This is a genomic window from Bremerella volcania, assembly GCF_007748115.1.
In the GTDB taxonomy this organism is placed as follows: domain Bacteria; phylum Planctomycetota; class Planctomycetia; order Pirellulales; family Pirellulaceae; genus Bremerella; species Bremerella volcania.
In genome coordinates this window covers 2,362,616-2,477,958 of the sequence record NZ_CP036289.1, presented here as the reverse complement: position 1 = coordinate 2,477,958, position 115,343 = coordinate 2,362,616, and the positions used below count along the sequence as shown (strand labels likewise).

Here is a 115,343-nt window from a genome sequence, read left to right as displayed (position 1 = left end):
CAGAAGTCGCCGTCAACAACCCCAAGGTTCCTATCGATCCGGCGGTATGGCCAGCCTCTCAGGTCGAATTGGAACCCCGCGTCACGCAGCAGTTCGACCTCGAAGTGATCAAGAAAACGTTGCAAGACTCTCAAGCCTCGCAGCAGCAGATGGTCGATACCCAAAATCGCTCGTGGGAAGTGCTCAACAAGGCGATCGACTCCATGCGGGAAGTCGCCACCTCCAAAATGGAAGCCGGCCCACCTCCACCGCAAATCACACCAGCCCCGCAAACGCCAACTACCACCACGCAGGCTCCGTTGCCCGCAGAAGAAGTTCCTTCCGCCGGACCGAACCAGGATCTGCTGCCGCGTCCCTCGCAGCCGCGGATTATCCCCGACGAAGGGGACGACAAGCTCACCATTGTAATTCAAGACAGCGACATTCGTGAAGTCTTGGAACTGCTTAGCGAACAAGGGCAACTCAACATTCTGCCCAGCCAAAGCGTACAAGGAACGGTCTCTGCTTCGCTGACCAAGGTCGACGTTCGCACGGCACTGGCCGCCATCTTGCGTTCGACCGGCTATGTCATGCAGCAGGAAGGGGACTTCATCTATGTCGGTACGCCGGAAGACATGGTGAACATGGAGAGACTGCATGACCACATCGGAACACGTATCTACCGGCTGAAGTACGTTCGAGCCACCGAAGTCCAAACGCTGATCACGCCCATGCTCACCGAAAGTGCCGGCTCAATCAGTATTTCCACCGAAGCCAAGATCGGCATCGCCCCTGACTCGAACAACCCAGGCTCCGACGACTACGCCGGCGTTGAAACGGTGATCATTCGCGACTACGAACAAAACCTCGCCAAGATCGATCGAGCCATTCTCGAAATCGATTGCCGGCCGCTGCAAGTGGCGATCGAAGCAATGATCCTGAGCGTGCAGCTGGACGACTCTCTCGACATGGGCGTCAGCTTCGAAGCCCTTCGCCAGAACAATCAAATTCGTCTGATTTCAGGGTTTCCGCCACAGAGTCTGGCCTCATTGGACCTCACCGAGGGGGGCCTCAAACTTGGCTATTTAGATGCCAACTTATCTCTGTTTGTTGAAGCCTTGGAAACGGTCGGTGAAACCAATGTGATTGCCGCTCCGCAGCTGCTGGTGCTGAACAAACAACGGGCCGAGATCCTGATCGGTGAACAGAAGGGCTATATCAGCACGACCGTCACCGAGACGGCCTCGACCCAATCGGTCGAATTCCTGGAAGTCGGTACCCAACTACGTATCCGCCCCTTCATCACCAACGATGGCATGGTTCGCCTGGATGTGCATCCGGAAATCTCAACCGGCGAGGTCCGCGTCGAGTCGGGCCTCACCATTCCTGATAAAGAAGTCACCCAGGTCACCACGAACATCATGTGCCCTGACGGCCGAACGGTTGTTATTGGTGGTCTGATTAAAAGCAGCCAAACCAAGGGCGCCTTCCAGATCCCTTACTTAGGCAGCTTGCCTGGGGCAGGGCTCCTGTTCCGGCAGAAATCAGAAGAACTGGAACGCCAGGAGCTGATTGTTCTGATCACGCCACGAATCGTAGACCCGAATCACATATCCGAAGACGGCGAGAAGGCCCGCGATCTGTTCGAGCTTCAACACGAATACAGCGCCGACAAGATGAGCCCGCTCAGCAAACGGCATATTGGCCGCAACTACTATCGTCTGGCCACATCGGCCTGGGCGACCGGCGATGCCTACTCCGCGCTGCGTTACGTCAACTTGGCCATTCACTACGACAATACCCTGCTAGAAGCGGTCGCTCTGCGTGACGAGATCACCACTCAGACTGGACTGGGAGACCGCACGGTTCACTCCCACTTGAAAGAAGGGCTGGCTCCGTGGAATCATCCCCACGGCGTGGAAGTATCTCCGTGGCACCTCGATCAGATCGAAGCAGGCCCGCCAATCACGTCGGGATACCAGCCGCCACAAGTGATTCCCAATCCACGGATTGTTCCCCATCAATAGTTAGCACGCACTATGTCCAAACGTTTGGTCGCCTTGTTGATCCTGACTGCCTTGGCTGCTCAAAGCATCGGCTGTGCCATTTCGCCGACAATCCGCGAGGCGTTCATGGACCCCGGCAAGGAGCAGCGCGAACGAAAGGAAGAGATCAATCGACTTGTCGACCAACGGCATGTTCAAACCCGCCTGCAAGCGGCCTCGGCCATGCTCGATTCCGGTCGCTATACGGATTGCGAACGAGTACTCGCCGAGATCGAAAAGATCGATCCCAACTGCAAAGAAATGTACTTGATCCGCGGCGAGTCCCTCATGGCACAAAACAAGTTTGCCCAGGCCGCAGCTCTGTACGAGAAGGTTCTTTTAACGCACCCGGCGGACGCCAACCTGCATCACTTGCATGCGATGGCGCTCGAGTTCTCGGGCGATTCGGTCGCCGCAATGCTCGCCTTCCAAAGGGCCGCCGAACTTTCGCCTGACAGTTCATTGATCCAGCTGAGCCAGATTCGCGCTGACGCCTCTGGCACGACCAGTCGCTGACCTCTAAGCTACGGGCGAATCTGTTTTCGTCCATCTTATCGTCGCGCCGCATGTCATGAACATCCTCGCACTTGAGCCCTATTACGGCGGCAGCCATCGTGCTTTCCTTGATGGCTGGATCGCGGCAAGTCGGCACACATGGACTTGCCTGACACTGCCGGCTCACCATTGGAAGTGGCGCATGCGACACGCGGCGATCACCTTCGCCGAAGAAATTGCCAACCGACGGGACGACCACTTCGATCTCATCTTCTGCAGCGACATGCTCAACCTGGCCGTCTTTCGCGGCCTTGCTCCACCGCATATCGCGCGGCTGCCGGTTGTCGTCTACTTTCACGAAAACCAGCTTACCTATCCCGACGCCTATCGTACGCAGCGAGACTACCACTACGCGTTTGATAACTTTCAAACCCTTCTGGCAGCCGACCAGGCATGGTTCAACTCCTCCTATCATTGCAATGAATTCTTCGAGCAGTGCCGGGCATTTCTCAAAAAGTTCCCCGACTACACGCTGGAGGATCGCCTCGATCACGCCTACGAGCAAACGATCGTCGCATCGCCAGGATTACCAGAAATCACCTGTCAGCAGCGAGAACTCAACTTCCATTGCCCACACATCGTCTGGGCGGCACGCTGGGAAAAGGATAAGAACCCCGAAGGCTTCTTCCAGGCTCTCTACCAGCTCAAGGAAGGCGGCTTCCCATTCCGCTTGAGCATTGTTGGCGAGTCGTTCCGTGATTCGCCGCCGATCTTCAACGAGGCCCGCGAAGTTCTGGCCGATCACGTCAAGCAGTGGGGCTTTCTCCCCAGCCACGACGACTACCTCCGCCTTTTGACCACAAGCGACATCTTCGTTTCAACGGCTGAGCATGAATTCTTCGGTATCTCCGCCGCCGAGGCGATCCTCGCCGGGAACCTGCCGGTCCTTCCGCGCCGCCTGGCATACCCGGAACTTGTCGATGACCAGCCCAATCTTCTTTACGACGGCACCACAGCCGGCCTGATCGCTCACCTGCACGCGCTATGGGAAGTCGACGCCTTCCAACAGGCCGCAAGACATCAACAGTCTTTGGTTGCCCAGAAGCTCGATCGACTTCGGTGGTCTCAACTTGCGTCCGTCTATGACGAGCGTCTGGCATCTCTCGTCGAAAACCCGAGGTCCTGACCCGCGTCGTTGTCACTTTCATTCTTTTGACAACGTGACCGTCTTATAGTAAGCTGCGCTCGACACCCAGCCCGATTTGCCATGCCCCTTAACACTCATTCTGTTGTTTGGCACGCCTCAACCCCGCCCTCTAGAAGATCCATTCCCATATGAATCGATTCTTGAGTTCGCTTGTCACGCTGCTTCTCTGTGTTCCTGCCGCATGGGTCTATGCGGAGGAAGATCCGCAAGCGATTGCGATCAAGTACTCGCGCGACATTAAGCCTCTGCTATCCAACAGTTGCTATACGTGCCATGGGCCTGACGAAGGGACTCGGGAGGCCGACCTTCGCCTGGACGTTCGTGACGTTGCGACCGCCCATGCGATTGTGCCGGGCAAACCGGACGAAAGCGAGTTGCTCGCCCGAATCGCAAGTGACGACGCGGATCTCCAAATGCCTCCAGCCGAGTCGAATCGTCCGCGGCTTAGTTCCGAAGAAGTCGATCTCATTCGAAAGTGGATCGCCCAGGGAGCCAAATACGACGAGCATTGGTCCTATGTTCCCGCAAAGCCACGCGAGATCCCCGAAGAATGTCGTTCATCTCCGATCGACTACTTCATCGACAAGCGTCTTGCCGAGAAGAACATTACGCCCGGGAAGAAAGCCAATGCGAGAACGTTGATTCGCCGACTCTTCTTCGACTTGAATGGCCTTCCGCCGACTTCCGCGGAGGTGGCCATCTTCGAGGCCGATCCATCCGACGAAGCTTACCGGAAGTTGGTCGACAAGCTGCTCGCCTCACCTCGCTTCGGCGAACGCATGGCCATCCATTGGCTGGACCTGATCCGCTACGCAGACTCAGTCGGCATCCATGGCGACCAGGAATGGAGCATGTCCCCTTACCGCGACTATGTAATCCAATCCTTCAACAAGAACAAACCGTTCGACCAATTCACCATCGAACAACTTGCCGGCGACCTGTTACCAGGCGCCACGCGGGAGCAGAAGATCGCCTCAGGCTACAACCGCTTGAACATGATCACGGCGGAAGGGGGCGCCCAAGCCAAGGAGTATCTGGCCAAGTATGCCGCCGATCGCGTACGCACTACCAGCACGGCCTGGCTTGGCGCCACTATGGGGTGCAGCGAATGCCACGACCATAAGTTCGATCCTTACACGCTCAAAGAGTTTTACGAGTTCGCCGCGTTCTTCGCCGACCTGGAAGAGCGGGGCGTTTACAGCGGCAGTAGCCGGACAGGCAACTGGGGACCTGAGATCATGGTTCCCACCGGGGAACAGCAGCAGCGGCTAGAGCAACTCGACCAGCAAATTGCCCGTCTTGAAAAAGAACTGGAAACCGACACGCCTGAACTGGCCAAGGATCAAAGCCGATGGGAAGCGGAACTACCTAAGACCACCACCTGGCAAACGCTTGAACCGACCAGTCTCACGTCGAAGCCTGAGGTGGGCTGGAAGAAGCTTGATGATGGATCGCTGCTGACGACGGGGGCCAATCCCGAAAAACCAACTTACGTACTAGGGTTTTCGGTCGATCTCCCGAAGGCGACGGCCATTCGACTCGAAGTCTTGCCGGACGATTCTTTGCCCGCCAAGGGACCAGGCCGGGCTGGAAACGGTAACTTCGTCCTCAACGGCTTTCAACTCTCGGTGGATGACAAGCCGGTCGAGTTGAAATCGGTCACGGCATCGCATGCCCAGGATGGTTGGCCGGCAAGTGGCTTGTTGTCCGAGAATCCGAAGGATGGCTGGGCCATCTTGCCGAAAGTAGGCCGGGCCAACGAAGTTGTCTTTGTACTGAAGGAAGACCTGACGTTAACTTCCGCCAGTAAACTTACCGTCACGATGACTCACAACTACGGTAGTAGCCATGCGATCGGACGATTTCGCATGGCAATGGTCGATGCCCCACGTCCTGTTCTCGCTGGCCAGGGCGTGGGCGTTCCTGCCAAGATCCGAAAACTCGTCGAATTGCCTAGCGACAGACGAAGCCCCGAACAACAACAAACCTTGGCAGCATACTACCGGACGATTGCTCCACGGCTGGATCAAACCCGAAAAGATCTCGCCGAACGCAAGAAAGATCGAAAACAACTTGCCGATTCGGTCACAACGACACTGGTTTCCGTTTCGACGAATCCCCGAACGATGCGTGTCTTGCCGCGAGGTAATTGGCTGGATGACAGCGGAGAGGTCGTCCTGCCAGGCGTGCCAGGCTTCCTGGGATACGATCTAGAAACCGGCGAGCAAAGAGCCACGCGTCTCGACCTTGCCAAATGGCTGATCGATCGCCGCAATCCACTCACCGCACGCGTCTTTGTGAATCGATTGTGGCAACTCATGTTCGGCCGGGGGCTAGTCACCACATCCGACGACTTCGGCTCGCAGGGATCGGTGCCAAGTCACCCAGAACTATTAGACTGGCTGGCAGGCGAGTTTGTGGACAGCGGCTGGAATGTAAAGCACATCATTCGCTTGATCGTTCTCTCGGATGCCTATCAACGGACCTCGGCGCGAACGCCTAGCCAAAAGGAAAAAGACCTCAGCAACTCGCTCCTGGCAGCTCAGTCGTCGTTCCGACTGCCCGCCGAAATGATTCGAGACAATGCCCTGGCAGCCAGTGGGCTGTTGGTCGAAAAGCTGGGCGGCGAGAGTGCTCGTCCGTACCAGCCGGCCGGTTACTGGTCTCACCTGAACTTTCCGACTCGTGAGTATCAGCGCGACCATGGCGACAATCTCTATCGCCGAGGGCTCTACACGCACTGGCAGAGAACCTATCTACATCCGAGCCTGGCGGCATTCGACGCTCCGACACGTGAAGAGTGTACCGTTCGTCGAAACATCTCCAACACACCACAGCAAGCGCTGGTGCTAATGAACGATCCAACCTACGTCGAAGCGGCTCGGGCACTGGGTACGCTGCTGATACGGCAGGGGGGCGATTCGCCGCGAAACAAAATCAACTTCGGCATGCAGTCCGTTCAGCAGCGGAACGCTTCCGAGGAGGAAGCCAGAATCCTTCTCGAAATCTATGAAAAACACCACGCCGAATATGCAAAAGATATTGATGCAGCCCGTAAGCTGTTGGCAGTAGGTGAGTACCAGGTTCCCGAGGATATCGATCCCGCCAACCTGGCTGCGTGGATTTCGGTGAGTCGCGTCCTTTTGAATTTACATGAGACCATTACTCGTTATTAGTACCGCTCATCCTGGCACCCCATTCGATTCATTCCCCTCAGGCGATCGCATGTTCCACAATTCCGAAGCCGCTATTCGACAGACAAGACGAACCTTCCTGGGGCAGGGCATGGCCGGACTAGGTTCGGCGGCGTTAGCAACGCTGATGAATGCATCCTCGGCGCGTGCGGACGACAAGCCTGGCCCGTTCCCCAACTTCGCCCCCAAGGCGAAGCGGGTCATCGTCCTTTGCCAGGCAGGCGGCCCTTCGCACCTGGAGACCTTCGACGAAAAGCCGGAGTTGAAGCGGCTCAACGATCAACCGATGCCAGAGTCGTTCACCAAGGGGCAGCCCATCGCGCAGCTTCAAGGGAAAGCCCTCAAGTGTTACGCACCGCGATTCGACTTCAAACATTACGGCAACTCGGGACAGACGATCGCCTCCCTTTTCCCGAAGATGGGTGAAATCGCGGACGACATCTGCATCATCAATTCGATGGTGACCGAGCAGATCAATCATGACCCGGCGCATACGTTCATGAACACCGGCACATCGATCTCCGGCCGACCCTCGATGGGCTCGTGGGTGCAGTATGGTCTGGGTAGCGAAGCGGATGACCTGCCGGGCTTCGTGGTTCTCACCTCGATTGGCAAAGGGGGGCAGGCCCAACCGATTGCTGCCCGGCAGTGGCACAGTGGCTTTCTCCCCAGCCGTTACCAAGGCGTCGAATTTCGCTCGGCTGGCGATCCGGTTCTTTACGTCAACAGCCCGCCAGGCATTACCACGGGCCGTCAGCAGGACGTGTTCGATGCCGTCAATCAAATGAACAAGCTGCGACAACCAGCACTGGACGATCCGGAGATTGCCACCCGGATTGCCCAATACGAACTTGCCTTCAAGATGCAAACCAGCGTTCCGAGCTTGATGGATATCTCTGGCGAACCGCAGCACATTCTTGATATGTATGGGACGCAAGGGGCCGATGGAACCTTTGCCGCGAACTGCCTGCTTGCGCGACGCCTGGCCGAGCGGGGCGTACGTTTCGTTCAGCTCTATCATCGCGGCTGGGACCACCACGGCGGCATCGAACGCGGCATGCAGATCTGTGCCTCGGAGGTCGATCAGGCATCGGCCGCTTTAGTGACCGACTTGAAACACCGAGGCATGCTGGACGATACGCTGGTGGTCTGGGGTGGTGAATTCGGGCGAACCCCGATGGCTCAAGGAAGCGGCCGCGACCATCACATCAAGGGCTTCTCGATCTGGATGGCAGGCGGCGGCATCAAAGGAGGCATCAAGCACGGAAAGACGGACGACCTGGGATATAACGCAGTTGAAGACATCGTCCACGTCCACGACTTCCACGCCACGATGCTGCATCTGTTAGGCATCAACCACGAGAAGCTAACCGTTCGCCATCAGGGAAGAGACTTCCGTTTGACCGATGTGCATGGACACGTCGTCAAAGACATTCTGGCGTAAGCTAGATTGAGCTAATCAACTTAACCCCGCCGCTCCGCGAAGCTGAATGAGTCCTTCGGACCACCTGAGAAACAGTGCTCGGCGTGGCACAGGGTCCGTGAACACTCGGACATCCATGATCGATTTGCGGAAGTCGTGGAGGACAAGTCCAAATAGTTGATCGTATTGCGGCGAGGGCTCTGGGGCATCGCTTTCTTCGTGGTCGACCCGCACGCGGCCCTTAGCCTCAAAGCGATAGATCTGCACCCAGCCCGGCCGCTCAATCGCCACCAGCCGTACACCCGACAAGGCAGCCGTCCGGCCATAGTAACCCGCCTGGTCCAGATGCTGACGAATGGAATTCTCCATCTCCTTGTCGCCGACCCAGTCGTTCCACCACAGGGCCACCGATTTAAGCCAGGAACGCATGCGACATACCTTTCCCATGATTCTTTGCGTTTTGCGCCGCGGATCGTCGACATCTCACGATGGCCGTATTCCGTTGCTCCTTCTCATAAGACCGAGATTGCCTCGCTTTAGCAACGTTCATGGTGCCGACAGCCGCCACATGACTTGCGCACGCATCCTACTCTAGCAGTGCAATTCGACACGACTCTTCGGCTGATTACTGACGAAATGTCGTGCACCCGATTCACGCTGGCCAAAAGCCAACACCACATGAACGCTGCGTGATGCGTCACTACGACTTTCTCAGGAGAGAACGTGTTTAGTTTCGTCGTTAGCGTGCTCCACTAACAGGGAACCTTTTATTGATGTCTGCGCATAAAATCGAATGCTTCTGCCAGCCATTTCGCCACGAATTCCGGGACTTCCGTTGGTCGCCCCTATCGGATTGGGTGCGCAGACGTCAATAACTTGTAATTCGGTTGTCATATAACTCTTCAGAATTTTTGCCCATTCCTCCCATCCCTCTGAAGTCCACTCATATTGCTGTCCCACGCACCCGTCTGCGCTTCTGAACGCACGACGTATGCAATTCGCCAAGTGGTGTGAGGAATTCGCCGTGGTTTTCCGACGCGTGCTCGCAATTCGCCAGGACGTAGCTTTGAGTTCTCGATCCAGACGAAAACCAGTATTGCTTCTCGGTGAAATTCTCTTACCAACGACACTCAGGACTCAATTTCCCCTGCGGCTGATCGTATTATATCTGCTTAGGGAAGGCCCCACGGCGATTGCGCCATGATGGGTTATCTGCGACACTGAGGCAATGGCGGTCAGGCGATTTTGTGACGGAGGTTGTCGCGGCCTGATCCGGTGTTCTCAGGTGCCTTTCTCATGTCGTCACGTTCGCCTGTTTCCCTTCAAGAGTGCTTTGCCGATCTGACCGATCCGCGGACTCGCAAGGTGACTTATCCGTTAACGAATATCGTGACCATCGCGCTGTGTGCGGTGATGAGTGGGGCGGATGATTTTGTGGCTATCGCCGACTGGGCCGAGATGAAGAAGGAGTGGCTGGGTAAGTTCCTTGATTTGAGTTCCGGCATCCCTTCGCACGATCGCTTTAATGCGATCTTGGCTTCGCTGAATCCGGCTGAGTTTGAGAAGTGTTTGCTGACTTGGATCACCGCCTTACACGAAATCACCGACGGGCAGATCATCGCGATTGACGGCAAGACGCTGCGGCGGAGTTTCGACAAGGCCAGCAGCAAGGCGGCCATTCACATGGTCAGTGCCTGGGCGACTGCCAATCATGTGAGTCTCGGCCAGGTAGTAACCGACGCGAAGAGCAACGAGATCACCGCCATTCCCAAACTGCTTGAAATCGTCGAGGTTTCCGGCAGTTTAGTGACGATTGACGCTCAAGGTTGCCAACAGGACATCGCTCAGAAGATCGTCGACCAGGGAGCCGATTATTGCCTGGCCGTGAAGCGCAATCAGCCGACCCTCCACGATTCGATCGAAGATTTTTTTGTCGCGCAGCAGGAAAGCAATTTCAAGCGAGCCAAAGTACACCGTCACGAAACGCACGAGAAAGGGCATGGTCGCGAGGAGTCGCGTTCCTATTATATCTGCCCTGTGAACGACGAGATCATCACACGAGATCGTTGGTCGAACTTGAGGGCGATCGGGATGACGATCAATATCGTGAAGCAAGGCGGGAACGAGACGAGCGAGGTGCGATACTATATCCTGAGCAAGTACCTTTCCGGCAAGCGTTTCGCCGAGGCCGTTCGCGGTCATTGGGGCATTGAAAACAGCCTGCACTGGCAACTGGACGTGACGTTCGGTGAAGATCAATCTCGCATCCGCAAAGGGCACGCCGACGCCAACTTTAGCCTGCTACGAAGGACGAGCCTGAGCCTGCTGAAGAACAACAAGACAGCCAAGGTCGGCGTGAAGAACAAACGATTAAAATGCGGCTGGGGCGATGACTACCGCATGGAAGTCCTGCTGGGACGGTGAGTTATGGTGCAATCGCCGTGGGGAAGGCCCACGTCAGTGAAACCGTGCGCATATGCCCTATCCGCAACTTTGCAGCCTCGGTGACCTTCTCAAACGTTTGCTAAATTTTCACTGAAACATGGATGACTATATATTTTGTTATGATATATTCATCGTCCGCATGATGAACTACTACAGCCCATATTCGCCTCAGTTCCACTGCGGAGTTGCAACATGATGACTCACCGATTCCTCGTCTGCCTGGCATGGCTCTTCATGGTGGGTCTTGTCTCAGCTCAGGACGCCAATCCGCGTTTCATTGATGCTGATCAATATCAAGGTTCGATCGCTACCCTTGATCAGAACTGGACTGATGAGGAATCGAATTGGTTCTACAACGTCGCTCAAGGTTCGCGCCTTGTGCCGTATCAGTGGATCATCTGCCTGGAACAGGCCGATTCGGAAGAGCCGTTGATGAGCGGAAAGCACGTTCGCGAACTGGGTTACATCCCTAGAGTCGCCTCCGCGGAGAATCCTGACGCTCTCCCGATTGGCTTTGTGAAGGATGCTTCTTACGACAACGCAGTGGCCGGCATGGGCATCACCTGTGCGGCATGCCATACAGCCGTCATCCAATACAACGACAAGACGTACCTGGTGGATGGTGCCCCGGCGATGGGAGACTTCGAGGAGTTTCTCCGGCGAATGGTCGCTGCGCTGAAGAAAACCAAGGAGGACCCTGACAAGTTTGATCGCTTTCAAGCCAATGTCCTTGGAGCTGACAGTACCCAGGAAGCCCAGCAGGAACTACGCGGCCTCATGGACGTCATCATCCATGAACGCGAAGGCTACAATGCTCGCAACCTTTCGCATAGCGAGGACAAGCGCTTCGGACACGGCCGCGTTGACGCTTTCGGTGCCATCTTCAACGAGGTTTCCAGTACGTTCCTCGGAATCCCTGAGAACGTGCGTCCCGCAGATGCCCCGGTAAGCTATCCGTGCCTTTGGGACGCCCCCCAGCATGACGTCGTCCAATGGAATGGAGCAGCTCAGAATCGGGAGTCCCCGCTCGGACTAATTCTATTCGGCGAAAAGAAGGTGGGGGCTTTGGGACGAAATACTGGAGAAGTCTTAGGCGTCTTTGGGCATGCCGACGTCCCCCAGGGCCTGGAACTCTTTCCCAAACGATACGAGTCAACGGCCGTCAAAGATCATCTTCGGGAAATTGAAGATACGCTGACGACGCTCTGGTCTCCTAAATTCCCAGGCGAAATTGACGCAGAGCGCCGTGATCGCGGCAAACTTGTATTCGAGCAACACTGCGTAAAGTGCCACGAACACATTGACAGGACGGACCCGAATCGCAAGGTGGCCGAAAAGCGTGCAAACGTTGGCACGGACATTACCCTCCTGAAGAATTTCGTCCGCGAGGGGAAGACGGGGCCTTTACGAAATCGCCAGAAATCAATCTTGAAACTGGATCGTTTTGGAGAAGAAGACCAGGTCTCCCTGATCCTCAAACATGTCGTGGAAAGGGCGATGCTGAAAAAGCTGAGTCTGCAGGAAATAGAAGCGGCTATTCAGCAGATCAAGGCCCAACTTCAACAGAATCCTCAGCTGCTTGCCGATCTTACGCCTGACTTTCAGAATCGTGCGATTGCGGTGATCGACGGACAGGAACGCACGATCGATTTCAATCAACTGCTAAAAGCCGTAAGTGAAGCCCAGCCCGGCGAGATTCAGGATTTGCAAAACACGATTTCCCGTTTGACGGAAAGTGGAGCCGCGAGCGAAACGCTTGGCGGGGCGAATTTGCGTGTTTTGCAGGAGGCGACCGGGCAGTCGGTCGGGCTGGAAGGCGTGCCCACCTCGGCCCCGCAAAACACGACGATCAATCTAACTTACAAGTCGCGCCCCCTGAACGGCGTCTGGGCAACCGGCCCCTACCTTCATAACGGGTCGGTCAGAACATTGGCCGAACTACTGAAAAAGCCAGGGGATCGCGCCAAGACCTTCCACGTCGGGAGCATTCAACTCGATACGGAAGGGGTCGGTTTTATCGACGATCCTGCCTACCCCGTCTTCGATACAGAAGTCCCAGGAAACAGCAATCAAGGGCATGACTATGGCGGGGAATTGATGGAAGAAGATAAGCTCGATTTGCTCGAGTACCTCAAGTCTCTTTAAGTGATTCGGCAGGCGATACGTTTACTCTTACTCTGTACCAAGGATGTTCGTGATGCGCAAGCCCTGGAATTTAATGTTAACGCTAGGATTAATTGCTTCGCTGGGTGTGACCGCCTCGGCGCAATCGCCGCAACTGGATAGCTGCGATGCAACTTGGCTCTGGCCCGTTCCGACCAATGCCGCCGAAGCGGACCGCCTGATCGATATGGATGAACTCAAAGCGGAGGATGGCTCCGCGGTACTTTCCGATCAATCGTTCGCCGATCTGCTTGCCGCGGTCGACAGCGGCGCGGCTTCCGTATCCACGGGCAGCAATCAAAGTAGCAAGATCGAACTAAGCTCTGCCCTTCGCGAGCGAGGCAACTGGAAGATCGCAGGTATGCGGATTGATGCGACTGCCCCCGGCGGCCATGGAGACATTCGGGCCGTCTATGGCGAATTACCGCAGATTCGTTTGATTCTTCAGCCCGTGACGGTCAACGGCATGAATTGCAAGGTTCACGATTTCGCGATGCATGTGGTTTATAGTTTTCCCAAGCCTAATACTCGTCCTTCTGAACCAGATGAACCTAAGTTTCGAGAAATCCTGGATGACTTTCTCGCGCTCAAGAAAAAATGTGAAGACGCCGGCGTCATGACGACGGGCGCCAAGCTAGGCATTCATCCCGGATTAAAGAATAACGCGATCGACGGACTAACCGACGACGTCCAGGCGATGCTGAAAAAATATTTGCATGACCATCGCTTGTCGGCGTTGGCGATCATGGGGCTCGACCCACCGGAACCGTGGATTTTCATGTCTCTCTTCCGCCCCCAAGGACCAGGCACAAACTTTGTCGTCTTCCCTATTCCTGTATTCAATGATCCTTCCGCCACCGATGATGCCGACAAACGCAAGACGGCTCAGATGCTCACGTTCCGTGCCACGCCCCATATTCTGCCCGTCGCACAAACGGACAATCTCAGTCCAATCGCCCACAATCCTAATCTTGGGAATCTTTTTCAAGTACCTTTGCATGAACGCAAAGGAGTTTCGATGTCCGAATTTTTCTCCAACAATTTCGCCGCCGATCTCGATGCTCCGGCAAAGGCTGGAGTCGCAGCAGATGGCAGCCCAATTCTTGACGCACAAATGAAGAACAAGGACATTCCTGATTACATAGCAAACCCGACAAAATGCCATTTCTTCAATACCGACTGCTTGAGCTGCCATGTCGAGTCGCAGCGACGCGAGAAATTCAACCTTGCCCCGAGCAGCTTCGCATTCGAGTGGCCAGCAGGAATCGCGGAACTCGATCCCGGCGTGAAGCAGACGACCCAATGGAACGTCCGTAACCTGGGTTGGTTCCCTCGCGGAGGATCGGTCGCTCCAACGATCTCGCAGCGGACTGCCAACGAGACGGCCGAGGCCGTTAGCTACATCAACGAAAAATACCTTGCCGACTAGAGTAAGTCGGAAGCAAAAATGACGAAGCCCGAACATGCTGCGAAAGATGGCGTGCTCGGGCTTTTTTCATGGGAAGTGACCATCCCGCTGGCCAACTCGGCCGCTACGATTTATGCGTCCTCGTGCTGATCCCACTGCTTGATGATTCCAAAGCTGAATAATCCCCCCATCAAATCTTCGATCTCTTGGATGGGTACCATCAGATTCTTCCAGGCATCAGGCACAACAAACTCAGCGTGAAGATTCACCGGCGCCAAGTCCTGGTCGAGAATAAAGCCATATGCTTGCGGGTGACCATTCTCTTGAGCAATGATAATCTTCCAGTAAGCCTCCGGAATCTGCACGGACACCGGTACTCCGCTTTTCACGAAGCCATCGAAGAACTTGTCGTCTTCGGAAAACACAGGGCCTGCCAAAACACAGACGCGTTCCGTTTTCGACTGCTTTTGGACCATGTTCTCAAGAGCGCCCCAATTGAAGTCACTGAACCTGGACTGATTGAAATCAGCCACTTGTGGCGAGCAGTTGGTCGTGTGGAACGTATCTCCATTGCCATTCTGCATCTCTTTGAAAGAGTCCCCCCAGGCAACGTCATCACGGCGGACGAGATGCCCTCGATCGAACGCTCCTCCGTCCTTCATAAAAAAGTGATCCGGCAATTGATGATCAAATAGTATTCGCGGATCGGTCACCCAGTCTTCCCGCTCGTTCCCCGTAAACCCATTAAGCTTCTTGCGGGTTGGCTTCTTGCCATTGATCTTGCGTTTCTCGTCCCGCCAGTCGACGTTGGCAGCGGTAAACATCGCCAATCGCCGCTTCTTATGCATTACCAGAGAAAACTTCGTGTAGTGCAACACATGGGAACCATCTTCCAGCTTCGCTACATTTTTCATCCCCTCATCCGTCAGCTCAGGCAGAGGAACCTCGCCGAACGAAAGAAAGTTGGCTTGGTACCCTTTTCGCTCCCCCAAGTTAGGAGCCATCACGGGCACTTTTTCTTGGGGCGCGGCAACCGCTGAAGGCGAGACTTTCCCCGTCACAGGAGGCGCCGTCGGCATGCCCCCAAGCGAAATGGTGATGTTGAGCGGAACGGAAATGGTGATGGCGTTTTGATTAACCACTGACAAAGACTTATCAGCATCCATAGCATGAAACCTCAAATGACTTATTGGGAAGATTGCACACGATAACGCGACACGTCACACAGCTATGAGATACGCGACAAAATCTTGTTCAAATAGTTATGTAATCCATGATCGGAGATGCTGGGAATCAACCCTTCCGTGGCGACCACGCCGGAAGCCACACGACTCTCGTCATCAAGCCGCTCCTGGAGGATATGAAATTCCGTTTCCGACATCGTTTCCGGTTCCGGAGCGAGCGCCTCCAGCGACTCGGTATTGCCTCGTCGATCCAGTTGCATCAGTTTGCCAACATGCACGTAATTGGGAGGAACGCGCGGCACGATATCGTCTTCGTTGACGAAGCGAAAGAACTTTCCAGCCGTCTTCCCGTTAATGAATTCGCGGAAATCTTTCTTCCCGACCGCAGGCTGGCCAAAGGTGTAAATGCCGGCTACCTCGAACTCTCCCGCATGAATCCACTCCGCGGCCGCGATCGTCGCCAAAGCTCCACCGAGACTATGCCCCGATATCACCAACTTTCGATCCCCCAAGCCAAAGGAACGCATCGCCGTTTCCAGCGCCGCCCGTACCTGCTGAAAGCCATGAAAGAAACCTTGGTGAACGGTACCATACGCCACGGAAGTACTGAAGAGGGTCAAATCGCGGAGCCAATCACGAACGCCTGCCGTGCCGCGAAACGCGACCGCCATTGCTTCTTCGGTGACGGCCACGAAACACTCGGTGTCGTTTACCTGAATGAATTCACAGCTATCAAAGTCCCATTGGTTCTGACAAACATCAGAAACCCGGGGGCCTTCCGAATACACGAGGTGACTCGTGGCGCACGTCGCTAAAGCCAACTCCCAGCTGAACTGACTTCCGGCATACGAGGTGTTTTTGAACCGGGCGTAGGCACGGTCGATGATCTCTTGCTCGTTGTCTCCTCCACCACCAAACAGCCCTTCGGTCGTCACGCTTGGCGGGGGAGGTACCGGAGGCGCTCCGGCCGCGATTGATCCCAGGCTAACGGTAATCTGCAGCGGTACCGTAAACGTGATTCCTCCGGCTGTTACGTTCACTGTAGTCGCCGGATTGCTTGCCATCGCGGTTGGGCTGGAGGTGATCGCTTGGGCGCCACTTCTTTTGGAAACCGCGGCCAACGTGGGAAGCGATTCGCCAGGAAAATCGGCGTTTTTCCAAGCCGCGTCCCAATCACTGGTCGGGGCAACCGCGCCACGAAAGCTCAAGCCTGCGTCGACGACTCGCGCGTCGCGTGCCAGTTCAAACGTAGGAACGGCATAGTTGGCCTCCAGGTAGATGCCTGCGAAATGCAATCCTACGACCTCGCCGGAATCGATGTCGACCACCATCGAGCCAGAACACCCGCCCAGTGTCGAGGCGTCGTGCGTCATGGCGCGAACCGTATGGTTGAAGCTGCCGATCGGCTGGACCTCACGAGCTTTTCCCGGTTGCAGCCGTTTAATATTGAAGACTCCACCGTAGATCTTGTTTTGCAGATCAAGATCGTTCCGGTCGTCCTGGGCGGGGTACCCGATCACCGCGATGTTATGTCCAACAATGTCTTCGGGCGAGACGACCGCCAGAGGGAGTGGTGCGTGATGTTCCTGCAAACCGACAACCCGCAGCAGCGCCATATCCCAGTAGGGGTGAATCATCACCACTTCTTGGACGGCCAGGTCGGGCAGATCTTCTTCTTGAAACAACTCTTTACGAAAGTTGATGGCGGAAGAGCGGTGCGGCTTGAACTTCAGATTCCTAACGCCGAGCCCCATCGTAAAGATCTCGGCCACGTGACGATTGGTCATGATCAGGTCTTTGCCGACCACGAACCCCGTGCCGCCATAGGGGACCAGAAGGTCGCCTGGCAGTTCGATTCGCCCAACCGAAGGAATCAGCTTCGAGAGGCGATTCTTCACGTCCTGGTCATCCAGTACTCCTTTCCAGTCCTTGGGAACTTCCTGATAGGTATCACGCATGATGTTGATCGCTGGTCGTTTCGTTTTGTGGACGATCGCTTCCAGCGCATCAGCCTGCGCTACTTCCAGAACGCGCCCCGATTCGAGATTCTCGAGCCCCCTGGCCGTCGACTCCTGAACACGATCGGAAGGCCCCATCGCCTCTAAAGAGCTTTGTTCCGGAAGATCCAATCCCTCAGGGGCAATTTGCGGGAGATAAGCTTGAAGTCGTCGACTTCGCTCTTCGAGATTCAACATCGGGTCTATCCTTGGCAGTCAAGCGTGTAACTGGGGCGACGGCGATATGCATCGACGCCATGGTTGTACCAGATGTTGAAATGCCATGCTAATTAATTCTTGTCATCGATTTCATAACACCGATAGTAGTTTTCTTAACATGCTATCGATTGTAATCATGCCTACCACAGGCTACATTGATCGCGGTAGTTATTTCAGACCAGGCAGTGACGGAAAGACCCCATCATGAACGCACCTCGGCAAGGTTTCGCGAAACACTTTTACGAACAAATCGACCGGACCGCCAAGCGTTACGCAGAGCGCAAACCAGAACAGGAAAAGGTCCTGTCCGAGATTCGAGTGGGGAAGAACGTCGACGTTAACCTGCCTGATTCCATTCGCAAACGCGTCGGTCAGCTACGAATTCCTCTTGAACTCGATCTGCCGGCAGATGCTGCCCCCTCCTGGGCTCCTATGTCCACGATTCCCAGCGGTCCCGCCGAAATTTCCGAACTTAACCTGGGCCCCGTGCCGGATAATATCCGCTCGATCGCGGAAGAACGTGTCCTGGGAACCAACAACCTGATGCCGATCGCTTACCTAATCCGCGGCAGCCAGGTCTCGCGTTCGGTGGGACGCGTCGTGATTCGCAACCGCTTTGGTCAGCGCGTTGGATTTGGGACTGGCTTCCTTGTTTCGCCTAATCTGCTGTTGACCAACAATCACGTTTTGCCGGATGAAACATTTGCCGAAAAGAGTGTGGTCGAATTTGATTTCGCGGCGAACTTTGCCGGAATGCTGCTTCCCTCGATCGAGTTCTCCCTCGCACCAACGCGTTTCTTTTTCACCAGCGAGCTGTTCGACTTTACCTTGGTTGCCGTCCAACAAAACGACTCCTCGCAGCGCGACCCCCGAGAGTTTGGTTGGATCAAGTTGCACGAAAGTGATCCTGACCGCATGGTGGTCAAAGGGGAGTTCGTGTCGATCATTCAACACCCCAATGGCGAATCGAAGCAGATTGCCCTGCGAGACAATCAGGTCATCGACATCTTCGACAATTTCCTCCATTACGAAACCGACACCGCCCCAGGCTCTTCCGGGGCCCCGGTCTACAATGATCAGTGGGAATTGGTGGCGCTGCATCACTCCGGCGTTCCCGAGCGCGATGAGGATGGAGATATCCTGGCGGTCAATGGCCAGAAGTGGACCGAGTCGATGGGGGATCACCGCATCAAGTGGGTTTCCAACGAGGGGATTCTGGTCGACCGCATCGTCCGTGAAATCAAGAACGCCTCGTTCAGCGGCGAGAAAGCGAAGCTCCGGGACGAACTTCTCAATCTGTCGCCGGACACACATCCCACGGAATCCGAACCAAGTCGCGTTTCCCCACCACCGGTCGACGTTTCGCGGGTGGTGTCATCGGTTACCCCTGCGATCTCGCAGGTAACCAGCGGTCTGGCGACGACGATGACCATTCCGTTGAGTGTCACGATTTCGCTCGGTGGCCTGGCAGCGTCCCTTACGTCGACGCCGCCTTCGTCCGCGGCAGCGTCATCGACAACAACATCGGTTACGGATGACCGCTCTTCGCAAGATCCCGATCTTCAAGCTGCCTTGGCGGAACTGGAGGAAGCCGATACGCGTCCTTACTTCGACGAAGCGGCGGATAGTGCGGATGTCGAAAGCTACTATTCGGGCATCAATCCGGACGATCTTTCCGGACCGGAACTCTTTGAAAAGCTTTTTCAGCTGCTTGAGAAAACACACGCCAGCAAGCTCAGCTACAAGCCCAGCGTCCATCTATACCCGTGGATCGATCTGCACGAGGATGGCCAGCTTCGCAGCATTTACTCAGGCAAGAAGTTTAGTGCCGAAGAATTCATCCGCGAAGACTTTCGCATCATGCAGCTTCGCTCGATTCGCCTCCGCGAGATGCTTGCCCGCGAAGGGTCTTTCGATGCCGAGTCGATGCACGAAGCAGCAGAAGCGCTCGAGGCTTCGCTTCCCTTCAATTGTGAGCATTCGGTGCCCCAGTCATGGTTCTTAAAACGGCAGCCGATGCGCGGGGATCTGCACCATCTGTTTGCCTGTGAGGTGGGTTGCAATAGCTTTCGTGGCAACACGCCCTATTTCGACTTCTCCGATTTCGAGGAAACGGTTCGCGATTCCTGCGGAAAGAGCGTCGAAGATCGTTTTGAGCCGGCCAGCGGCAAGGGAGCGGTCGCCCGGGCGATGCTCTACTTCCTGGTGCGGTACCCAGATAAACTAGCCAGCGGCTTGGCCAAGAAGCAGCGCGACCGAATCGAAACGCTCCGCGACTGGCACCGAAAGTTCCCTGTCGATCGCTACGAACAACACCGCAATCAGGCCATCTTCCAGAAGCAGGGAAACCGAAACCCATTCATCGATCACCCCGACTGGGCGGACAAGGTTAGTTTCGATGAGGTCTCTGCCTGATTGACCCTGTGCGAGAACGTAAATGGGATTCCGTTATCTATTCGCCCCTGCATCGGGCACGGGGTACTTTGTACCTACGAAGTAGCGGCTTGCCCCCTTTTTAGGATGTTCTCCAGGTATTTGCTCACGTTGTGATCGGAGATGCTAGGGAATAGCCCTGCGTATCCGGAAGACGAGGATTCATAAAAGAACTTCTCGGCAAGGAGTCTTCGCCAAGTCAACTCCTCGGTTTCGCTTGTTGTTTCCATTTCTGATGAACTTGAACCCTCTCGCCCTAAATGGATCAATTCTCCCACGTGCACGTATCCAGGCGGGATCCGTGGAACGATGTCGTCCTTGTGCACGAAACGAAAGAACCTGCCTGCGGTTCGCTCATTCATATACTGTTGAAAATCAGGGTAACCCACCGCTGGCTGACCAAAGGTATAGACTTCCGCTATCTCGAACATCTCCTCATTAACCCACTCCGCGGCAGCGATCGTTGCAAGAGCACCACCGATCCCATGACCGGTCAGTACCAGCTTTCCCCCTTGTATTCCCAGTTTTTGCATGTGTCTTTCCAGGTATTCCCTGATGTTTTTAAACTCATGAAACATGCCACTATTTACTCTACCGTACTCAGTCTTTTCATAGTTTCGATCAACGACACTGAGCCAGTCACGAATCTCCTGGGTCCCGCTGAATACGACGACTATCACGTTCCTGGCGACAGTCAGAAGGCACTTGGTGCGACTCGATGTAATGACATAGTACGTTCCCCAACGCCAGCGTCTATCACACACCTCATGAATGTGTTCGGTTTCTCCATACGCTAAATGACACATCGCGCAGGTGCTAAGCGCCAAATCCCACGAGAACCCGCTCTCCAAGAATGAATCCAATCGAAACCCGTCGTAAGCACGTTCCACAATCGCCTGATCACGATCGCTGGAATCGGACGACTTGCCTGTCGGGTCCTCGCGGATCGTGCTCAGATCTATTTCGACCGTTTCTCGATCGTCCAGCTTCATATCGACGGTGTCATGGGCGCTGGAAGGGGGCGGCTCGACGTCGATGCCAAGCTGCTCGGCAAACGCCCGAAGATCCTCGTTTTGCGGTTGGTTCCGGCAAAGTTCTTCGACATATTCGACGATGCGTCCTTGATGATTCCACCGTTTCACCAATTCGCGCGTCGCGGCCTCCAAATTCAGTTGTCGCATATGCTCAAAGGCTATATCATCCGGAGATGAACTCTGGGAATGGCTCACCTCCTCAGATGACTTTCCCCGAAGTACGATCTCTTGCAGGCGTTCCAATTCTGAAGAATTCAAGACACGGGGCCGGGTCTCATTGGCCGCATGAATCATTGGTCCCAGGATTGCTTCCTGGCCCGTGAAAAAGCGTGCCTGCAAACGGTTTCCCTGTTCTGGGCTTTCCTTGGAGACCAGGCCGACAACGTGAAACTTGCCTTCCCGCATCAGAAGGATGGGAGCCCCCAAGACTCCTTCGAGATTTAAACCTTCGCGCTGCAAATCTTCGATATCGATGCGATGCAAGGTCAGCTCACCGTCATCATCACGAACTGGGATGATGACAAATTCGTCGGAGGGGTAAATCCGTTCAAAATCGAGATTCGAAACGGGCAAATAGCGAGGAATTGAATAGCCGTACTCCGCGGCAATGATCCAAAACCCCTCTGAATGAATTTGGGTCGCCGCCAGTGCAGCCCATCTTCCATAGGCCGAACTCAACGAGACCCCCTTCAGCGAATCGCTGATAGCGAGAAAATTGGGGGTCAGCCAAGAGGCGGAAGAAATCGCAACGCCTGTCACCGATCCCCACTCGCGAGAAGCACTCGTGGACGCACTGCAGAGCGAATCGGCGAAGTCCGGTGGGGTCTCCACGGTTTTCTCGATCAATTCAACGTACGATTTTCCTTTTCCTGGTTGCCAGAGCTGCGTGGGAACTTCTTCACGTGTCGTGTCGGCGGATTCTAAACCGTCGTCGGAATCACCGTTCGACTCTGGCAACGAGACAACCGGGATGGCCAATTGCCGGGCCACACGCAATGCGCGATCGACCTCTTCACCACCCCCAATCACTACCAGAACGTCGCAATACTGTTGAATTTCGAGCTCAGCGACCTCGAAGGAACGCCCGTGTGTCGTTCTGTCTTCGACTTCCACCTTGCCAGGCTGTGGAAGTTCAGCAAGTTGTCGAATACTATCATCCAGTCGATCCATTTCCTGCAGTAGAGAAGGCATAGACCCGTCTAGAATTGTCAATTCGACGATCTTGGCAACCACCCACGGCAGTGTTTCGTCTGCCGAACCGGACATCAGGAGACCTCTTTTCTCCAGAATGCCCGACAACGTCTTGACGTCATAGTTTTCAAGAATAGCGGATTCAATCTGTCCTCGAATCTCTCGCGGATACTGAGACATCGACCGAGCTAATTCTCGCAAACGCGACTCTTGCCGGTTAATCAATGGGTGGTCAGGATGGGAAAAAATCACCTTGCCGAAGCGATCTGCGGCCAAGTAGCCGATATACGCTTCATAACCTGCTGTTGAGCTATCGATAGTGGAGATAACAAGCTTGTGACCTCGGCGGCAGAGTTCTTCTCCGATTTCCCGGCAGTCCAAGTCCAAGCGACCAAACGAAGGGCCTGGAGTTATTGATCCGACAATCCGCACGTGCAGGCTGCGCGGGGCGTGGTCGCTGCTCTCTTCTTCCTGGAATTCAAAAAGCTCGATGGCCTTGTCGCCGTTCACGGCTGCGGCAAGTTGCAGCGATTTCGGGTTGAAGGCGACTGCCCCGTAAGGAGAATCACTTGGCTCGAACGAATGGGTGAAAATGACTTTCCAGTCCGAAGTAGAACGTACTGCGATGGTGCCTTCATGCCCGCGTGAGGCCAGCAGCGAACCGTCCATGGAACAGCTGACTCCGGTAATCTTTTGTTCGTGCGCCTTGATGGCAGGCACAATCTGATCGCGCGTCTTCGGATCCCAGATCGATACTTCGCCGTTACTGCCTCCGGCGACCAATACGACTTGACGCCCATGAAAATTGGTCAGTACAGCCAATGAGGTGGCATCGACGTTGAGAATCGCCTCCGGAGACAGGTTGAGCTGATTGGTCGTAAAGATGACGATTTCCTTCCTGGAGGCCACCGCCAGGGTTGTTTCGTCCAGCCACTGCATGGCTCGCACGGGCCCTTCGTAAATCGAAGCAAGAAAGTTCAACGACCAATTGGACGTGTTCCAAAGTCGAACCGTTCCTCCAGCTGTGCCGGTTGCCAGTAGGTTTCCGCCTGGCGACCATGCCACGGAGGTCACATCAGAATGATGTCCCATCAGCGTCCAGACCTCGACCATCTCGTCCGAATAGATCCGTGCCACTCGATTGTAATAGGCCAGGGCAAGTCGCTTACCGTCGGGAGACCACACCGCCTGGTTGACCCCAGAGGAACTGACTTGATGAGGAGGGCTGACCCCTTCTTGGCCTGGCAGGTCGACATCCCACAGCGTTAACTTGCCATCCACCGAAGGAATCGCCAGACGACGACCATCGGGGGACCAGCTGAAACGAAAGCAGGGTGCCGTACCTTGATAGATTTCGGGGGTCGACGAGGAAACGATCTCTCGGACGGTATCCTTGGGAGCGTCGACTTTCAGTCGGCCTGAGTGATCGGGATCTAGCCGAAGTATGCTTGCCAGAACTTGTGCGATGGGGTCTCCTTGCGAATGATCGCTCAGTTGAATCGGTCCCTCGGCAGTACGAAACTGAGCTAAGAAACCTCGCAGCCGTCCCAAGTTCGCTTCGACGTACTCCGAAGTTCTCTCCACAATTTCACGACGTAGATAGTGAGGCACGCCTTCGAGTAGCTGCTCGCGAATTCCCGGGTGAAAGTCGTAGATAATCTGTTCGGGATCGTCCGACGTCGAACCAGCCATCGGGCGCAACAGCCCGCTGAGCCAAATCTCCGCTTCCACCACGGGGCCTTTGACCTTCGGCATATAGACGCTTTCCAGGATCCGCACCAAAGGGAGACATATCGCCGGAGCCGCTGCCAGAAGCTTGACCAACTGCTTTGCCTCTGGCGAAGCATAATGCCGAAACGATGCCAGGGAACGTTGGGCCTGCCCCTCTCTGTCACTCTCGCTGGACTTCGATGAACGCTGGGGAGCCATCAGACCATGGCATATTTTCGACTCTCGGCGTCGGCCGGCCAGGAATTCGGCAAGGCTTGTCAACGAGTCCTCATCGAAAATCGACCCAATAGGAATCACGGCCTCCAGCGTTTCGGGCTCCTGCCTGGGACCTTTCCGCAAGAGATCACGTAATCGATCGGTTGTTCTCTCCGCCACGCGGTAAGAGCGATTGGCCCCCAAAAACTTGGAGGACCAGGTAAGGCGCCTGGCTCCGCGATCTAGCGTAGTGCGATCCCAAAGATGTTCGGGCAGAACCTGCGCAATGGCAACCGTGGCGTCTTGAGCCCAGCAATTCAACTGATCGATCCAAGCCTTATCGTGCCAGGCCGGCGACACGCAGTCGGAAAGAATTAAATAAAGCAACGGTGCATGAGGATCAAGTCGATCCAAAACCACTTGCTTGGGCTCGCGATCTCCGATTGACCCTGGATGAAGTAGAAGAGGACGCCCGTTCTTATAGACGAGGCAAGCATCGGTGATCCGGCGAAATGCCCCGCATGCATGAAAGAGGCGACGAAGTTCGGCCATGACGCTTCGCCACATATCCATCGAGGTCCCATGATCCAGTACCAACGCCAAATCGAGTTGACGCTCGGACATGGGCAACTCAACCAGTTCCCATATTTTCTCGTCGGCAATCCGTGCGACGGTGGCATCCAAATCCAAAACCGTACGACTGCGCGACGGACCTCGTTCCAGAATCGGACGCAGCGCCTTGAGGATTCCACGCTCGTTTTGAAGCGGTTTCGGCGCGGGAAGTCGCACAGGCGTCATTCCGGAAGTGGAGTCCTCCAGTGGGCCCCTGGCATAGAGATTAATCCTCTTCCGCTCAGTCCTTCCCGGACCTTTCTGATGCTTCGAAGTACCACCCGAGCGAGGCGGCGGCAACTGCGTTATGCTGTCGGTATCGGATGGGGATTTTTCCTTCTCTGTTTCAGGCTTCAACGCAAAGAGTTCTGAAGGCGAGAACTGAGCCGCCAGCCACATCACATCGAGCAAGTCCCAACTGGTGACTTCCCAGCCTTGCGTTTCCGCAAAGTCAGCCAGGTTCCGCAGGAAGATTTCTTCATTGCTCGGTGTGTTCGTGGCGGAAGTATCGGTCATTGATTGAGCCCGCGAAATACAAGGTCTTGTAAAGCCTTCCGCTCCGCAGCGTCTTCAGGAGGGTTGGCTCCGCCGAATATCAGATACAGCATGTTCAACAGTTGATCCGTTGCCATCACCTTCCCTTTACTACGCAGTTGAATGAACTCATCGACCAATGACTTCAATGGTTCATCTTTGCCGCTTAGGCAATCGCCCAAATGCGCCTCGGCGATTTTAATCAACCGGTCTCTATCCGGTTCCCGAATATCCAGTCGCAAACAGCGTCGATGCAAAGCGAGGGGAAGGTCGCGTTCGCCGTTACTTGTCATCACGATAATGGGCATCGATTGGCAACGTATCAGCCCTTTGGTCACATTGATGTGTTCCTCCGACTCGACGTCGGCAACTTTCACGGGAACCGTCTCCTGCTCTTTCGCCATCCGGGCTAACTCAGGAATCTCGTACGTCCCTTCTTCCAAGACGTGAAGCAGGTCGTTGGGAAGATCGATGTCGGCTTTATCAATTTCGTCGATCAGCAGTACGCGAGGCCGGGGAGACGCCAGCGCCGTGCCGAGCCAGCGAAGTTGTACGTAATTACTGATTTCTCGCGATCGTTTTTGGCTGTCCTCATCGGGAAGATTGACGTCGCGCAGCCGGGCGACGGCGTCATAGCTATACATCCCTTCGCTCAGCGTCGAACGAGAATTGATCGGCCATTTCAACAAGGGCTCTAATTTCAATTCTTTCGCGATCGCGTAGGCCAAAGAAGACTTTCCGCATCCTGGAGGCCCCGTAACCAAAATCGGACGCCGCAAGTGAAGAGCGGCGTTCACGATGCGAATCTCGTCTGGCGAAGGTAAATACTTTTCGCCTCGATTCGTCTGTCCACTACGCCACGGCGGAACCTTTCCCTCGAGAGCTTTTAGTCCGTCATGCGGTTCTTGGGGAGTCCCACGAAATACTTGCCACTGGTTCATTATCTAGCTCCACCGAAGGATTCTCTTTCAGGTAAGAAATATTCGCCGTTCTCGAAGAACAACGTCAGGTTCTGCCCGAGGTGGGCGATATCGCTCTTTCCCTCGACACGCAGTTGACGTACTTGTTCGGGTAAATCGAACAACGACTGTTGCAACCATAACAGCACCTTTTGCCGCAACTCGGCAGTCACATCGCCGCTTCTTGCTCCTATGATGATGGGCACGCCAGCGGCAACCGCGGCAAAGATTCCGGCCATTTCATGTTCGTTCAACTGGGATGGGAGGGGTCTATCAAAAACCATGCATGCCAGGTGTTGGTCTGACTCATATTGATTGAACAACTCGCCAATCGACTTCTCCTCAACGAGATGAACGACGGCCGCGGTAAACTGACCATCCTTCACCAGCGATTGCCCGGCATTGTTGTTGGCGACCAACTGATCCCATCGATCCCTGACTCGCTCGATCGAATCGGCATTGCATTCCAACGAACGAATCACGACCGGGTTCTCGACGCCGATCTTACTGTTGACGAATCGATTAAAGGGAATCTCGAATTGGTCGACTGGCCGCTGAAACGACTCAAGACTCACGAAGAATTCAAAAGTCAAATCGCGCAATGGAACGCCCAGTTTACTTGCGCTATCACGAACCATGCGTAGATAGTTAGGAAAGTTACAGTCTTCCCAGTGCGTGTCGGGATGGTCCGCCCCGAGTTCCTCGTAGTCGTCCAGTTCCCGATCGTACAGCCAGGAACGTGGCATCCATACGATTTGAGCCGGCGTCGAACGCTCCGATTCTTTCAGTTCCACCAAGATAAAGAACCGCCGCTTGCAGGCCTGAATGTTTTGTTCATCGCGAGGGAATTCGAGCGTCCAGTTCAACCTTTGGACCGTTTCATTCCACCACTGTTCCAGTTGTTGCTGCTGAGGCGTTTCCAAGTCCTTCCGAATGAGCCTGCAAAACGTGGTTAACGGAGTGCTTCGGGTCGCCAACGCCTGTGCTCGTACGATTTCATAGCAAACGACGGGAATCGTGCGGCGAGCTTTAGCCAAAGAGACGTTAAAGTAAGACCCTATTGCACGCCGCAAACAGTCGGCGGCCTTCTGCTCTTGGATATGATCCTTCAGCAGTTGATACAGCGAGACGGAGGCCTTCCCTTCGGCCCCCAGTACCTGCTCGACAACTCGCCGGCACTCTTCCTCTTGATCGCAATCGACGGCCACCACCAGGCACAGCAAACGGGCCCAGTGTTCACTACTTGCCCTTTCGACGAGCAATCGAATCGCTGCCTGCGGATTGGTTTCATCAGCTGCGATCACGGACAGAAACTGTCCCAACGATTCAAGCAACTGATCTAGCTTTTCACGAGTGACGTGGCTGACTAAAAACTCTTCCAATTGCTGCTCTTGAACGAGGGTCAGTTCCCCGAGACGCGTGTTTTGGCACCAGTCCGACAAGTCCGTATTCCCGGGACAATCCGCACGCATGGCCCTCAGCATCGGGCGTAGCCAGCCGCTGTCCACAGCGATTTCCCTAAGCTCTGCTACAATCGCTTTCAAACCTTGATTGGTGTCGAGGATTTGCCCCAAGTGGATGCCTAGGTGCGTACTTAAACACCGTGTGAGACTACTTTTCGAGCCACCAAATGCGGAGAGAATCGCCGCGTCGAGGGAAATCTTTTGTTGCTCATTCATTCGCGTTTCGTACCCAGAAGACAAGCTGTTCATCTCTTTCAGTTCAGCAACAACACAACTCGGCTACTTGATCTGGTCCAGCTTATTACGAGACACCAGCAACTCTCGAACCGCCGCGATCGGAATTCCCTGATTGTAAAGCATCTCCTTGTCCGCTGGCCAATCCTTGGCACCTGCTTGATGAATCCCGATGAGTTCCAGTTTGGCGTTAAATAACGGGGCACCGGAGGACCCTGGCAGCGCATTGACGCTATGCATGATGCGTGTCTTGTTTCGATCGATACCGGTGACGCCTGGTTTGTTCGAGTCCATTTGAAGTGACTCGCCGTTGGGATATTGAAATACGTGAATCCAGGCGTCCTGCGGGTCGAAATCGTCGGCGAACGTTGCTGCGGGATCGGCGGGGAAGGGGCAGTAGCCACGGTCTTCGCCACCAGCAACTTCATGATCCAGAATCTTCTGCGAACCGGGACTGCCGTCGATCCGCAGAAGGGCATAATCGAGGTGATCTGAGGGACGCTCGATCTGGCAGTTCTCAGTCAGCGTTTTCAGTTGCAGGTCCGCTTCATCATAAGGACTCGAATCGATGAGCCACGAATCGTTGTTCACAAGGGAAAACTTCTTACCTTGAAAATTCGCCCTATTGACCATTTTGGGATGTTCATCAAAGAGAACTCGAACCTTGTCGCGTTTGGCACCTCGTGTTTCGTTGATAACGTCGTGCATCACATGATAGTTCGTGATCACGGTTTCATTGCCAACCAACAGCCCCGAGCCCATGACGTCACCATCACTCGTGGGTACCTCAATACGGCAGACCTGGCTTAAAAGTTTTCCCCAGCGGAGATAAAACTCGACCGGATCAGTAAAGCCTCGCTTGGGATCCAACAAACGCTGCAGCGAGTCGTCGTCCGGGGCCCGCTTTCCCTGCGAACCTGGGGGTCGGTTCACAATATTATGTTTCCAGGCAACGTCTAAGAGATTCTTGTTATTGGGAGCTTTCTCAAGCATCGCCAATACAATCGAATCGACATCAAAATTGCAATTGTAGTTATGCAGCAAATTAAAAAGCGTATCGGCAGCGCCATTACCGTGATCATGATTCTGGAGTTGATCGTTGAGCTTATAACTCAAGACGTGCCCGATCTGGACAATGCTACCGGCTGAGTTAATTGCCTTTTGGATCTCGCCTAGCTGTGGTCCTGTGTAATGCTGAGACATGAAAGCAACACCCATTTGCTGCAAGAACTTACGTTGACACACCCGCTGCTACCAGGGAGCTAAATCCAGCCTGGCGCCCGACAGAAAAGACAGTGATAACGGACCAGTAACGCACAATCAAATAGAACTCGCGCTGGGTCTATCAGAAAACAAAGAATTCCCAATCTCCATGAGGGACCGTAGTAGCGTAATAGTTATCAAACGCCTTACTGCCGCACAATCTCCGAGGTTCAATAGCTGCCTGGGAGTTGGTTACGAGATCAGTACCTGCATGCTTCTGAGGTCATCACGGTGAGAACTTCACGAAACAATAGGTAACAATAGGTATTGTCTTGCATTATGCGCAACAGTTTTTGTCGCAGTCCAGTCGCGACAACTCCCAATCACTACCCGGTGAGACCGCAGCGCAAATGCCGAAACAAACGCAGCCGCAATTGCTTCAACCGTTCTTCCGCCAGGAACTCCTTCCCACGGCGTAAGGAGTCGGATACGGAGAGCGCGTACAGGTTTGCAGCACCCAGAAGCCCAAGTTATCATTCTAGTACTCTCCCTTAACCCAATTCCCACCCGACGAGCGACCTTCTCATGCTGCGATTCCTACTTATTGGCGCCCTGACATTGGCCAGCTGCGCTGCATTGACGTCGTCAATCTATGCGGCCGACACTCCGCCTAACATCGTCGTCATCTTCATCGACGACATGGGCTATGCCGATATCGGCCCATTCGGGGCCAAGGCCTACAAGACTCCCAATCTCGATAAGATGGCGGCCGAAGGTAGGACGTTTACTGACTTCTACGTCACCCAGGCAGTCTGTTCCGCTTCGCGCGCGGGGCTGATGACGGGGTGTTATAACGTTCGGGTTGGTATTCAGGGGGCATTGGGGCCGAACTCCAAGATTGGGATCAACCCGGAGGAGATGACCCTGGCCGAACTTTGCAAGGAGAAAGGTTACGCCACGGCGTGCTTCGGCAAGTGGCACCTGGGGGACAAAGCCCCCTTCCTGCCGCTGCAAAATGGGTTCGATGAATACTTCGGGCTGCCTTACTCGAACGACATGTGGCCTTACCATCCTGGCGTGCGGCATCTTTCGGAAGAAGATCGCCTGAAGCGTTGGCCGCACCTTCCGCTGTACGACGGAAACAAGGTCGTCAATCCGAAGGTCGATGGCAAAGCCCAAGAGCAGTTGACCACGCAGTACACCGAGCACGCCGTCGCATTTATCGACAAGAACAAGGACAAGCCGTTCTTTCTGTATGTGCCGCACAGCATGGTGCACGTGCCGCTGTACGTTTCCGACAAGTTCAAAGGGAAGTCAGGGGCCGGGTTGTTTGGAGACGTCGTCATGGAGGTCGATTGGTCGGTCGGTCAAATTCTGGAAGCGCTCAAGCGAAACAAGATCGACGACAACACGCTGGTGATCTTCACCTCCGACAATGGACCTTGGCTCTCGTATGGCGATCACGCGGGCAGCGCCGGGCCGCTGCGAGAAGGGAAGGGGACCATGTGGGAAGGGGGCTGCCGCGAGCCGACCATCATGCGTTGGCCAGGCCACATTCCGGCTGGCACGTACTGTAACACCCCAGCGATGACGATCGACATCTTCCCGACCGTGGCCAAGTTGATCGGAGCCGAACTGCCTGAGAAGCCGATCGATGGCAAGGACATCTGGCCCCTGATGGCCGGCACGGAAGGAGCCCAGTCGCCGCACGAGGCGTACTACTTCTATTATGGAACCGGCTTGAAAGCGGTCCGCAGCGGCAAGTGGAAGCTCGTCTTCCCGCACGAGTATCGCACCATGGCAGGCAAGCCAGGGGGCACCGGCGGTATCCCGGCCAATTACTCCAGCGCGACCACGCCACTGGCCTTGTTCGACCTGGAGTCGGACGTTGGCGAGCAGAACAACGTCCTGGAAGAGCATCCGGACGTTGTGCAGCGACTCCAAAAACTGGCCGATGGCATCCGCGAAAAGCTGGGGGACTCACACCAGAAGGTGAAAGGGAAAGAGAATCGCCCCCCAGGCCGCATTTAGCCTGACGCTTCGTTTACTTCCGGCTCTGACGACGTCGATCCGCTTCTTTCAGCAGGATCTTTCGCAGACGGATGTGATTCGGAGTGACCTCGACCAACTCGTCGTCCTCGATGTACTCGAGGGCGACTTCCAGGCTCATGTCTCTGGGCGGACGAAGCACGATGTTTTCGTCCGAGCCTGAGGCCCGCATGTTGGTCAGCTTCTTTTCCTTCGTGGGGTTCACGGTCAGGTCGTCGCTACGCGAGTTCTCGCCGACGATCATCCCTTCGTACACTTCGTCGCCGTGACGCACGAACATGTCCGAGCGTTCCTGCAAGGCAAACAGAGCGAAGCCAACCGCCTTGCCGGAAACCATGGAGATCATCGCTCCGTTGGCTCGACGTGGCACGTCGCCGGAGACGGGTCGGTATGATTCAAAGCGGTGATTGACGATCGCTTCCCCTTGCGTCGCGTTGAGCAGTTTGGTTCGCAAACCGATCAAACCACGCGAGGGAATCGTGAAGATCACCTGGCTGTAGTCGCCGCGCGGCTGCATTTCGACCAGCTCGCCGCGACGTTCGCCCACCAGTTCCATGACGGGGCCCATCTTTTCCGATGGCACCTCGATCACCAGTTGTTCGTACGGCTCTTCCTTCACGCCGTTGTTGTCACGCATGATCACCTGAGGCTTCCCAACCGCCAGTTCGTATCCTTCGCGGCGCATCGTTTCGATGAGCACGGCCAGGTGCAGCACGCCGCGGCCGCTGACCAGGAAACTGTCGCCTGACTCGCCTGGGCGAACTCGCAGCGCGACGTTGCGTTCCAGTTCCTTCTCCAGGCGATCTCGCAGGTTACGCGAGGTGACGTACTTGCCGTCTTTTCCAAGCAGTGGAGATGTATTGATGGTAAACATCATCTCGAGCGTCGGAGCGTCGACCGCCACGCGCGGCAGTGGGGTCGGCTTGTCGACGGCACAGATCGTGTCGCCGATGTCGATATCTTCCAGGCCGGTCACGGCGATGATGTCACCGGCGCCGGCTTCTTCCACTTCGACGCGGCCGAGGTTTTGAAATTCATGCAAGGCCACGACTCTTCCGCGCTCGAAGGTATCGTCCGCCTTCGAGATCATGACCGACTGCCCCTTCTTGATCTTGCCTGACTTGATGCGGCCGATCGCGATTCGCCCGGTATATTCGGACCAGTCGAGCGTCGTGACGCGCATCTGCAGCGGTTCATCCGGGTTCACGTCGGGACCGGGAATGTGTTTCAGCACGAGGTCCAACAGTGGACGCATATCCCCTTCGCGAACTTCCGGATCGGGGGACGCGAAGCCCGCTTTGGCACTGGCGAACAGGTAAGGGAACTCGGCAATGTCGTCGGTGGCGCCCAGCGAAAGGAACAGGTCGAGCACTTCGTCGACCACTTCATGCGGACGGGCATCGGGCTTGTCGATCTTGTTGATCAGCACGATCGGCTTCAGTCCGCATTCCAATGCCTTGGAAAGCACGAACCGAGTCTGCGGCATGGGGCCTTCGGCCGCGTCCACCAGCACGACGGCACCGTCGGCCATGCTCAACACGCGTTCGACTTCACCACCGAAGTCCGCGTGCCCAGGCGTATCGACGATATTGATCTTCACCCCTTCATAGGGCAGGGCGATGTTCTTCGCCAAGATCGTGATACCGCGTTCCTTTTCCAGGTCGTTCGAGTCGAGAATTCGCTCGCTCGAAAGCTGGCTTGCCCGGAACTGGCCGCTCTGGTGCAGCAGGCAGTCCACCAAGGTCGTTTTGCCATGGTCAACGTGGGCAATGATGACAATGTTTCGTAGGTCGTCGCGTCGCATACTGATTTGTGCTTATTAAGGCAGGCCTAATCTTCCCGTCCAAGAACCGGAAATCCTATCAGATTCACCTGATTTTGGGGTAGGGGACCCGCCCTTACATTCGCAAATCCGCAGGAAAGGGGGAGGGAATTCTCAAAACGATAACCCCCTGAACCCCGCATTTCGCCACAAGGGACCCCATCCGGGGAGGTCCCTGCGATCCGCGGCTGGGCAGAAATGGCATGTCCTGGCTGAAAATAGGTCCGACAATTGCACTATGATCGGTCCAACCACCGATCCATTTCCCGTCACTAACATTCAGGTCACCCTCCGATGAAAACCTTTCGCTGCCAATGCGGACATAAGTTGTTCTTTGGAAGCTCCCACTGCGTCTCCTGCAAAGAAACCGTCGGCATGTGTCCGACGTGCCGAGAGGTGACCGCTTTGAAATCGCTCGGGGATGACGCCTGGCAGTGTAGCAACCAGGCATGCGGGCAGAAGCTGAAACTTTGCCAGAATCGCATCGATTACGAGGCCTGCAATTGCACGGTGGCCAGCGAAGTAGAGGATCAGGCATTTTGCACCTACTGTCGACTGAACCAGGTGATCCCTGATCTGTCGATCGAAGGCAACCTGGTGAAGTGGCGCCGCCTGGAAGCCGCCAAACGGCGCGTGCTCTATGGGGTCGAAACGATCGGGCTTCCGATCGGCGATCCGAGCCGCAATGATTTCCTGCCCCTCAAGTTCGAGTTCAAAGAAGACGATACTCAGCCGGTTTCCACCGGGCATGCGTGCGGACTGATCACCATCAATTTGAAGGAAGCCGACAGCGTCAAGCGCGAACAAACGCGCGTCGAGTTCGGCGAACCCCAACGAACGCTAATCGGGCATTTCCGCCACGAACTTGGGCACTATTACTGGGACATGCTCGTCGAGCCGTCGAAATTGGAGGCCTTTCGCCAGTTATTCGGCAACGAAGAGAATCCCACGTATCCTGAAGCTCAGTCGGCATACTACGCCAACGGTCCAAAACCTAATTGGCAGTCGCAGTTCATATCCGCCTACGCCAGCATGCATCCGTGGGAAGACTTCGCCGAGAGCTTTGCGGCCTACCTGGACATGACCTCGATTGTCTGCACGGCTCAGGCCTTTCCGCGGATCAACGCCGACGTCCCGCCCGACGACTTCGATGCCTGGCTGAAAGCGTATCGCGAAATCGGCGTCATGGCCAACGAGTTCAACCGCGACATTGGCCTGCTGGATCTCGTGCCGGAAGTCTTCAACAAGCCAGTGATCGAAAAGCTGCGATTCATGCACGACTTGAAGGATATCCGCGTTCAATCGCCGGAAAGTTCGTCGTCGGCTTGATCTTCTTCTGCTGCATCCTCTTCGGCCCGTCCCGTCTCTTGTACCAGTTTTGGTATTTCATGATCGTCCATCGGCACGAAGCGGAGAGTCTCGCGCGGGGGATCGCAGATGCCGTTCTCGAACTGGACGGCCTGCCAGCGGATGTCGCCGGGGCCATCCATCGTTTCGCCGTCGTTAATGATCGCCCCGCTTTGGACGAGGTAATTCGAGGCGTTCCGCAGAAAGTTCGCGACTTCGTTCACTTCGTAATCGTCGACGACGAAGCAGGCCTCGATATCGGGGATCTCCAGTTGCCAGTTACCAACCGTATCCATTAGCGCCCACGTCTCGTCGATGTTGAACAAGCGAACGTTCGACCAGACATCCAGCGGCAACAGTTCGTTGGCCCAGCCGTAGTTCAAACTGGAACGGAAGTTGTCTTCGTCTAGCAGGACTTCTCCGTTGGGATTGAAGTAGCACAGCGCCCCGTCCAAACTGAGCAGTGCCTGAACGATCTTCATGCTGAATTGCAACTCGGCGGTAGGGTCGTACTCTTCCGGCAGGCACTTGGCATCTTCCCCTTGACCGATGACATAGCTGGTGCGGATGCGAAGAAATGCCTGGTGTCGCTCGACCACCTCGGGGGCTTCTTTCCACGCCCACGACTGCTGCATCGCACGTTCCAGACCTCCGGGGTAGGCGAACGGTCCGAAGTGCCCCATCGACCAGGCTCCAAACACCATGAACTCGGTTTGAGGATCCCCCATGTCATCGGGCCAGACATGATCGACCGTATCCACCGTGACCGTGCCGCCCGATTCTTCGTCGAACATGACCAACGCACTGGGGCCCCCCATCGCCCACTGTTCGCTTTCCTCACGCGTTCCGAGCAACTCGAAGTCGCTCAAAACTAGCGCAACCTCTTCGATCGAGATCGGTCGCTCGAGCAAAACACAAACACCTTGCGTGAAAATTCCCTTGGCCATGGCGTTTGCCCCGGTGAAACACATATTGCGATAATCGATGCGACGCCAAGCATACGCCCACGACCCTAGAACGTCAAACCTCTGAAAGTTTCCGCGATCCTGGGGGCGATGGAAACGAGCTTCCCCCGGGTCAACGCATGCGATACAACGTGGAGAAAATCCAATCAATCATGCCTGGATCCCATCTACCATGGCCAACATCACGGAAATTGCCCCAGATCTGTTTCGCCTATCGGTGTTCGTTCCGCAGTTGAACATGCAGTTCAATCACTTCCTCGTGCAGGACGACGAGCCGCTTTTGTTTCATACCGGGCTGAAGGCCATGTTTCCGGCACTTCAAGAAGCCGTGGCGAAGATCATCGATCCGAAGTCGCTCCGCTACATCGCCTGGAGCCACTTCGAGTCGGACGAATGCGGTGCCCTGAACGAGTGGCTTAAAGTCGCCCCCCATGCCGAGCCGGTCTGTACGCTGGTCGGCAAGCTGGTAAGCGTCGACGATTTCTCCGATCGCCCGGCCCGCGGCATGACGCCGGACGATGTCCTAGAAACGGGCAAGTATCGTTATCGGTTCTATCGGTCTCCTCACATTCCGCACGGCTGGGATGCCGGCGTGTTGTTTGAAGAGACGACCAAAACGCTCTTCTGCTCGGACCTGTTTCATCACTTTGGTGATTGCGCGGCGATCACCAGCGAATCGCTGATCGAGCCAACCCAGCAGGGCATGCAACTGCTTCAGCAAGGACCGCTGGCCGGGTACATGCCGTACACGTCGCAGACCGAAGGAGTTCTTCGCAAACTTGCCGACCTGCAGCCAGAAACGCTGGCCGTCATGCATGGGGCATCGTACCAAGGGGCAGGGGATCAGCTGCTATTGGACCTGGCCAGCGTTATCAAGGCAACGTTTGATCCGTCATAACGAGTCAGCTCACTTTCCGTAATCCATTAAGCTGAAAGTCTGAGCCTGAGTTTGTTTACGGCGGAATCACACGCGTCCATTCATTTCGCTTGTCATCTTTGACAGTCCAACCAGTCTCTGCGTCGAACATGACCAAGGCACCCGCCCACTGCTAGCCTCCTCGCGTGTTTCCAATCATCGAAGTCACTTCAAGCGAACACGAGCCCCACGTCCCCACCTCTGAGCCGCTGGGTAACCCAAAAAACGGACCCGCAACTCGTCGAGGAGACAAGATGAAGCAACTGTCTTTTTAAAATCCAAATTTTTTCGCGTTCACATCAACGAATGGCTATCTCTTGAATTAGTCGACATTTAGGAAAGTCAGACTTTTCGTAAACTACATTCCTGACCTTTGCCATCCTCATTTCCGACAGACAAGACAATTGACCGTGTGGATTTCTTGCTTACGATTCGATTAACACTCCTCAAGAATCACATCTCCTACCTAAATCGATCAACACAAGGAGGTCCTTAACCTCATACCAGATCAATGCCGCAGGTCGAGATATGTTGATGTGTGACGGTGCACTGGTTTCTACGACATGGCAAGTTTCCGTTAAACAGATACACACACGGATGTGTTATTAGTAGGTTACGGGGCTTCGGTCCACGGCGATTGCACCATAACTCACCGTCCCAGCAGGACTTCCATGCGGTAGTCATCGCCCCAGCCGCATTTTAATCGTTTGTTCTTCACGCCGACCTTGGCTGTCTTGTTGTTCTTCAGCAGGCTCAGGCTCGTCCTTCGTAGCAGGCTAAAGTTGGCGTCGGCGTGCCCTTTGCGGATGCGAGATTGATCTTCACCGAACGTCACGTCCAGTTGCCAGTGCAGGCTGTTTTCAATGCCCCAATGACCGCGAACGGCCTCGGCGAAACGCTTGCCGGAAAGGTACTTGCTCAGGATATAGTATCGCACCTCGCTCGTCTCGTTCCCGCCTTGCTTCACGATATTGATCGTCATCCCGATCGCCCTCAAGTTCGACCAACGATCTCGTGTGATGATCTCGTCGTTCACAGGGCAGATATAATAGGAACGCGACTCCTCGCGACCATGCCCTTTCTCGTGCGTTTCGTGACGGTGTACTTTGGCTCGCTTGAAATTGCTTTCCTGCTGCGCGACAAAAAAATCTTCGATCGAATCGTGGAGGGTCGGCTGATTGCGCTTCACGGCCAGGCAATAATCGGCTCCCTGGTCGACGATCTTCTGAGCGATGTCCTGTTGGCAACCTTGAGCGTCAATCGTCACTAAACTGCCGGAAACCTCGACGATTTCAAGCAGTTTGGGAATGGCGGTGATCTCGTTGCTCTTCGCGTCGGTTACTACCTGGCCGAGACTCACATGATTGGCAGTCGCCCAGGCACTGACCATGTGAATGGCCGCCTTGCTGCTGGCCTTGTCGAAACTCCGCCGCAGCGTCTTGCCGTCAATCGCGATGATCTGCCCGTCGGTGATTTCGTGTAAGGCGGTGATCCAAGTCAGCAAACACTTCTCAAACTCAGCCGGATTCAGCGAAGCCAAGATCGCATTAAAGCGATCGTGCGAAGGGATGCCGGAACTCAAATCAAGGAACTTACCCAGCCACTCCTTCTTCATCTCGGCCCAGTCGGCGATAGCCACAAAATCATCCGCCCCACTCATCACCGCACACAGCGCGATGGTCACGATATTCGTTAACGGATAAGTCACCTTGCGAGTCCGCGGATCGGTCAGATCGGCAAAGCACTCTTGAAGGGAAACAGGCGAACGTGACGACATGAGAAAGGCACCTGAGAACACCGGATCAGGCCGCGACAACCTCCGTCACAAAATCGCCTGACCGCCATTGCCTCAGTGTCGCAGATAACCCATCATGGCGCAATCGCCGTGGGCTTCGGTCGAGAGCAATAGAAACCAAAACCTTTACTTGATCAACAGCGCGATGCCACCCAATTCCACTCGCCACATTCGTGGAATTGCGGAGGAGCCTAATTCTGCTTCGCGTTTCTCCCTGCGGTCCCTTTTAACCTGGACCAGGTTTCATATTCCACTTCGTGAAATTTGGTCTACCTACCGCGGGCGATTAGGCTGCCTGGGGGAGGGGAAAACGCGGGCAGTGTGTGGCGCACTACGTGAGTTGTTAAATAGTTGTGGACGGCGGCCATACCGAACACGATTTAACAGCTCACACCCGCGTACATCCCCGCTTCTTCGCCTGTCCTAGTCGACGCCATTATCGAATCACTCGAATCGTTAACAATGGCATCTATCCTATAGGACACGACTACTATGCGATGGACGAAATGGTTCTCTCAACCTGTAACAGGTGTGTTTTCGTATCTTACGAAAAACCCTTTTTGGCGCCGTATCATGGAGGGTGCTGTTGGCTCGGCCATTGGCGCCTACTTGGTCATCGCGTTTAAGGCATTCGTAGGAATTCTTTTCGTCTCCTCATTGATACTTGGCCCTATCATTGGCTGGGATAGCAAGCAGCCGGAAACTACCGCACTCTTTGCGGGCGCATGGACCGATAAAGATAAGAAGTACGTATTGTTTACTCCCAGCGGAAAACCATGGTACGAATTGCATCTGCACGGGCGTCCCGAAGGGGCGCTGGGTATCATCCTGGAGCATGACGATGACTTGCCTGATCGCAACGAGAACCTCTTTCAAGGCGAGGTCTATTGCCTGGATCATCTCGGCACGACAGGACGGGTGTTGTTGACTCGCGAACCGCAAAACGCGATTCGCATCCGGGTGCTCTGCGATGGCCCAGCACATAACAGTTTTGAAATTGAGCTGCGTCGAAGTTGGCCGACCGAAGAAAATGAAAATGCGGAATTCATCGCAATTCCATAGTTTGCCTCCCAACTCTTTCCCACCCAAACATCCCTCCTCGCTTGTTCGCTTATCCTCGTCGACTTACAAACCCCAATAACGGTCTTATTTGTCGAGCAACTAGTTCGCCCGCGGCATGCGATAAGCCGCGACCGAACTCAGGTTGATGCGTGGATATGAAACGCATCGCGGTCCCTTGCCGTGCTCTGGCTTCTGATTTCCGCCAAGCATCTTAAATTGACCGTCGACCTCGTCGAGCAGTGCGTCGCGGGTTCCTTCGATGCCCGTCTGAGCCAGGCTCCAGTTGACGAATGCACCGCACCACTGGAAGCCTTCATCCCCTTTACGCTTCATCGACTTGCGTTTGTTCGCCGTGCTGCACAAGTGCGGGTACCCGCATATCGCATGCTGAGCGTGCTATCAATTCTGGGCAAATAGACAGCCCATCACGTCGCCCTGCGAAGATGGCTAAGGCTACTTTTTACACGCCCCGGCAATCGCGCAGCTCGTACAGGCGTCGCCGCAACCGCCAGCTTTTTCTTCCGTTCCGCAGCCGGGACCACACCCGGTCTGCAGCAAATCGGAGAACTGGCTGATGCCGGCGGCCGCGTTGTAGGTTTCGGCCAAGCGGTTGGTCAGCTGAGCCACTTCCTCCGGAACGTCCCCCAGAAAGTAGAAATAGAGCGAGCCACCGTCGAATAGCTGCTCGACCTCGAGCAGGGGAACGTGGATGCCGCGATTGGTTAGTTCTTTCTCACAGGCCGCGAAGGCTTCCTGACGATTACGTTCCAAGCGAGCCAGGATCAGGTCGTCTTCGACGGTCACGCCGCGGACGATCGAGCCGTCGGAATCGTTTTGCTCCGATTCGCCGGCCGGACCGAGGATTTCCCCTACTTCGAGCCCGCGCGAGGTGCGGCAGATGACACGCATGCCGCGATCATAGGCGATCGCATCGACCGACGTAAACCGACCGACATGCCCCAGCACGCTGACGCGAACGAAATGATGGCGCCCAATGGCCGTTTCTTGTATCAAAATAGTCTCCTTACCCCCATTTTCGCCGATCACTGTACTCTTGCCAAGTGTCGACAGCCACTCACCTTACAATTCACCGCCAACCGTTTTAGAATGGGCGATTGGCCCAACTGGCCAAAATACGCTTCCCCACTCGACCGTTAAAGAAGAGAACGCCGCCGATGTCAATGTCGACACTATCGTGGTCCGCCTTGGCCGAAGAAGTCTTGCGTGGTCATCAATTGACCGTGGAGGAAGGTCTTTCGATCCTCCATTCGTCCGACGACGAACTACTGGATGTGATGTCCGCCGCGTTCAAGATACGCCGCCAACACTTTGGCAAAACGGTCCAGCTGTATCAGTTGATGAATGCCAAAAGCGGTCTCTGTCCGGAAGACTGCGGCTACTGTTCGCAGTCGAAGGTCTCGGACGCCGAGATCCCCAAGTACAACTTCCTCAGCCGCGACAAGCTAATGGAAGGGGCCAAGATCGCCGCCCAGCGGGACGTGAAGACCTACTGCATCGTGATTTCGGCTCGCGGTCCGAACGAACGCGAGATGAAGGCCGTCGAGACGATCGTTCCCGAGATCAAGGAAAAGTACGACCTGAAGATCTGCGCCTGCCTGGGCCTGTTGAGCCCCGAACAAGCCGATCGCCTGAAGGCCTGCGGCGTCGATCGTGTGAACCACAACGTGAACACCAGTGCCGAGTACTACCAGAAGATCTGCTCGACCCACACGTACGAAGACCGCATCGATACGCTCAACGCCGTCAAAAACGCCGGCCTCGAAATGTGCAGCGGCGGCATCGTGGGAATGGGCGAGTCGGACGAAGACGTGGTGAAGATGGCCCTCGAACTACGCGACCTGGGCGTGCACTCGATTCCAGTCAACTTCCTGAACCCGATCGACGGCACGCCACTTCAAGGCCTGGGCAAAGACCTGAGCCCGCGCCAGTGCCTGCGCATCCTGGCCGTCTATCGCTTCGCCAATCCCAGTGCCGAACTGCGTATCGCCGGCGGCCGCGAGATCCACCTGCGAACCCTGCAGCCGATGGGGCTGTACGCCGCGAACTCGATCTTCCTGGGAGACTACCTCACCACGCCAGGCCAAACCGCGGAAGACGACTACAAGATGCTCGAAGACCTCGGCTTCACCGTGACCAAGACGGAAGAAGTCTCGGTGGGTTCAACGAACTAGATCCGTAAGGTGCGAGCAGCGAAACGCATCGCACCGACGACGGGAAGAAAGAGATCTAACCACGGATTACACGGATGAACACGGATAAGAAAGACTTAAGTGACCCAGAGAGATTTCTCTCCGGGCCACCCGGCGATGGGAACACAAGCATCGCCTACACTTCTTGACCTGCGACATGCCCCCTAACCCTCTCGGTGCGAAGACAGTGGAGAAGGGACCGGAGTGCTCTTTCATCGCATTTGAACCAGCTGGTTTTGCTCTCGCTGCCAATCCCAGGCATAATGTCGCTGTCTCTTCTGCTAATCCTTATTCTCCTTACTCGCGTGTCGACATGATCGTTCGAATTCTCCTGGGACTCCTCTTGGGATTTGCTTGCGTATCCCAAGTCTTTGCGGATCTTGTTCTCTATAACGTGCCCGGAACGAATTTGGTCTTCATTCTCCAGGGTCGTGCCACCGTCAACCCAGGGGCGACCGTCACCTTCAGGCATCCCACGTTCGGCAATCTGTTCATGAACGCCTCGGACGTCAAGATCTTCAAAGTCCGCAGCGTTCAGTCGCAAGTTGCCAACCATTTGAGTACGGCCAAGTCCGCTGGCGATCTGAACCAGTGTCTCGACGCGGCACGTCAGGCGCTTAAGATCGGCAAGCTGGATCTCTTCTACCAGGCCTGTAAAGCGGCCTGGGAAATCGATCCGAATGACGACCGCGTCAAGAAGTTGGTCGAATTGAAACTGGAAATCGACAAGCCGGTGCCGATCGATCCGGCCCAGGAAAAGATCATGCGCGACTTCACCAAGAATCGCGCCGATATGAAATTCATGCGGAGTAAGCACTTTCTCTTGTTGCATGATACTTCCAACAAAAAGGACAACCGGACCGGAAGGACGCGTGCCGAGGAACGCCTGGCGCTGTTGGAAACCGTTTACGAAAGCTTTCTGATGAAGTTCTGCCTGGAAGGGGTTGAACTGGACGTGCCTGATAAACTACTGATGGTGGTTCTCTTCGCGGAGCACAGCGAGTATCTGCAGTTTGTGAATCTGCTGGGGCCCGACCTGGCATCCGCGGCCGGTTTCTTTCATCGCGTCGATAATGTGGCCGTCTTCTACGACCAGGGAACCGACCAATCGTTCGAAGTGCTCAACGTTCTGAACCAGAGAATTCAAAGCGAGCGGGACGAGATCGTCCGGCGTAAGATTAGTGGCCTGGCGGATGTGATCCGCTTTGCCGACACACTGAGCCTACTGATTGAAGTGAAGCGTGAGAATCTCGACATTGAGGTAGTCAGCCACGAAGCGACTCATCAACTGGCCGCCAATACAGGCTTGATGCCGGCCGATTCTCCCATTCCGATTTGGGCAGCCGAAGGTCTGGCGACGTATTTCGAGGCCCCCAAGCAAGCGGCTTGGAGTGGCATCGGCGCGGTCAACGCGGAACGCCTGGGATGGTATCGGGAACTTGCTCCTCTGAGACAGATATCCAACATTGACTTTATTGCTTCCGATCAGATCTTCACGCGCTCGGCCAACAATTTCACGACCCTACACGCGTACGGCCAGTCGTGGGCACTAACCCACTTTCTCATGGAAAAACATTTCGTGAAGTTGGTTACCTATTACCGCGAACTGGGCAAGCTCCCCAAGGCTGGCCACGCCGAGCCAGAGGAATTGCAAAAGGTATTCGACCGGGTCTTTGGCAAAGACAAACAGGCACTCGACGGCCAGTGGCGAGCCTACATGCGATCGCTGAAAACCGATCTGGAGAAAACGCTGGAAGATGCCAGGTAGAGCTCGTATCCAGCAAGCTTTCCCTTCATTCGAGACAGACCGAAGAGGTTTCGGAATCGCTTTTCGCTGATTTAGAATTCCGTTGGATGATTGGATCAGGCAAAGAACATTCGCGAAGTAGAATCTGTAACGGAACCATTTGACGATGAATCTCGAATTGATCAGAAACGCATTGAGTTCTTCCGACAGCGAATCGATCCAGACGCTGCTCGACGACGAAGAGACCGTCTTCTGGGTCGACTGGCGCGAGGAAGACGACGTGTTAGTCGAGTATTGCGAGGAGATCTTGCAAACCGGCGAACTTTCCGCCGAGGAACTCGACGCCGACAACGAAGCCGGCTTCGAACTCTTCGTGCAATACCAAGAGCGAAGGATCAAGGTACCTCTGGAAACCGGAGAAGGGGATCGTCACATCACCCTGGTCTCCATCAATCAGGTACTTAAGCCTGACTACGAAATCAGGTTCTGCATCGATTCCAACGGCAGCGACACCCTCGCGTTTCTACCGCTGCCCACCACGGACTGGCAGGCACTGGAATCGGAATTCGGCGAAGCCGTTGACAAGCATTTCTATCGCCTAAGCGATAAGCCCAACCTCTTCACCGACCAGGTAAACTTCTAACGCCTTAGGGTGCAAGGCAGGGCTACTTACAGCCCTTCGCCGATCTTTAGCAGCTTGCCGGTCGCTGGCGTTTTGCTTTCGTCTTTGCCGTCGCCGTTGCCGAAGAGGGTGATGAAGAGTTCACCTTCGTTATTAAAGGCCAGGGCGGTGGGTTGGTCGAGGTCGATCAGCTTGGTCGCTTTCACGACTTGCTTCCCATCGCGGCGTACGGCGTCCAGGCGGTAGAGGCCTCCTTGCTTCGGATCGGCCCAGCTGTAATCGACTCCGTACAAGCGACCGGTCTTCGGGCTGTAAGCCAGGCCCACCAGGTCGAACATCTCGGCCGGCAAACTCAAAAGCAGGCTCTTCGACTTCTGATCGTAGAAGGTCAGCAGGCTGTCCTTCTGATCATTGATCTCACCCATCTGACCAACCACCACTTCACGTCGCGGGCTGATCGTGATCGCGGCAGGGGCATCGACGTCGACGCTCTCTTTGGTGGCGATATAACGTTCGAGCTTGCCGAGCTTGTCCTTCTCAAGCGTCACCCGAGCAACCCATCCCTTTTTGTCGTCGCCGTTGGCCGTGGTGTAGACGTCGCTGGCATCGACGGCCACGGCGTAGAAGTTCCCTTCACCTGGCACGTCTCCTTCGGCTGCCAAGGGATTGGTCTTCTGTCCGGCGTCAGCCGAGATTGCTTCTTTGCCACTCTCAGGCACATCGTAAATGCGAACGACTTCCTCGCCATCCTTCAGGCTGCCATCGCCAACGACCAGGCGATTCTTATCCAGAAACGCGAGCCCCAGCGGACCAATCTGATAAACAGGACCCTTGCCGTATTCGTCGGCAGGAAAATCTTTCACGACGACTTCCGCTTTGCCATCGACGACGCGAATGATCTGCGACGCGGCCGTTTCGGCGACGAATACCGTGCCGGTCTCCGGTTGAACGGCGACACCACTGGGGCACTTGAGCCCATCCAGAATCACCTCAGGCTTGATCTGAGCTTGGGCCGAAGCAGCCAGAAATAGAACCAGCGTCCAGGGCAGAGCAACTCGGTGAAGCATGACAGTCCTCGTTGGTATGTTCATGAAGCGACTTAGCGTTCTAGTTTCGCCGACCAGCGAACTGATTCCAACCATAGGCGAATAAAAAAGGCGAACCGAAGTTCGCCCCTCTTGTGCCCTCTCCCCCGCAGGGTGAGGGTTTATTGAGCGAAGATTACCTCGTGTCGCCCGTCAAAGTTCCGTATCACTCACGAACACAATGCGGGCGTTCACTTCATGCAGGCTTCATGCCCCCTCACCCTAACCCTCTCCCCCGCAGACGGTGGAGAGGGGACAAGAGAGAGACGAAAGAGGCCTCTTGCCTAAACGCCGATGCCGTTGGCCTGCTCGTAGGCGGCGATCTTGTCTTCTAGTTCCAGCGTGCTGGCGATGTCGTCCAGGCCTTTGAGCAGCTTGTGACGGCGGTGTTCGTCGACCTCGAATGAAACTTCCAGGCCGTGGGCGTCGGTGATCTTCTTGGCTTCCAGATCGACCGTCAGCTTGTAGCCGGGGTGCTTGGCAAATCGCTGGAAGAACTCTTCGACCTGTTCTTCGCTTAAGGCGATTGGCAGCACGCCGTTCTTGAAGCAGTTGTTGTAGAAGATGTCGGCAAAGCTCGGTGCGATGACCGCGCGAATGCCGTAGTCGTCGATCGCCCAAACGGCATGCTCGCGGCTGGAACCACTGCCGAAGTTACGACGCGTGACCAGGATCGAAGCCCCGGCCACGGCGGGGTGATTCAGCTCGAAGTCGGGATGCAGTTGGCCGTCGTCCATAAAACGCCAATCGAAGAACAGGAACTGACCGAAACCCGTTCGCTCGATCCGCTTCAAGAACTGCTTGGGGATGATCTGATCGGTGTCCACGTTGGCCCGATCCATGACGGCGACAACGCCGGTCTCTTTGACGAATGGTTGCATGATATTGGACTGTTAAAAATGGGTTGGTCGTTGGCTTTGGATCGAGGGCTTACTTGAAGTCCCACTCACGAACGTCGACGAAATGCCCGGCGACACCAGCCGCGGCGGCCATTTCGGGGCTCACCAGGTGGGTTCGGCCACCACGTCCCTGACGCCCTTCAAAGTTACGATTGCTGGTCGATGCACAGCGCTCGCCCGGTTCCAGTTTGTCGGGGTTCATCGCCAGGCACATGCTGCAGCCAGCTTCCCGCCATTCAAAGCCGGCTTCGATGAAGATCTTGTCGAGACCTTCTTCCTGGGCCTGCAAGCGAACCTGACCACTACCAGGCACGACCATCGCGTGGACGTGATCGGCTTTCTTGTGCCCCTTGACGACGCTCGCCGCGGCACGCAGGTCTTCGATACGGCCGTTGGTGCACGAACCGATGAAGACGCGGTCGATGTTGACCTGGGACATCGGCTCGCCCGCTTTCAGGTCCATGTACTCCAGGGCCAGTTCGGTCGAACGGCGTTCGGTCGCGTCGGCGAAATCGCCGGGGGCAGGGATGGGTTTATCGACGGCACAAACCTGGCCGGGGTTAGTGCCCCAGGTCACTTGCGGAGCGATGTCCTTGGCGTCGAACTCGAGCACCTTGTCGTACTTCGCACCAGGATCGGAAGGAAGATTCTTCCAACGCTCGATCGCCGCTTCGATATCCTGCGGGGCGAACTCGCGGCCGCGGATGTACTCGAAGGTCGTTTCGTCCGGGGCGATCATACCGGCGCGGGCACCGGCTTCGATCGACATGTTACAGACGGTCATCCGCTGTTCCATGGTCAGTGCCCGGACCGCTTCGCCGGTGTATTCCAGCACGTAGCCGGTACCGCCAGCGGTGGTCAGGTGACCGATCAGATACAGCACCAGGTCTTTCGCCGTCACGCCCCGGGCCAGCTTGCCGTTGACGCGCAGTTCCATCGTCTTGGGGGCCGTTTGAATGAGCGTCTGCGTGGCGAGCACGTGCTCGACTTCGCTCGTGCCGATCCCAAACGCCAGGGCACCGAACGCACCATGCGTGGCCGTGTGGCTGTCGCCGCAGACGATGGTCATGCCGGGCTGCGTCAGACCGAGTTCGGGGCCGATGACGTGAACGACCCCTTGCTTGACGTCATTCAGGTCGAACAGTTGAACGCCGAAGTCCTGGCAGTTTTGACGCAGGGTATCGATCTGCTGCTTCGAGATCTCGTCGACGATCGGCAGCGAACGATCCGTGGTGGGGACGTTATGGTCAGGCGTGGCCTTGGTCAGTTCAGGACGGCGAACCTTGCGACCCGCCAGACGCAGGCCTTCAAATGCTTGAGGGCTGGTCACTTCGTGAACCAGGTGCAGGTCGATGTACAGCAGGGCCTGTTTGTGAGGTTCAGCGTCGACTACGTGGTTGTCCCAGATTTTCTGGAACATGGTACGGGGGGCGTTTTCCGCGATCATTCGTCTTTTCCCCTAACGGCTTTGGCTAGGTCCACTGAGAGATTACCGAGCGAGATCAGACCCGCTCGATTTGCCGCCCCCCACTACCAACGTGTGAAAGGGCAGGGCATAGGGATAGGCCAGCATTATATCTGGAAATCGCGAAAACGGGAGGGGCCGGAGACCAAGCCCCCAAGAGGGGTCCCGATCCTGCAATCCACGGGTCAGAACGAAGCTTTACCCGCGAATCGTAGCGATTTGGGTTTCATCGGTCGGCTGAGCTTGTTCCCCTGGTTGAGGGCACTCGGCGATCGATTCGTTCTCGGTCCACCACTGCACGGCATCGGCCTGTTTCCAGGTGCCCGACGACTCGCACTTATCCAGGGCATCGGCCATGTCGAGGATCGACTGATACCGATCGTCCGGTTCCTTGGCCAGACATCGCATCACGATTGCTTCAAGATCGTGCGGAACCGATGGGACATGCTCCGACGGAGGAACGACCGATTCATGGGCGTGGGCGATGATCACCTTGATCGGCCGGTCGTACTCGAACGGAACGTGACCGGTCAGCATGAAATACGCCAGGATGCCGACCGAGTAGATATCGCTACGGGCATCAGGCTCGCTTTCACCGCTGGCCTGCTCCGGAGACATGTACAGCGGCGAACCGGTAATCATCCCTTCCTGCGTCAGGTTGGAATCTTCGGTCGAAGCGATCGGCTTGGCCAGGCCGAAGTCCAATAGCTTCGCCACGTCGAAAAACCCGCCACGCTTGGCGGCGAAGACGTTGGCGGGCTTGATGTCGCGGTGGATCATCCCCTGCGAATGGGCTTCGTTCAGGGCGTCGCATACCTGACGCAGCAGGTGAATCACGCGTCCCGGCGGCAACGGACCGAACCGATGGACCAGGTCCGAGACGTTCAGCCCCGGCAGGTATTCCATCACGTAATAGAAGGTGCCGTCTTCGGTGCGACCATAGTCGTAAATGTCGATATTGTTCCAGTGCGAGAGCTTCGACGACGCATGCACTTCACGCTCGAAGCGGGCCAGCACGTTTGTGTCACCTGCTTTCTCGGGGCGAATGATCTTGATCGCACAGGGCCGCTTCATCAGGTAGTGATGCGCCAGGAAGACCTCGCCCATCCCGCCAGCACCCAGGCTACGACTGAGACGATATTGCCCAAGTTGCTTCGCGTGGAACGCCTCGGTTCGCAGGACGTTGATCGTGTAGACGCCAAACACGGCGACCGCGCCGCTGAGAATCATCTTCAAGCCAACTTCACCCAGGATTTGCGGGTTGTCGGACATAATCAGGGAGCAAGTCTCATCGTTGATCCAAGCATGTCCCAATAGCCCCAACGGCGCGACCACCATGGCGCCGATGACGATGGCTGCGCGCTGCCACGTATTGGGAATGAACAGGGCATAGATGAACATCAACAACATCCAACCCGGCGCGGGATTTTCAATCATGTTGTTCTTATCGACGCAAGCATGCATCGTTTGATACTCCACCATCAACAGAAAAATGGCGGGCAGACCAAACGTGACGATCTCTTGCGATCGGAGCAATCCCTTCCGGACGTCGCACCGCGGGCAGAGTAGATACCCGGTTGTGCCCAACAGCAAGAGAAGCCCGACATGCATGCTTAGCAATACGGGGTTCTCCGGTGCAACACTAGATACCCAGAAATATTCGTAGACATGCCACACGAAATAAACGGCAAAGATGCCGAACATCACGAAAGTGGCAACCCTCAGGCGATACCGCAGCAGCGACTGGGTGACGCGCGAGAAGTGCGGACTGGCCGAACCTTCCACCAACGCGATATGCGGCGATGATGAGGTCGTACTCTCGGCGCTTGAATTGCTGGGCGCAACGACAGTTTCCTCAAAATGCCGATCCATCGAGTTTGGGGGAGTCGAATCAGTCATACTGTCAATTTTGAGAGCCTCTCGCAATTCTAGCGGAGCATCCGCCCGTCGATTTATATTAACGTGTTCGATATCAATAGGCGAATCTTAAACCTATGTGCGATCTTAGTTTTCTGTTTGACGCAGTTATGATTTTGATGTCGCCCTGAAGAAATCACAAATCAACGCCTTTGAACCAGTATTACCGGAAGCATGTTTTCCCTCAAGGGAAAATGGTTCCCAGGTTGGTTCGTGATCCTATTCCTTTTAGTAACGCTTACTCGAAAAGACACGCCGATGGCCGAAAATGTTCTGCATTCTTACGAATCTCTCCGCCAGAAGCTCGCCGATCAGTCTGCCGTCGTGGGTGTCATTGGAATGGGGTATGTCGGTCTCCCGCTGGTAAAAACGTTTGCCGACTGCGGCTATCAGTGCCTGGGCTTCGATACCGATCCTAACAAAGTCGAAAAACTTCACCGTGGCGAAAGTTACATTAAGCACATTGCCAGTGAGTGGATTGCCTCAAATGTTAAAATAGGACGTTTCTCGGCAACTTGCGATACCGCTCGGATGGCTGAGGCGGACGTCCTTCTCATCTGCGTACCGACCCCGCTGGACAGTTCTCGCGATCCGGACCTCAAGTACGTGGAGCTAACCGCAGAGGCCATTGGTAAGTCACTACGCAAGGGACAGCTCGTGGTTCTGGAAAGCACCACCTATCCCGGCACGACGCGCGATGTGGTGCTGCCGATCTTGCAAAAGAGCGGCCTCGAACCTGGCATCGACTTCTTCGTCGCCTATAGTCCCGAACGCGAAGACCCCGGCAATCCTCAGTTTTCCGCGGCGAACATTCCCAAGGTGATCGGCGGGCTCGAGCACCACAGCCTGCAGCTGGCCTGCGAGCTGTACGAAAAGGCGATCGTCGAGATCATCCCGGTCAGCAGCCTGGAAGTGGCCGAGGCCTGTAAGATCCTCGAAAACACCTACCGAGCCGTGAACATCGCGTTGGTAAACGAACTGAAGGTGCTGTTTGACCGCATGGATCTCGACCTGTGGGAAGTGATCGAAGCGGCCAAGACCAAGCCGTTCGGCTTCCAGGCCTTTTACCCCGGCCCCGGCCTCGGCGGGCACTGCATTCCGATCGATCCGTTCTACCTTAGTTGGCTGGCCCGCAAGCAAGGGATGCCGACCCGTTTCATCGAACTGGCCGGCGAAATCAACACCAGCATGCCGCAGTTCGTCGTCCAGAAGCTGATGCTGGCCCTGAACGACCAACAAAAGCCAATCCGCGGCAGCAAGATTCTCATGCTGGGCGTGGCCTACAAGCCAAACGTCGACGACCCGCGCGAAAGCCCGGCGTTTGCCATCATGGAGCTTTTGGAACCGCTGGGGGCCCAGATCCAATACAACGACCCGTACATTCCCAAGCTCCCTTCAATGCGGAGCTTCGAGTTCTCCCAAAAAGAAAGCATCGAGCTGACTGCCGATACACTAGCCGAAGCAGACGCGGTGCTGATCGTCACCAATCATAAGGAATACGATTGGGAGTTCATCGCGAAGCACGCGAAGCTGGTGATTGATACGCGCAATGCGATGGGCAAGATCGAACAGCGGGATAACATTCGTAAGGCTTGATTCCCGTCGGAATCGAGTCGTCGAGGAAGAACTCCACGGGCTGTGAATCTAACGAATCGCAGGTATTTCGCCTTCCCCCTTGGTGTATACTGGCAACTGCTCCTTAGCCGTCGAAAATAGAAACGGACCGTTCTCATGTCAATCTTCCGTTGCCCAACCCTGCTGGTACTTAGCCTGGTTCTCGTTGCGCTCGTTGGTGGCCCGTGCTTCGCTCAAGACGCCAATTATCCCACCAGCCAGAACAACTACACCTTCCAAAGCAAGTACGGCAACTTCGAGTTCACCGGTAAAGCGCTCAAGCGGGAAGGGGAGTACGTGCAGTTTCGGACGACCGATCGCGCCGAGATCTGGTTTCCTGTGAAGCACATGAGCGACCAGACGCTCGCCTATCTGAAGTATCTCAGCGGACAAGGCCCGGCTCCGGCCGATCTCGCCGCGTCCCCGATGGGCAATTCGCCGACCAGCCCGGGCACCGGGTCGATGGCCAACAATACCGACGGCGGTTCGTCCGGCACGTCGACCGACAGCGGAACCTCGACTCCGATGGACACCAAGCCGGCCGATCCTGGCAAGGGGGACCCCGACAAGATCTATACGCCTGGCACGGCGATCGACGTGCTGGTCGACAGCAAGTGGTACCCCGGCAAGGTCTTTGCCCGGCGTCCATCGGACAACGCATACTTCGTTTCGTACAGCGTCGACGGGCGGCCGAAATCAGGCTGGATTCCCGCCGTCGAACTTCGCCCTCAAGGGGAAGAGCAGCCAATGCCGGCCGATCCGATGGAGGATGACGCCGCAGACGACATGACCTCAGGCGATCTTTCTTCGTTCGACTTCAAGAACGTGAAGATCACCGCGAAGTACCCGATCGGTTACGTGGTCGGCCCGATGAACAAGGGAGACATCCTCAAGCTGCGTTACGTTTCCGGCAAATGGAAAACGTGGGGCGGCCTGGCCACCGCATCCCCGGACGACGCGGTCCCTGCCGGCGGCGACAAGTGCCGCACGGGGATCTGTGCGCTGGAAGCCAACAACGATCTGCAGAAGCTGACGCTTGTGCCTGGGCAGACGGTCAACAATCCGTTCAGCTGGACGGCCGATCGGGACTACGAAAAGATCATCTTGCAGGTCAACGACGACGATGGCGACTTCGCTTCCAACCCCGAGCGCGACGTCACCTACGCCATTTCGATCGAGCGAGCCCCGACCCAGTAGCAGGCCAACGGCTACGCGGCGCGGCGGACCGGGCTGGTGGTCATCGCTTCAATCTGGCTCATGCTGTAACGGCCGAAGCTCAACTGCCCCTTATCGTCTTTCACTTCCCACAGCACCAGGCTCTTCTCGTTGAGCATCCGCGGGATCCACGAGATCGACTGGCGGATGCTTTCGATATCTTGATCGGCCGAGATAATCAACAGCTGCACGTCGCGAAACGCATTCGCCACGCGGGGCAGGGCGCTTGCGGCGTCGCCGGGAACCAGCTGAACTTTGGCTCCCAGGGCATGGAGGGTTTTGTGGGCGGTCTTCAGCGGAATGCCATCGCCGCCAGGGCGACCTTCAAACATGTCGATGCCCAGGAACTGAATCGGACGGCCGTCGGCATAGAGCTGCGCGAACTCGATCAACTCGTGAGCACGCTCGGTCTTTCCCAGCCCAACCTCGGCGATCTTGACGATCGGAGCTTGCTGACGGATCCACGAGTAGATTTCTCGCTGATGAACCGGCTTGGACAACCACGACTTCAGCAGATAACGAAAAACACGCCCGGCAGCCAATTTTGATTCCCTTCAAAACGACGCCCATACTTTTGATGGAAAGACACGAACGTTTTTTCGGCAGAAACGAAGGCCTGACCGCAGTTTTTCCGCTGCTACCAGAAAAGGGGCAATCGGCTCCCCGTAAATCTTTGGCAGATTACCCAAACCGACGTTCGTTGCCTCAGACATCCAGCCCCCGACAAGGCCGTGCCCGTCGCCACTGCAAACCGTCCAAAGTAGGTAATTCTTACGCCTGGGTATCGCACGTATCCCGGAATTGATAAGCTTCGAGGACCCACATGGTGCGCTTTGGCGCTCCGGAAGGCCGCTCTGACCAGACGCAGGTGATCGGCCAACTCCAGCTGTCAAATTGAAGTGAAGAGTTTCGTTTGTGAAATACGCATTCATAGGTCCCATCTCTACCTACCTTCCCCAAAGGATTGAGACCAACCAGCAACTCCAGGACGAATTTCCCGGCTGGGACATGGATCTCATTTACACCAAAACCGGGATCGCCTCGCGACATATCGCCGCGCCCGGCGAGTGCGCGTCCGATTTAGGAGTCAAAGCGGCCCAGCGGCTGTTCGAAGAACACCAGATCGACCCGCAGTCGATCGATTTCCTCCTCTTTTGTACGCAAACACCAGACTACCCCCTGCCGACGACGGCCTGCCTGATGCAACAGCGGCTAGGTCTGCGGATCTCGTGCGGGGCGTTGGATTTCAATCTGGGGTGCTCAGGGTTCATTTACGGCTTGTCACTGGCCGAAGGGCTCATCCGTGCTGGCATTGCTCGCCGAGTCCTCTTTATTACAGCCGAAACCTATTCTAAATACATCGATCCCGACGATCGCAGCTTACGGACGATCTTCGGCGATGGGGCCGCTGCGACGCTGATTGAAGCCTGCCCCGAACCGACCCTCGACGGCTTCCAGTTCGGTACCGACGGAAGCGGGGCCGATACGCTGATGGTCACCGACGGGGGAGCCCGCCTGGCGGAAGACGCCCACACGCCGCGCCATCGTAAGCGTTGGAATAGCCGCTTGTACATGGATGGTCCGGCGCTAATCAGCTTCACCGTCGGGGCGATTCCGCAGTTGGTGCAGAATATCTTCTCCGCGGCAGGGATTCCGAAATCGGACGTGGAACTCTATCTATTTCATCAGGCGACCCGTAAAATGCTGGAGCAGCTGCAGGAAGCCCTGGAGATCGAACGCGATCGTATGCCAATCGCACTAGAGACCGTTGGCAACACGGTCTCGGCGACGATTCCCCTTTTGATTCACGACTTGCGACAGCAGAATCGACTGACCCAAGGCGCCAAACATCTTTTGGTGGGTTTTGGGGTTGGTTGGTCCTGGGGCGGATGCATCTGGCACGATCACTACGGCAACGGCGGTTGACCCGTTTGTTCTGACTCCGAGGAGCTATGCCAGCGATGCAATCTTTGGCCGGACAATTTCTGATTGCGTCCCCTTACCTCCCCGATCCCAATTTTCTGCGAACCGTGGTGCTGATGGTTCAGCATGACGACGAAGGCGCGCTGGGTCTGGTGCTTACCCGCCCGATCCATCTCACCGTTCAGGAAATCTGGAAGAACGTCTCCGGCGAAAACATCGACGCCCCGGAAAACGTGTTGCAAGGGGGACCGGTCGAAGGCCCCTTGATGGCGATTCACCAGGAAGAGAAGTTCGCTGAATTGGAGGTGATCCCCGGCGTCTACTTCTCGAGCCAACGCGAAAACATCGAGCCGCTGATTCACGAAAGCCGAAGCGAGTTTCGCTTGTTCCTCGGCTACTCCGGCTGGGGCGCCCAACAACTGGAAGCCGAACTGGAAGTGGGCGGTTGGCTCACGCTGCCAGCCAAGAAAGAACAAGTCTTCGAGACCAACAACGACATCCTCTGGAAAAGCGTCTCCGGCGAAGTAGGCTCGAATATCATGCGCGAGTCCCTCAACCTGAAGCGCATGCCACAAGACCCCAACGTGAACTAACACGCAAGGCAACACCCTAGGCGCAGCACATTCCTGTCCCCTCTCCCCCGAGGGGAGAAGGATAGGGTGCGGGGTTATCCCCGCCGGCCTGAAAGCGCATGCGCGGCCTATGTTCGCGATGGACTCGGAACTTTCAACCAGCGATGTGAGGCAAAAACCGCACAACAAACCCTCACCCTGGCCCTCTCCCTGCGAGGGAGAGGGGACAGGATTTTCTTGTCAGCCTCTTGGGCTGACACAATCAAGGCGGCCCGCGTTCGTGGGCCGTTTCGACTTGTCGTGTTTCGTTGTTGGACGCCATGCTCGCGTGCGCGTGGACACGCTTTTCAATCGCACGAAGCACGTGTTCGCGCCGGGTAGGCGTGATGATCTTTTTGGTTACGGCTCGGGAGATTACTTGGGGCGGCGTTTCGCTTGGCGGTTGCTCTTCGCTGAAAGCCTCTTTCACCGGTGCGTTGAGTTCCTCTTCCAGCGCATCGATCTCGGCCTGTTTCGCGGTGATCTCCTCGATCAGCTGCAGGTTGAGCTTCTTCATGCGGTAGAACATCCACGCGTACAGCCGTGCGGCTTCGTACGTGAGCGGCTCGCGCAGCGGCTGCCGCAGCCGGTAACGCTTTCGTTCCTCGTAGCGCGTCACGGCGTCGCGTTCGCGGGGCTCGCGGTATTCGCAAGAATCACTTCGCGAACGTTTGGGCGTTCGGCCGTTGGGGACCAGGGGAGGATCGATTTCGGGGAACTCGTACGCCGCGACCTCCGGATCGATTTCGACCACGATGCTGTCGGCCCGGTAATGGGGCCGGTCGGGGCCGAACGCTTCGACAGGCGGGTCCTGGCTAGGAACGTCCTTCGCCATCGCAGCCTGAAACGCGGCTTCCTCCTGGGCCTCTTGCCGCCGAATGATTTCGTTGAGCGTGGCCGATTGTGGGCGAGGCGTTCGTTTCGGAGGGGCCATCTTCGGCGGCCAGAATTTCTTGGGCTGCGACTCGTTGGCCGGCTGTTCCTGCAAGACCATCAACACTTCTCCGCAACAGGGGCAGAGCAGTCGATTCCCCTCGCGCACGGCAACCTGCGGAGCGTGGCCGGTTGAGCCAGCTCCGTGTTGTTCAGGTTGTGGTGCGTGTGAATGGGACATGACGTTTTCGAGTGTTGAGTGTGTTAGGGACGAGAAAAACGAGTGGTGAACGTTTGGTATCACCCTTGGATTCGAGTTCTTCCGAGCCCCAAGGGGGCGGCAGAGAATAGCCAGGGGCGTGAGCCCCTGGTCCTGGATGCATGACGAATGGTGAGCCCCAACGGGGCGACAGAATCATGAATGACACATAGGTTCTGTCGCCCTTTCAGGGCTTGTTTTTTTCTGGTCACCTACCAGGGGCTGACGCCCCTGGCTATTCTCTGTCGCCCCGTTGGGGCTGAGAGGGCATGCCCACGCGAACGTGGGCTTGGCACCCGGAAGCGTGATTGCTTCGTCGGGTGTACGTGCAATTTAGAGGACTAGCGCTTCAGTGAGATAGTGCGCGCAGAAAAAAATTTTTGACCACGGATGACGCGGATATCACGGATGGGAATGAATCGAGAACGGGTACCAACGTCGCACTGCCGGGGGCGGCAGTGGCACCCACATACCATTTCTCTTCTATCCGTGTTCATCCGTGCCATCCGTGGTTGGTCTTCTCTTCTTGCATTCGAGAAGTTGGTACCCGGTTTGCCCTTCACCCTGGCTCTCTTCCCATCGGGGCGAGGGGAGTGGAGGGTTGGGGGACGACAACCAGCTTGAAACTTATTAAGCCAGTTCCATCTTGAATGGCGAGAGGTTTTCGATGCCGGTTTCGGTGACCAGGTAGTCGTTTTCCAGACGCATGCCGAATTTCAGGCGGGCATCGTAGAGGCCTGGTTCGCAGGTAAAGACGTCGCCGACGGCGAAGGTATCGTCCCAGCTTGAGTTCAAGTGCGGGGCCTCGTGGGGGTACAAGCCGATGCCGTGGCCCAGGTGATGGGGGAACTCGCCGATGGGGGCTTGTTTCAGGATGTCTTGAACTTCCAGGAACAGTTCCTTGCAACTCTTGCCTGGCTTCACAACCGATTCGAGATGCGCGAAGACCTTCATGATGTAGGTCCAGGCTTCCTGCTGCTCGTCAGTTGGCTTGCCGTTGACGGCGATCGCGCGGCTGTTGTCGGCGAAGTAGCCGCGGAAGGCCGGGCCGAGATCGAGAATGTACAGCTCGCCATCTTCCACGCGGCGATCGCGGGCAGGGCCTCCCATTTCGCCGCTGGCGTAGTCGTTGCCGGTGCCTGTGAGTGCTTCACCAAACTGGACGACGGCGGCCGCTTGCAGCTGATTGAAGACCTCCAGTTCGTTGATGCCGGGGCAAATGATCTCGCGGGCCTTTTCGTACATCTTTTCGGTGCCGCTGATAGCCATGCGGATCTTGGCCAGTTCGTCGGCGTCTTTCTTGCGGCGCTGACGGTAGATCTCTGGCTCGACGTCGATCAGCTCGGCGCTGAACTGACTCGAGACATGGACCGGATAGCTGGAGTACTCGACGCCCAGTCGCTTGACCGTGGCAGCTTGTTGGAGGATATCGAGGACTTTCGCGCTCGACGCGGCTCGTTGATCGTTGCGGAGCGTGCAGAGCCACTGGGCTTCGTAAGTACGAACGTCATCCGCGGCGGCCGATTCGGGGGCTTCGTTCGGAGCGACCAGTGCCAGGCGGCCATCGGCGAACAGGACCGCAGCTGGCGAAAACTTGAAATCGTAGCGAGGCCCGGCCAGCCATTGGACGTGCTCGTTCTGCGTGACGACGATGGCGTCAAGCAATTGGCTTTGCAAGGCATTTAACAAGCGTTTCTGGCGACTACGGCAAGCGTCGATGTCGATTCCAAGCATGATTGTGCTCCGCTACGTAGATATCGGTGAGAGAGGATGAATGCGGAGGACAACCTAACAGCCAGGCGCCAAGCTGAAAAGTATGGAAGAGCGATGAATTTCCCCATCCCCAAGGGGAGCAATAGCTTGCAGCGCGCAAAACAAGAGCCGCCCCCGGGAAGGCGCGGCTCTTGCTTGCGATCTTGATGGCTATTCGCTTCCGTCGAGCGATTAACCTTCCAGATCCGAGTTGAAATCCCATTCGGCGAACAGGTCGTCGACGTTGGTCGAATCTTCTTCGGTGGCGAAGTATTCCGCGTTCTCGACCGAATCCGCCAGCAGCAGCGACGAGTCTTCGATCGCCAGCGTGGCTACCGCCGAGTCGACTTCTTCGATCTGCTGTTGAACTTCGGTGGACGAGGAGGTCGTCACACGAACACCGTTCTTGATCAGTTCGTTGTAAACGACCGGTGAGATAGTCGCTTCGTAGCCGGTGCGGCCACTGACGCTTTCGACATCGACCACCTTGTCGAACACGAAGGAAACTGGAGCTTCGGTGACAACCGGAGCGATCGTTTCTTCGACGATCGACTGAGTCGTCACGGTGGCATGCAGAGCAGCCGAACCACCGCCGACCGATTGACCGGAGGTAGCCGATTCGTAGGCCGTTTGCAGGATCTGGACATCCAGAGCCGAAATCAGCTTACGTTGGCCTGGGTCGAGGGCAGCGTTCATCACGTCGCCCATGTGCTCGGTGGCATCCAGGTGATGTGCGTAGTCGTCCAGGACCGCGACAAAGTCGGAACCGATGAATATCTTGTTGCCATCATGGTCGGTGACCACGTTGTCCGCGAACCCGGCATAGTGCGACATGAAGCCGTACAAGTGACCCAGTTCATGCAGGATCACGGTGTACAAATCGTACTGGCCTTCGGCGGGGCCGCCTTCCAGGTCAGAACTCCAACCCAGACCGGCACCGTCGTCGTCCAAGGTCAAGATACCGAACTGCGGCAGGCCGTTTTCGTCGAGCCCCAGAAGCTCGGCTTCACCCAGTTGGGCATCGCCGAAGTCCTTCACGACCAGCTTGACATCGATTGGTTCTTCCCAACCCAGTGCGTCTTGCCAGTCGCTGATGGCTTGGTCAAAGACATCCTGCAGGCTGTCTGGACCGTTCAGTTCAACCCCCTTACCAACCCACATCTGGGTGAAGGTTTCGGGATACTTGATGCTGGCGGCGTTCAGCTTGTTCTTGCCGTAGTTCTGGATGAAGGCCGAGAAATCGGACAGCCCCACACGCCCACTGTTATCGAAGTCCAACGCAGCCAACAGGGCATTGTTGGCCGTCAGCGTCGACTTGCCGTACGCACTGATGAACTGGCTGAAGTCGGCAATGCCGATCTTGCCGTCGTCGTTGGCGTCGTAAGCGACGGCCCAGACATCGACCTCGGCAACGTCGGTCACATCGGGATCGACCGCGCCGATACCGCTGAGCATGATTTTGGCGTTGGTTGCGGCCAGGCCGAGCGATTCGGCCGACAGGTCGCCACCCACCGAGACGTCGATGCCGTCACCCGGCAGCGATTCGAGCTTGACGCGTCCCAGCAGGACGAACGAGCCGTTGCCCATCGTGTAGACTTCCGACTGGCTGCCCAGACCGGTGATCGTGCCGTTGGCGTCGTCGATCGAACCACCGCGACCGACGGTCATCGACGAGGCGTATTCGATTTGGGTGGCAGTGTACAAGTCGGTGTTGTAGGCCAGGTCGAGCGTACCACCGTAGACGCCACTTGCGTCTGCCGTGTTACCCCAAACTTCAACCCACAGCGAGTCCCATTCCGAGGCCCAGTCGACGTTGTCTGGCAGTTCCGCTACCTGACCACTGGCGTCGGTTGCGGTGCGGGTCTTATTGACCGTGACGAACATGCCGGAACCATCTTCCAGCGGCTGCCCATCCTTAACGAAGACGGTACCTTGCAGCGGCACCGCACCACCGGTCGTGGCAACGATGGTTCCGCTGAACGCCAGGTTGGCGTTAGCCGTGATTTGCTGAACGTTGAAAGTTTCCTGAATCAAGCGGCTCAGGTTCAGCGTGAGGACGTAACCGCCATTGGAATCACCTTCGATGGACGACGTCTCGGTTCCGTTGGAATTTAACGAAATGCCACCCAGGTTGTTGCGTTCGGCGAACGTGAGCGAACCTTGGCCGAACGGCTGCTCGCTGACGATGTCAGCGAAACCGGAAGCGATGTCGTAATTGAATCCGGACGAATTGAAGCTGACTTCCGAGTTGAACGGGTCGTCCGATTGACCGAAGGTTACCTGAGGCATTCCACCGATGCGAAGCACCGTTTCGCGAACGGCAACTTGCGTTGGAAGATTCTGAGTAGGCTCGAATGCTTCCAAGCCGAAGTTCGCAGGATCGCTGGCCGCTCCGACAGGTTCTCCGCCTGGGGTGGTTGGTTCGCCAGGGCTGAATGGCCCGTTTGGATTCTCAGTCAGGATCAATTCCGAACCGATGATCTCGAACGAATCCGGGTCGGTTTCGCTGCCACTGAAGAGAACGAAAATGTTACCGGTGAAGCTCGTTACGTTGCCGACGCCATTTCCACCCTGGCCGGACACCTCGAGGCCGTCAATGGTGCTTTGACCAAGCACACCGATGACCGCTTGGCTATTGGTGGAGGAAATAGTGAACTTCTCGGCATCAACGATATCAACCGGCGTGCTGACGATCGTGATCTGCGATGGGTCGATCGTAGTTTCGATATCGGCGGTTCGTGGAATGGGGTTTTCCGGATCACCTGGGGGCTGCAGATCCCCTTCGTCGGCACCGTTCAGGGCGATGCTCGTTTCGCTATCGGCAAAGTTAATCGATACCAGGTCGGTGACATTGCTGATTTCGACCCCAACTTTGGCTTGCAGTTGCAGATAGCCAAGTCGGACGTAACTTCCGTCACCACCGATCGAGCCGAAGCCTGGGATCGGCGGTTCGAGATCGAGTGAACCCGTCGAACCGAAGAAGGCATTGAAGTTGTTGACCTCGCCATTCATCCATTCGATTGGGTCGCCACCTTCGCCCAGGGCCTGAGCAGGAGCAATGATGTCGATCACGTCGACCAGATCATCACGGTATTGCAGCCCCAGAACGACCAGGCGGAAACCTTCGATCCAGGCATTTTGAGGACCATCAACGCCGTTATTGCCATCCGAAACATCGTCCTGGCCAACCAGGGTGGTACCCCAGATTTCGACGAAGAAGGTTTGCTCGTCGGCGAATCGATCGGTGGCCGTAGGCAGATTGGCGAAGGAGACGCCATCAAACCCATTGGTGCTGTCGATCGTTGGGTTGAGCACGGGGATGAACTGGAAGTCGACGGCCTGTTCGTTGGTGACCGAGACGGTAATGTTGAGCGGCGAGGTCGCTTGCAACATGTCAACGGTATCTTCGACGGCAATCAATTCGATTTCGGTCGGGGCCCGGTCTTGATCGACGCCGTAGTACTCGAACACGACCACGAGTTGATCGTTGACGTTGTCGAAAGTGGCACTGATGATGTGGCCACCGGCGGTGAAGTCTGGGGTGTCTCCATCGAAGTCCGTGTTCACCTGCAGCAGAACGTCGCTCATTTCCGGATCGGCATAGAAGCTGCTGACGTCGATGTCAAAACGCTTAACGAAGCTCGTTCCGGCGGTAGCGAGAGGATCGGTAATCTCTTGCGTGGTCAGGTCGGACTCGTCGACGATCGGCAGTGCGAAGTCGGCGCCAATCTTGACGGGAGCCTCGTTGACGTCACCCACGTTGATGGTGAACGACTGCGAGTCGAACAGTTTGTTTGAGCCCGGCGTAGGACCACCGTTGTCGGTGACCTTGATTTCGAGCGTGTAAACGTCCGTGGTTTCGAAGTCGATGGTGGCGTTGTCCGCGATCGTGATGTTACCGCTGTTATCGATAGCGAACACGCCGTTCGGGTCGCCCCCAACGATTTCAAACGTGTGCGAATCGCCTGCGTCCACGTCCGTGATCATCACCTGGCCCACGAACGTCAAATCGGCGATGTCTTCGTCGATGTTGAACGGACCTGGGTTGTTATCGATGACCGGAGCTTCGTTGACGTCGTTGATCGTGACCGTGATCGTTTCCGGCGTCATGTTCATCGCTTCGTCGATGGCGAAGACGGTGATCGTGAGCTGTGTGTTGGCCTCGAAGTTGAGAGCGGTGTTATCGATGATGGTGATGACGCCGGTATTCGCATCGATGTCGAAGGTGCCCGATGGATCGTCGATGCTGTAGGTAACCGTTTCACCTTCCGGGTCAGTTGCCGAGACGGTCTGCACCATGGTGCTGCTGACCGGCGTATTTTCGTCGACCGAGAAGTCGTAGTTGCCTGGATCGTCAAACGTCGCAGGCGGATTCTGGAAGACGCGGATCGTCAGCTCGAATGGGCTGAATCCTAGATTGGTATTCGAGTCCAGGCTATCGCCGCCGACGCCGTCGTTGTAATCAAACGTCAGCGTGAAGAAACGCTCTTGGTTCGAGAACATTTCGTCGGGCACGTTCTTGATCAGCGAGATGGTGCCATCGGTACCTAGCGAGAAGTACTCGAAGCCAGTGCCCCCCATCGAGATCTGGGAGAAATTGATGGTATCCCCTTCGGGATCGGTCTCGGTCAGAACGCTGGAGATGTTCCCCAGAACGATCGGCGTACCGAGGAACTCGTCGTCGACGTCGACAAACGGAATCTCAAACGCATCGGTCGGCGAATCGTAGATTGGCAGTTCGTTGAGGTCGTTGATCAGGATAGTGATGTCGCCGGTGACCGTGCTATTAGCTTCACCCTGGCCGTCGTCAGCGGTGATCGTCAGCGTGATGCTCTTTGGGGTGAGACCTTCAAAGTCGATCAACTGGGCCATATCGACTTTGATTTCATCACCATCAATCGTGAACGCCCCGGTGATATCGGTTGAAGTCCCGGTCAAGACGGCGGCATCAATGTTGTAGCTCAGGTTAGCTGCGGCATCGATATCACTGAAGGCACCACCGAGATTGTAAACGACGTCGCCTGATTCGGCGCCCAGCGACCCGGTCGCCGTTTCGACGAATTCATCGACGCTCTGGTTGCCTGGATCGACGAAGGTCGGACGGTTGTTTTCGTCGGTAACGGTGATGGTGATCGTCTTGGTGCTGAAGCGACCTACGGCATCCGTCACGACCAGGTCGATATCAAAGACACCGCCGGTAGCCCCCAGGAAGTTGACGTTGTCGAACGTCAGGCCAGCGGCATCGGCAACGACCAGTTCGTAGGTATCGTCGTTCGGGTCGCCGGTGCCCATGTCATCGACCAGGACCAACTCGAACAGGTCGACCAGACCCTGGCTGGAATTCGATGCACTTGGCTCAATGGTGAACGTGAACGCGTCGTTTTCTACGTCAGTCGCTTCCAGAATCACCGCAGGCGTCAGGCTGTCACCGTCCATGATGCTGTCATCGACGTTTTCTTCGATCGTGAAAGCCATGCCGGCAGGCTGAACGAAGACGGGAGCCTCGTTGTCGGTGACCATCAACTGCAGCGTGAACGGTCCTCGATTGATACCAGGGGTATCGGTCAGCGTCGAGTTGTCGTCGTCCATGTAGAACGTAATGGTAAACGTGCGCTCGCCGTTGACGTCGAGATCCAACTGCGACAGCGGCATGAGAAGCTCGATCGTGCCATCGGTGTTCAGCTGGAAGAAGCCGTCGACATCCTGAGCGGCAACAACGCTGAATTCGTCACCGGAGAAGGTGAGGGTGTCGTTTTCTGGATCGGTCAGGCCGATATCGAGGCTAAAGTCGTTGACGTCGCTCGCATCATCCACGTCCAGCAGCGAGATATTGGGGAACGAGATCGTACCCCCTGGAATAATCGGCAGTTCGTTCAGGTTGATGACCTGGATGTCGATATCCTGCTGAGCGGTCAACATCCCGGTGCCGTCGTCGGTCGCCAGGATGGTCAGCGTGTAGCTGTTGAGTCCGCTGGTTTCGAAGTCCAACTTCGTTGAATCGGCGACGACGATGTTGTCTCCATCGATGGCGAACGCCCCGTTATTTCCACCGATGATGGAGAAGGTGAGCGTGTCCATATCTTCATCGGTGAAGTAGTCAGTCAGATCCGCAACGATCGTTCCATCGGTGGTAACGGCGGTCGTGGCGGCGGCGTTTTCATCGATCTGTAGCGTTGGAGCAGCCACAGCAACTGGAGCGTCGTTCACGTCGGTTACGTTGATCGTCAGCTGGAAGTTATCGCTCAGCACCATGCCGACTTCACCCAGGCCGTTGCCGTCGAGATTGTCGGTAACTTCGATATCCAAAGTGAACGAGGTGGTCCCCCCTTCAAAGTTCAGGGAAGCCGAGTCGATGACGGTGATCTCGCCGGTTGACGTATTAATGTCAAAGACACCAACGCCGGTACCGCCGGTGATGGCGAACGTAAACGGAGGATCGTCTTCATCGACGTCGGTTGCCGTTACCGTGGTAACGACCGTTCCGTTGGCACTGTTTTCGGCAATGTCTGCCGTGGTACCACTGGTGATGACAGGAGCTTCGTTGACGTCGATCAGGTTCACGGTGGCGGTCTGGGTAACCGTGTTCACCGCACCGACTTCTCCGTTGCTATCGCCGTCGAGTTTATCGGTGACGGAAATGTCGAGCGTGTAGGAATCAGTGGTTTCGTAATCGAGCGTCGCTCCCGTCTTGACGGTAACCACGCCGGTGGTGGGATCGATGTCAAACAACGAGGCACCGGTTCCGCCGGTGATCGCGTAAGTCAGGTTGGTACCTTGATCGTCGGCATCGACGTCGGTGGCGACAATCGGACCGCCGCTCACCACGGTTGGATTCGTGGAATTTTCTTCGACGGTCAGCGTGTAAGGATCCTGGGCAAAGACCGGTGCTTCGTTGACGTCGTTCACATTGATCGTGATGTTCTGCGTCGTCACGAGACCGGCACCACCAAGACCATCCCCCTTGCTGTCGATGACCTGAACCTCGACGGTGAACGAGGTCTTGTTCTCGAAGTTCAGGTTCGCGGTATCGGCAACGGTGATCGCCCCGGTGCTCGCGTTGATCGCGAAAGTTCCTTCGAAGCCTGAGTCGATGCCGGTGATCGAGTAGGTCAGGGTATCAGTCGGACCATCTTGCGAGTCCGCGGTAACGGTACCAACGGCCGCTCCGACACTCGAGTTTTCGTCGATCGAGAAGATGCCTGCATCTATGGTCGGCTGGGTGTTGCGGAATACGGTGAATGAGACCGGGTCGGATTCGTTGCCAGCGGCGTCGGTGGCTACGAACGAGAAATCGTTTTGGCCCAGTACTAACGCGATGCCGGTAAAGGTGAAGTTGCCCGAGCCGTCGGCCGTGGTCGTCGTTATGACCGCCGAGTTGCTATCGAGAATGGCCACCGAAGCGTTGGCTTCGGTGGTTCCGGTGAAGGTCGCCGTGGTTTCCGGGGTCAGATTAGGATTGGTCGGATTGTTCGTCTGCATGATCGCGCTGACGTCGGCCGGACTGACCGTATCAATCACGATCGATAACCCCGACGAAGCCGCGCTGACGTTGCCAGCGGTATCGGTGGCCGTCGCCGTGATCACATGGGTACCTTCCGACAATCCGGTTGGCGCGGTAAACGTTACGTTGCCCGAGCCATCGGCGGTTGCGGTTCCGAGTTGGCCATCCAAGTCGGAAATGATCGCTACCGTCGAGTTCGCTTCCGCGGTAAACGTGAACGTGGGCGTAGTATCGTTGGTCAGGTCGTCGGTGTCGCTGTCGCCCGAGTCGCTGCCAGCATCCAGATCGGGAGTCGTCGGTGCCGCAGGTGCCGCATTGTCGAACTCGAAGACCAATTGGAACGGCGTAATGCTGGTGTTGCCCAATTCATCCTCGGTGGTGACTTCCAGCGTGTAGCTGCCGGTATTGAGAACCGTGCCGGCACCCAGCAGGGCGTCGAGGTCGGCGATGCTGAGGGTGAAGGTGATTTCGTTGTCGGTCTGGTTCAGAGCCGAAATGCTCGGTGGCGTATTGGTGTCGGCCAGGTCGATGCTCCCGCCGGTGCCGCCGACAATGGAGATCTCTGCCGAGACGATCTTGCTGAAATCGGTGATCGTCCCTGAGATGCCGGTCGTGTCGCTGGTGATGTTGTCGGTCGTCGAGCTACCGGTATCGACAGCAACCGCCGCTTCGACAGCCGGTGCTTCGTTGTCACCAATCAGATCGAGGATGACCGGCGCTCCCCCCATGTTCGACTCAACGTAGCCCACCTCGAAGCCATCGATCTTGCCATTCAAGTTGGCGTCGAATGCCGCGTTGTACTGTGAAGTGTTGAAGTCGATTCCGTAAACCGATTGGAAATAGGCGGCCGTGTTGTGATTGCCAGCACCGCGTGCCTGCAACTCGGCAGCCACAGATCGCATGTATTCGTTTTCCGAAACGGTGCCGTCCCCGTCGGTCGAACCGAAGAGCATGACCTCGGCCAGGAAGCCGCCCGATCCCGAAGTTCCCCCAACTTCGATCGTGAAATTCGCCCCGGCGGATACCTCGAACAGGACGACGCTGTCGGTGCTGCCGTTGGCGTTGGCCATCGCCTGCATCAGCGGCACGTGATTGGCTGGATTGTTGCGGTCGGTGTCCTGGATGAACACGAGCGGAATCGCAGGATCCAGGTTGCCGCTGGTGCCTTGAATTCGCAGGGCAACGATCGCGGTGCCGGACGAAGGATCAACTTCCAACTGAAGGTCCCGCTTCTCACCCGGCGAACCAATTTCAAGATTGTCGACGAAGTCGAGCGTATTCGCGGCGAGCAGGTCGCGAATCTCAAGACTTTCCAACCGCATGCTGCGAGTACCGCGAACAGTTTTACGCGGCTTGTTGGAAGTGAGGGAGTGTTTACGAACGAGAGTAGTGTTTTTCATACTTTGCACCAACGGCCAATCAAAGTTCCCGGGGAATGGTCGGTTTGCAGTTTCAAGTGGAGAGTGGATTTACGAAGACTAGGAAGAAGGGGGTAAGCCTAGCCTTGAGACTCCGATTTCTGAACAGACAGTCCACCTGGGTTAGAGAGGAATGCTCGGATCAGGTAGTTCCATTAAAATCAGGGGTTGTATCAATTTCAATGAATTACCAGGAATCTAATTGCCCATTCTCTTTATTTTGCCCACACGACGCATCAATTCTGAGCTAAGCGTCAAAGTCGTTCCCTTAGGAATCGCTTCCAAGACCCCTGCTATCCCCACAAGACCTTACATTTCAATGTGTTACGTCGATATCCCGTCTGTTTCTACCGACAAGCCCAACAGCTAGGCAAGATAGCAAAGACAGCGATATTGCCGACTATGGTGATCTTACGGGTGAGCGAATGCGCAAAAGCGCACGAATGCTCTGCGTAAGCTCGCTATGGCCGCGGATCGGTCTGGTCGCGCCAATCGACTGAAATCATGCGGCTTTCCCGACCTTCAGAAACGGCTTGATAACCCCCAGCAGAGGAGCCAACAAGATAGGCAGTTTGCGTAGAATTTTCCAGCCATCAAGAAGTAAACCTAGTGATATCCGGCACTTCCGTCAAACTTTTGATGGTCATGAAACCGAATCCAATACGGACAACGCATCCGTTCGATTCCACACGGATATTGCCATCATTGCGAACGATCGTTGCCAACGGAATTCACGAAACGTTGTACTTCACCCGCTTCCCAAGTCGCTTTGCGCCGGGAAATGAGTACAAGGAATGGGAAACATGCTCCGTCGCCTGACGACTGCCACCTTGGCAATCGGCGGCCTGATTGCAGGCCTCAACGTAACTTCGCTGCCTGCTCAGGACTTCCTCGAAACCGAGCTTCAGCAAGCCGAGTTGGAAGTTGCGCCCATTCTGTATGCGGAGTCGACCGCCAATGAAGCTGCCGCCAACCAGGCTGTCGAAATGCAGCTAACCAACTGCGATAGCTGCCAATCGAGCTTTTGCGGAAGCTGTTGGGATAAGTGCTGCTCAGGAGACTGGTTCTTCGATGGCTGGCTTGAACAGGGCTACACCGCCAACACCGATCACCCCGGCGGTAACTTCAATGGACCGTTGGGTTTCAACGATCGCGCGGACGACTATCAGTTCAACCAGCTTTATCTGACCTTCGGAAAGCACATTAACGAAGACTGCTGCAGTTGGGATTTTGGCGGGCGAGTCGACGTGCTGTACGGCACCGATTACTTCTGGGTCGAATCGAATGGCCTGGAACGAGAACGAGACGGCTCCCGCAAATGGAACGGCCAAGGCCCCCGTGACGGCGATACCCGTGCCCTCAATGGCTTGGCGCTCCCGCAGTTCTACGCCGAGACGTTCATCCCGGTCGGAACGGGCTTGAAGGCCAAGTTCGGGCACTTTTACTCGCTGCTAGGCTACGAAACGGTGCCGGCTCCGGAAAACTTCTTCTACTCGCACAGCTATAGCTACGTCTATGGGAACCCCAAGACACACACCGGTTTTGTAACCTCGTACAGCCCGACCACCTGCTTCACCATCCAGGCAGGGATGACCAATGGCTGGGACAACTTCGAGAACATCAACGGATCGTACGGGTTCCTGCTGGGCACCAGTTGGACTAACGGCGTTTCTGGACTGTCTTATGCGATGCATACCGGCAGCGAAGATCCGACTGGCAGCCAGAATCGCTACACTCAGACGCTGGCTTATACCCGCAAGCTTGGTTGCTACTGGGACTATGCATTAGTGAGCGACTTTGGCGTTCAGAACGATGCGTTCCTGGACGCGTCGTTTGCCCCTGCCGACGCGTTCTTCTACAGCATCACCAACTACCTCTATTACCGCTGGAACGATCAGCTCTCGTTTGGTGGTCGTTTCGAGTGGTTCTGCGACGAAGACAACTGGCGTATCCAGCAGGTACCGGTCGCACCGCTGTTCACCGGTCGCAATTACTACGACCTCACCCTGGGTGCCAACTGGAAGCCATGCCAGCACGTCCTGATTCGTCCCGAAGCTCGATACGACTGGTCTGATCTTACCCCGGTCGGGACCGACGGCGTCTTCAACGACTTCATGAAGGACGACATGTACACCTTCTCGCTCGATATCATCTTGTTCTTCTAAACCCGCTGCTGAGCACTATTTGAATGAGGCACCAGCAGCCAGCAGGCCACGCGACGCTGCCACTGCTGGCACAATAATCGCGCAAATCGTTTGAGTTCCTATCAACTGGGTGGGTCGGGAATACCGATACGACTGATACGATTTGTAAAATCGCCCCTCAAAGGTTTGCGCGTCCCCCTGGCGTGCAAGAGCAGCCATGAAAAGCAATCAAATTACCAATATCGTTGCCTGTGCTTGCCTGCTTGGATCCGTCCTGGCTTCCCCGGTGCTCGCCCAGACAAGTACGAACAAGCCGGCCACTCGCGCCGGCAGCCAGGTCGAGCAAGCTTCGGCCCTGATGCCAGCATCCATGGTCTCGTTGGAGGCGGGTGAAATGATGGTCGAGCCTGCGGCTTCATGCTGCGGCGACTCGGGCTGTCTTGAATGTGCGGGCGTCTGCTCGGCGCCCTGCTGGAACCTGTGCGATCAGTGGTTTTTCAACAGCTGGCTGGAACAAGGTTTCACCGGCAACCCAAACGCCGACGGTGGACTGATCGGCCCCGCGGGTACTAATGGCCCACTGATCTTCAACGATCAGGCCAACGAGTACATGATGAATCAGCTGTACCTGTCGTTCGGACGCGACGTTTGCCAGGATCCCTGCACTTGGGACATCGGCGGTCGCATCGACGTGCTGTATGGTACCGACTACTACTTCATCCAAGCGACCGGGCTCGAAACATACGACGACAACTCGCAGAAGTGGAACAGCAGCACCGGTCCGCGCAACGCTGGCAATGCCGGCCTGTATGGTATCGCTCTGCCGCAGTTCTATTTGGAAGCCAACGTACCGTGGGGAAATGGCCTGAACGTGAAAGCAGGTCACTTCTATACCATCATGGGGTACGAGTCGGTTATGGCTCCGGAGAACTTCTTCTACTCGCACTCTTACATGATGCAGTACGGAGAACCGTTCACCCACACCGGCATTCTGGCGAGCTACCCAACTTCGTCATGCATGACCTGGTACGGTGGCGTGACGCGTGGCTGGAACACGTTTGAACAGCCCAACGGCCAGGTTGGCTTCCTGGGTGGTTTCCGCTGGGTGAGCCCTCATGAAGCGACCAAGCTGAGCTTCACGCTGCATACCGGCAGCGAAGATCCGACCGGCCAAAACAATCGCACGACCTACAGCCTGGTCTTCCAACAGCGAATCAACCAGTGCTGGACCTACGTGTTGGAACACAACCTGGGTGCCGAAGAAAACGCCCGCCTGAACACCTCGAACGATCTGGCACAGGCAACCTGGTTCGGTATCTCGAACTACTTGTACTACACCGTGAATCCATGCCTGGACCTGGGTATTCGCTTCGAGTGGTTTGACGACCGGGACAACGCCCGCGTCTTCGGCCTGGCGAACGACAACGTCGCCAGCGGTGGCGATTACTACGAACTCACTCTGGGTGCCAACTATCACCCGAACTCGTGGTTCATTCTGCGACCCGAAGCACGTTGGGATTACAGCGACCTGTCGGCGCCAGGCATCAACGGGGCCTACGACAGCGGCACCTCCAAGAATCAGTTCACGATCGGATTCGACCTGATCACGATATTCTAAGCCGTAGCATCGTGCCGCCGACCGTAAGAAATCTGGCGGCACGCGGATTGTGTGCACTTAGTCTTCTTCACTGCCGAAAAGCAAATCGACGGCAGAGACATAGAAGCTCTCTTCAAACGCATCCTGATCCCAGTCGATCAGGCGTTCGCCCGGCGAAATGGTTGCACTCATCAGGCCATCCGTCGTGTGCTCGAGGCCGGCAACGTGCCCTAGTTCGTGCATCAGCACCGACAGCAGGTCGATCTTGCCGGAAGCCGCGGAAGCACTCGACGCGAGCAATCGGCCGTTCTCGCTATTGGCGCTGAACTCAGACGAATCAAGCGGAGTCGAATCGACGAACCAGCCCCAACCGGCGGCGTTGGCATCGAGATAAATCGAATTGCCGATCGTCGATGCCAATTGAGTGCCCGGCAAGTCGACGATGTGAATGGTGACGACGTTCGTGTCACTTTCGATGCTGCTGGTAATCACCGACGGTGGCAGGGCCGTGGTCACCGTGGCAACGTCTTCGGTGCTGAGCGACTGGGCACTGCTGCCGACATTGATGTGCGTAGTGAGGATCATGTCACTCATCGCCGCTTTCAGCAGAACAGGCGACCAAACGAACGCATGGTTCACGCCGTCATGCGTATCGCCGAAAGCCGAGCGGAAGAACGAGAACCCGCTTCCATACATGTCGCCGGACAAGTCGAAATCGACGAAGCTGCTGGAGTTGCTGCTTACGATCGTATTTATGTAGATGCTGAAGTCGACGACACCTACCTTGCCATCGTCGTTCAGGTCATAAACCATCGGCAGCAAACGAACGGGAAGGTCGACATCCGTGGTTGGGCCATTCACCACGCCAACTCCGTCGACGGTCAGCGAGGCACCGGTCATCGACGTCAGGAAGGTGTTGAAATCGACACCCAGCGTTTCACCAATTTCAGGAGCATCCAGCCCATTGGCGACGGGCTCGAAGCGGACTCGTCCGATGCGAATACGTTCGCCTGCGGCGAGAGTCACCCCGGAGGACGTCACGTTGATGGTGGCGGTGCCTGATCCATTGTTCACGCCGCTTCCCGATGCCGCGGTAAACGTCGAATCGATGACGATCGAGGTCGCCCGATAGATGGACGAGTCGAAGTTTAACGTGGAGGAGGCCGCCGTCACGGTGTCTCCGCCGGTGCCATCCGGCGTGATCCACACTTCCAACCAGAACGCATCCCATTCGCCGATGATTTCGTCGCTCTGAGGCCGACTATCGACGATGCTGTCGCCGCCGGTATCGGTCAGATCGCGGACTGCCGTGATCGTGAAGTTGGAGACGTCACCCACGTCGACCGTTACCGTGGCGGTCGACTCCATGCCATCGTCATCGATCGTATAGGTGAACGTATCAGAGCCGGTGAAGTTCGCTGCCGGCGTATACTGGACGTTGTCACCCACGACCACAACCGTTCCGCCAGCCGCGGTGGCGTTTGATGCCAGAGTAATCAGTACGGTTGTGTTCGCTTCACCGGGGCCCTTGTCGTCGTTCTTCAACACCGGCAAAAGCGTCGCCGTATCTCGATCGGCCAGGAAAACGTCGTCGAGTGCTTCCGGTTCGTCGTTGATCGGAGCAACAGTCAAGGTCACCGTGGCAGGCGTACCGTAGATACCAAATTCGTTTGCAGCATCGTATTGAAACGAAGCGGTTCCATGGAAATCGGCTGGGGGCGTATAGGTGACTTCGCCTGTCTCACGGTCGTACGATACTTCACCCACCGACGGCTGCGACAGGAAACGAAAGGACGCCGGATCAAGCGTGCTGGCTGAGTCAGTATCGTTGGTCAGGGGATTGAACGTGACCGACCCGTCTTCATTGAGATTGACGAAATCCTGATTCAATACCGGCCGATTCGCCACGGTGACTTGAATTACGTCGTAGTCAATCAAACCGGAGATGATTTCGCCATCCAGGTCATTGGATACGGCGACGACGATTTTGTAGACTCCCGGCGCAAGTCCGGCGCTTGCATTCACCTGCAACAAACCGGTGGAACTGTCGACCGAATAGACCAGCCCGTTGGGTGCATAAGCAGGCAGATAGTCGTTTTGTGGGTCAAAGTCCGACTGATCATAGAAGATCAACTCGTCCCCGTCCAGATTGGTAGCCGTCAACTGAAACGTGTGGCTACTTCCAGGCGTCATGGCGATGTCGGGGACGAACGCCAGGTAAGGGTTCGAGGTGTAATTTTCGTTCGAGGCATAGGTGACGTCAAACGATCGGCTGAGAGTGTGCCCTTGCCCGTCCGATACGGTAACGGTGATTGTCTCAGTTCCCGATGCCCCTTCGGGGATCTTCAACCGTAGAACGCCATTCTCCAGGTCGACGAACGTCGACACCTCGTCCATTACGACCTGCCATTGCGGCAAATTGTTGCTGCCGGTAGGCGTGCCGCTGATCGACTCGCGGACGACTTCCCCTTCGGTCATATAACCAAAGACGGTATGTTGGAAGTCCAAGTGCGGGGCGATGCCTTCCATGATGAAGAACTGCGAGTCGTTGGTATCGTCGAATGACTTGGCATACGACAAGATACCGGTGCCGTTGTGTCGCAGGTTAGGATTGAATTGGTCTTTGAAGTCGGGCAGCGACGAACCGCCGGTTCCGTTGCCATTCGGATCGCCCCCTTGCAACACGAAGCTTTGAAAAACGCGATGGAACGTGAGGCCGTCATAAAAGCCGCTCTCGGCCAGTTCGATGATTCGAGATGTCGCGCGTCCCGCCTCTTGCTCGAATAAGTAGAACTCCATCGTCCCGAATCGGCTCGTGTAGATTCGCAGACTTTTGTTCCCTTGCATCACCGAAGCGATGACCGTGCCGGACGACGAGGTCACCGTGTACGTCAACGGTTGGCCGGAAGGGGAGTAGCCATCCAATGCAACATGGTACGACTGCCCCGAGATCAGCCCGGTTTGATCCGGGATCTCGGCGAAGTACAACGGCTCGCCTTGCGGGATGGTAAGTCCGGTGTAGTCGAGAAGTTCTTCGATCTCGAGCACGCCGGTCACACGCGTGCCATCGGCGAATACCCAGGTAGGCAACTGGGTGATGTTGTTGTCGGAACCGACTTGATTAAGGGTGTGATTGGGATTCGTGACTTCGACGAACGGCAGGTCAGCGGCACCATCGCCGAACATTCCCTTTTGCCGGGTACAGTGAGGACACCAATCGGCACCAAAGAAGATCGCTCCACTGTCGGCGATCGCCTTGGCGAGGGCCTTCAAATCGACGTTGTCGTAGGTCACCCCATGGACGGTGATGGACTCTCCTTCCAGCGCCAAGGCCTCGTTCCCCATCGCCCCGTCAAGAAGCTGTCGCGATTCGAGTTGCTGCCCTTGCACTTTCCATTGGCTACGTCGTCGTTTGTCGGCATAGCATGGCGTCTGGCGCAGCGCACGCATCGCAATCGCCGTCACCGCCGATACGGTCAGCAACAACCCAATCACGACGGCAACCGCTACGAAGATAGTGGAATCGACTATGGCCATGGGATCTAAGTCAAGCATGGGGCAACTAAGAGGGGAGTTTGCTTAGTCCGGAAGGTGCCAATGCAGTCAAGGTGGTCAATATACGCAAGCAACACCCGGAACATATATGGTACATGGGGGGCTATCACTTTCCAACGAAGTTCCGTTGATAAACCCCTAAAGCAGATCTTCCCTCAACCTCTTGGACGCTCCGAGCGGGGGTTTCGTTCCTAGTTTCGCGCATAAAAAAACGCGGAACAGCAAGGCCGCTCCGCGTTTGGGTTTAGGCTGTCAATCGGGACTATTCACTGGCCGGACGCTGTGCCGATGGAATCACGCGCTTTTGGATGTCCGTTTCGAGCGTACCGAAGGCAGCTTCATGACGCTGAACGGCCATGTGCAGAGCCCCCAGCATACGCTTGGCGGTGTAGTAGTTGAGGATGATTCGCTGCTGGACCTTGATCTTTTCCTGCGATTGAACCATCGGCTGGGTATTCAAACCGAAGTCAATGATCAACTCCTCTGGCGTACCCGTCACGCGGCAGAAGTTGGCGTAACAAGCAATCGCGCCGGATTCGTCCAATTCGACTTGCTTTGGGGCAGCTTGACCTTGGTTTTCAGGGGCGTCCGACATGTAAATTGTCTCCTAAGGATTTAATGTTTACCGCTATGGTATTGGCTAGTTTAGTCAGGGCCGTCACTACTTCGAGATGGCCAATGCATAGTTTGTCACATCAAAAGGTGGTATCAACCTACCCTAACCATCAAAACCGAAACAACTGGAAGAAAGACCGAGACTTTACGTAAGTTGGCGACTACAGGTAGAAATGGAACGTGCGAGAAATGTATCGCCACAGGCGGCTTCCCATCGGTTCCCATTGAACCCAGACTTTCGCCCGGCCACGCATTCCCAGTTTCAACTCTTCGTCGACACCGGCCAAAGGGACCTGAGCCGGGAAGGTCGCGTTCTGCGGGCGTAGCCGTCCTGTCTCTTGATCGGTAATGGCCGGCAGGTCGCCCCCTTGCTGTGTGCTGAGGGCAGGCGGAATGAACTCGACTTCTTTGCTTCCCATTACCGCGATGCGTCCCTTGAAGGTACGCCCAGGGAAGGCATCCAACTTGATCGCAACCTCTTGATCGGGATTGACCAGTTCGATGTGGTCCTGATCGATATAGAGGACGGCTTCCATCTCGTCGGCGTTACCGATCTGGCAAACGATGTCGCTCGTGGAAAGGTTGGCCCCCTGGTTCTTCGTATCGAAGATCGAACCTGACCATTCCGGCAACATGCCGTTATCACCACCACCACGGTTCTTCTTATCAGGTACCGGGAACACGGTTCCATCAATCGGAGCAGGTACGTCGATCAACGCGACCTGCTGACGCTTCTTTTCCAATTGCTGTTGAACCGACTTGAGTTGCTGAAGGACCTCCAGGTAAGTCTGTTCCACCTCGCCACCTTGCTCGGCCCGCAAACGCTGATTGTTGAGGGCTTCGGAAAGAAGCTCCAGGCGTTCCTCTTCGTTTTCCAACTCGGAGAGTTCCAGCAGCAAGTCGAGATTGGTGACCCGGGCCAGCTTCGTGCCGCGGGTGACCTGTTGGCCTGGCTCGACCAGCATGCTTTCCAACTGACCTGGCACCACCACGAAGACACTCTCAGCGTTTCTCGGTTGCACTTCCACCGGGCACTTCACCCATTGGGGGACGGGAACGCACACGATTCCCGCGATCACCGCTGCCACGACCGAGGCGGTAATCAACACATTTTTCCGCTTCACCTGTGACATTCTCCCAGGGACATACAGGAACTTGCACAATTGATAGATAGGCATCACCACCAATCCGTAGATCCCGGCCAACGCGATCATCTGACCAATGACCTGCAAGCCGTATGGCTTGAAGACCTGGTTCAAAAACAGCATGATCGAGGCGGTCACGAAAAGGCGATAAACGTTGGATGCGACGGTGTAGAGACCAAAGAAGAATTGGTTTCGTTCCGGCAAAAATGGATCGTCAGGAAGTTCCATCCCCAGACAATACTTCGACATGTAGCGATGCAGCACGCTGCTCGCCTTTTGACGCATGTTCGGAACTTCCATGATGTCCGACAAGATGTAGTAACCGTCGTAGCGGAGCAGGGGGTTACCGTTGAAGATCACCGTGCTCACCGAACTAACGAACATCACCTGCAGCGCCAAGTGATTCAACAAACCGGGCTCGCTAAACCACCACACGAACGTGGCGATCGAAGCCAGAAAGACTTCGACGTACATTCCCGCCGCACCGATCGCCGCACGATGCCACTTGTTGGGCAGCATCCACGAGTCGGACACGTTGCAGTACAGACACGGCGTCATCACCAGGAACATGACACCCATTTCGTGGCATTCGCCGCCGTACCGCTTGCAGGACAGACCGTGGCCGAATTCGTGCAGCACCTTGGTCACGCCCAATACCGCGCCCAGCAGTAACCAGTTCGACGGACCAAAGAACTCTTGAAACGACGGCAAACGGCTGCGGAACACGTCGTTCTGCACCGTAACCAGCGTGAGGGCCGCGGCACATAACAGCATCACTAAGATCATCGCCGGGAACGTAAAGAACCAGCGAGTATACGGATTGAGCGCCGTCAGCAGACGATCGGGATCAAACCCTTTGAAGCGGACGGCCAGGATGTTGGACATCAACTGGACGGTCTCTTTCCACTTCCGCTCGTCGCGGCGAACTTTCAGCTGCCGCCCTTGATCCATCGCCGTGGTGATCACCAGACCGCTGCGGTGCAACGTTCCGATGAACTGCTGCAGGTCATTGAAGCTGATCTTCTGCGGCGCGAACTCTTTCTCGAACTTCTCTTTGATCTCTTGCAGCGAAGTCTTGCCATCGAGCATGTTCAGGATGGCGTATTCCTCTTCCTGGAAGCGAAAGTAGTTCAGCCCAATCGGTTCCTTCACGACCCAGTAACCTCGCCCCTGGTAGGTGTGCTGCCGGGCGGAGAGGTCGGGACGCTTACGCAGCGGCAGCGGACGACTGCTACTGGCAACCAAACTGTCTTGAAGACTGACCAATGCTAACTCTCGGGGCGGGGAAGGGGAGTCGTAAGCTTGTCGCGAAACCGCTTATTTGCGGTTACCCTCGAAATGAGCACTGAGCGTCGAAGGACGATCCAGGTGAATGGTCACATCGGCCACGTCCCCTGGGTAAAGGCTCATCGAATTGTTGGCGAGTTGGTTTTGGACTTCCGCGGAGAAATCGAAGTTGCCGGTGGCATCGATTTCGGGGCTGGCAAAAGTAATGGTTCCTTCCAGCGTGATCAGCCCGCCCGGCGTTTCGGCTCGGACCGTGACCGGCTTGCCAATCACCATTCCGGGAACGTACTGGTCGGCATTCAACGAGCCATCGACCTTCAGGCGTTTCAGCCCGACGACACGCATCAGTGGATCACCGGGACGAACCCATTCCCCTTCGTGGCGATACTTCTGCACGACGACGCCATCAATCGGCGTGGTGATCTTGCATTTGTCGATGATCATGTCGGCCGCTTCCATCTCGGCCTTCGCTTCGCCAGCGGTCATGCCGGCGACCTTGAAGTTCATGTCGGCCTGTTCAGCTTGCAGCAGGGCCTTTTCCCACTGAAGCTTGGCTTTGCGAATGGTGATCTCGGCGATCGCACCTTTGACGCCTTTATTGGCGGCTTCGAGCTGTTCAAACTCAGCCCTCGAGACCTCGGCCGCTTTAGCAGCGTACTTGATGTCGACCTGGTTGGTTGCCTGTTCGGTGGCCTTGTCCCATTTCAGCTTGGCAATCTCACGCTGCTTGGTTGGCAGGGAATCATCGATCTGTGCGATATGGGTTCCCACGGTGATGTAGTCGCCACGTTCGACAGGAATGCTCAACAGCACGCCGGTCTCTTGTGCCGGCACATTGACTTCGTCGATCAACGACACCAGGCAGCGTTCGACGACGACCTGGGATGGCGTCGCGGACGTTTGAGCGGAAACGTGTCCGGCAATCAGTAGCAAAGTGGCAACCGATAGAATCACAGACTTGGACATGGGTTTCTTACCTCGTGCGATGATCGATCCTGCATACTCATTGCAGGCCGAAAAAGCATGAAATGAACGCATCGAAACGATGCTGGGGTTAAAACAAAATTCGGGATTCGACGAACTCGAACAGTTCGTGGAACCAGGTGTAGCCCAACGAAGCCGTTCCGCAGTGGACCTTGGCGGTTGCCGTGGCACCTGCTCGCAGATGCTGAATGTCTTGCTTGTCGATCGCCACTTTCAGCTTCACGATCTGCCCTTCTTCCTCGTCAGGCTGAGCCAGACGCTGGATCTCGGTGACGTAACCGGTGAGTTGGCGACCTGGATCGCTGGCCATGATGTAGGTCACCTCCAGGGCTTCGGAACCTTGCTGATGTTCCAAGGCGTACTGAATGTGTTGGATTCGTTTCTCCGGCATGCGAATTTCCAGAATCCAATCCTGCGTCGGATCGATGACGGTCATCAGCACCTGGCCTGGCTGAACGGGACGCTGCATCAAGTTGTCTCGCACGTCCCAGGTCACGATCTCGCCGGCAATCGGGCTGGCGACATCGAGACGAGCCATCTTCTCTTCGAGCAGGGCGACCTGTTCGTTCAGTTGTTCGTACTTCTGACGAGCCTGGCCGAGGTCGATGGTCAACTGCGTTGCTTCCGCCGCATTTCGCTGGCTCTCCGGACGACGCTTACGAAACTCAAGGGCTTGCAACGTCGACAAGGTCTTTTCGCGATCGCCGGTGAACTGTTTGTATTGTCGTTCAAGCTCGGTGTTCCGCAGCCGGGCAACCATTTGCCCTTGCTCGACGTGATCGCCGTGGTCGACCGGGACTTCAATCACTTCCCCTTCGACATTGACGAACACTTCACGCTGCACCACCGGCGTCAGCGTTGCGGCGCCTGCGACTTTGAAGGGAGCGGGAATCAAGAACAGAGCGGCAATGATCGCCACGGCGGCAACCACGGCCAGGACCGTCTTGGGAAGATTTCGGGCGGTGACCAAGACCTTCGACTTACCAAGCAGACGCCAAACGGGCGTCAGCGGAATCGAGTTGTAGTCGATCGCATTGGCCAACGCACGGCTGCTGTGCTCCGAGATCAGTTCGACCCCTTTGGAGAACTCTTCCTGCTGCGAGCTGTCTTCGATCTGCTCGACCACCAGCGCGCCGAGGATCTCGCCCTGGAATTGGCGTTCTTCTTCCCCCTCTTCCCGCTGCATGTTGTCGGTGGCATGTTCCGGGCGACGCAGCGGAATGACGGCGATCGTCTTGGTGTGCGATTCATCGACATAGTCGTGGACTGCCGTTTCCAGTTGCGGAGACAGATCTTCGGTCTGCCCGCTGAACCAGAACGGTTCGCCTGTTTCAATCACGCGCGAGGCCAGCTTGCCGAGCAGCTGCACCTGGCTCGCCCGCGAGTCGAACACGTCTTGTCCGCTGACGGCTTCCACCTTCCAGCGGCCACGTCGCAAGACGACCGACACGCGGTCGCAGCCAATCAGCCGACGACCTTCGTTGGCGATGGTGTAGGCCGTTTGACGCAGGTCGAGGTTCTCGTGAACGGCGCGGCTGAACTGTTCGATCTTCGACCACAACGATTGCCGATCGTTGAAGTCACGCAGCTTGCGAGTCTTGAACCAGTCGGTTGCCAGCCCACACATCTGCTCCAGAAAACGGAGATAACCGCGTTGGCTGTTGGGGGCCGAGTTCGGTCGCTGGAAGATCTCGATGACCCCTTCGACCTTGTCTTCGACTTGGATCGGAGCGACCACCAGAAGTTGGTTGGTCGGGTTGCCGGCCGAGTTCTCTTCGGCCCCGCCTGACTGCGGTGGCAAGAGCTGGGCTTCGGAGCCCTTGAACATCGATTCGATCAATCGAAGGTGACGAATGCCTTCGTCACTTTTCGGATCGACAAGACCGCGGGCAAGATTGATTTGGTAAATCAGTTGCGGCCGGCGCTGGTCGTCATAGATCCAGGCAGCACCACCCACGGCAGCCAATGCGGAAACCACTTTAGGCAAGACTTCTTTGAAGTACTCCTCTGGTGGTACATCCCGTTTGGAAAGCTGGGCAATCTCCTGAATCAGACCTCGAATCTGCTTTTTAGTGCTTTCGAGGGTCTCGGGATTCACGGACGAGGGCTCTGTGGACATGCCGGGACTATTCATAATGGGAATTTAAGGTTAGAGGCCGATCGATTCGCGATCGCAAAATCCTACGTCTCACCATAACAAGGGAGGTGAGAATCGAAAATCTTGAAACCCGAAAAGGTGTCAACGAGGGATGCTCTGCGGCAGGCTGTGCGGGTTACAAGGGTCGTATCGCCGAAGAACTCTACACGACCCAAGAGTCGTTTGTTCACTATCTGACAAGAAGTTACGGTAAGAAATCTTACAAGCTTTGCTGCCATTTGGATAATAAAACGCAACGTTTCGACGGACCAGAGGGTGACTTCGTTCCATCTGTCTCGAAACCGCATCATACTGGCTAATCTGGCGAATCCAGATAAGGATCTTGTCCCATTTCGCGGTGCATCTTCTTACGCTGCTTCTCGTGATACAGTAGAACCTTGCGATCACTGAAGTGCTTCTTCTCGATCTTGCGTTGCGCCTTTCGGAACAGCTTGGAGTAGCCTGGCAGCTCGCCGAGCCGCTCTTCACCGTAGGCAACCAGCTTCTTGTATCGCTTCGGCCCCAGACCAACCAGCAAGCAGTCGTCATCCAAGGCCATAAATTGCCGCGTGCTGCCGGGGTCTCCCTGACGACCACAACGCCCGACTAACTGACGATCGATCCGAGCCGAGTCGTGCAGCTCCGTGCAAATCACATGCAAGCCGCCCAATGCGTGGACCCCGTCACCTAACTTGATGTCGGTACCACGACCAGCCATGTTCGTGGCGACGGTCACTTTTCCTGGCTGCCCGGCGCGGGAAACGATGTCCGCTTCGACCGCTACCTGGTGGGCATTGAGGACTTCGTGATCGATTCCTTCCTCTTCTAATAGCTTGGAGAGATGCTCGCTCTTTTCGATCGTTCGCGTACCGACCAGCACAGGTCGCCCTTGCGAGTGGATCTCGCGAATCTCATCGACAATCGCCGCCCACTTGGCATCGCTGTTGCCGAACACGCGATCTGGCCAAAGTTTCCGCTGCGGGATGCGGTTAGTAGGACACTTGATCACGTTCAGCTTGTAAATCTTCTTGAATTCCCCTTTGGAACTCGATGCCGTACCGGTCATCCCACCCAAGTGACGGTAGCGTAAGAAGAGGTCTTGAACGGTGATTCGGGCAGCTTGCCCGGTGGCAACCGTCACCTCGACACCTTCTTTGGCCTCGATCGCCTGGTGGATGCCGTAGCTCCACTTTCGACCTTCGGCGATACGCCCGGTCGACTCGTCGACGATCACAACTTCTCCGTCACGGATCACGTAGTGCTGCCCGCTATGGAAGTCGCGTTTGACCTTGATGGCTCGCTCGACGTAGTCGTACAGGTCGACCAGGCCTACGGTGTCCAGCAGTTTCGGCTTGGGGATCTGCCGGACCAATAGTCGCCCGGAAACGGTTAGTTCGACCGACTTCTTATCGTGGTCGTATTCGTAGTGGTGATCTTCCTCGAATTCCTCTTCACTTTTGGCAGCCCAGCGATGGCAAGCCACGGCGACCTTTTCCGCCTCGCCAGGAATCGCACTGATCACCAGCGGCGTTCGGGCGTCATCGATCAAAACACTGTCCGCTTCGTCAACCAATGCGAAAAAATGCTCTCGCTGAACTGGCTCTTCACTTTTCTCCGACTTGCCCGCTAGCAGTGGCCCCAGCACGCCCAAACCTTGCTCGCGGGTCTGTCGGATGAGAAGTCGGTCTCGGAGGAAGTCGAAACCGAATTCTTTCGACGTCCCATAAGTAATGTCGCAAGCGTATGCCTTTCGCCGATCTGGTGAGGACATTTGGGATTCGATCACGCCAACCGTCATTCCCAACATCTTATAGATGGGCATCATCAGCTCGGCGTCACGGGCGGCCAGGTAGTCGTTCACCGTGGCCACATGCACTCCTTTACCAGGCAGTGCATAAAGATAGGTCGGCAGGGTTGCGGTCAGCGTTTTCCCTTCCCCCGTTTCCATCTCGGCAATCGAACCATTGAACATGATCATCCCGCCAATCAGCTGCACCTCGTAATGGCGCATGTTCAGCGTGCGAGCACCCGCAATGCGGACCAAAGCGAACGCTTCGGGAAGCAACTTATATAGCGGCTCACCACTTTTGGCCCGATGGCGCAGGCCCAGGCTGTGCTTGCGCAGGTCGCGGTCCGAGAGATCTTTCAGCTCTGCTTCGAAGCGATCGATCAGTGGTAGCTTCGCCACGAAGCGTGCGAGCCCCGATCGGGTTATCTGCGAATAGGCCGCCCCCAACGGGTTGGCGGAAAACTTGCGAGGAGCTCCCCGCTGCGGAGCTTCCGGCTTGTTCGACTCTTCCGCCTGGGGTGCTTCCAAGGTCTGTTGATTGGTATCCAAACTATTACGGTCCCCGTAGGTGTGCTGCCACTACGATAGGTGGTTGGGGCATTCTAACCGTTGCCCACATTAGATTTTAGTATGAAAGACAAGTCTTTCCGTTCCCAATATTCCGCAAGGGGATTCCTAAGATTTGCCAAGCTTGATCGATACAAGGTCCACTACGACCTGCACGACCTGACATAGTCGTCAAACTCTTCCTAAAACACCCATTTTCACGATTTCCCGCCGTTCTGGTTGGAGAATTCCGTTTATACGGGTTGCACCTTGCTTTTTGCTTAACCGGCACACACCTGACGGCCGACATTCCTAATACGTCCGGAATAATCGTACGCGGACCGTTCGAGCGCAGGGCGAGCGTCCTGACAAAAGAAACCATTCCGCCCGATCGACTTGGCTCGTTATGAAACCAAGTTAGTCGTTGGCTATTCGATTTTGGATGTCCATCAGACGCAAGCGGTAGCTCTTGTAACTCCTTCCGTACTTCGGAACGAGGCAGGGCCTTGGGAGCGACAGCATTAGTTTGCGAGCACACAACATGAAGCTTAACTACTCCACCCTAGCTTTCTCGATCGCGGCCGTGCTACTCGGCTCAGGTCGATCCTTTGCCCAAGAGGGTTATGCTCCGATGGGATCCCCATATCCCGCCGGTGCTCCTGCTCCCTATAATCCCGTCGGAATGCCACCAGCTGGGATGCAACCGGGGTATGCACCTCAAGCGATGATGGGTGCTCCTGGCCCAATGGGCCCCATGGCTGGCCCTGGTCCCATGATGGGCGCTCCCGATCCTTATGCTTACATGGCTGCCGCCAATGCCAACGGTCAAACGAACCCCGGCATGCAATACGGTGGTCCGGTCGATGGTTCGATGTACGAACCTGCCGGCGATTACGTTCAATACGAAAACGTCGCCGGCGGTGCCTGCGACGACGGTTGTGCACTTCCACCTCGAGCTTACGGAAGCTTCGACACGCTGGTTGTCTGGCGTCACGGTGGAAATTACCCAGCGATCCTGACGACCAGCGATCCGGCGGACGAAGGCATTCTGGGTGCCGCCACCACGCGAGTTCTGTTCGGCGACGGGTATGAATCGGGCGATGCCAGCCTGGGTGGCCGTATCACGATTGGCCTATGGCTGGACGATTACCAAAACTGGAGTGTCGGCGGCCGTTTCCTGGCACTGGAAGACGATGGAGCCAACTACAACACCGGTTCCAATTCCTTCACGACGTTGGCATTCCCGTTCTTTAACACCAACACCGGCTTGCAAGATTCGGTGGTTGTGGCCTTGCCGGGTACCGGTACCAACGCCGCGGACAATACGACGATTGCCCTGAACAACGAAAACAACCTGTACATGGGCGACGTCTTCGTCACCAAGCATATTCACACCAACCACGGCAACCGCTGGGACTTCGTCACCGGTTATAGCTACGCCAAGTTTGAAGACAGCTTCGCGATTAACGCTCAGTTCACCAACCAAGACACCGGTAGTACGCTTTCGGTCGGTGACGTGGTTGCCTACCGAGACAGCTTCGCCGCGACCAACGAATTCCACGGCGGCCAGTTGGGTTTGATCGCCGAATTCCAGGACGGCCCTTTCAGCTGGCGTGCGATGGGTAAGATCAGCCTGGGTGGCATGAAGCAGGAAGCCACTATTTCTGGCTCGACGACCATCAACGGCGTCCTGTCGGACAATCAGGGGATCTACGCTCGCAGCACCAACTCGGGCAGCTTTAGCCGCGATCAGTTCGCTTACATTCCTGAAGCGACGGTCGATATGATCTACGCTTACAACTGCAACCTCGACTTCAAGTTGGGGGCCAACTTCGTGTACTTCAGCGACGTATCGACCGCAGCGACCTTGATCAATCCGAACATCGACCCCAGCGTCGTTAACCCAACCGATCCTCAGTTCAGCTTCATCGAACAGGACTTCTGGGTTGTCGGCCTGACCTTCGGTATGGAATACCACTACTAAGCCGAAGCGGAGTCGTTCAAGAAATAAAAAGAGCCGGTCCCGAAGGATCGGCTCTTTTTTTGTTAATTGCCTGCTAGAGGCTTACAGGCTGGCAAAAGCCGCATCGACGGCTGCCGCCAGATTGGTCATGACGGCCGAGGCTCCACCATTGATGCGAACGATCATGCCCTCAGGTCCATTGGCAACGACCATGTAACCAGGGGTCGATGGCGAGAAGGCCTGAACCACGATCACCGGATCGTCCAACCCATCGACGGCTACCTCAAAGGCAATTTGGCTTGCCCCGGTGGCGGTATCGAAGAAGGAGAGATCGGATCGGACATTCACCAGGTTTTCCCAGCCCAGGTCCACGGCATACCATTCGAGCGAATCCAGACCGCCTGGCTTCGAGAACGCCAGCACGATGCTGTCTTCAGTGTTCGATGCGATCGAATCACCCAAGCCGATGTACTGGTAATCGCGGCCGCGGTACCCGAAGTTCAAACCGGTGAAGATACCCGGCTGACCGCCGCCAACCTGGATGCCGCTGATCGTATTACCGCTAAGCGTAAAGCTACCGCTGGAGGTAATCCCCTTACGCGTAAAGCGAGGATCGGTAATGCGGACCGAATAAGTTCCTTCGTCGAAGCCAGCGAAGACGTATGCCCCATAAGCGTCGGTGATCGTACTGGCAACCACCGATCCGCCGTTATCCAGCAATTCGATCGTCACGCCGCCAATCCGCATTTCGGGGCTGGCATTGGTATTGGCATTGTCATCGACAACACCATCGTTGTCGGCGTCAAAGTAAACGACACCGGAAAGCAGGCTGTCAAACAGCGTCTTGAAGATGATGGTGCCGGTGGTGATCTGGTTGTTACCGTCGCTGACCTGGTAAGTGATCATCTCAGTCAGACCAGGAATGTTCGACACGTAGGTGAACTCCCCGGTAGGATTGTTCATTCCATCCAGAACCGGCGTGAACGTACCTTGCAGATCGCCAGCGGTCAGAGGACCGCCATTTTCATCGAAGAATCCGATGAAGGTCGGCACGTCAGAAGGTTCGCCTGGCGTGACGTTATCCATGATGTCGATCACATCGCTCTCGATGCCTGCGACGACTTCAAGTAGATAGGGGTCTTCCAGCAGAAGCACAGCCTGATCGACTTCGGTGATCGTAACGAAGACGGTGGCTGTCGTCGTTCCAGTGTTGTTGGTCAAACCGCTGTCGGTAATGGTGTAGGTAAACGATTCCGAGATGCCACCCACTCCCGTTGGCACCTGGTACAGCAGTACCTGGTGCGATTCGATCCCCGCATCGACGATTTCCTGCACATTTTGAGCGTCGAGTTCACGAGTCACCATGCCCTGGGCAGGCTGGGTAACTGAGTCGATATTGAAGCGATCGCGAGGTGCCGAAACAGCGCTGGGCACGTTGTCCATGTCGTTTTCCAGCACGTCCAGAACATAGTACTGGATGCCGTTAATCGTCACGACCGGAGGATCGTTATCCCCTGCAGGAACGGCTTGAGCCTCCTGGTAGTCTTCCACGACTTCGTAAGAATCGAAGTTCGCACCGGAGACTGGTTCCGCCATGATATCGAGCGAAACGGTACCACCGGTCCAACGCGAGATTTCCAGGGGGAACCCACCTTGTTCCGCACCCGAGAAGAAGGTGGCGTTCACATTCGCATCGCTGAACATATCACCGCTGCGCGTTGTGTTGTTGAACGAACTCGCCAAGTCAGCCGGATCGGTGCTCTGGGGATTGTCTTGGACGACCACTTCAAAGTCGACAGTCCCTTCCGCAACGGTGGTGAAGGTCAGCGTCGCGACCAAACGACCGAGATTCGCGTCAATCGTTCCCGCACCGTTGGAAGAACCACCGATGAACCGCAGCGTATTTGCCAGGGCAAAGTTATTGAAGTCACTCTGACTGTTCAGTGCACCATAGGGAGTGACATTATTGGGAACGTCAGGAGCAAGATTGCTGACGAACCCAGGCCCCAAGACGATATCCGTGGTAGGATCCATCGTCAAAAGTGCCGAATTGAAGGTAATGTCGACGTAGGCCGAATCAATGCTCGATGGGTTCGTGGACGTATCCTCCAGCCATACCTCCAACTGGAAGGTCTCGTTGATGTCGGCCATCCCGGTCTGCGTCTCGTTGACATTGCCGCCGCTGGTGATCAGGCGAAGATTTACGTCGGCACTGAACGTCCCGTCGGCGAGTTCCCCTTCCAGCGACAAGGCATCCATCGCGGAAAGCAAGTCGCGGGTGGTTAATCGACCGTCGTTATCGACGTCGAGGTAAAGGGTCTGCTCCCCTTCCAGAAGGCCACGCGAAGCCATCTGCTGAGCTTGCTTCGACTGGAGATTCAACAGCAGTGTATCGACGTCCATCTGGTCGAAGACACCGTCGTTGTTCACGTCGTGCGACATGTAGTCGTTATGGACGGCGGCAATCACATCCCCCGCCAGCATGGATCGAGTTTCCAGCGGCTCCATGCGGCGTACGGTTCGCTGCCGTCTGGCTCGCTTGTTCAACTTGGAAAGGACCTGGTGCTGGCGGCTCTTGTTCTTTTTCATGGCGACCTACGGCAACCTATGTTTTCGATTAGGCAAGTAGCAAAATAAGCAACTTGGGAAATTGGGGCGATTTGATCAGCGTCATCCAGACTAATTGGGTAATTTTGCCTTTGCAAACTTTTTCTTACCCTCGTCAGATCCCTTAATAGGAGTAAAACCCCCTCGATCCGCATAATTTTCCAGTTACCTAGCCAGTTGGTCGCAGCTTGCGGGGCAGAAGTTCCTCGCGACTTGAAGAAAAGATTCCAAATTTCCCGGATTTGCATTCTCTACCGGAACTAATGGGGCCTGAAATCGTCCAAAGTTTTGGCTTGTCGTGATATCTCTGGGGTTACAACCGGTATAATCCCTAAAGTTAGAACTACCAAAGGGTTTACGCGATTGCGTTGGCCAGACTCGCAATTACGCTGATACCTAGGCACTCTTGCTCGCGGCACGCCTTATCGTCGCAAGTCACCCTATTTCACCATCATGTCGCGGAATCTTTCGGGACATGAAGCAATCGCGCAATCGCCATGAAAAAAGCAAGCTCCCGTTCGGCCTCTCTGAATTCGCTTCGTCGCCACTGGAATCACGTCTCGCGTCTTGAGGTGCTTGAAGGTCGCGAAATGCTCAATGCGACCACCGAGTTGCTTTCGCTGCGCCTGGCCGCCACCGACTTGCATGGGAATCCGATCACGCAGATCGAACAGGGGGAACAGTTCCTGATCAAGGCCTACGTCGACGACCGCCGCGACGAGCCTGAGGTCGACGTGACCCCGGTCCCCGGCAGCGTCTCGGCCGAAGCCAAGGGTTTCTTCACGGCCTACTTCAACGTCACCTACGATGCTGCCGGCTTCGACTTTGATCCGACCTACGGTACCGGGGGGATCATGTTCGGCCCTTCGATTATTTCTGTGTATGATCCTGTCGCGCCCAACGTGCAGTACGACGGCTACATCGAACGTCTGGGCGTGCAGAACGTGTTTACCACCCCAATAACGGGCGAAATCGAAGTTCTCTCGTTCCGGATGACTGCCCAGACGCCGAACGTCTACGACATGGCCGAGGCATTCATCCCGCATTTCCATTTCGATCAAGTGGACCTATTTGAGAACCCCAACCAGACACCTCAGGACTGGCAACCAATCTACGTCGACGGCGTACCTCAACTGGAACGCCTGGCAGGGAGCGAGACCGCAGTAGGGTCTGACTTCTACAACGCCGTCATCGGCGCTGACGAATACTTTTCGATACATCAGTTCGGTGGGCAAAGTCTAGTCTCAGATGGCCAGGTCTACTTCGAAGGGGTCGACCTGGAAGTGATCGCATCCCCTGATGCCGACTATCAGTTGCGATTCGTCACAACCCAAACCGGGACTTCCGGCGGCGAGGTGAATGCGTTGCCGTCGAATGTCGACGTCATTGACGAATGGAACCACTTCTACGTCGAAGTTTACGCCAAGGCTCCCGCCGGTAACGCTGTTCAGGCAGGCTTCGTAGAGCTGAACTACGATACCAACGACTTCAGCTTCGTCCGAGCGATTGGTCGAACCGAAGATCCTACCAACGTGCGATACTCGATCACCTCCTCGGATGTCGATGAACAAAACGGAACGATTCGCATTGGCTTCAGTTCCCTCTCGACCAACCTGGGGGACGATCGTTATGCGCTGGTAGGGCGTATCCAGATGAAGTCGGATATGGAACTCCCAGTGGACTATACCAATGGCGAACTGACCTTTACCCCGTCTTCCGACATCACTCTGGTTGATACCAACGCCACGGTGATCAATACGACGACCAGCGTCGCAGCCGTGATCAATGGTTCCGCCACGGCCAGCCACAACTTTGAAGTTTGGCCGGTGATCTACGACGTCGGTACCAACGGTGAAGACCGCAAGATCGGCATTAACGACTTCGCTGGCTTCATCGGTCAGTATGGCAAGCTTGTGAATGACAATCCCAATCTCCGCAAGTACGACTTCAACAACAACGGCAAGGTCGATCTGGCTGACTTCAGTTTGTTCATCCAAAACTATGGCAAATCGGATCAGACAGCGTCCACACGCGTCTATCCTGCCGGCTACCCAGGCGACCTCGGTGGCGCGCCGCTGATGGGAAGTTCGTTCGTCCTGGAAGGAGAATCGGTAGCAGCCCGCTCGACGCCGCAAACGACCACCACAACCACGTCGCCCTCGACCGTCACCGAAGAGAAGCCTTCCGATATCTCTGGCCAGTCTTTGAGCACAACGCTTCCATTGACCCAAACGGCACCGACCGGGTCGTCGTCCGAGAGTGAAAGCGAGGACAACCAAGTCGTTTCGCCGGTGGAGGAAACCACCGACGCGGTCATTTCAACGCTTGATGACCAAACTGATTTGATCGTCATGGCAAGCCAAGATTCCCAGTCGTCGTCCGCCTCGGAAGAGGACGATGCAGTGTTTGCCGAACACGCCGACGAAGTGCTGGCGATCTGGGAGGATGAAAGCACCCTGTAATCGGTCCGATGAGCCCCCATAACGCAGGCCCTAACTCGGTCCTCTAGGCACCTTCCGTCCCTTTCCTGGCGAATATCCGCTGGATTAAATCATGCTTCGATCCTCCTCTCATCGACGCTCCGCTCAGCGCGGGGCGAAAAAGCGGGCAGGTAAGTCTGCGCGTCGCATGCAGAGGATCGAACAACTCGAATCACGGCTCGCTCTCTCCGCCATTCCCCTGAACGCCCAACCGCTGGATACCGGCGAGTTCATGCTGGGAGACGTCTCGGTAACCGTCGTATTCTTTGAGTCGGACGGTACGACCGACCCCAATACCGAGAACTGGAACGCCACGCACACCAACCAGGTAAAGCAGCGGATCGAAGAAGGGCTGCAGTGGTGGGTCGATACCTTGGCACTTCAGTCGAACGTTCACCAGTTGAATTTCGAGATCGACTACACTTATGCCGATAACCCGATTCCGATCGGCATCGAACCGATTACCCGCGTCGCGACCGACCTCGACATCTGGGTTAGCGAATTTCTCGATTACGTGGGGGCCGAGCGGTCCGACAAAATCGACAACGACGTTCGACTGTTCAATCACAGCCAGCGAGTGGCCAACGATACGAACTGGGCATTCACCATTTTTGTGATCAATGCCGAAAACGATTCCGACGGCCTATTTGCTCCGGGAAGCGTACTCGGTGGATTCTCGCTCGCCGGTGGCTCGTTCCTCGCGGTTCCATCCGAACGGCCTGCCAGCACGATTGCTCACGAGGTTTCCCACCAATTCTGGGCGATGGACGAATACCAAGGTTCCGGCGACTACGAAGATACCCGCGGCTATTACAACACCCAGAACACCAATGCCCACGACGGCAACCCATCGCCTGGCACCATCGAAACAAGTCTGCTCCGAGAATCGGCCTCGCTGCTGGCCGCTTATGCCAGCCATACCAGCAGCACGTCGTCACTGGAGTCGATCGGCTGGAAAGATTCCGACGGAGATGGAATCTTCGACGTCTTTGACGTGCCGATCTCATTCTCTGCCAGCAGCCAATTTGATCCCGTTTCCAATCAAATGCGAATTAGCGGCAACGCAGCGATCGGGGTGCTCCCCAATCAGAATTCCTGGGGTCTGCAAAACTCGGTCACGACCAATCGCTTGAGCCATATCGAATTTCGCCTGGATGGCGGACAGTGGTTAACAGGCCCTGCGATCGATGACTACACGGCCGATTTTGACTTCCTGATTCAACTGCCTGACTCAAGTCCACACGATATCGAAGTACGTATTGTCGACGAGACAGGGCACATTCACTCGCAGTCGCTGCTCGCTTCCACCGCTCATATCGACTCGACTGACGTTCATGGTTTCACGGGCTACATCACCTACGACCAGAACGACGACGGCATTTTTAACGCCGGCGAGCAAGGCCTGGCCGGCTGGACCGTTGAAGTCGTCGATCTGGCTGGCAACCCGCAAGTCACGCAAACGATCATCGAGCCGGATGACTATTCACATGGCGAGATCTTCTACGATCCGATCGGCGGCGTAACGTTAACCGCGGAAGGATCGGAGATCGCCCCAGGCTTTGCCGACGTTGCGGCTCGCAACAGTTCGCTTGCCAGCACCGGCAGTCGTGGCTTCTACAACTACTCTGGTGGAAGCTGGAGCAATGTCTGGTCAGAAAAGCGTCAGCTGAAAATTGCCTTCGATAACCCAGTCAGCCGAGTGGCGATTGACGCGTTCGCCGAAGTGGACGGCGATGTAGGCATCTTGGAACTATACGACTCACAAGACAACTTGCTGGGACGATACACCACCAGCCCCATGGCTGCGGGAACGTTCGAAACCATGGTCGTCGAACTGGACTTGCCGGAAGCGGCCTACGCAATCGCCCGCGGACACCTGACCAATACCGATGACCCGCGCCGTGCAATCCACTATGTCGGCCTTGACAACCTGGTCGTAGGGCGCCCTCATACGGTTGTAACCAACGAATTCGGAGCGTTCTCGCTTCCGTTTGACGTCGACGGGAGCTACCGCCTGAAGGTAACGGCCCCGGACGGAACAGAGGTCTTCTTCAGCTCGCTGACGGAAGCCAACGTCAGCTTAACCCCCCAGGCAGGCGCCAGCCGAGTTGCCTGGTCGGTGTCGATCGCCGACGACTCCTGGCATAACCCGCTCAATCCTGCCGACCTGAACCATGACGGGGAGATCGATCAAATCGATTTCGACCTGGCTTTCGGTGAACTGATCAATCCACAAGCGACGCTCTCGTCGCCATCCGGAAGCTATGCGATTAATTCGACGCATACGCCCGGCATCCCTTATTTTGACGTCAACGCCGACGGCTCCTTGAACAAGCATGATCTCTTACTGCTGTCGGATGCGATTGCTTTTCAGTCGGAATCCCAGCAGTCGGTCGATCCGGAACCCCTCTCGTCGTTCGCGTTCACCGCGTCTCCGAACACCTCCACCGTCAACGATGACGCTATCCAGCCGCCAATGGCCGAGACATCGCAAACAAGCGTGCTGGAAGGAGAGCCGATCGCTTTTGAGCTGACGCTTTCCCATGGCGACGTGAAAGAAGAAAACGGCACGGCGGCACCTTCAGAAGCTGCCATCTCGGTTCTATCCTTTCAGGCAGTCGTCTTGCCTTCGCAAGATTCGGCCGTCATTGACTCGGTCGACAACGCCTGCGAACGCATCGCTTCGACTAAGCCTCTGGATGATGAAGCAGTGGATGCCGTTCTGGCCGACTTAGACGCTTCGCTCGAGTTGTTCTAGGCTTTGTTTGATCGATCGTCGGTCCGAGGCCGATCGAATCGACGCAGTTCAGCGGCAGCGAACTCGACGACCCAAATCAGAACCGATTCGTCAAACAGAGCCTTGTCTTTCGCTCACTTCTCGCCTGGCGTTCTTGTGCATCTATCCAGGGGTCCAGACGGTTCGCTTCTTGTTCCTTAAACGCTGACGCATTCCAAGATCCGTTGTCGCCGGGAGGATGTCGAACCGCTTCCCCCAAGCTAGAGCGGAAGCATCTTGGCAACCGCGCAGAAAGTCGCCCGTGGTGATTACCCCACGGGCGACGATTGTTGATGTTTCAACCTAGGCGACAACTAACTGTTGTCACCCGGATCGCTGATCAAGGAGAGCAACTCGTCCAGTTCGTCCGACTCGGCACTATCCTCCGCGTCTTCGCTGAACTGCTTGCCGTCCCAATTGTAGCTGAGGTCGTCAGCCATGTCGCCAATCAGCTGATCGAATTGATCGTCATAGCTGACCGTTTCCAGGGCGATTACTTCATCGTGGAAGGAAGCATCGATGACGCTCGTTTCGACTTCTTCTCTCTGAGCGTAGCCCATCAACTCCAGGGCGGATCGCATCTGAAGATCAGAGTAGCTCGGGGCGATGGCATCGAAGCTGGTGTTCGAGACAAGCGACTGGCTCACTACCGGTGCCGTATTCACAGCCGCGGACGGAGTTGCCGATTCGTTGGTCTTGAACTCGTACGAGTTCACTTCCACTGGGGTTTCGACGCCGCTGGAGATCGACTCGCCCGAGATCATCGACTGCGAGACAATCTCTTCCGAGATCGGTTCTGGGTTAGCCGACAAACCAGCGGTGTAGTCTTGGTACGCCAACAAGTCAGCCAGCGTGATACGACGGTCGTTGTTGACGTCCAACTTGGCAGGGACATTCTGCGGGTCAATAACATCTGGCTCGAACCCTGGCTTGAAGTCGCCGACCTCAATATTGTTCATCGGATCCGCGGTCCCGTACGTGTAGTTACGGTTCCGGATTTCCTGCAGCAGCAACGTGTAATCGAGATTCGTGATGCTATTGTCGCCGATCGAGATGGCAGCTTTATTGCTGCTGTTGTGCCATGGGTTCACACCGGCATCACCAATGGTGATCTGGTAGTCTTCGACTTCCCCGTCCTCGGCCAGTCCGGTCGGCGTCAGACCACCGGTGCTGCTCAAACGGAAGCGAATGTAGGTATCCCCCAGAAGCGTTCCATCCGGCAGATCACCCACGGTGATCAATTGTCCCAAGCCACCGGGCGAGCCAAGTGGATCGACCGCATCTTTCGTCAAGGCCACGCTGACGATGATCTGTTCGTCTTCATCAGTGAAGTCGCCGTCTTGGTTGGCGTCGATCCAGGCATCCAGGAAGCCAAACGAGGTGGCTCCGGTAGGTGCCTTCGAGGTGACATAGACCTGATTATTGATGCCGTCACGCAGAGTCCAGTTCAGGAAGCTGCCCGAGTTGTTCGGATCTTCGGTGCGGATGAAGATACCATCGTCGGTCGCACCGTCACCACTGGCATCGGCGGTTGGTTGACCTTCGATTTCGGCATCGACACCTTGACCCAGATAGAAGTTCTCGATCAGGTTGTGACGAGCACCATCGGAACCCAACAGCGTGCCGTAGCTATCCGGGGCGTCACCGAAGTCGACCAGACCGCCCACCTGGATCAGGAAGCGAGTTTCACCGACCAAGGTGCCCGTGCCGTCATCAACCTGGTTGTTGAATTCGATCGGGTTACCGGCGATGTCGCGGATAATGCTTTCAACCAGATCGTCATCATCAGGTCGACTATCCAGCGTGACCTTGTACAGGACGCCTTCCTGGAACACACCCGAGACGGGAACCAGTCGGATGATGTTGTTGGTCGCGTCGTAGTCGAAGGTGTAATCGACACCCAGGTCGAGGACACGCGGAACGTCGCCGGCCAGGATTTCAAGTTTGACCGAATCAGCCGTCACAGTCGAGTCGTCGATACCGGTACCTTGGACCTGATCCGAGATGTCACCTTGATCCAGCAATTGGATCGAGATGTTGGTCAGCGGACCACCAATCCATTGGACCACGTCCGGGGTTTCGTCCAGGTCGCGATCGGCCGCATCGTTGTCTTGGGGATCGATCAGGTAACCGGTCGGACCGGTGAAGTCTGCTCGATCGTAGGCACCGATGTCGCGGAAGGTCACGCCGCCAACGCCACCGCTGGAAACGACGCTTGGGTCGTCAACACGAAGCTGGCCTGTGATGTCCCGTTCCGGTGCCAACAGCGGAGTGCTGTCGATACCCAGCGGATTGACCACCTGGCTGACTGCGGCACGTTCCTGAATGGCATCCACGGCGGCGTCGATCGCCTGGCTTCCTTCGTCGAGGTAGAAGTTCTTGTCGTCCGCGTCGACGAACAATGGGTCCCCAGATGCGAGCAAAATGGCCAGGTTACCGTTACCACCGAAACCAGTTACAGGCGTTCCGTTGTCTTGGAACAACGTTCGCGAAATGACCGTGGTGGCCTTGGAACTTGTATCGACCGAGATACCCGTCGAGAAGTTCGCGACGATGTTGTTCATCAGCGTGGGACCAGCCGACTCTTCAATCGTCACGCCGGTGTCACCGTCATTGATTCCATACAGCGTGTTGTTGATGATGCGTCCAAATGGAACGGCACCAGCTGGGTCGCTACCGGTTATGGTGCCGAGCGGATCGCCGCTGTACAGGATGGCGCCCTGATCACTGTCGAAGATCACGTTGTTCTTGACGGTGACGCCGGTGGCCAGTCGCTGCGTGTTAGCAGCCGACGGAACGCTGATCGGAGCACCCTGGTGCGGACGGTTGTTGCCGGCATCGGCATCGGTCACCGTGTTTCGGCTTCCGGCGTCAATCAGCACGCCGTAGTTCGCCGAGTTCGAGATCATATTCGAGTTGATGATGATCTGTCCCTGATCTCGGTGACGATTCGAGTCCCCAACCAGGTCGAAGACGAACGTCTGTCCGAAGAACGTCCAACTTAACTCGTCGTGACGCTGAATTCCGATGTTGGTCGCTCGGGTCGTCGCCTCGCCGAGTTGCCCGGCTTCGTTGTTCACGAAGTAGGTGGAAGAATTCGTCACGTTGCCAAAGTCGTCGGCAACCGAGATAGCCAGGTCATAGCCACCTTCGTACGTCCTTGCCTGGCGAGCCGCGTCATTCTTGGCGACCTTGGATGGGTCGTAAGTCAGCGGCGCGGAAGCCTGGTTTCCGTTGGAAGGCAGTGGGATCGTGTTGGCGGCGATCGCGACGAAGTAGGTACCTCCGATCGCTGGGTTGGCCAGGGTGTAGGTATCGATACCCACACCGTTGACGACGCTCAGCAGCACTTCGGTGAACGTTTCGTCGAACAGTCGTAAGACGGCGTTCAAGCCGAACATATCGGCGAAATCGGTCTGCAATTCCAATTGCAGGTCCTGGCCGGCATCCAGCGTGATCTCGAAGATGTCGACGTCGGCAAATCCATCCAGCTTTTCGACAGGATCGTTGTCACCAATCGCCCCGTTGATTTCGGCGGTTACCATGTCGGTTGCCCCAAGCAGGCTACCGTCAAGTCCGATGTCCGTGGCTTCACGGAACGCGTCGTTCGACTGGATGTCATATTCCAGGCGGACTTCGTCCGAAGTGGTCTTCGGCGAGAGATCGACGCGGTTGCTCGTGGTGACACCGCTGCGGGCATTCACCTGAGCGTAGACGCCCAAGCCGCCGCTGGTGGTGCTGATCAACGACCGGGCTATTTGCCCTGCGTGATCGTTGACGGCATTCATCAACTTGACCGCGATGTCAGCTTCAGTGTCGGTATTGTAGAAACCGATGCTGTAAATGTTGTTATCGCTGTCGTAGTTCGTACGAGTGCTTGTCCCTGCCGATCCACGGGCCTGGCGTTCGGTGATCGAATCCAGGTCGAAGAACTCGAACGTGACCCAGTCGGTACCGTCACCAACTCGAATACGGTCGTTGTTTCCGATCAACGCCCCCGAAGCCGTCAACACGGTGTAGCTGCCGTTGAGACGATCGTTGGTATCGAAGGTGAATGTCGGCAGCAGGGAGAGCGTACCATCCGCGGGAATACCATAGTCGGTACCGCGACGAATCTCGAGTTGATATCCCCCGGTCAGGATCTCATTTTCACGCAACTGTTGATTATGCGTGAAGTTGGTGTTGGTCGTGGCACCGGTCACCATTTCGCCGCGTTCGGCAAAACCGATGATGATGTCGTCGATCAGCACGCCACGAGTATCGTTGTTCTGGCCACGAGTGTTGGCATTGCTGTTGGTGGCGATTGGATTGCCGTCGTTAGCATAGCCAAAGTCGTCACCCTGTAGCGAGCCGTCGTAACCCAAACCGCTGGTATTTACATCGAACGAATACCCATTGCCGTAGATGAACTCCTGGAAACGATTGAACATGAAGTAGTTCTGGTTGTACGACTGCAGAGCCATCGTCTTATTCATCCAGTCCTGCGTCGTTGTGGCCAGCGAGATCGCCGTCGTTTCGCTGTTGTAGGCGATCTCGATGTTACCTGCACCGACGTCAGAACTTCCCGTGACCGTCATTCCCCAAGGGGCATTCGCTGGTGGGAGATCGACAATACCTTGAATGTTGAAGGTATCGTCCGACTCGGTGAAGATCTGGACCCCCAAACCACCCATCTCGTTCAAGATCGCAGCGCGTGTCAACTGAGCGATTTCGCTCGGCGAATCGGTGATCGAGAAGAGAATCGGAATGTTACCGACCGTCGTCACGCTATCGCCTTCCCGAACGTATTCAAATGTCACCGGGGCTCCACCAGCAGTTGCCTGCAGCGTGAAAACATTAAAGGTCCCGGGAGTTACCAGCGGATTGAACGAGTCGGCGATGCGGGCACCACTATCGAACTTGAACGATTGACCCTTGTTGTACTCAAACACAACCGGGGCACCGCCATTGATCGCATCGGTGACCAGGAACGTCCCGCCGTCAGGAATCTGGGCACCACGCAGAACGCGAAGTTCCTGGGTGTTCAGATCGGTTCCCGTCGTAAGGTGTCGCCCCCCCAGGTTAATCGAGCCACCGGTCGAGAAGTCAAACCGCAGACGCAGGTTTTCTTGTCCCGCGAAGGCCGACAGGTCGACGCGGGCTTGTCGCCAGCCAGCGTTGTCGAACAGCGGCTGAACCCCCTCGGTACCTGCCTGCCGATCGGCCCTCAGGGCTTCGTCGACGGCGGCGGCGCTCGCCCAGGCACCGATGGTATCGAATTCATCATCCGGGTTGGCCCCAGTATCGCTCTGGCGAAGCGTATTGTTGGTCGCCAACAATTGCCAATCACCATCGTCACCGGCAATGAATACACGCAGAGCATCTCGCGGATCGCCACCTTCCACGCCATCCGTTTGAAGATCGTAATTGAAGTACAGCGTCGGAACGTCACCGGCGTTGTAGCCATACAGACTGAACGTATCGGAAATGACCGTACCGTGGGCATCGCCAGGGAAGTCGTAGTTGTTGTTTGTCTTGTTACCAGTCGCATTGTTGGCGGCGAACGTGTCTTCCGTATTACCGAAGTAAAGGCTGGAACCACCGTTGGAACCTGGCCGCGAGACGTCGATCGGAACGTTGATCCCGTGGCCGGCTTCGTTTCCTCCAATGCCGTTGATGTTCCACAGGTTTTCATTCAACGTGCCGAACTGTAAACCGTTGATGTTCCCCAGGCCCGTCGAGATGTTCGACTTGTTGCCATGGAAGACGAACTGGGCGGCGCCGTTTTCATCGAAAGCGTAGATATCGCCACTGGTGGTCACGCCGAACAAGACGTCCGAGTAGCCGGTTTCGCCGCCAGCTCGACTTGGCCCAGCCGACAAGCTGGCAAATTCGAGTGGGTTGCCGTTTACGTCTGTCAGTTCGGTAATGAAGTCGGCTTGGACGTCTTCATTGGTATCGATGGTGAAGCCACCAGTCGACGTTAACAGGAACAACCCGCCCTCATCGGTAACGGCGAACACCTTGTTTCCGATCCATGCCATACCCGTGACGAAACCGCCAGTGGCCTCACCACCCACGTTGAATGGGGTCGTATCAATGTCGATTTCCAGGTTCGTGAACGCAGGGTCCATGATGTCGAAGATGACGACGTTGCTGCTGGTACCACTTCCGGTGTTGTCCGCAATGAAGTTTGTCGGAGGCACGGTGTTCGCAAGCGTGGCGTTGGCTGCCGCAACAATAGCGTCCGCCACCTCAGTCTGGCTGAAGCCAACCCCAATTTGGACTAAGTTATTCCCTGGGGTCACGCCAATGCTGGCGGGTGCAAGCGGACTGAGCAACCCATCGAAGGCATTCGCCATCTGGTTGTAGCCGACCGACTGACCTGCTTCAAGGAAGTTGAATCGCGAGCCGGAAACACTAACGTCCAGATTGGTGAAAGTACCGAACGCATTCGCGAACGCGACGTCAATCGCGTCGGCGACCTGAGCACCGGTCATCGTTTCTTCAACGTTGACGATGATGTTGTTCGCACTGGAAGTCTGGCCGTAGTTCCCCTGGAGATCAATGTCGCCAATCGCTCCCGTGCTGAAGCAATTCGTGTCCCCAACCAGCGTGATTCGGCCTGGAATGGTCCCATCCGCCGTGACGCCTAACCCCGTGAAGGCAAGATTGATGGCAGACACCAGGCTGGATTGTATCTGGGCCGGGGTCGTCGAGTCGTTGTAGCTGATTCGGACCTGATTTCCAGTGATCGAAACCTGGCCATTGTCGGTGTTATCGAAGACGAAGGTTCGCGACTGGGCACCGACTTCGATCGTGATCGAACTACGCTGCGTGTTATCTGCCCCAGTATTGGCAACGAATGCGGGATTGAAATTCGAGACGTCAATGACCCGCCCAGTCTGGAAGGTGATATCGGTCGTTACCGGGATAAGGGCATCGTTGACGACTTGGAAAGTCATTCCGTCTTGGATGAACTTACCGCCGCCGGGATTCAACCCCAGGTTGAAATCGCTCCCCAGATCCAATTCAAAAGTGGACGCAGCGACCCCAACGCCAAAGCCATCGGGATCAACGAGGAAGGTCATGCCGTCCCGTAGCACGGCAGTCGTGCCCGCACCGGTCGCTGCCGTGGTGACCAACGCGTTGGCGGCTGCATTGATTCCGAAGTCGACCTCCGTATTGATACGGAAGGTCAAGTTACCGTTGATGTTCGTATCGGCGATGTCCCCGAGCACGCCCAGGTTGATCGCGCGAGTGCTATCGGGAGCACCGATCGGATTACCGTCACCATCGGTATCGCTGGCGTCCATGCGGAAGAGAATATTCGCAAACTCATCCGCGTAGGAAGTAACGTCACCACGACTACCCACGGCATAAAGCCGCAAGCCACTGGCACCATAATTGTTGTGGAAGGTCGTCGCTTCAAATTGATAACCCCAACCCGTACCACTACCTTCATTGGCATTGGCCAGGTTACCGACGCGGACGTTGTCCTTGGCGTTGTTAATTTCGTAAGTAACGATACCGTCATCTCGGATGAACGTGGACATACCATCACCGGTATCGATCTCCAGGAAGTTACCGGAGTTTGCATCTTCCAGGCGACCGACTACGTCCACGTTGTAAGCATAGAGCGTTCCATCAGGAGCCATTGCCAAGTCACGGTAGGCATCGCCCGCACGTCCAACGCGTGCTTCGACCGCCCCAGTGAATGGATCGATGGCGTAAAGATCGGTACTTGATCCTTGTCCCTGGCTGAGGAAGAGCACGAAGTCGCCCAGGACATACGGATTGACGTTGGTGTTATCAACGATGCTCGTCGAAGTCGGTGGAGCGGCCGAGGTATAGATACCACTGCCGATGTGGTCTTCCACGATTCGGTGGACCGAGTTGATCGGCTCGAGGCGAACCAGCGAATTGGTCGCGTTGGACTGGAAGAACTGATTCATTTGAATCGGAGATCGTTCCTGCGAGCTGACCGCGACGTAGTACGTTACAGGGTTCTCAGGCGTGCCTGCTGGCAGCATGATCGTACCGAGGTATGGATCGCCGTTGTTGCTCGAACCTCGTTCGAGGTCGGTCAGGCCGGCATTGCCTGGGGTCTGTGGATGCATCAGGTCGTCGTTGATCGCGCCACGATCACTGATGAAGATCAATTCACCGGTTGAACTGTAGACCGAGACGATGGTATTCGCACTGTTGAGACCAGCGGCGTAATCGAGATCGATAATCAGCGATCCCCATTCACCAGGAGCACTGGTACCAGGAATGGATTGAACGCTGTCGAAGTTGAACTGGACTTGGTACCAGTCGACGTCCGATCCGGTCGCGTCGATATTCCCGGCCACACTGATCGCTGCACGGTCCGAGTTAAGCACGTTCCCCAAATTCTGGGCGTTACCGAGCGAATTATTATTGCCCGTGGTTTCGGCCGACTCACCTAGCACCGGCGAATGACCTGGCTGACCGTAAATCGAGATACCATTCTGGGCATAACGGATGTCGGCAAACTGAATCGACGAGCCAGCAAGTTCGTCGACTTCACGCAGACGGATGTTGAGCTGGTAGACGCCGTTGGTGTTACCGGCCTGGACGTTGCCGTTGACCGAAGTCAGATCGTTCGTGTTGGCGCGGACGCGAATGTGATAGGTACGAGCCGTGCCAGGCTGTCCTGGCAGCACCACTCGCATACCGGCATCACGTGGATTGATCGACCAGAAGTCTTCTTCATAGAAGCCAGACTTCTGCAGCGGGTTGGTCACCTTCAGCAGCGAGTTCTGACCGTAGAAGCTATTGCCGGATTGATCGAAGGAATTGGTCGAGGCTGCCAACACGTTGCCGTTACCATCGACCAGTTCAACGACCGCATCCAGGTAGTAGCTTGTCTTGTCCAGGTCGAACCAGACTTCGGTCCCTGGATCGGCAACGAAGCTGTAAACGTCGACGTCCGACTTATTGCTCAAGTAGCCGTTGACCTCGAAGCCCAGGCGACGGGTGTCGTCGCCGCCGTACTCGTCGGGAGCCAAGCGGCCCAGCGACTGCGCGGTCTGCGGAATGCCATTGACGCCCTGGCCGGTCAGGTTGTTGGCTTCGGCCTCGACGATCACCTGAACGTTTCGATCGTTGGCGAACTGATCGATCGTCAAGCCTTCCCACGAACCAGGAAGCGGAATCGCAGCTCCCGGATCGACTCCGGCGATACCGTCGTTATTGGTATCGGTCTGAGGTGTACCGTACTGGGTGAAACCAGCACCCACTGAGTCGTCACGCAGATCGGTGAAGACCACCGGGAAGCCGGCCTGGCCAACAACGTGCAGCATGCCACCGATACGATCATCGATGTCCAGCTGACGGCCGGTGGCTACGAATCCAGCATTGGCACCCAGCAACTTCACAACCAGGCTTTCCGTTGCCGAGCTTTCCAGGCGGATACCGCCGTAAGTATGGAAATCGGTCGAGTATATCGTGCTGAACAAGGCGTGCACGATATCGGTATCGTCCCAAACGCTTTGGGTGGTTAATACGCCGCCTCGAACGACCATCGCGTTGAGTTGGTTGTCGGTGAGCAGGTTGCGGCGAATGAGCGCCCCTTGATTGTCCCCCAGGCCGCTTTGTCGATCAAGGTTGCCGGTCGAACGGCCCCAGTCGACGATCAGATCATAGCTGAGCGAGCTGGTATCAACGTTCAGGACGTTGGCTTCGTTGAAGCGGAAGTTATTGGCAACGATGATCGGCTGCGAATCGCGGACGAAGATGACCGCGTTGGCGTTGCTCATGTGGCCGTTGCGGGTTGCTCCACCAACCCCAGTCCCTTGGCCATCGTCATTGTATTCGAAGGTCGAGTTCGTGATACGAACCTTGGCCTGGTGAATTTCAATCACGTTAAAGTGGGCCTGGCCGCCATCGATATTCGATTCGCCGCCACCAAAGGCCAGCAAGGCGTTGTCGATACTACCGCTGGAAGCATGGGCGAAGTAGATACCACTCCAATCCCCCTCGGCCGCGACGGAAGCGGCACCATCGTTGTTAGTGTCGAAGGTACCACCGAAGCCATAACGATCGTCACGCAGCGACGTGAAGACGACCGGTCGACCCGGCGCACCTTCGGCGATGAAGCTTGCACCCATCTCCACTTCGATACGACCGGCGTTGAACTTGACCACGACGTTCGGATCGACGACGAGGCTCGAATCGAAGCGAGCGTCATACACGCGATCGATGACGATTCCGCGGGCCGCACCGTTATAAAATGCAGCGTACTGACCAGTAACACGGACGATGCCGTTGGTCGCAACCGGATCGATGTCCAGGAAGAAAGGACCGCCGTTGGCCGGGCTCACGAATGCCTGGGCGTTGCGGAAGCGTTCGATCAAGAAGGCGATCTGCTCAGCCAACGCAGCTTCCGTAAAGACGCCGATCGGAACTCCGTTGGGAGGATTGATCCCCACTCCGAGAGTCTCGTCGAACAGAGTCATGTCGTCGAGGTTGATCGTATACACTGAATCGCCAACTGCTGTCGAAGGAGTCGCCCCATTAACGAACTCGATCGCCAAGCTTCGAGTTACTCCCTCATCTGAGACGGCGAAGATCGTCAGCACTGTTCCGGGAGTAACGCCAGCGAGGTGCGGAACCTTGATTTCGACCTCATTGGTGGACGTTGGTCCGCCTGGCGTCGAATTGATGTGTAGCGATTCCTGGATCACATAGACGATGTCGGTATCGTCGAAACGAGCCGCGACGGTCAACTCTTCCAGCGGTGCCCCCGGTGACGAGAGGATCCGCACCAGCATGCCGTTGGTCGAGTTCTGAACGATACGGTTGCCGAAGATATCGGGACCAACGCGCATCACGTCCGGAGTAAACGCAGCCGCTGCGCCGTTGAAGACCGTGTAGTTCGATTCCTCAAAGCTGTTCGGGTCGGCCGACAATGCAGCCCCCGAGCTTAAACGAATGATGTTGTAGTTGATCGTAGGACGGGATTCTTCCATGTAGATCGGTGCCAACGAAATGTCCGCGCCATCGACTTCGGTGATACCACCGGCGTAGCGGAATTCCGCACCGATCACCGAGTTCATGAAGATCCCGGCGTCTTCGTAAGTACCCCGCAATTGTTCGCGATCGACTTCCTGATTGAAGAGGATTCCGCCCCAGTCGCCTGGTCCGGCAACGTCTTGCGTGAAGCTGGCATGGCCGACCATCTCGGCGTCAGGGTCGTTGAGCAGCGTCGTTTCGCGGTACGAAGTCAACGTGACGCGGCGATTCTGACGGGCTTCGTCCAGAGTTACGGTACCGTTGGTCTGGGTATTAGGCTGATAGCGCTCTGGAATGCCCAAGATTTGCAGTGCGGCAAAGCTGCGATCGTCGACGACCGAGGTACTGCCGACCTGAATGCTTGAGTTGGCAAACTTCAGGATCGCTCCTTCGTCGATCATCATGGTTACCCCTTGGGGCAACACGATGTCGACGCCATCTTTCAGCGGAGCATTGTTCAGCGGATTACGACCGATCAGGTACGCGATGTTGTCTTCCAGCGTCGTCTGGTCATCGCCGACGGCACCGATGCCGATCACGCGAATGACGTCGCCACGGCCGGCAGTTTCAGCAGCCGTAATCGCGGCACCAATGGTGGAGAACGGCTGGTCGATCGAACCGGTTTGAGTCGTTCCCGTGTAAGTCCCGTCCACAAACAAGGTGCGCGGAGCGGTGGGTGTCAGGCCCGTATAGGTCGAAGGCTCGGCTCGGAACCAGAAGTTGAACGCGCCTCCCGCGGTTCCGTCGAGATCGCCGTCGATCGAGGCGCCGGCTGCGGCACCACTGGTGATGACGATCGACTGAGCCTGAATGATGCCTGGATCCAAGGTAATCGGGTTATTGGTCGCCAGGTTTCGCAGTTCGATGCGATTACCAGTCGACGAAGCAACCACATTGAAGCTCGCGTTGTTGATGGCGGCTACTAGCGCGGCAACCACTTCGCTTTGCGACATTAAAGTCGTCAGCGCAACGCGTTCGTTGTTGGTATTGTTAAGCGTGCTGTTGAAATCGATTTCAAAAGTACGGGTCATTTGGCCATCACGCAGGATGATCGTCTGACCATCGCTGAAGCCCGCTCCACCGGTGCGAACAACCATCGTGTTCAACTGCGAAACGGATGCCCCGGTATCGCGAATCGAATCATTCAAGGTCGGGGTGAATCGCAGCTGCAGTTCATATTCGCCCTGCGAAGTACCGCCAAACCCGGAATCTTCGATGTTTGGATCGTAAACATTGTTACCGCTGGCCGAGACGCCAATGAAGTAGGTGCCTGGTTCCAGCGTGATTTCCAGGAACGAGTCTTCGCTGTAATAGTCGTTGTTGCGTGCGATTGCTGTATACGACCCGTCACCATTGAGCCGATAAAGCGTCAACGCCGCATCGAGACGACTCGAATCGGTCAGACGTTCGGCAATGATCTCGGCCGACAGCTTGCCCGTTTCGGTCAAGTCGAACCGGTACATGTCGATATCGATCACGTCCGGACGATAGAGATGCTGCAAGTGGGTGATGTCAAAGTCACCAGGCAACAGCGATTCCGGATTCATGCCGAAAATCAGATTGTCGTCTTGCCCCATGATCGTACCCGGCGGCAGATCGTAGGTGTGCCCCAAGCCCAGCAAGTGACCAATTTCGTGGAAAGCGGTGGTCTGCCAAATGGCCCCTACCTCGTCGTCGCCTGGTTGATCGTGGTCGACGGCTTCCATGATGGCGAGGCCACTACCTGCCAGACCAATTGGGCCGCCTGGACCTGTTGCGATTGTGGCGCTAAGCCCACGCAAGTCACCGGTGACGACACCGATGCTGGCGCCTACGTTGCTGGGAACTTCAATAAACTCGATACCAGCGTAGAAGCCATAGATCTCAAAAACCTCACGGGCACGCTTCTTTTGTTCCTCGGTGATCTGGTTCTGGAACGGTTCGCCAGTCTGGCTGGCGGGATCGATGCCGTATTCATCGGGGAAGTTATAGGTCAGAACGGTGACGCCCAATCCATTAGAGTCGCTATCGGGCCGGCCATCGCCATCCCCGTCGTTGATATGGACCTCTCCGTCAAGCTCGACGTCGCGGTGGCCTGGTTCGTCATTGCCACCCGGCAGGTTGATGTCGTACTCGGTAACATTGCGAATTTCGCCGCGGATGACCAGCGCCTGGGTGCGATCAACAATCAGGCCAGTCGACTGGGCACCAAGGACCATGCTAACGCGGTTCCCAGCGGTTCCGCGAAGTTGGAGGCGATCGTTACCCAGGCTTGGATCGAATTGAAGCTCGACCTCACCGGGATTTGCACCGTAATAGATATTGACTTGTGAGCGAATTGCTGCGGCCAATTGAATCGAAGTCAGATCGACCGTGCCGATGACAATCGCGATGTTTCCGGAAGCAACTGGATCGGTCGTGTCATTGGTGGTCAACTCGAAGGTCGTAAGATTGCCGAGGCCATCGTCGATGGTGAACGATGTGTGGTTCACCGAAGCGATGTCACCTCGAGTCACGCGGAACTCGTTGTTTCCGGCAAACAGATTCGCGTTGGTATATCCATCAAACCCACCAGCGTCTTGCAAATTACCGGTGTAGTCCGAGAGATTGAACGCACCCGTGAAGCTCGACCCGGCGTCCAGGTCTTGAGCCACCATGTCGAGGATCTGCGACGACTTGCTGGCGATGCCGCGCACGCCAATCTGCAGGCGGAAGACGGTTGCCTCGCTGGAATCCGTGATCAGATTTTCCAGGTCGTCTGCAAACGTCAGAATCGCCATGTCGTCGGCGGCGGAGTATTCCACCGTCTGCGGATAGAAGGCCTGCGAGTTCGCTTCCAGCCCCAGTCCGTTCAGGAAGGTCAGTTGGTAGTAGTCAGGATTGTTTGCCAGGGTTGGATCGAGATCGTCGTCGTTGAAGTAGACGTGAATTTGATTGCTTGCGATTTCGAGCGCGCCGGTCGTTTGGTTTCGCGTGACGGGCTGCGGCACGACCGACATTACCTGAGGAGCCAGGTTCAACTCGAAGTTACGAACGAAAGACTGCGCGGACTGACCTTCCATGTCTTGCAGCGCGCTGGTGATCTCGATGCGGTAGAGGTCGTCCGGCAGAGCCTCGCCAAAACGGACAACCACCTGGTTCGGCTGGTCACCGATACCGATGAAACCCTCGAAGTTCGAGCCTGGACCAGTGATCTTCACGTCGTCCGCGTTACCAAGCACACCGTCCAGACCAGCTCGCGTGATCACGATCCCGTCGGCCAGCGTGGATGCTTTGAGCTCGTCCATCACGTCGGTGACTTCAGCGAAGTTGAACGTGAGCGAACGCGGCGAGATGCCACGTACGTCGTTCTCTTGCAGCAGTTCACCACTGTTGGGCTGGATCCCTACAAGCTGCGGAACCACGTTGGCATCTAGCAACTCGCGTTTTTCCAGCGGCTCGTGCTTCATGGAGCGCTGCTTGGTCTGACGAAGAAGACGGTTCTTCTTGTTGAGATCACGACGTTGGGCTCGGGTAAGCTTACTCGCATGACGAATGGTCATTTGGCAAACCTTTTATCTTCGTTAAAGCTGGAGGCTCGAGTAGTTAAGGTTGGACAGCAACATCCTGTCGCGAATCGGGAGACAAGTCCGCAGGCTCACAATTTCAGGGAAGGCAAATGCCAACACGTAAAAAAGGGAGACATTTGGTAAACCCAAGTCGGATTATAATTACCCAAATTAACACAGCAAATTCTAACGGGGGGCGGCAGTCCATTTCACCCATTTAACTCAAACTACTTATTCAACCTGCTCTGGCTCTTGAGTTGCAGCCCCAAACGACCAGAAAATCCCAATAAATCATTGCTGTTGTTACACTTAGGAACCATCATCCACCGCGATTTTCGCCGTCGTAATGACGAGAAAACAGGGCTTGTCGACGTTTTGACGCCTTGACCTGCGTGCTAGTTCCCGCATTTCCCCTAGAATCTTGCCAATCGAACTAAATCTTATTGGGGGAATTTGCCGACAGGGCGATCGGGCCGATAAGTCCATCTGATGATCGTACTTTTGCGCAAACCCATAAAAAAAGCCCCCCATGTAAGGGAGGCTTTCTCATGTTGAATATTGGGCCACGAATTAATAGCTAAGCAGCTCGCTATCCCATTCCGGATCGGCAAAGACGTCGTCTTCTGCCTCCCCATCGGTGGATGCAAATTCGAGCTCATCACTGTCGCTCCAGAGCAGATCGCTCTGATCGCTTCCCAGCGAGCTGAATGCCAGTTCGGTCGTGGTTTCGTCGAGAATCACCTCCGTTTCGACCGTTTCCACGTCGCCGGTCTCCGAAGCAATCGCCCAATCGGAAGCGATCACCTGGAATTTGCTGTACGTCTGCGAAACGGGTGCCGCTGGGCTAGTTACTTCCGCCTTCGAGATCAGAGCCGCGACCTCGACCACAGGCATGGCCAACTGGGTTTCTACCGATTCGGTAGCTACGGGTTCTTGCTCCAGGGATTCGCCTTGCGGGCTTTTGTCCGCCATGATGTCCATCAAACGCAACAAGTCGAGTGCTGAGAATCGACCGTCGGCGTTCACATCGATGAACTTGTTGAAGTTCGTCGAGCCGCTACCAAAGTTTGGCAGAGCACGCGAACCAGTGCCTCGCAATTCGTTCAGAATCATGACGTAGTCGATGTTGGTCAGGCTGCCATCGTTGTTAACGTCGGCTGCCTGGGTCTTGTTGTTGAAGGCCAACTGGTTGGTGGTGACCGTCAGTGCCATGGGATCAATCGGAGCGACTAAGGTAACCGTCGCCGTTTCCATGACCCCAGCGGAATCTTGAACGGTGTACTCGAACGTGATGTCTTCGGTCAGGTCCATCACGCCGGCAGCGTCAAAGATGATTCGCGTTCCATCCGGCGAGACATAGATGTCCAGCGGAGGCGTTTCGACCGGGCTGATGTTGGTCACGCTGCCTGGAACGATGGTCAGCGAGCGATTGAAGAAACTCTTGTCGTTAGCCAAGACGTTGAAAACCTGTCCGTCGGTGTCTTCCTCATATGTGAAGACGTCGTCCACGGCAATCAGACCGGTATCGGCAGGCTGGGTGATGAAGACCTTGTAGTCTTCAATTTCACCGAACGCATCGTCGGCCGTCGGACCAACGTTCAAGGTCGGACCGACGCGGAACCGCATGTTGGCGGCCAGGCGAGCGGCGTCCGGCAGAACCGAGTCATCAAAGACGCTCGTCGGAATAGTGAACGTGTAGTTGGCTTGACCCGGAGTCAGTTTGACGTTGGTGAAGATGCGTTCGTTGGCATCGTTGAAGTCACCGTCCTTGTTCAGGTCGATCCAGGCGTTCAATACGACGTTGCTGTGAACGACGTTAGAAGTGATGGTGACCGTATTGGTACCCTTCTTAATGCCGTTGCCGAAGAAGACGCCATCATCGGCAATCGGGCTGGCACCCAGGTAAGCCCCTTGGGCAACCGGCGTGCTTCCACCGAGCCCACCATTTCCGCTGTCGGAACCCGCGATCACGCCAAACTCAAGCGGGGCACTCAGCGAAGCCGAACCGTCATCGGCAATGGTGACATAGATAGGAGTAGTCGTCGTGGTGACGGCCCCTGGACTAGGAACCGGCAAGATCTGGAACATACCCGAATATGCCGCGTGAAGAATGAATTCTCCGGCGGCGTTTGACGTCGCAGTTGGTTCGCAAAGCCCAATCAAGCCGTCGCCGTTATAGTCGATGAAGTACTTCGCGCCAGCAATTCCCATTTCAGTCGCATCTTTGAAGCCATCCATGTTCAAGTCTTGGAAGGCCAAACCCACCATGCCCTGCGTAGTTCCGCCAGGCACGTCGGCAGCTGGAATCAGCTCATCGTTGTAAAAGGCAATACCTGCCGCCGCGACAGAAATCGATTCGTCAAAGTTGCGGATTTCCAACGTCGACAGATCGCCATCAAGTCCACTGTTGAAATAGAATGTCGCATCCGCGGCATCGACCATTGTGTCGGTGATACCTAGCAGTTGGCCTTCAGCCGTGACCTCAAAACCGTCTAGCGGATCGATGCCAGCCTCCGCCGTCGTCGGCAGAATGCCAGTCGGCAGGAAGTCGTGGTAAGCGGCATCACCGCCCGAAGCACCAACCCAAATATCCAGTCCGCGATAATTCACGGCGTCCGCGATGTTATCCTCCACCGTCGCCCACAAGGCCATTTCGCTGGCCGAGAGACCATCGGTAATGGCATCTTCGCCGGAAAGAACAATGATCAGATCGTGCGAGATCAGTTCATTGAAAATAGACGGATCGATGTAATTGATGTTGTAGAAGTCGGTGCGTTCGTATCCGGTCGCTTGTTGCGTACCGTTGCTGAACGACCAGGTAACATTCCCGTTTCCGACGACCGCGATGGAGTACTCCGACTTAGGAATCTCAGTCGATGTTCCGTTGCCACGCAGGAAGTCGAGGATGACTTCATCGTAGCCCAGTTGCCCAGGGCTTGTGCCATCGAGGATCGCATGATTCGAGGCGAAGAAGTTACCGCCAATCGCACCGGCGACGGAAGTGGTTCCGCTAGGCAGGGCAACGCCGCAAACGTCGATGCTGCCCGAACCACCGCCACCGGGTCCAGTCGGATTGCTCGGCAGTGGCGTAGCACCAACTGCCTCGAACGCATCGATCAAACCGTAACCGGTGAGTAGATCGGCGCCGGGTGTTTCCATGTCGATCGCCGTGTCCTGAAGAATCGTGTAGACCTCAGTCGGCGTCAAATCAGGGTTTCTTTGCAACATGAGTGCGGCCACGGCAGCGGCATTTGGTGCAGCCGCGGAGGTTCCGAAGAAGTTCGGGAATCCATCGCCATCCGAGTCTTGACCGAAGAAGGTCGTGTTTACCCCGTCAATTGCGCTGAAGTTAGGTGCTTGGCGATTCTCGGCAGTCCCCAAACGGTTCCCGCTGAGATCAAACAGAATCGGCACGCCGCCCAAGGAAGTAAAGGATTCCCGCAAAGGTGGATCTTGTCCGAACTCAGGAGTGTCGACATAGTAAGAAGCACCCACAGCTGCCGCACCAGCCGAATTCGAGTGGCCGAAGCTCGTCGCACTATTCGTGGCATACTCATTGATCGTGGGCTGAGTGGACAGAATGACATACTTCATCAAGCCTGCATCCGCTCCAGCTAATCGGGTAATCACGATCTGAAAATCGGTTGAGTTCGTTGTATTGACGTAGCCCAGGAATTCGCTGGCATCGTTGCCGACATTGCTATCGATACTACTTGCAACCACCGTTCCATTGGCATCCAACAAGTAAATGTTGTAATCACTGGTGGACCCCGTTCCGCCAGCGGACGCGAAGGCTTCATCCCACTGAAAAGCAGTCCGAAGACTGCCATTAATTGGAATCGAGATGCTCTGCATCGTGTCAACGCCCGTTCCAGGATCGAAGTCGTGCATCACTTCGGTGGTGTTACCAAAAGTCTGCCCACTATCCGTGAAGGCCGACTCATAACTATTGTCGGCGTAGTTCCCCTGCGAAGCGAAGTAGGAAACCCCTGACGCAACAACGGTATCGACTGCCTGGGCGATAATACCATCCTGGAACATCGGCTCATTGCCGTATCGAACGTCATCGACGATGACGTCGGCCCCGGCATTGGCGAGTGCGAGAATGCCATTGGCAAAGTCAGCTGCACTATTGAACGCCGTGTAGAACATAAGATTCGAGTTTGGTGCAATGTCGTAGATGAGTTGTGCCATACCACGACCTTCGTCCGAGCCGAAAGCGTAATCGGACAAGACATTGACGCCGGCTGGAAGATCACCTGCCGCGACATCCGTTGCATATCCCCCCAAGGCATCGAAACTATCGGAAAGAATGCCAACGGTGATTCCAGTACCATCGACCCCATAGGCCTGAAACGCATCGTCCACATTCAGCCCCTGGACGGCTTGGCTTGTCACCAGTCCCACGTCTGAGACTGGTTTGAGCACAGCATTCGAGAAACTGGCCGACGACAATTGTGCCAGGTCTTTCAGTGCGCTGAGCGGAACCCGGGCGGAGACCGCGCGGCCAAAGGAGGAAATCCCTTCGGATCCTAATGATGTCAAGCTATTGACATAAGAATCGGTCGAAACACCTTCGGCTACGATCGATTCAATTGCGACCCACCCGTTCTGTACTTGAACGAAACCTTCGTTGGAGAAGTGTAAATCGCCACTGGGCGTACCTGCGTCCATTTGGGCATCGTACTGCATGGCGATCATCGCCAAGGACGTCCCAAACTTCGCATACTCGCCATTGTTTTCGCTGAGCACTCCGTCCGCAAATGTGATGAATTCATCAATGGGATAGTTTGGGGTGCCTGTCAGCAGACGACGGTCTTCAAGTTGTTCTGCACGGCAACTGTGCAAGCCATTGTTACGTCGCTTTGAGAGTTTAGGGTTGCCGCGGCGCTTCATGGGATCTCTCCTGACCTTGGATGAGTCTCAGTGGTATTTCGGTAAATTAGACAGAACAGGCGTTAGAGATCAGATCGAGCGAATGTCATTGATAAGCACGAAAACTGAATCATCGCGGAGAGATCTCGCCATTTGACTCGTTCTTCGAGCCCTGCGGAAACTCCGTAACTTGGCCTTGCCCCGCCATGATAGGTAGTTTGACGGAATATACTTAGACTGACGATAGTTACGATTGTTCCGATTTTCTACCCATTTCCCAGAAATAGACAAAAACGAATCCCCCCGACAGGACGGTGCCTGCCTGAGAATTCGTCATAAGTGTCCGTTCCGCGCAAAAAAATAGGGTCGACTTATCGTCGACCCTATGAGCGTTTCTTTAAGGACCTGAGTCAGGTCGTCTTACCAGGTGTACTCGAAACCGACCGTAGGACCGTGATAAAGAGCGTTCCCGTTGTCGTTGATGAACGCCTGGCGGCTGGCCAATGCGGTTCCCAGAGGAGTAGCACCCCCCGTTTGGAAGTTAAACGAGTCGCTACCCAAGGCGATGCCGTCGATGTAGACAATCTGGTAACCCGCTCGCAAGGTACCTCGTGGAACAATCTTGAAGGTACTCAGGAAGCCCGCTTCGAGAACCATCGAGGCTCGTCGCGAGGCTGCCGTTTCGCTGATCACAGTCGTAGCATTGTTCAGGGCGATCGTCGAGTCCTGGGTGGCACGGTTGCCGTACACACCAATTTCACCGAAGGCCGACAGGGTCCAGCGAGTGGTCAGCCGCAGGGCCGAATCCAAACCGAACTGGGCACCGAACAGGTCGTTGTCGGCGTCGATGGTGTAAGCCAGGTCGCCCGAGGCACCCATCGTGTTGTAGACGGCATCGTCATCCACGCGGACGTATCGCAGACCAACCCACCACGAGCTTTGCCACCAGCAGTTCGCCGAGGTGAAGAAGCGTCGCATGTTCAACTCGAACGAATCGAAGCGATTCGAGGTCGAGAAGATCTGCAGGCTACCTTGATCGGTTTCCGCATAACCACCCGCCGGATCGACACCGAATCCGGAGAATGGCGAGAACAAGTCACCCACCCCTTGAACGGTTTGCGTCGAAGCCCAGTTCCCCATCCCCAGGTAGCTGAATTCGAGGTAGCTGCCTGGCATGAACGTGCGATTGAGCGACATCCGTACGCCACCTTGGTTGGTGAAGTCGTAGTTGTCGGTATTGAACACAGGATTGTTGGCACCACCTTGCGAAGCCAAGACGGTCGAGCTGTTACCTGGCTCGTACATGAAGAAGGTCGCATCGACCACCACGTCGGCCCAACGCGGAGCACAGGGACCGCCGTAAGGAGTCATGTCCCAGGCATTGCCAATCCCGCGGCTGAAGCCGCAGTAGACGTGACCGCCGGTCAAGCCGCAGCAGCCGCCGCAACCAGCACCGCCGCAACCTTGGCAGGTTCCTTCAGCAAATGGCTTGCCCAGGTGACCACCATGACCGCCACCCATGCAATGCTGGCAACCAGCACCGCCGCAGGCCTGACAGCCGTAACCACCCCAGTGGCTCGCTGGCATCACATTCGGATCCATCATCGGGCCGCCCGGTGCAGCCATGCCATAGTCTTGTCCCATGGGCATGCCGTAGGCGGCTTGCATCACAGGCCCCGGAGCGTAGCCACCTGCCATGCCGGGCATCATCATCTGGCCATAGGGATCCATGGCAACATAAGGATTCATCCCAGGCGGCATCATCTGCGGCCCTGGCTGTCCTTCCGGATGGCGTTCGACGCGCCAATCGCCGCCGGCGAGACTCGCAACAGCGGATGATTCTTGCTCGATCGTCTTCTGACCGGTTTGGTTGGCATAGGTTGTCTTTTCAGCGTTCGCCTGTGCGGCGAATAGCACTGTGGACAACGTTAAGGCGGTCCACAAAGTAGTGGCTCTCATGGGTTCCTCTTTCGCAATCGAAAGGCAACTGGATGGCCCAGTGGTCGACAACGGTTGGTGAATTGGCAATCAATTGGCCAGCCCCAGGGCAGACCTCGAGTGCATCTCAGGTTGAATCTTCGATACCTTCAACACAACCAATCGGCACGGAAACGCAGGAAGAACCAACACTTTCAGTACGAGCCGCAGATATTTTGCAAATTAACACGCTGCAGACGTCGCTAGCGTGCCAATTACGGCTTGCGAAGAGAACAACGGCCGGAAATCACGCCGTATCAGCTCGCTGAACTTTCAAGCGGTAATGCCAGGCAAGAATGTTCAGAGTGATCGACATCAGCATGGCCGTCACCCCCACAACCGCCGTCGCATAAGTCACCAGAACGGGGTCCGAGTCCCAGCCGGTGCAGCCGTCCAGGCAGTATTTTATGAACGAGCCGGGCAGGGGGCCTTCACCCAGGGCTCGTTTCACCTGCCAGTGCCAATCGGTAAACGGGCAGTAGCCCCACCCATAAAACGGACTGAGCACCGTCCACGATGCCAGGGTCAATAAGATCAGAATCAGATGTGCCTTCCGCGTTCTCTCAAATGCCCAGCCCAGCGCGTTAAACGCCGTCAGGGCGAGATGAAAGATCAGCAGGAAATAATCCAGGAAGATGAGCACGCGGCATTTCCTTGAGGCGTAACCAAGTTGAAGCGATTCTTTGCTCACTCACCGGTAAGACGACTCAGGCCCACCAATCGATTTGGCAAGCCGCCTGGATATTGCAACGGATCGATAGGGAAGTCCCCATCTCAAGCCCCTCTAAGCCACCCCCTTGCCCCATTTTTTCACTTGACACTCTTGGTGCGGGAAACCACAAAAACCATCATAATAGGGGGATTCAATGAACTCATTTATACCACGTACGGCAGGGTCCCCATTCCCACAACAACACAATAAGCACCACTAACAACCATCAAGTAAGCACTTAAGGCTCACTACACGATCCGAAGAAATGTAATTTATTTGTACTAGATGTAAATTTATGCTATAACTCTGGCCTCTTCTTATTCTTTTCTTTCTATTTGTGGAGCACGCATATGCGCGGGAAAAACGGATTCACGCTTGTCGAGCTACTAGTTGTCATCGCAATCATTGGTGTGCTAATCGCCTTGCTTCTGCCGGCCGTTCAACAAGCACGTGAAGCCGCTCGGCGAATGAGCTGTAACAACAATCTGAAGAACCTGGCACTCGGTTTTCACAATCATCATGACGTCTTCGGCCAATTCCCAGCTGGTGGAGAACACACCGGGACAGGCGACCGTGAAATGTGGGGCTGGGGAGCACATATCCTGCCGTTCATCGAGCAAAACAGTCTCTATGATCGGCTCAAAGTGACAGACCAATTCCTGAAAGATACGTTGGACGATACGACGCTTCGTCCACTCACCCAAACCAAGCTGGAAATCTTCATTTGCCCTTCCGATCCAGGCGGACATCTGATGGATGGCGGTCAAATGAACAGTGGCACCGGTCGGCACTTCAATGGACTGTCGAGCGTGAATAACAGCTTCCGAGTTGCTAAGTCGAATTACATCGGTGTTTGCGGCATGTTTGACGTTGATCACCGCCGAAACAACGGGGTGCTATTTCGTGGTAGCGAAATCCGTTTCGCGGATATCACCGACGGTACGTCCAATACGTTCCTGCTTGGTGAACGCAACCGGCGTTGTGCCCAGGGTGCCTGGGTGGGTAATCGCAATGTGACCGGAGGCGGCCCTCAAGGCGCTGACTATACCATGGGCCGCGTGACCATTCCGGTAAATCACACCAGTAACGCCTCGCACCAATGCGTCGAAGCGTTCGCTAGCGAGCATCCCGGCGGCTCACTGTTTGCGTACGCCGATGGTTCGGTTCACTTCATTTCCGATACGATCGACTACAAC

57 protein-coding genes (2 of these 57 running past the window's edge) are annotated in these 115,343 nt (G+C 56.0%); 26 read left to right on the top strand and 31 right to left on the bottom strand.

Annotation, left to right across the window (positions count from 1 at the left end; genetic code table 11):
- The 5 genes from Pan97_RS10100 to Pan97_RS10080 all read left to right on the top strand — a co-directional run.
- On the top strand, nucleotides 1-2,006 hold the 3' portion of the coding sequence (locus Pan97_RS10100; protein ID WP_144972157.1) for a hypothetical protein. The gene continues 154 nt to the left of window position 1, outside the view; 2,006 of the gene's 2,160 nt are visible here — the last part of the coding sequence; its start codon lies beyond the left edge, outside the window; its stop codon occupies nucleotides 2,004-2,006.
- Between the two features lie 12 nt (nucleotides 2,007-2,018).
- Entirely contained in the window at nucleotides 2,019-2,540 is a 522-nt protein-coding gene (locus tag Pan97_RS10095; protein WP_144972155.1) for a tetratricopeptide repeat protein, read from the top strand.
- A gap of 55 nt (nucleotides 2,541-2,595) precedes the next feature.
- Nucleotides 2,596-3,705, top strand: a complete 1,110-nt coding sequence (locus Pan97_RS10090; protein ID WP_144972153.1) for a tRNA-queuosine alpha-mannosyltransferase domain-containing protein — start codon at nucleotides 2,596-2,598, stop codon at nucleotides 3,703-3,705.
- Between the two features lie 149 nt (nucleotides 3,706-3,854).
- Complete coding sequence (locus Pan97_RS10085) at nucleotides 3,855-6,902, top strand: PSD1 and planctomycete cytochrome C domain-containing protein (RefSeq protein WP_144972151.1); 3,048 nt, start codon at nucleotides 3,855-3,857, stop codon at nucleotides 6,900-6,902.
- 49 nt (nucleotides 6,903-6,951) lie between these two features.
- A complete protein-coding gene (locus Pan97_RS10080) occupies nucleotides 6,952-8,364 on the top strand; it encodes a DUF1501 domain-containing protein (RefSeq protein ID WP_144972149.1) in 1,413 nt (470 codons plus the stop codon).
- 15 nt (nucleotides 8,365-8,379) lie between these two features.
- On the opposite strand, the gene Pan97_RS10075 is transcribed toward Pan97_RS10080, so the two are convergent.
- Nucleotides 8,380-8,772: a hypothetical protein gene (locus tag Pan97_RS10075; protein WP_144972147.1), complete on the bottom strand. Its 393-nt coding sequence runs from the start codon at nucleotides 8,770-8,772 to the stop codon at nucleotides 8,380-8,382.
- Between the two features lie 867 nt (nucleotides 8,773-9,639).
- On the opposite strand from Pan97_RS10075, the gene Pan97_RS10070 reads away from it, so the two are divergent.
- The 3 genes from Pan97_RS10070 (at nucleotide 9,640) to Pan97_RS10060 (ending at nucleotide 14,380) form a co-directional block, all read left to right on the top strand.
- Nucleotides 9,640-10,767 carry an ISAs1 family transposase gene (locus Pan97_RS10070; RefSeq protein WP_144970136.1) on the top strand — a complete coding sequence of 376 codons (1,128 nt, stop codon included), beginning with the start codon at nucleotides 9,640-9,642 and terminating at the stop codon, nucleotides 10,765-10,767.
- A gap of 213 nt (nucleotides 10,768-10,980) precedes the next feature.
- On the top strand, nucleotides 10,981-12,933 hold the full coding sequence (locus Pan97_RS10065) for a di-heme-cytochrome C peroxidase (protein WP_144972145.1): 1,953 nt from the start codon (nucleotides 10,981-10,983) through the stop codon (nucleotides 12,931-12,933).
- A 52-nt stretch (nucleotides 12,934-12,985) separates the two neighbouring features.
- Nucleotides 12,986-14,380, top strand: coding sequence for a hypothetical protein (locus tag Pan97_RS10060; protein WP_144972143.1), 1,395 nt, complete (start codon nucleotides 12,986-12,988; stop codon nucleotides 14,378-14,380).
- A 110-nt stretch (nucleotides 14,381-14,490) separates the two neighbouring features.
- On the opposite strand, the gene Pan97_RS10055 is transcribed toward Pan97_RS10060, so the two are convergent.
- On the bottom strand, nucleotides 14,491-15,525 hold the full coding sequence (locus Pan97_RS10055; protein WP_144972142.1) for a DNA/RNA non-specific endonuclease: 1,035 nt from the start codon (nucleotides 15,523-15,525) through the stop codon (nucleotides 14,491-14,493).
- 62 nt (nucleotides 15,526-15,587) lie between these two features.
- Complete coding sequence (locus Pan97_RS10050) at nucleotides 15,588-17,738, bottom strand: lipase family protein (RefSeq protein ID WP_144972140.1); 2,151 nt, start codon at nucleotides 17,736-17,738, stop codon at nucleotides 15,588-15,590.
- A gap of 225 nt (nucleotides 17,739-17,963) precedes the next feature.
- Between Pan97_RS10050 and Pan97_RS10045 the strand changes: the two genes are divergently transcribed.
- Complete coding sequence (locus Pan97_RS10045) at nucleotides 17,964-20,174, top strand: endonuclease (RefSeq protein ID WP_144972138.1); 2,211 nt, start codon at nucleotides 17,964-17,966, stop codon at nucleotides 20,172-20,174.
- A 74-nt stretch (nucleotides 20,175-20,248) separates the two neighbouring features.
- Here Pan97_RS10045 and Pan97_RS10040 read toward each other — a convergent pair whose 3' ends face one another.
- The 4 genes from Pan97_RS10040 to Pan97_RS10025 form a co-directional block, all read right to left on the bottom strand.
- Nucleotides 20,249-25,471, bottom strand: a complete 5,223-nt coding sequence (locus Pan97_RS10040; protein WP_144972136.1) for an SAV_2336 N-terminal domain-related protein — start codon at nucleotides 25,469-25,471, stop codon at nucleotides 20,249-20,251.
- Nucleotides 25,468-26,430 (bottom strand): AAA family ATPase, encoded by a 963-nt coding sequence (locus Pan97_RS10035; protein WP_144972134.1) that lies wholly within the window; start codon nucleotides 26,428-26,430, stop codon nucleotides 25,468-25,470. Before Pan97_RS10035 ends, Pan97_RS10040 begins: the two co-directional genes overlap by 4 nt.
- The gene (locus Pan97_RS10030) at nucleotides 26,430-28,127 is read right to left on the bottom strand and encodes a VMAP-C domain-containing protein (RefSeq protein WP_144972132.1); all 1,698 of its coding nucleotides are present in this window, start codon (nucleotides 28,125-28,127) and stop codon (nucleotides 26,430-26,432) included. Before Pan97_RS10030 ends, Pan97_RS10035 begins: the two co-directional genes overlap by 1 nt.
- Nucleotides 28,128-28,190: 63 nt before the next feature.
- Nucleotides 28,191-29,348, bottom strand: a complete 1,158-nt coding sequence (locus Pan97_RS10025) for a trypsin-like serine peptidase (protein WP_165698686.1) — start codon at nucleotides 29,346-29,348, stop codon at nucleotides 28,191-28,193.
- A 585-nt stretch (nucleotides 29,349-29,933) separates the two neighbouring features.
- On the opposite strand from Pan97_RS10025, the gene Pan97_RS10020 reads away from it, so the two are divergent.
- On the top strand, nucleotides 29,934-31,379 hold the full coding sequence (locus Pan97_RS10020; protein ID WP_144972128.1) for a sulfatase family protein: 1,446 nt from the start codon (nucleotides 29,934-29,936) through the stop codon (nucleotides 31,377-31,379).
- Nucleotides 31,380-31,392: 13 nt separating this feature from the next.
- Here Pan97_RS10020 and typA read toward each other — a convergent pair whose 3' ends face one another.
- On the bottom strand, nucleotides 31,393-33,201 hold the full coding sequence (gene typA / locus Pan97_RS10015) for a translational GTPase TypA (RefSeq protein WP_144972126.1): 1,809 nt from the start codon (nucleotides 33,199-33,201) through the stop codon (nucleotides 31,393-31,395).
- A 312-nt stretch (nucleotides 33,202-33,513) separates the two neighbouring features.
- Here typA and Pan97_RS10010 point away from each other — a divergent pair, with 312 nt between their 5' ends.
- Entirely contained in the window at nucleotides 33,514-34,548 is a 1,035-nt protein-coding gene (locus Pan97_RS10010; RefSeq protein ID WP_144972124.1) for a zinc-binding metallopeptidase family protein, read from the top strand.
- Here Pan97_RS10010 and Pan97_RS10005 read toward each other — a convergent pair.
- Nucleotides 34,518-35,513 (bottom strand): DUF4261 domain-containing protein, encoded by a 996-nt coding sequence (locus Pan97_RS10005; RefSeq protein ID WP_165698685.1) that lies wholly within the window; start codon nucleotides 35,511-35,513, stop codon nucleotides 34,518-34,520. The two genes, Pan97_RS10010 and Pan97_RS10005, sit on opposite strands and share 31 nt — an antisense overlap.
- Before the next feature lie 190 nt (nucleotides 35,514-35,703).
- On the opposite strand from Pan97_RS10005, the gene Pan97_RS10000 reads away from it, so the two are divergent.
- The gene (locus Pan97_RS10000; protein WP_144972120.1) at nucleotides 35,704-36,429 is read left to right on the top strand and encodes an oxygen-binding di-iron domain-containing protein; all 726 of its coding nucleotides are present in this window, start codon (nucleotides 35,704-35,706) and stop codon (nucleotides 36,427-36,429) included.
- 667 nt (nucleotides 36,430-37,096) lie between these two features.
- On the opposite strand, the gene Pan97_RS09995 is transcribed toward Pan97_RS10000, so the two are convergent.
- The gene (locus Pan97_RS09995) at nucleotides 37,097-38,224 is read right to left on the bottom strand and encodes an ISAs1 family transposase (protein ID WP_144970136.1); all 1,128 of its coding nucleotides are present in this window, start codon (nucleotides 38,222-38,224) and stop codon (nucleotides 37,097-37,099) included.
- Between the two features lie 510 nt (nucleotides 38,225-38,734).
- Here Pan97_RS09995 and Pan97_RS09990 point away from each other — a divergent pair.
- Nucleotides 38,735-39,304 (top strand): hypothetical protein, encoded by a 570-nt coding sequence (locus tag Pan97_RS09990; RefSeq protein ID WP_144972118.1) that lies wholly within the window; start codon nucleotides 38,735-38,737, stop codon nucleotides 39,302-39,304.
- Between the two features lie 99 nt (nucleotides 39,305-39,403).
- Here the strand turns inward: Pan97_RS09990 and Pan97_RS09985 are convergent, their stop codons facing one another.
- Nucleotides 39,404-39,637, bottom strand: coding sequence for a hypothetical protein (locus Pan97_RS09985; protein WP_144972116.1), 234 nt, complete (start codon nucleotides 39,635-39,637; stop codon nucleotides 39,404-39,406).
- 120 nt (nucleotides 39,638-39,757) lie between these two features.
- The gene (locus tag Pan97_RS09980; RefSeq protein ID WP_144972114.1) at nucleotides 39,758-40,318 is read right to left on the bottom strand and encodes a PSP1 C-terminal domain-containing protein; all 561 of its coding nucleotides are present in this window, start codon (nucleotides 40,316-40,318) and stop codon (nucleotides 39,758-39,760) included.
- A 161-nt stretch (nucleotides 40,319-40,479) separates the two neighbouring features.
- Between Pan97_RS09980 and bioB the strand changes: the two genes are divergently transcribed.
- The 3 genes from bioB (at nucleotide 40,480) to Pan97_RS09965 (ending at nucleotide 43,904) form a co-directional block, all read left to right on the top strand.
- Complete coding sequence (gene bioB / locus Pan97_RS09975; RefSeq protein WP_206668924.1) at nucleotides 40,480-41,496, top strand: biotin synthase BioB; 1,017 nt, start codon at nucleotides 40,480-40,482, stop codon at nucleotides 41,494-41,496.
- Nucleotides 41,497-41,923: 427 nt separating this feature from the next.
- Nucleotides 41,924-43,282, top strand: a complete 1,359-nt coding sequence (locus Pan97_RS09970) for a DUF1570 domain-containing protein (protein WP_165698684.1) — start codon at nucleotides 41,924-41,926, stop codon at nucleotides 43,280-43,282.
- 145 nt (nucleotides 43,283-43,427) lie between these two features.
- A complete protein-coding gene (locus Pan97_RS09965) occupies nucleotides 43,428-43,904 on the top strand; it encodes a hypothetical protein (protein ID WP_144972110.1) in 477 nt (158 codons plus the stop codon).
- Between the two features lie 26 nt (nucleotides 43,905-43,930).
- On the opposite strand, the gene Pan97_RS09960 is transcribed toward Pan97_RS09965, so the two are convergent.
- The 4 genes from Pan97_RS09960 to Pan97_RS09945 form a co-directional block, all read right to left on the bottom strand.
- On the bottom strand, nucleotides 43,931-44,950 hold the full coding sequence (locus tag Pan97_RS09960) for an NHL repeat-containing protein (protein ID WP_144972109.1): 1,020 nt from the start codon (nucleotides 44,948-44,950) through the stop codon (nucleotides 43,931-43,933).
- A 302-nt stretch (nucleotides 44,951-45,252) separates the two neighbouring features.
- On the bottom strand, nucleotides 45,253-45,849 hold the full coding sequence (gene leuD / locus Pan97_RS09955; RefSeq protein ID WP_144972107.1) for a 3-isopropylmalate dehydratase small subunit: 597 nt from the start codon (nucleotides 45,847-45,849) through the stop codon (nucleotides 45,253-45,255).
- A 49-nt stretch (nucleotides 45,850-45,898) separates the two neighbouring features.
- Nucleotides 45,899-47,314 (bottom strand): 3-isopropylmalate dehydratase large subunit, encoded by a 1,416-nt coding sequence (gene leuC, locus Pan97_RS09950; protein WP_144972105.1) that lies wholly within the window; start codon nucleotides 47,312-47,314, stop codon nucleotides 45,899-45,901.
- A gap of 216 nt (nucleotides 47,315-47,530) precedes the next feature.
- Nucleotides 47,531-49,231: a serine/threonine protein kinase gene (locus Pan97_RS09945; RefSeq protein WP_144972103.1), complete on the bottom strand. Its 1,701-nt coding sequence runs from the start codon at nucleotides 49,229-49,231 to the stop codon at nucleotides 47,531-47,533.
- 276 nt (nucleotides 49,232-49,507) lie between these two features.
- On the opposite strand from Pan97_RS09945, the gene Pan97_RS09940 reads away from it, so the two are divergent.
- Together Pan97_RS09940 and Pan97_RS09935 are read left to right on the top strand one after the other, a co-directional pair.
- Nucleotides 49,508-50,845, top strand: coding sequence for a nucleotide sugar dehydrogenase (locus Pan97_RS09940; protein WP_144972101.1), 1,338 nt, complete (start codon nucleotides 49,508-49,510; stop codon nucleotides 50,843-50,845).
- Nucleotides 50,846-50,980: 135 nt separating this feature from the next.
- On the top strand, nucleotides 50,981-52,060 hold the full coding sequence (locus Pan97_RS09935) for a hypothetical protein (protein WP_144972100.1): 1,080 nt from the start codon (nucleotides 50,981-50,983) through the stop codon (nucleotides 52,058-52,060).
- Between the two features lie 11 nt (nucleotides 52,061-52,071).
- Here Pan97_RS09935 and Pan97_RS09930 read toward each other — a convergent pair whose 3' ends face one another.
- Nucleotides 52,072-52,620 carry a hypothetical protein gene (locus Pan97_RS09930; protein WP_144972098.1) on the bottom strand — a complete coding sequence of 183 codons (549 nt, stop codon included), beginning with the start codon at nucleotides 52,618-52,620 and terminating at the stop codon, nucleotides 52,072-52,074.
- 373 nt (nucleotides 52,621-52,993) lie between these two features.
- Here Pan97_RS09930 and Pan97_RS09925 point away from each other — a divergent pair, with 373 nt between their 5' ends.
- On the top strand, nucleotides 52,994-54,004 hold the full coding sequence (locus tag Pan97_RS09925) for a ketoacyl-ACP synthase III (protein ID WP_144972096.1): 1,011 nt from the start codon (nucleotides 52,994-52,996) through the stop codon (nucleotides 54,002-54,004).
- A 35-nt stretch (nucleotides 54,005-54,039) separates the two neighbouring features.
- Complete coding sequence (locus tag Pan97_RS09920) at nucleotides 54,040-54,594, top strand: YqgE/AlgH family protein (RefSeq protein ID WP_144972093.1); 555 nt, start codon at nucleotides 54,040-54,042, stop codon at nucleotides 54,592-54,594.
- Between the two features lie 241 nt (nucleotides 54,595-54,835).
- On the opposite strand, the gene Pan97_RS09915 is transcribed toward Pan97_RS09920, so the two are convergent.
- The 3 genes from Pan97_RS09915 to Pan97_RS09905 form a co-directional block, all read right to left on the bottom strand.
- On the bottom strand, nucleotides 54,836-55,726 hold the full coding sequence (locus Pan97_RS09915; RefSeq protein WP_144972091.1) for a hypothetical protein: 891 nt from the start codon (nucleotides 55,724-55,726) through the stop codon (nucleotides 54,836-54,838).
- 648 nt (nucleotides 55,727-56,374) lie between these two features.
- Nucleotides 56,375-57,478, bottom strand: coding sequence for a M24 family metallopeptidase (locus Pan97_RS09910; RefSeq protein WP_144972089.1), 1,104 nt, complete (start codon nucleotides 57,476-57,478; stop codon nucleotides 56,375-56,377).
- A gap of 210 nt (nucleotides 57,479-57,688) precedes the next feature.
- Nucleotides 57,689-66,397 (bottom strand): cadherin domain-containing protein, encoded by an 8,709-nt coding sequence (locus tag Pan97_RS09905; protein ID WP_144972087.1) that lies wholly within the window; start codon nucleotides 66,395-66,397, stop codon nucleotides 57,689-57,691.
- Nucleotides 66,398-67,218: 821 nt separating this feature from the next.
- On the opposite strand from Pan97_RS09905, the gene Pan97_RS09900 reads away from it, so the two are divergent.
- The gene (locus Pan97_RS09900) at nucleotides 67,219-68,580 is read left to right on the top strand and encodes an outer membrane beta-barrel protein (protein ID WP_165698683.1); all 1,362 of its coding nucleotides are present in this window, start codon (nucleotides 67,219-67,221) and stop codon (nucleotides 68,578-68,580) included.
- Nucleotides 68,581-68,776: 196 nt separating this feature from the next.
- A complete protein-coding gene (locus Pan97_RS09895; protein ID WP_144972083.1) occupies nucleotides 68,777-70,177 on the top strand; it encodes a porin in 1,401 nt (466 codons plus the stop codon).
- A gap of 57 nt (nucleotides 70,178-70,234) precedes the next feature.
- Here the strand turns inward: Pan97_RS09895 and Pan97_RS09890 are convergent, their stop codons facing one another.
- From Pan97_RS09890 to Pan97_RS09865, 6 genes are all read right to left on the bottom strand, one after another.
- Nucleotides 70,235-73,711: a peptidylprolyl isomerase gene (locus Pan97_RS09890; protein WP_144972081.1), complete on the bottom strand. Its 3,477-nt coding sequence runs from the start codon at nucleotides 73,709-73,711 to the stop codon at nucleotides 70,235-70,237.
- A 262-nt stretch (nucleotides 73,712-73,973) separates the two neighbouring features.
- Nucleotides 73,974-74,306 (bottom strand): DUF3467 domain-containing protein, encoded by a 333-nt coding sequence (locus Pan97_RS09885; RefSeq protein WP_144972079.1) that lies wholly within the window; start codon nucleotides 74,304-74,306, stop codon nucleotides 73,974-73,976.
- A gap of 181 nt (nucleotides 74,307-74,487) precedes the next feature.
- On the bottom strand, nucleotides 74,488-76,737 hold the full coding sequence (locus Pan97_RS09880) for an HlyD family efflux transporter periplasmic adaptor subunit (protein WP_144972077.1): 2,250 nt from the start codon (nucleotides 76,735-76,737) through the stop codon (nucleotides 74,488-74,490).
- A gap of 51 nt (nucleotides 76,738-76,788) precedes the next feature.
- Nucleotides 76,789-77,724 (bottom strand): HlyD family secretion protein, encoded by a 936-nt coding sequence (locus Pan97_RS09875; RefSeq protein WP_165698682.1) that lies wholly within the window; start codon nucleotides 77,722-77,724, stop codon nucleotides 76,789-76,791.
- Between the two features lie 88 nt (nucleotides 77,725-77,812).
- Nucleotides 77,813-79,861: an HlyD family efflux transporter periplasmic adaptor subunit gene (locus tag Pan97_RS09870; RefSeq protein WP_165698681.1), complete on the bottom strand. Its 2,049-nt coding sequence runs from the start codon at nucleotides 79,859-79,861 to the stop codon at nucleotides 77,813-77,815.
- Nucleotides 79,862-80,195: 334 nt separating this feature from the next.
- Nucleotides 80,196-82,217 carry a preprotein translocase subunit SecA gene (locus tag Pan97_RS09865; protein WP_241676381.1) on the bottom strand — a complete coding sequence of 674 codons (2,022 nt, stop codon included), beginning with the start codon at nucleotides 82,215-82,217 and terminating at the stop codon, nucleotides 80,196-80,198.
- A gap of 538 nt (nucleotides 82,218-82,755) precedes the next feature.
- Between Pan97_RS09865 and Pan97_RS09860 the strand changes: the two genes are divergently transcribed.
- The gene (locus tag Pan97_RS09860) at nucleotides 82,756-84,198 is read left to right on the top strand and encodes a BBP7 family outer membrane beta-barrel protein (RefSeq protein ID WP_144972069.1); all 1,443 of its coding nucleotides are present in this window, start codon (nucleotides 82,756-82,758) and stop codon (nucleotides 84,196-84,198) included.
- An 81-nt stretch (nucleotides 84,199-84,279) separates the two neighbouring features.
- Here Pan97_RS09860 and Pan97_RS09855 read toward each other — a convergent pair whose 3' ends face one another.
- Nucleotides 84,280-86,766 carry an SdrD B-like domain-containing protein gene (locus Pan97_RS09855; protein ID WP_144972067.1) on the bottom strand — a complete coding sequence of 829 codons (2,487 nt, stop codon included), beginning with the start codon at nucleotides 86,764-86,766 and terminating at the stop codon, nucleotides 84,280-84,282.
- Between the two features lie 515 nt (nucleotides 86,767-87,281).
- On the opposite strand from Pan97_RS09855, the gene Pan97_RS09850 reads away from it, so the two are divergent.
- Complete coding sequence (locus Pan97_RS09850; protein WP_144972065.1) at nucleotides 87,282-89,246, top strand: hypothetical protein; 1,965 nt, start codon at nucleotides 87,282-87,284, stop codon at nucleotides 89,244-89,246.
- Between the two features lie 91 nt (nucleotides 89,247-89,337).
- The gene (locus Pan97_RS09845; RefSeq protein ID WP_144972063.1) at nucleotides 89,338-92,022 is read left to right on the top strand and encodes a dockerin type I domain-containing protein; all 2,685 of its coding nucleotides are present in this window, start codon (nucleotides 89,338-89,340) and stop codon (nucleotides 92,020-92,022) included.
- Between the two features lie 332 nt (nucleotides 92,023-92,354).
- Here the strand turns inward: Pan97_RS09845 and Pan97_RS09840 are convergent, their stop codons facing one another.
- The 4 genes from Pan97_RS09840 to Pan97_RS09825 form a co-directional block, all read right to left on the bottom strand.
- On the bottom strand, nucleotides 92,355-106,577 hold the full coding sequence (locus Pan97_RS09840; protein WP_144972061.1) for a GEVED domain-containing protein: 14,223 nt from the start codon (nucleotides 106,575-106,577) through the stop codon (nucleotides 92,355-92,357).
- Nucleotides 106,578-107,153: 576 nt separating this feature from the next.
- A complete protein-coding gene (locus tag Pan97_RS09835) occupies nucleotides 107,154-111,479 on the bottom strand; it encodes a GEVED domain-containing protein (RefSeq protein WP_144972059.1) in 4,326 nt (1,441 codons plus the stop codon).
- A gap of 399 nt (nucleotides 111,480-111,878) precedes the next feature.
- Entirely contained in the window at nucleotides 111,879-113,417 is a 1,539-nt protein-coding gene (locus Pan97_RS09830) for a hypothetical protein (RefSeq protein ID WP_144972057.1), read from the bottom strand.
- Nucleotides 113,418-113,682: 265 nt separating this feature from the next.
- Nucleotides 113,683-114,078, bottom strand: coding sequence for a DUF2784 domain-containing protein (locus Pan97_RS09825; RefSeq protein ID WP_144972055.1), 396 nt, complete (start codon nucleotides 114,076-114,078; stop codon nucleotides 113,683-113,685).
- A 419-nt stretch (nucleotides 114,079-114,497) separates the two neighbouring features.
- Between Pan97_RS09825 and Pan97_RS09820 the strand changes: the two genes are divergently transcribed.
- Nucleotides 114,498-115,343 carry the 5' portion of a DUF1559 family PulG-like putative transporter gene (locus Pan97_RS09820; protein WP_144972053.1) on the top strand. Its footprint extends 126 nt past the window's final position, so only the first 846 of its 972 coding nucleotides appear in the window; its start codon is at nucleotides 114,498-114,500; the stop codon falls past the right edge of the window.

Excerpts from the sequence above, each read along its gene's own strand:
- Pan97_RS10095 (WP_144972155.1), top strand. The coding sequence starts at position 2,019 with ATGTCCAAACGTTTGGTCGCCTTGTTGATCCTGACTGCCTTGGCTGCT.
- Pan97_RS10090 (WP_144972153.1), top strand. The coding sequence starts at position 2,596 with ATGAACATCCTCGCACTTGAGCCCTATTACGGCGGCAGCCATCGTGCT.
- Pan97_RS10085 (WP_144972151.1), top strand. The coding sequence starts at position 3,855 with ATGAATCGATTCTTGAGTTCGCTTGTCACGCTGCTTCTCTGTGTTCCT.
- Pan97_RS10080 (WP_144972149.1), top strand. The coding sequence starts at position 6,952 with ATGTTCCACAATTCCGAAGCCGCTATTCGACAGACAAGACGAACCTTC.
- Pan97_RS10075 (WP_144972147.1), bottom strand. The coding sequence starts at position 8,772 with ATGCGTTCCTGGCTTAAATCGGTGGCCCTGTGGTGGAACGACTGGGTC.
- Pan97_RS10070 (WP_144970136.1), top strand. The coding sequence starts at position 9,640 with ATGTCGTCACGTTCGCCTGTTTCCCTTCAAGAGTGCTTTGCCGATCTG.
- Pan97_RS10065 (WP_144972145.1), top strand. The coding sequence starts at position 10,981 with ATGATGACTCACCGATTCCTCGTCTGCCTGGCATGGCTCTTCATGGTG.
- Pan97_RS10060 (WP_144972143.1), top strand. The coding sequence starts at position 12,986 with ATGCGCAAGCCCTGGAATTTAATGTTAACGCTAGGATTAATTGCTTCG.
- Pan97_RS10055 (WP_144972142.1), bottom strand. The coding sequence starts at position 15,525 with ATGGATGCTGATAAGTCTTTGTCAGTGGTTAATCAAAACGCCATCACC.
- Pan97_RS10050 (WP_144972140.1), bottom strand. The coding sequence starts at position 17,738 with ATGTTGAATCTCGAAGAGCGAAGTCGACGACTTCAAGCTTATCTCCCG.
- Pan97_RS10045 (WP_144972138.1), top strand. The coding sequence starts at position 17,964 with ATGAACGCACCTCGGCAAGGTTTCGCGAAACACTTTTACGAACAAATC.
- Pan97_RS10040 (WP_144972136.1), bottom strand. The coding sequence starts at position 25,471 with ATGACCGATACTTCCGCCACGAACACACCGAGCAATGAAGAAATCTTC.
- Pan97_RS10035 (WP_144972134.1), bottom strand. The coding sequence starts at position 26,430 with ATGAACCAGTGGCAAGTATTTCGTGGGACTCCCCAAGAACCGCATGAC.
- Pan97_RS10030 (WP_144972132.1), bottom strand. The coding sequence starts at position 28,127 with ATGAATGAGCAACAAAAGATTTCCCTCGACGCGGCGATTCTCTCCGCA.
- Pan97_RS10025 (WP_165698686.1), bottom strand. The coding sequence starts at position 29,348 with ATGTCTCAGCATTACACAGGACCACAGCTAGGCGAGATCCAAAAGGCA.
- Pan97_RS10020 (WP_144972128.1), top strand. The coding sequence starts at position 29,934 with ATGCTGCGATTCCTACTTATTGGCGCCCTGACATTGGCCAGCTGCGCT.
- typA (WP_144972126.1), bottom strand. The coding sequence starts at position 33,201 with ATGCGACGCGACGACCTACGAAACATTGTCATCATTGCCCACGTTGAC.
- Pan97_RS10010 (WP_144972124.1), top strand. The coding sequence starts at position 33,514 with ATGAAAACCTTTCGCTGCCAATGCGGACATAAGTTGTTCTTTGGAAGC.
- Pan97_RS10005 (WP_165698685.1), bottom strand. The coding sequence starts at position 35,513 with ATGGCCAAGGGAATTTTCACGCAAGGTGTTTGTGTTTTGCTCGAGCGA.
- Pan97_RS10000 (WP_144972120.1), top strand. The coding sequence starts at position 35,704 with ATGGCCAACATCACGGAAATTGCCCCAGATCTGTTTCGCCTATCGGTG.
- Pan97_RS09995 (WP_144970136.1), bottom strand. The coding sequence starts at position 38,224 with ATGTCGTCACGTTCGCCTGTTTCCCTTCAAGAGTGCTTTGCCGATCTG.
- Pan97_RS09990 (WP_144972118.1), top strand. The coding sequence starts at position 38,735 with ATGCGATGGACGAAATGGTTCTCTCAACCTGTAACAGGTGTGTTTTCG.
- Pan97_RS09985 (WP_144972116.1), bottom strand. The coding sequence starts at position 39,637 with ATGAAGCGTAAAGGGGATGAAGGCTTCCAGTGGTGCGGTGCATTCGTC.
- bioB (WP_206668924.1), top strand. The coding sequence starts at position 40,480 with ATGTCAATGTCGACACTATCGTGGTCCGCCTTGGCCGAAGAAGTCTTG.
- Pan97_RS09965 (WP_144972110.1), top strand. The coding sequence starts at position 43,428 with ATGAATCTCGAATTGATCAGAAACGCATTGAGTTCTTCCGACAGCGAA.
- Pan97_RS09960 (WP_144972109.1), bottom strand. The coding sequence starts at position 44,950 with ATGCTTCACCGAGTTGCTCTGCCCTGGACGCTGGTTCTATTTCTGGCT.
- leuD (WP_144972107.1), bottom strand. The coding sequence starts at position 45,849 with ATGCAACCATTCGTCAAAGAGACCGGCGTTGTCGCCGTCATGGATCGG.
- leuC (WP_144972105.1), bottom strand. The coding sequence starts at position 47,314 with ATGATCGCGGAAAACGCCCCCCGTACCATGTTCCAGAAAATCTGGGAC.
- Pan97_RS09945 (WP_144972103.1), bottom strand. The coding sequence starts at position 49,231 with ATGACTGATTCGACTCCCCCAAACTCGATGGATCGGCATTTTGAGGAA.
- Pan97_RS09940 (WP_144972101.1), top strand. The coding sequence starts at position 49,508 with ATGGCCGAAAATGTTCTGCATTCTTACGAATCTCTCCGCCAGAAGCTC.
- Pan97_RS09935 (WP_144972100.1), top strand. The coding sequence starts at position 50,981 with ATGTCAATCTTCCGTTGCCCAACCCTGCTGGTACTTAGCCTGGTTCTC.
- Pan97_RS09920 (WP_144972093.1), top strand. The coding sequence starts at position 54,040 with ATGCAATCTTTGGCCGGACAATTTCTGATTGCGTCCCCTTACCTCCCC.
- Pan97_RS09915 (WP_144972091.1), bottom strand. The coding sequence starts at position 55,726 with ATGTCCCATTCACACGCACCACAACCTGAACAACACGGAGCTGGCTCA.
- Pan97_RS09910 (WP_144972089.1), bottom strand. The coding sequence starts at position 57,478 with ATGCTTGGAATCGACATCGACGCTTGCCGTAGTCGCCAGAAACGCTTG.
- Pan97_RS09905 (WP_144972087.1), bottom strand. The coding sequence starts at position 66,397 with ATGAAAAACACTACTCTCGTTCGTAAACACTCCCTCACTTCCAACAAG.
- Pan97_RS09900 (WP_165698683.1), top strand. The coding sequence starts at position 67,219 with ATGCTCCGTCGCCTGACGACTGCCACCTTGGCAATCGGCGGCCTGATT.
- Pan97_RS09895 (WP_144972083.1), top strand. The coding sequence starts at position 68,777 with ATGAAAAGCAATCAAATTACCAATATCGTTGCCTGTGCTTGCCTGCTT.
- Pan97_RS09890 (WP_144972081.1), bottom strand. The coding sequence starts at position 73,711 with ATGCTTGACTTAGATCCCATGGCCATAGTCGATTCCACTATCTTCGTA.
- Pan97_RS09885 (WP_144972079.1), bottom strand. The coding sequence starts at position 74,306 with ATGTCGGACGCCCCTGAAAACCAAGGTCAAGCTGCCCCAAAGCAAGTC.
- Pan97_RS09875 (WP_165698682.1), bottom strand. The coding sequence starts at position 77,724 with ATGTCCAAGTCTGTGATTCTATCGGTTGCCACTTTGCTACTGATTGCC.
- Pan97_RS09870 (WP_165698681.1), bottom strand. The coding sequence starts at position 79,861 with ATGTCCACAGAGCCCTCGTCCGTGAATCCCGAGACCCTCGAAAGCACT.
- Pan97_RS09860 (WP_144972069.1), top strand. The coding sequence starts at position 82,756 with ATGAAGCTTAACTACTCCACCCTAGCTTTCTCGATCGCGGCCGTGCTA.
- Pan97_RS09855 (WP_144972067.1), bottom strand. The coding sequence starts at position 86,766 with ATGAAAAAGAACAAGAGCCGCCAGCACCAGGTCCTTTCCAAGTTGAAC.
- Pan97_RS09850 (WP_144972065.1), top strand. The coding sequence starts at position 87,282 with ATGAAAAAAGCAAGCTCCCGTTCGGCCTCTCTGAATTCGCTTCGTCGC.
- Pan97_RS09845 (WP_144972063.1), top strand. The coding sequence starts at position 89,338 with ATGCTTCGATCCTCCTCTCATCGACGCTCCGCTCAGCGCGGGGCGAAA.
- Pan97_RS09840 (WP_144972061.1), bottom strand. The coding sequence starts at position 106,577 with ATGACCATTCGTCATGCGAGTAAGCTTACCCGAGCCCAACGTCGTGAT.
- Pan97_RS09835 (WP_144972059.1), bottom strand. The coding sequence starts at position 111,479 with ATGAAGCGCCGCGGCAACCCTAAACTCTCAAAGCGACGTAACAATGGC.
- Pan97_RS09830 (WP_144972057.1), bottom strand. The coding sequence starts at position 113,417 with ATGAGAGCCACTACTTTGTGGACCGCCTTAACGTTGTCCACAGTGCTA.